Here is a 112,060-nt window from a genome sequence, read left to right as displayed (position 1 = left end):
ACGACGGTCTCGGCGAGGGTCGCGAGGTCTCCGACCAGCGTGAGGCCCATCGCCACGAGCGTCGTGGTGAGGATCGCCACCCACGGGGTCTTCCGCTTCGGCAGCACGCGCCCGAGCACCGACGGCAGGAGGTTCTGCTCGGCCATGCCGTAGGTGAGGCGGCTGACCATGATCATCGTCAGCAGGGCTCCGTTGGCGACGGCGATGAGCGCGATGAGGCTGAACAGCCAGGACGGGACGCTGACCCCGGTGGCCTCGACGACCGCGAGCAGCGGACCGCTGGACTCCTGCAGCTCGGATGCCGGCAGGGCGACGGCGCTGGCGATGCCGACGAGCACGTACACGACACCGGCGGTGAGGAGCGCGCCGAACAATGCGCGCGGGTAGGTCCGCCGCGGGTTCTTGACCTCTTCGATCATGTTGGCTGAGGTCTCGAAGCCGACGAACGAGTAGTACGCGATCACCGCGCCGGAGAGCACCGCCAGGGCGACGTTGGCCCCCTCCGGTACCTGCGTCGCCCGGGACAGGTCGCCGCCCCCGCCGCCGACGAACACCGCGACGACGACGATCACGATCACGAGGCCGCTGAGCTCGATCGCCGTCATCACGAGGTTCGCGCCCATCGACTCGCGGATGCCGCGGGCGTTGAGCAGGCCGACGATCGCGAGGAAGACGATCGCGACCGGGATGGTCGGCAGGTCGATGAAGGTGCTGAGGTAGTCGCCCGCGAAGGCGATGGCCAGCCCGGCCGCGCTCGTCACGCCGGCCGCGAGCATGCTGAAGCCGACGAGGAAGGACACCAGCGGGCTGCGGAACGCCCGCTCGGCGAACACGGCGGCCCCGCCCGCGCGCGGGTACTTGGTGACGAGCTCGGCATACGACCCTGCGGTGAGCATGGCGAGGAGGAGCGCGAGGACGAGGGGCGCCCAGAGGAGGCCGCCCACGTCCTCCGACAGCACGCCCATCAGCGCGTAGATCCCCGCGCCGAGGACGTCGCCGAGGATGAACGCGAACAGCAGGGGGCCGGTGATGGCGCGGCGCAGCCGGGTGGGGGTCTCGGCGCGCGGCTCGGTCTGGACGGTCATCCTTGCACGGTAGGGGCCGGAACTCCGGCGGGCGACGGGCTTGACAGTTCCGCCGCCAATGAGCCAGCGAGAGCCGACCGCGCGCTATCCTCGGTGCCGCAAGGCGGGTCGTCGCCCGGGCCGTTCCGGGGAGACGGGGGGCCGCCTGCGATCCCACAGAAGGACACCATCATGATCGGTACACCTCGCAAGGCGCTCGCGGAAGTGGTCGCCACGTTCCTCTTCGTCCTGGCGATCATCGCGGCGGTGAACAGCGGAAGCCCGCTCACCCCGCTCGCGATCGGCTTCACACTGATGGTGCTCGTGTACTCCACGGGCCACATCTCGGGCGCCCACCTCAACCCGGCGGTCTCGCTGGGCGTGTTCCTGCGCGGCGGGCTCAGCGTCGCCGACTTCGTCTCCTACCTCGTCGCGCAGTTCGCCGGCGGGGCGCTCGCCGCTCTCGTGGCCCTCGCCGTGTGGCCGGCGGGGGAGAAGGCGATGGTCATCGAGGTCGGTCCGGCGTTCCTCGTCGAGGCGCTGTTCACCCTGATCCTCGTCTGGGTCGTGCTGAACTCCGCCACCTCGAAGGACACGGCGGGCAACTCGTTCTACGGGCTCGCGATCGGTGCGACCGTCTTCGTCGGTGCGGCGACGGTCGGCTCCATCTCGGGTGGCGGATTCAACCCGGCGGTGGCCCTCGGCCTCTCGGTCAGCGGGCACTTCGCGTGGGGCTCGCTCTGGCTGTACATCGTGGCTCCCGCGGTCGGTGCCGTCATCGCCGCTTTGCTGTTCCGGGTGCTCAACGCCGACGATGCGCGGAAGATCGCCGCGGACGCCGAGTAGAAGCCTCGCCTCGGAGCGCCGCATCCCTCCCGGGGTGCGGCGCTTCCTCGTCTCGTCAGCGGCGTCGGTTCCGTCGGCGCAGCGCCGCGGACGTGACGGCCACCACCGTTCCGACGACCACGCCGATGATCGTCTCCAGCACGCGGTCGGTCAGCAGGTCGGCGACCGGAGTCGGCGCGGCCAGGTGCACCATCAGGAGGGCGAGCGGGGTGACGAACACCATCGCGATGCCGTAGTTGCGGCCGATGAACAGTTCGGCCGTCCCCTGCAGGACCACCACGACGGCGATCACGGCGAGCGGCGGCATGTCGAGGGCGAGGATCCCGGCGGCGACAAGCACGCCGAGCAGCGTGCCGACGAGGCGCTGGATGCCGCGGATCACGCGGGCGTTGAGCTGCGCGCCGCTGACCGCCGCGACCGCGCCGACCGCCGCCCAGTACCAGTGGGTGCCGCCTATGATCAGGCCGACGACGCCCGCTCCGACGATCGCGGCGGCGACCGAGGCGGCCATCTCGGCGGCGACCGGCCCGACGGACGGGCGCGCCTTCGGCGCCGCCTCCGCCGTGGTCCGGGTGACGACGGCGACCAGGGCGGTGAGGGCGAGGCCGAAGAGCACGCTCGCCCCGCCGACGAGCAGGACCGCGCCGAAGGAGGCGCCGGTGGCGGGGATCGTCGCGCACGCCCCGGTCGCGAAGACCGTGAACAGCGGACCGGGCGGGTGCCACTGCAGGACGTAGGCCAGCAGCGTCACGGCCGCGGCGACGAGGGCGACGACGACGATGCTCAGCACGGCGGGTGCAGCGAGGACCGACAGGGCCGTGCCGATCAGCATCGCGCCGAGCAGCACGCCACCGGCACTCGCCTGCATGCGGATCCGGTCGCGGAAGACGTCGTGCCGACCGTAGAGCGCGGCGAAGGCACCGAAGCTCGCATAGATGCTGAGGTCGAGCCGGCCGGCCGCCCACAGCACGAGGAGCGGCACGGCGACACTGACCGCGGCGCGCAGGGCGACCCGGTGATCCCCGCGGTGCGGGCCGACGCGGAGGACTCCCGTCCACACCCGTCCCTGCGATTCCGTCACCGATCAAGCCTACGTCCGTCGCCCGGCGGCGATGTGCGAGGGTGGGAGGGATGACCACTCCGCCTCCGCCGCGCCGCACCCTCCTGGTCGGCTTCGGGAAGCTCGGCACCCGGCTCGCTCCGCTGCTCCTCGCGGACGGGGGTGAGGTCCTGGCGCTCCGCCGCACGGACGGACCCGTGCCGGACGGGGTGACGGCGCTCGCGGCCGATCTGACCGTTCCGCTCACCGCGCCGCTGCCCGAGGTCGACGCCGTCGTGGTGACGCTGCCACCCGGGCCCGACGTGTCGTCGTATCGCACGGCGCTCTCGCACCTCGCAGCGGCATTGCCGGCCCCGCCGACGCGGACGGTCTTCGTCTCGTCCACCGGGGTGTTCGACGGCGCCGGGAGTGCCGAGCCCGTGACCGAGCGGGTCGAGCCGGCGCCCACCACCGACCGGGGCCGCGGTCTGCGGGACGGCGAGAAGGCGGCCGTCGAGCTCTTCGACGCGGTGGTCGTGCGCCCCGCGGGCATCTACGGTCCCGGGCGCGAGTTCCTCCTCCGGAAGGTCAGGGAGGGCGCTCCCGTCACGCATCGCCGCCGCACGAACCGGATCCACGAGACCGATCTCGTCCGCATTCTCGACCTGCTGCTACGGATGCCGGAGCCCCCGGCGCTCGTGCACGCCGTCGACCAGGCGCCCGCTCCGCTGGGAGACGTCGTGACCTTCCTCGCCGACCGCCTCGGCCTGCCCGTGCCGCCGGACGACGGCGGTGCGCCGAGCGGCTTCGTCTACGACGGCTCGCTGGTGCGTGCGGTCCTCGGCAGGCTCGACTATCCGACGTACGAAAACGGCTACGTGGACATGATCGACCGGGACTGAGGCCGTTCCAGGCGCCCGTCGTCCGGCGTACCGTGGGCGCATGACGAATGCGCAGACGGCCGTCGAGGTCGTCGACTGGCGGCGGCGGGTGTTCGCCCTGTACGAAGCGGTGCGACGGGCCGACTCCCCGGAGGAGGCGCACGAGCTGTGGCGGATCGAGCGCGACGAGCTGGTGCTGCGGCACCCGGCGACGCCCCTCCTTCCGCAGGACAGGGCACTGTTCGAGGGACTCCCGATCGCCTCGTACGACCCCGCCTGGCGGTTCGAGCTCCCGATCCTCGACACGGATCCGGCCACGTTCGAGTTCGCGACGGGGACGGACGGCATCGTGCCGTTCGAGCGCGTCGGCGTCGTGGAGATCCCTGACGTCGGGTCTCTCGACGTGTGGCGGCTCGCCTCCTACGGCGGCGGCCTGTTCGTGCCGGTGCGCGATGCCTCCGCCGGACAGAGCGGGGGGACGTACGGCGGCGGGCGCTACCTCATCGACACGATCAAGGGTGCCGACCTCGGGGCCGACCCGCGCCGCGGCACGCTCGTGCTCGACTTCAACTTCGCGTACAACCCGTCCTGCGCCTACGACCCGGCGTGGGCGTGCCCGCTGGCGCCACCCGGCAACGTGCTGACGGTGCCGATCCCGGTCGGAGAGCTCCGATGAGACCGCTGCGTTACGCGATCAACGTGACGCTCGACGGCTGCTGCCATCACGAAGCGGGACTCCCGCCCGACGAGGAGTCGATGCGCTTCTGGACCGCGGAGCTGCAGCGCGCCGACGCCCTGCTCTACGGCCGGGTGACGTACGACATGATGCGGGCCGCGTGGCGGCGTCCGGAATCCGGGGTCTGGCCGGACTGGATGGAGGAGTGGGAGACGCCCTTCGCCGAGACCATCGATCGCATGCCGAAGCACGTGGTGTCGGCGACGCTCGATGCCGTCGACTGGAACGCGGACCTCGTGCGCGGCGATCTCTCGGAGAGGGTCCGGGGGCTGAAGGATCAGCCGGGGAAGGGCCTGTCGGTCGGCGGAGTGGCGCTGCCCGCGGCGCTCGCCGACCTCGGGTTGATCGACGAGTACCTGTTCGTCGTCCATCCGGTCGTCGCCGGGCATGGTCCCCGGCTGCTCGACGGCGTGCACGAACGTCTCCGGCTCGAACTCGTGGAGCGGCGGGAGTTCCGTTCCGGCGCCGTCGCGCAGCGGTACCGTCCGGTGGTGTGAGCGACGCACAGCGGCCCCGACGAATCAGCCCGCGTCAGCGACACGTCCGGAGGCAGGTCGCCCCGGCCACCAGATGCGGTCGCCGACGAGAGCGAACAGCGCCGGGACGATCACGGTCCTGACCACCAGGGTGTCGACGATCACGCCGACCCCGACGATCAGCCCGAGCTGCCCGAGGGTGACCAGTGGCAGGACGCCGAGGGCCGCGAACACGGCGGCGAGGACGATCCCGGCGCTCGTGATGACCCCGCCGGTGTGGGCGACCGCTTCCACCATGCCGTCCCGGGTGCCCCGCAGCGCCGCCTCGGTCCGCGCACGGTGGACGAGGAAGATCGTGTAGTCGATGCCGAGGGCGACCAGGAACAGGAAGGCCAGCAGCGGTACCGGGAGATCGAGCGCGTGCTGCCCGAACAGCACGCGACTGAGCCAGGCCCCGGCACCGATGGCGGCCACGGCGCTCGCCACGTTGACGGCGAGCAGCAGCAGCGGCGCGACCAGAGACCGCAGCAGGAACGCCAGCACCAGGAAGCTCACCGCCAGCACCAGCGGCACCACGACGCCGAGGTCCGCGAGGTTCCCGGCACGGGCGTCGAGATCCGTCGCCACCGCGCCGCCGACGACCGCCACCGCCCCCGGCACATCGTGCACGGCGTCCCGAAGCTCCGTGATCTGAGCCAGGCTCTCGTCGGTGCTGGGCGCATACTCGCTGGTCACCAGGATCTTCGTGAGCCCCTCATCGTCCGTGGTCCCGACCGGAGTGGCGCGGACGATGCCTTCCACGCCGCGCGCCGCGGTGAGGACGGCGTCGGCTTCGCCGCTGTCCGTGACGATGAGGATCGGCTGCGCCTCTCCTGCCGGGAAGTGGTTCGAGAGCACCTCGAGACCCGTCGCGGACTCGGACGGGACCCGGAACTTGTCGACCTGATCGAGCCCGACGGTCGTCCCGACGAGGCCGACCGTCATCACGGCCAGCAGAGCCGCACCCCCGAGGAGGCTCACGACCGGCCGGCTCACGACGCGCGTCGCGATCGTCCGCCACACCCCGCCGCGCCGTGCGGCAGCTCCGGGACGAGGGGCGAACGGCCAGAACACCTTCCGCCCGCACACCGCCAGCAGCGGAGGCAGCAGGAAGAGGACGGACGCCAGGGCGACCAGCAGCCCGATGGCGGACGAGACGCCGAGTCCGTGCGTGCCGGGGATCACCGCCAGGGCGAGTGTCATGAGGGCGAGGACGACCGTGAGGTTGGAGGCGAGGATCGCCGGAGCGGTCCCGCGCCAGGCCGTGCTGAGCGCGCGGCGGTGGTCCGTCGTGGTGGTGAGTTCCTCCCGATATCTCGAGATCAGGAGCAGGGCGTAGTTGGTCCCGGCGCCGAAGACGAGGACGCTGATGATCCCGGCGTCGAACTGCAGGTCCCAGGCGGAACCGGCAGCCGCGGTCAATCGTCCGGCGAGTCCGTCGGCCAGGCCGACGGCGGCGAGCGGCAGCAGCCACAGCACCGGTGACCGGTACGTGACGATGAGGAGCACGGCGACGATCAGGACGGTCACGAGGAGCAGGGTGAAGTCGGCGCCTTCGAAGGAGGCGGCGATATCGGCGCCGAACGCCGGACCGCCGGTCACGAGTAGCGTCATCCCGTCCGGTGCGTGCTCGTCGATGTCGGCGCGGAGCGCCGCGATCACCGCGGCGGTGTCGGTGCTCGTCTGGCCGACCGCGATCGGCGTCACGAGAACCGCGGCCTTCTCGTCCTCGCTCACGAGAGGCCCGGTCGGATCCGCGTCCGCGTGCGCGTCGAGCACCGGGAGGAGGCCTTGGAGCGCGTCGACGTCCCGTGCCGAGAGCGTCGCGCCGTCGACGCGCGAGGCGACCACGATCACGGACTGCCGATCCGCGTTCGGGAACTCCGCCAACAGGGCGCTCGTGCGCGCCGACTCCGACCCCGCGGGAGCCTGCTCGTTGCCGGCGGGTGCCTTCGCCGACCCGAACAAGCCGAAGAGAGTCATCATGATCAGGAGGACCGCGCCGAGCGTGACCCATGCGCCGCCACGCGAGGTCATCCACTCGGGAAAGCGCCGAAGAGCGCGAGAATCTGCCATACCTGTCACTCCACCAGGAGCGTCGTGCGGCGACATCGTCAAGACGATGGAGGGAAGTCTCCCTCTTTCGATGGATCCCGGTCGGGCGGGGTCGGGCACGCCGAACCGGTCGCATCGAGGCGAGGATCAGAGAAGTGGAGGGGCTGACGGGAATCGAACCCGCGCTGTCTGCTTGGGAAGCAGAAGTTCTACCATTGAACTACAGCCCCGCACCCGCCCGAGAGCAGGTGGAGCAAGCCTACCTGTCGCGGGCCGGATGGCCAAAGCGCGGGGTGCTCATGACTAGGCTTGTGCCGTGCTTCTCAGCGATCGCGACATCAGAGCAGAACTCGCCTCCGGCCGCGTCGGCCTGGAACCGCATGCGCCGGAGATGATCCAGCCGTCGAGCATCGACGTGCGACTGGACCGCTACTTCCGCCTCTTCGACAATCACAAGTACCCGTTCATCGATCCCTCGGTCGACCAGCCTGAGCTCACGCGGCTGATCGAGGTCGACCCGGACGAGCCCTTCATCCTCCACCCCGGCGAGTTCGCGCTGGGGGCCACGTTCGAGCAGGTCACCCTGCCGGACGACATCGCCGCGCGGCTGGAGGGGAAATCGTCGCTCGGTCGCCTCGGGCTCATCACCCACTCGACCGCCGGCTTCATCGACCCGGGCTTCTCCGGGCATGTGACGCTGGAGCTCGCGAACGTGGCGACGCTGCCGATCAAGCTGTGGCCCGGCATGAAGATCGGCCAGCTCTGCTTCTTCCGGCTCACCTCGCCGGCGGAGAACCCGTACGGCTCCGGCCCCTACGGCAACCGCTACCAGGGTCAGCGGGGCCCGACGGCGTCCCGGTCGTTTCAGAACTTCCACCGCACCGACGTGGGAGTGACCGACATCGGAGCCGTCGGAGGCTGACATGAGCGACGCGAGCGGGACGGGTTCCGACGAGTCCGCGGTGCCCGGTGGGGTGGCACTGCCGGATGATCCGGGGCTGGAGGTCGCTCCCGCCGACGCGGTGATCCCGCCGGCCGACGCCGTGATCCCGCCTCCGCCGCCGGAGACGCCGATCCCGGAGGGGCTGCTGACGGCACCGGACGCCGCAGGCGATGCGCTTCCGGCGCCGACCCGTCGCTCGGAGCGATCCCGTCCGACGCCCGCGATCCTCCAGGGCGAGCAGCCCGCCGCGGCTGCGGACGACTGGGCGCAGCGATCGATCGCGCCGGAGGTCGCCGACACCGGCAGCTACCGGATGCTCGCGGTCGTCGTGTTCGTCGTGCTCTTCCTCCTGCTCGCGGCGGCCGTGGTGACGCTCGTCGTGCTGATCACAACTGTCGGGCTGCCGTTCGCGGCCGCCGACCCGAGCGCGGGCTTCCTGCCGACCCGGGTGTAGGGCTCCGAAGGGCCGCGGACGGGTCGGCCGGTGCGGCATCGATGGCGGCTCGTCCCGTCGCGGTGCCGAGCGCATCCACGGCCTCGAGCCCCCCGGTCACGAGCGCGACCACGGCGTCAAGGGTCGGATCGGCCGACAGCACTCTCGTGTGACCGAGACCCACCGTACGGACGAGACGGGAGCGGCCGGGGTGGGCGGCATGCAGCCGGAGGGCGTCGTGATCGGGCATCCGGCGGTCGCCCCGGTCATGCACGATGAGCAGCGCGGTGCCGGCGGGGAGTGGATGGGCGGCCGCGTCATACTGTTCGGCGGCGCTTGCGGGATCGAGCCGGAGGCGGCGGTGGAAACGGACGCGGAGTCGGTCCGCGGTGGCGGCGTCGAGCCGGAGGTCACGGGCGAACTGGGCGAGGAAGGCCTCGGGCGCGGCGGCCCCGGCGACGACGGCGACGGCGGGGACCGAGCCGGACGCCCGGGCGACGGTCAGCGCCGCGAGCCCGCCGAAGGAGTGTCCGATGAGAGCGGAGAAGGGGCCGTGGGTGCGGTCCAGCTGCTCCGCGGCGTCGACCCAGTCGCGGATATCGGTGTGCCGCCCGCCGGAGGAGCCATGCGCCGGGGCATCGAACGCGACGACGCGGAACCCCTCGGCGACGAGCTCCCGCACGAGCGGGGCGAACTGCGAGGCGCGGCCCCGCCAGCCGTGCAGGAGCAGCACGGTGCGCGGACCCGTGCCCCACGTGTAGGTCGTGACGGGGATGCCGCGCACGAGGAGCCTCCCGCGGCGGGCGTCGTCGTGGGTGGCGGCGTCGGCGGAGCGCACGGCCATCCGTGGGCGGGTGGAGAAGAACAGTCGGTAGGCGAGATCGCCGGCGAGGCGAGGGGAGAGGCGTCCCACAGTCGGGAGGGCGCGGACGAGGAGAGAGGACGCGGACGGCATGGAGGCTCCTTCACCGAACTATACGAACGATCATCCGTATACTAGGCGAACGATCGTTCGTATACTAGGGGCATGATGGATGCCGTGATGCAGGACGGCCGGCGGGCGCGCGGCGACGCCTCCCGCCGCATCGTGCTGGAGAGTGCGACCGACCTCGCCTCCGTCGAGGGTCTGGACGGCGTGACGATCGGACGCCTCGCCACTGCCTCGGGGTCGAGCAAGAGCAGCATCGCCACGCTGTTCCAGAGCAAAGAGGGCCTGCAGCTCGCGACGGTCGCCGCCGCTCGGGACATCTTCGTCGAGCGGATCATCGAGCCCGCCCGCGCCCAGCCGAGGGGAGCGCACCGCCTGGCCGCGCTCCTCCACAACGCCTTGGTCTACTCGAAGGACCGCGTCTTCACCGGCGGCTGCTTCTTCGCGGCGACCGCGGCGGACGTCGACTCCAAGCCCGGTCCCGTGAGCGATGCCGTGCGGGCAGCCCTCGTCGACTGGTACGGATACATCGAGGCCCAGCTGCGGTTCGCTGCCGCGGAGGGAGAGGTCGGCGCGGCCGACGTCGAGGTGCTGGCGTTCGAGCTCGTCGCCCTCAATGAGCAGGCCAACGCGCGGTCGCTCCTCCTGCGGAGCGACAGGCCGTATGCGCTCGCGGCGGCCGCGATGCGCTCACGCCTCCGTGACGCGGGTGCTCCCGACACCGCCCTCGCCCTCCTCGCCCTCTAGCTCCGTCCCGCGTCCGGGTCTCGCGCCCGCGTTCGCCTGCGAGCTCAGAAACGCACCGCACTCCCGCTTCGAAGGCCCGTTCCTGATCCCGCCCGACGGTCGGGCCCTGCCCTCCTTGCGTGCGGGATGGGAATCGGACCGCGAGGTCCGTCGGAAGGGTCGTTTCTGATCCGTGCTCGCCCCTTCCGCGCCGCCTGCCTGCATCACCGTGCGGGATCGAAAACGTGCCGCTGAGGCGTCCGGAAGGGGCGATTCTGACCTCGTCCGGGGAGGGGTGCTCGCGTCGCCGAGGTGTGGGATCAAGAACGTGCCGCGGGACGGCTGTGGAGGCGCGACTTTGATCCCGTCTCGACTCAGGGCGATTCGTCCGCGTCTCCGTCTCGGGGGCGCTGGGGTGCGGGTGGGGGATCAGAAGAGCGCCGCTGGGGCGCTCGGGAGGTGCGGAAGTGATCCCGGCTCGGGTTTCGCGAAGAGCAAAGCGCCTCACCCGGGATTCGGGTGAGGCGCTCGAGGGGGACGATCAGGCGGCGTGGCCGTGGCGGAATCCGGCGTCGAAGCCACGCTCGAATGCGCGCTCCGCCATCCGCTGCGCGCGGTGGCCGTGCCCGTGGCCGCGGTGTGCGTGACCGTGGTCGCGGTGGGCGTGACCGTCGTGGTGACCGCGCCCGCGGTATCCGCCTTCCTCGTCTCCGTTGTGACGGTCGAAGCCGTGTCCGCGGTCGAAGCCGTGTCCGGGTCCGAAGCCGTGCCCGCGTCCGAAGCCGTGCCGGGGGCCGAAGCCGAACCCGGGGCGCCGCTTCCGGGGGAGAGGTGTCTCCTCGTCCCACCCGAAGGCGCGGGCGATCTTCTCGAGCGCCGCGAGGGTCGTCGCCATCTCCTCGTCGGAGACCGCGCCGGCGATCTTCGCGCGGATGCCGTCGACGGTGGCGCCGAGGCGCTCCTTCGCCGCGCGGCCCTCGTCGGTCAGTGCCCACCCGTCGCCGTCCGCCTCGACCCAGCCGCGGTCGACGAGATCGTGCAGTTTGTGCGGGTGCAGCGGGCGGCGCACGGGGACCGTCCCGTCGACGACGTTCAGCAGCCGCCAGTCGCGGCGGGTCGCGCCCTCCGCGGCGAAAGCGGTGGCGAAGTCGTGTGCCATCAGACGGTCGACGGCCTTGAGCCAGAAACCGAACGGGCGGGAGGTGTTGTCAGAAGTGCTGTCTGCAGTGGTGTTCATGGTGATCCTTCGTGTCTGTGGTGCACCGATGACGGATGTCATCCGACATATCAATGTCACTGTGCATGTACATGCAGTGTGACATGGAAAGCAAACGCATGTCAAGCTGCATGTAAAATCGGGACATGGCCACCGATCCGATCGACCCCGCGTCCCCCGACGCCGCCGAAGCGATCGCGCAGGCGCTCTCCCGGCTGCGCGGACGCCGACCCGGACCCGGCGGCCGCGAGCACGGAGGGCCACGCGGTGCACACGGGCACGGGCCCCACGGCGACCCGCGCGAGCACTTCGCCCACCACCGCGGCCACCCGGGGATGCCGCCCTGGATGGTCGACGGCGGCCGCCTCGGCGGACCGGCCCGTCTCCGCATGCTCGAAGCCCTTGCCGCCGCGCCGGAACCCCTCAGCGTGAGTGCGCTCGGGCAGGCGATCGGCGTGGATCAGCCGCGGGCGTCGCGGCTCGTGCAGCAGGGTGTGCAGGCCGGATTCGTTCGGCGCGAGGCCGACCCGGACGACGCCCGCCGCACCCGCATCGCGCTGACCGACGAGGGTCGGCGACTGGCCCGCGGGATGCGGGGCGAACGCCGCGAGCTGCTCGGCCGCGCGCTCGAGTCGTTCACCGCGGAGGAGCGCACGGAGCTCGCGCGACTGCTCACCAAGCTCGCCGACAACTGGCGCGCCTGACCGGCCTCACACGCGGGCGAAGTCGAGCGAGGGCTCGTCGTCCACCGAGAGGGACAGCACGACGGTCTCCACCGCGTCGTGCGCCTCGATCCGCCGCTCCACCTCCCGCAGCCGCCGGGCGACGTCGTGCTCGCGCGCATCGCCCGCGAGGTCGACCTCGGCGACGAGGAACAGCCGGTTCGGCCCGACGTACTCGATGTGCAGGTAGGTGACCCGCTCGATGTCGTCCATCCCGAGGAGGGCAGTGCCCACCCGCGAGCGCAGCGCGGGGGACACCGACGTGCCGACGAGGAACGCGATGTTCCGTCCGATCAGGATCACGGCGACGACGCCCAGCAGGATCCCGACGAGGATCGACCCGATCGCATCCCACGCGGCGACACCGGTGAGCTGATGCAGGAGGATCGATCCGCCCGCCAGCACGAGGCCGATGAGGGCGGCGGAGTCCTCGAAGAACACCGCCCGGAGCGTGGTGTCGCTCGTCTCGAGCACGAAGTCCCACGTGGAGGATCCGCGCTCCCGGGCCAGCCGACGGGAGCGGACCATCGCCTGCGTGAACGACGCCCCCTCCAGGACGAAGGCGATGCCGAGCACGATGTAGGCGACGACCGGGCTCTCCACGGGGCCGGTGTCGGACAGCTCCTGGATGCCGTGCATGATCGACACGATCGAGCCGGCGGTGAAGATGCCGAACGCCGCGATGAGAGACCAGACGAACGCGTTGCGGCCGTAGCCGAGCGGATGCCGGGCGTCCTTGGTCTTCGCGCCCCGGCGGTCGGCGATGAGCAGGAAGACCTCGTTCCCCGCGTCCGCCCAGGAGTGCGCGGCCTCGGCCACCATCGACGCGGACGAGGTGATGACGGCGGCGACCGTCTTCGCGATCGCGACGAGGATGTTGGCGAGGAAGGCGAGGACGACGGTCACCGGGTCAGGCTACTCCCGCCCGATCCGTCCGGCGCCCGGAGCGGGTTCAGCGCGGCGCCTTCACCGGGAGCAGGAGGAGGAACCCGATGATGAGGACGATGACGATGCCGAGGATCCCGTAGGCGGTCTGGCTCGTCGCGACGATGAGCACGGTCCAGGCGGCCGAGGCCATCCAGCTCGCGGCCCTGCCCGTCGTGGCGTAGAGACCGAAGATCTCGCCCTCCCGGCCGGCCGGGGTGACGCGGGCGAGGAAGGAGCGCGCCGCCGCCTGAGCCGGACCGACGAAGGCGCAGAGCACGAGACCGCCGATCCAGAACACGAGCGACCCCGCATCCCGCAGCAGGAACACGGCGAGGCCGGCGACGATCATCGATCCGATCGAGCCGAGGATGATCCGCTTGGGGCCGAGGCGGTCGTCGAGGCGGCCCGCGATGATGGTCGAGACGCCGGCGACGAGGTTCGCGGCGATGCCGAAGACGATGATGTCCTGGGTGCCGAACCGGAACACCGCGGTGCCGATGATGGCGCCGAACGCGAAGACCCCGCCGAGGCCGTCGCGGAACACGGCACTGGCGAGCAGGTACCAGAACGTCGATCGGGTCTGCGGGTCGCGGTAGAGGCCGATCACGTCCTGCACGAGGAGGACGTAGGAGCGGAAGAACCCCACCTTGCGCTCCGGCCGCCCGAGCGACGGCTCCGGCACGTTGAGGAAGATCGGGATGCTGAAGACGATCGCCCAGACCGCGCACCCCACGGCGATGAGCCGGTACGCGAGGCCGTTGTCGGTGGACATGCCGAACCAGTCGAAGGTGTCGAGCAGGACGACGATGACGAGGGCGATGATGCCCCCGAGGTAGCCGAAGCCCCAGCCGAGTCCGGAGATGCGGCCGACGTTCTTCGGGTTCGCGATCCCGATGAGCATGGCGTTGGAATTCACCGCGGCGATCTCGCCGAATACGGAACCGGCGGAGATCAGCGCGACGCCGAGCCAGAACAGGGCCGGCTGCGGCTCCACGAACCACAGTCCGAGCATGCAGAGGATGAGAGCGCCGGTGCCGATGCCCAGCCAGAGCTTCTGTCGTCCGGCGGCGTCGGCGCGCTGACCGAGGACGGGGGCGAGCAGCAGGATGCCCAGGGCGGCGATCGTGGAACCCAGTCCGAGACCGGAGGCGAGGTCGGCCTCGGCGGCGACGCGGACCGGGTCGCTCGGGTCGAGGGCAGCGATCTCCGGCGGCAGGAACGAGGCGCTGACGAGGTACAGCGCGGTGAAGACGAACGTGAGGATGACGGTGTTGAACGGCTGCGTCGCCCAATCCCACAGCGCCCAGGAGTACACCTGCTTCCGAGGCGCGGGGGTGTCTCCGCGCAGATCGAGGCCGACGACGGCCACGGCGCCGCTGTTCGCTGTCGCCACGGGCTCGGGGGCGCCCGCCGCGGGATCGGGTGAGGTCATGGTCGAAGTCTGGCCGCGGACGGTGAACGCCCGGTGACGGCGCGCCGTCGGTGTCGGGCGACCGAGGCGCTCAGAGGGCGGGGCCGCGGCGGATGCGGACGGGTCCGCGGGCGTCGGTGATGCTCACCTGCTCGCCCTTCTGCGTGACCACGACCACCTCGCGGGACGCCAGGTCCGCGGCGACGCGGCGCACGTCGGGCATCCGGTCGCGCCACTCCGCGCCGCCGACCGCGCGGGCGACGTCGCTCGGGCAGATCGACGAGTCCGAGCGTTTCCGGGTGAGGGCGCGCATCGTCGCAGCGATCCGCTCCTCGGCCTGCGCCGCGGAGGGCTCCTCCCACCACGGGGCACCCCGCTCGCCGAGGGCGGTCTTCGCATCCTGCACGCGACGGCGGGCGTCGGGCTCCGCCGCCTTGACCGCGCGCCGTGCGGCCATGAGCTCGTCGACGAGCTCCTGCCGCAGGTTTTCGGGGATCGACGGATCGGTGGCGCGCCACCGACGGCCGTTCACGACGATGTGGTGTCCGTCCGCGGTCTGCGCGGGGCCGTCGTCCGTCATACCGGCCATCCTGCGCGGCGGCCGCGCGCCCCGCCATCCCCTTGACGTCCGCGCGGCTGTCGGTCAGCGGTAGAGGAGGTCGGCGTCGACGAGGCTCGTCCCACTCGCCCGCCGTGATCCGGCGGCCACGGCCGGGGCGCGGGGTCGAAAACGGTCCTCCGCGCGGCTTCCGAAGCCCCTTTTCCATCCCGCACCGAGAGCCCCTCCCGGTGAGTGTGCAGAAACGTGCCGGGGGTCGGCGAGGGAGGCGCGGTTTTGATCCCGGGCGGGACGGGGGCGGGGACGGGGGCGGACTCAGTCGGTGCGGAGGGGGCGGAGTGTGCGGGCGTAGTCCTCCTTGAGCACCGCGAGATGCAGCCACGCCTCGATCCGGGTCACTCCGGGGAGCGCGCGCAGCCGCTCGAGACTCGCGTACAGGGCTCCGGCGGAGGGCTCCACGAGGGTCGCGACGGCGTCGAACCGCCCGAGCGTTCGGGCCGCGAAGTCGACGCCGCGCCCCCGCCGCAGCTCGTCGATCACGGCCTCGTCGTCGTCTCCGAGCGTCATGCCCACGCCCATCGAGAGCTGCCGGTGCGCGAGCCCTCGGGCCTCCACGGCGCTGATCTTGATGACCCCGGCGTCGATGAGCCGCTGCACCCGGGTCGCGACCGCGCTGGGGGAGAGCCGCACCTGCTCGCCGAGGGCACGGAAGCTCATCCGCCCGTCGGACTGCAGGTGCTCGATGAGGGCTTCGTCGATGCCGTCGAGGGTCACGCCGCCGTGATACTCCGAGACGAAGAAGCCCTTGATCACGGTCGAGTAGATGATCGTGTTGATGTCGAGCACGCCGGCGCTCCCGCGGATGCGCGCGAGCAGGTCGTGGAGCTCCGACATCGAGCCCACCCGCACCTCCGTCACGATGTCGTGGGCGCCGCCGACCGCCGACACCAGCACGGTCTCGGACATGTCGCGCAGGTGCTCGGCGACCACCTCGACAGCGCCGTCGGTCCGGATCGACACGTGGGCGAGCACGTGCTGGCCGAGGAACACGGGGTCGACGGCCGCGACCACCCGCACCGTGCGGTCGCTGAGCAGCGCGCGCAGACGGGCCGCCACGACGGCGCGGGACTGGCCGACGCGCTCGGCGAGGGAGAGGATGCTGGCGCGGCCGTCCTCCTGCAGCGCCCGGATGAGTTCCGCGTCGAAGTCCATGTGCCGTCCGATTCCGTCGATTTCCCCGCAGTGCACGCTCGTCCCCGCAGAAAAGCAGTGTAGAGCGCTGTTCGACCGAGCGGAAGGCCTGGAGTGCGCGGTGCGTCCGACACAAATCCAGTGAATGACGCGTATCGCTGGAGTTCTGCCCTTGCCCGCGGCGCTCCACGTCCGTAGCATCCTTCGCTATCCGACACCATCCGCGAAGGAGCGGGTCCATGACCACTACCCCCACCCCCCGAAGCGGCGTCCACAGCCGCGCGCGCCGCGCCGGCTTCGCCGCCTTCGTCGGCACCACCATCGAGTGGTACGACTTCTACGTCTACGCCACGGCCGCCGCCCTCGTGTTCGGCCCGCTGTTCTTCCCGAGCGGCGACCGTCTGGCCGAGACCGCCGCCGCCTTCGCGACGTTCGCGGTGGCCTTCCTCGTCCGCCCCCTCGGTGGCATCGTCTTCGGCCACATCGGCGACAAGCTCGGCCGGCGGGTCTCGCTCGTCATCACGCTGCTGCTGATGGGGGCCGCGACCGTCCTCGTCGGCTGCCTCCCGACCTACGAGAACATCGGCATCCTCGCGCCGATCCTCCTCATCCTGCTCCGCGCCGTCCAGGGCCTCGCGGTCGGCGGCGAATGGGGCGGCGCGGTGCTCATGAGCGTGGAGCATGCTCCCGAGAAGTCGAAGACGTTCTACGGCGGCTTCACCCAGCTCGGCAACCCGGCCGGCGCCCTCCTCGCCTCCGGCATCTTCGCGATCATGTCCCGCGGCGGCGACACGTTCATCATGGACGGCGGCTGGCGCATCCCGTTCCTGCTGTCGATCGTGCTGATCGGTGTGGGGCTGTGGGTCCGGTATCGCGTCGAGGAGTCGCCGGTCTTCGAGGAGAAGATCGAGGGCCGCAAGCAGTCCATGCCGCTCGCCTTCGCCCTCCGTGTCAACTGGAAGCCGATCCTCCTCGGCATCGGGATCCTGCCCATCTCCACCGGCGGCTACTACCTGGCCACCACCTTCGCCACCGCGTACGCGACCGGCGAGCCCATCGCGATCAGCGAGCAGGTGATCCTCGACGCGATGACCCTGGCGTCGTTCGTGGAGTTCGTCGTGACGCTGCCGGTCGCCTGGCTCGGTGACAAGTGGGGCCGGAAGAACGTGATGTACATCGGCCTGATCACCTCGGTGCTGACCTTCGCGCCCTTCCTCCTGCTGATGCCGGGCCGTGTCGAGCCGCTGATCTTCCTCTTCGCCTCGCTCGTGCGCATCGCGATGAGCGCCACGTACGCCCCGATCGCGGCGATCCTCGCCCAGATGTTCCGTCCGCAGGCGCGCTACACATCCATCGCCCTGTCGTACGGCGTCGGCGCCGCCATCTGGGCCGGATTCTCGCCCTGGTTCGCGACGCAGCTCATCGCCTGGACCGGCAGTGTCTGGTCGGTCATCGCGATGTTCGTGGGCATGGCCGTCATCGCCGGGATCTGCACGCGTCTCGCGCCGCAGCACTCCGACGAGGCCCCGGTCACGGCGTCGTTCACCGCCCGGACCGACACCACGGCGAACCGCCTGCCCTGACCGGCACTATTCCCCCGCACGACACCACCGCGAACAGGCATCATGAGAAAGCTCACCCCCTTCGACCGCTCGGCCCAGGCCGCTCCCGTCCTCGTCACCGCGCGAGCCATCCACACGGCAGACGCGGCGGACACCACCGTCACCGCGATGCTGACCGACCGGGGGCGCATCGTCGCCCTCGGCACGGCGGCGGATTGCGAGGACGTGGCGGCGCGGGCCGGCCTCACCCCTGAGCGCGTCGATCTGGGGGAGGCGGTGGTCGTGCCCGGCTTCGTGGACGCGCATGCGCATCCGCTGATGTTCGGGCAGATGATGACCTGGGTGGACTGCGGTCCGGAGAAGGCGGGGAGCATCCCGGAGATCGTGGCGCTGCTGAAGGCCGCCGCCGCGGATCTCCCCGCCGGACGTCCGGTGCGCGGCTACGGCTACGAGCAGCGGAACCTCGCCGAGAAGCGGCACCCCACGCGGTTCGAGCTCGACGAGGTGGCCGCCGACCGCGAGGTGTACCTCATGAACGCCTCCGGCCACGGCGGGGTGGTGAACTCGTACACGCTCGACCGCAACGGCGTGGACCGGGACACCCCGAACCCGGACGGCGGCGAGTTCTTCCGCGACGCCGACGGCGAGCTCACCGGCGAACTGTCCGACGCCGCGTGCAACATCCTCACCGGCGTCCACGGGGTGAAGATCGGCCACCACGGTCCGAACTTCCATCTCGCGGACGAGCCGGAGGAGCACCTGCGCCAGCTCGACGCGGCGACGCAGCGGTTCCTCGCGGGCGGGGTCACCTCCATCGGCGACTGCCAGGTCACGCGGCGCGAGTTCGACATGTACCTGCGGCTCGCCGAGGCCGGGCGGCTGGAGCTGCGCGTGTCGATGTACCTGCTGTCGCACCTGCTCGACGAGGCGCTGGAGATGGGGCTCGTCGGGCAGTTCGGCAACGCCCACCTGAGCTTCGCCGGCATCAAGTTCTACGCCGACGGCACCCTGGGCGGCTGGACCGCGTACTTCCCGGACGGCTACGTCGGCGACCCCTGCCGCACCGGCCAGCTCTACCACGAGCCCGCCGACTACGCGGAGCTCATCCGCAAGGCCCACGCGGCCGGCCTCCAGACCGCGACCCACGCCCAGTCGCCCACCGCGATCGAGATGGTCATGTCGGCGATCGAGGCCGCGCTCGCGGAGCATCCGGACGCGGATGCCCGGCACCGCATCGAGCACTGCGGGCTGCCGACCCCCGCGCAGATCGAGCGGATGGCGGCCGCCGGCATCCGTCCCGTGAACCAGACGCAGCACTACTTCAACTGGGGCGAAGGCGTGGAGGAGGCCATCGGCACGCCCGGTGAGCGCTTCAACCCGCTCGGGGAGTTCGAGCGTGCGGGCGTACCCATCACGATCTCCTCGGACGCCCCGGTCGCCGAGCCCATCCCGCTGGAGGCGATCCAGACCGCGGTCACCCGGGTCACCCGGCGCGGGCACAAGCTCGGCCCAGACGATCTGCGCATCTCCGCGACCGCGGCGCTGCGGGCGCACACGATCGAGGGCGCGGTCTCGATCGGCCGCGAGGACGACCTCGGCTCCCTGGAGCCGGGCAAGTACGCCGACTTCGCGGTGCTCTCGGACGACCCGCTCGCGGTGCCGGCCGAGGAGATCGCGGCGATCGAGGTCCGTGAGACCTGGGTCGACGGCGTCCGTCGGCACGCGATGTGAGGATGACACGATGAGCACCGACACCATCGCAGACGACCGGTACGCCGACACCGCGGGCCGAGCGGTCCTGGAGACCATCCGCGCCTACGGGGTGACCGCGATCTTCGGCATCCCCGGCACGCACAACCTGGAGTTCTACCGGCCCCTCGCCGACCTCGGCATCCGTGCCGTGACCAACCGCCACGAGCAGGGGTCGGGGTACGGTGCCGACGGCTGGGCGCAGCAGACCGGGCTCCCCGGCGTGGTGATCACGACCTCCGGCCCCGGGCTGCAGAACGCGATGAGCGCGATCGGCACGGCCTTCTGCGAGTCGCGACCCCTCATCGTGCTCTCGCCCGGCGTGCCGCTCGGGGCGGAGTTCGCCGACGTCGGCACGCTGCACGAGACCAAGGACGCGACGGCCATGGTCGGCGCGATCGCGGAGTGGTCGCGGCGGGTGTCGACCGCGGCGGAGGCGGTGCAGGCCGTGCACGACGCGTTCCACCTCTTCCGCACCGGCCGCCCCCGTCCCGTGCACATCGAGATCCCGCTGGACGTGCTGGAGGCGCCCGCCGCCGTGCCCGCGGAGGACCGGAAGCCGCGCCCGATGCCCGACCGCGTCTCCGGGGATCCGATCGCGCTCGCCGAGGCCGCCCGGCTGCTGTCCGCCGCCCGCCGCCCGGTGATCGTGGCCGGTGGGGGTGCGGTGGACGCCGCGCACCAGATCGCCGCGGTGGCCGAACGGCTCGGAGCCCCCGTGCTCACGACCCTGAACGGCAAGGCGGTGCTCGACGAACGGCACCCGCTCTCCCTCGGCTCGAACCTGCGCCTCGCCGCCGCACGGGCCGTGGCCGAAGACGCCGACGTGCTGCTCGTGGTCGGCTCGAAGCTGGGCGAGGCGGAGCTCTGGGCTCCGCGGCTCGAGGCGCGCGGCGCCGTGATCCGCGTCGACATCTCTCCGGAGCAGCGGGACAAGAACCTCACCGCGACGGTCGGTCTCACGGGGGACGCCGCCGCGGTGACCGACGCCCTCCTGCCCCTGCTGCCGGACCCCGCCCGTCCCGCCCGCGACCTCACGGCCGAGCGGGCCGCGATCGAGGCCGAGTCCCGAGAGACGGCGCCGGACACCGTCGAGCTCGCCGAGATCATCGCCGCCGCCCTTCCCGCTGACGCGATCGTCGCGGGCGACTCCTCCCAGATCGTGTACATGGCGCTCGGCAGCGTGCTGCGGCAGGAGCAGCCGCATTCCCTCCTCTACACGCCGACCTACGCCACGCTCGGCTATGGCCTCCCCGCCGCGATCGGTGCGGCCGTCGCGCAGACCGAACGCCCGGTCGTCACCGTGATCGGCGACGGCGCCCTGATGTTCTGCGTGAACGAGCTCGTCACCGCCGTCGAGCAGCGCCTCGACGTCACCGTGGTGTGCGTCGACAACGGCGGGTACGCGGAGATCCGCCAGAACGAGGTCGACCGGGGCATGACCCCGGTGGGCGTCGACCTCGTGCAGCCGGACTGGGCCGCGCTCGCCACCGCCTTCGGGGCGGCGGGGCGACGGGTGGCATCGCGCGCCGACATCGCCCCGAGCATCCGCGCGGCCATCGCCGACGGCGGGGTGCAGCTCGTGCACATCTTGCAGCACGCCCTCTGAGACCCACACTTCCCGACGAACAGGAACGAGAAATGACCGACAACATCGGCCCCGTCGACGCCTCCGTGAACCCGCGGTACTCCGGCATCGCCACCTTCGCCCGCCTGCCCCGCATCGAGGACGTGCCGCGCGCCGACATCGCGGTGGTCGGCATCCCGTTCGACTCCGGCGTGAGCTACCGCCCCGGCACCCGCTTCGGCCCGTCGCACGTGCGCGAGTCGTCCCGGCTGCTGCGGCCCTACAACCCCGCGCAGGACGTGTCGCCGTTCCAGCTCGCCCAGGTGGTGGATGCCGGCGACATCCCGGTGAACCCGTTCGACCTCACCGAGGCCGTGACCGAGGTCGAGCGCGCGGCGCTGGCGCTCGGCGAGCAGGTGCAGCGCCTCGTCACGATCGGTGGCGACCACACCGTGGCCCTTCCCCTGCTGCGGGCGGTGGCCGCGAAGCACGGTCCCGTCGCCGTCCTCCACTTCGATGCGCACCTGGACACGTGGGACACCTACTTCGGCGCCCCCATCACGCACGGCACCCCCTTCCGCCGCGCGAGCGAGGAGGGGCTGATCGACCTCACCGCGAGCTGCCACGTCGGCACCCGCGGACCCCTGTACTCGAAGCAGGACCTCGAGGACGACGAGCGCCTCGGCTTCTCCATCGTCTCCAGCGAGTACATCGAGGAGCACGGGGTGGAGGCGGCGATCGACCGCATCCTCACCCGCATCGGCGACAAGCCGCTGTACGTCTCGATCGACATCGACGTGCTCGACCCCGCGCACGCGCCCGGCACCGGGACCCCCGAGGCCGGAGGGCTCACGAGCCGCGAGCTGCTGCGCATCCTCCGGGCGCTGCGCGACCGGGACATCGTCGGCGCCGACGTCGTGGAGGTGTCGCCCGCGTACGATCACGCCCAGATGACCGGGATCGCCGCGAGCCACGTCGTGTACGAGCTGGTGACCCTTCTCGCCGCCCGACTCGCCTCCTGACACCGGGAGTCAGAACAGCGTCCCGAGGAGGTCGGCGAACAGGGCCTCGGCGTCGCACTCCACCCGTCGCCGTGCGAACCAGTCGCACACGTTGACGCAGTCGCGGTGCAGCAGGTCGAGGCCCTGCGGATTCGCGATCACGTCGACGATCTGCGGCAGATCGATCACCCGGACCCGCCCGTCGTGCACGAGGAGGTTGTAGACGGAGAGGTCCCCGTGCGCGAAGCCCGCGGCGGCGAAGACCCGCATGAGGTCGGCCACCTGCGTGAAGTACTCCTGCATCTCGGCCTTCGACCCGCGCACCTGGGCGAGCCGCGGTGCCGCGATGCCCCGGTCGTCGCCGAGGAACTCCATGAGCACCTCGGTGCCGCTGACCTGCACGGGATAGGGGACCGGGGCGCCGCGCTCCCACATCCGGCACAGGGCCTCGAACTCCGCGCGCGACCACTGGGCTGCGGCGACCTCCCGTCCGTGGGCGGTCTTCTTGGCGAGGGCGCGCGTATCGCGGGTGTTCCGCGTGCTGCGCCCCTCGGTGTAGACGGCGGAGCGCTGGAAGCTCCGGTTCTCGATGCCGCGGTAGCGCTTGGCGGCGAGGAGGGTGCGCCGCGTCGGGTCGTCAGGCACGGCGCGCTCCAGCAGGAACACGTCGGCCTCCTTGCCGGTCTTCAGGATGCCGAGCTCGGTGTCCAGGGCGCCGGCGGAGGTCACGACCCACGCGGGGCGCGGTTCCGGCCCGCGTTCGGTGGGGGTGGATGACGGCCAGGTCGTCCAGCGCTGGTTAGGGCCGGGCTCGACCTCGGCGAAGGAGAGGGCGGTCTCGAGGGAGTCGAAGGAGGTGGCGTCGAAGGACGCGGCTTCCGAGGAAGCGGGGGATTCGGTCACGGTGTGGCTCCGGGAAGGGAGGCCACGCGGCGATCAGGAGCGGGTGGCCTCGAAGGGAAGGTGGTCGGCGAAAGGCGCGACGACGACTGCGTTCATCTCATCGCCTCCTTCGCTCGGGCTTCCCGGGCGGATCCCGGTGCGTCGTCGAGCCTAGGGGCCCGGACGGAGGTTGTCCAGGGGCGGACGATCGGTCGGGTGCGGCGGACGACCGGTCGGGCGCAGACCCGTCCTCGTCGCGAGTCTGGAAGCATGACCACGACCGCCCCCGTCCCGACCCTGCCGACCACCCGCGGCGACCGCATCCGCTACGGAGGGCTCATCGCCCTCATGGTGATGGGGTTCCTGCTGGTGACCGCCGAGTTCCTCCCCAACGGAGTGCTCACCGAGATGGCGGACGGCCTCGGGGTGACCCCCGGCCAGGCCGGGCAGACCGTCACCGTCACCGCGCTCGTCGGACTCTTCGTCGCCCCGACCGTCGGCCTCGTGTTCCCCCGCCTGGACCGTCGGTCGCTGCTGGTGTGGATGGCGCTCGCCGCCGCCGTGTCGAACGTCGTGGTCGCCATCGCGCCGAACCTCGTGGTCGTGCTGCTGGCGCGGTTCCTGCTGGGTGCCGCGATCAGCGCCTACTGGACCATGTCGATCACGGTCGCCGCGCGGCTCGCTGGGCCGGAGCACCTCGGTCGCGGGGTGATGTTCACCTCCGCCGGCGTCTCGCTCGCCACCGTCGCCGGCGTCCCGCTCGGAGTCATGCTGAGCGAGGTCGTCGACTGGCGCGCCGTGTTCGCGATCGCGGGAGTGCTCATGGTTGTGCTGGCCGTGGCCCTGCGGTGGGCGCTGCCGACCGTCCCGGCCGAGCGGGCGTCGAGCCTGCGTCTGCTCGTCGACACGGTGCGGCGTCCGGGCATCGGCCTCGGGATGGTCGGACACGTGCTCGTCGTGCTCGGCCACTTCCTCGCCTACACCTACGTCCGCCTCGCGCTGGAGCGCATCCCGGACGTGGATGCGTCGACGATCGTCGTGCTGCTGGCGCTGTTCGGCGTGGGCGGCCTCCTCGGCAACCTCTCCATCGGCCTGGTGATCGACCGCTCCTTCGCCTTCTTCGCGGTGTTCGCCCCGCTGGTGATCTCGGCCGCCGTGCTGTCGATGGTGCTCTTCTCCGGATCGATCATCGGCATCGGTGCGGTCGTGCTCCTCTGGGGCTTCTTCTTCTCGTCGTGGCTGATCGTCGTGAACACCTGGGTGGGCCACCGCATGCCGGATCGGCTGGAGGCCGGGGGGAGTCTGGTGGTGGTCGGGTTCCAGGGCGCGATCACGCTCGCGGCCGGCGTGGGCGGACTCCTCGTCGACACCCTGAGCGTCGAGCTCGTCTACATCATCGGTGCGGTCTCGCTCCTCGCCGGTGCCGTGCTCTTCGGCCTCTCGAACCGCCGCAGCTCCCGCTCCTGACCCCCGGGCTCGCCCGGGCACGACTTCGGAGCAGGCCGACGAAACGCCGTCCCCGCGGGCTCGGGGCCGGCGTGTCGTCCTGTGGCTCCGAAGCCATGCCCGCCCAGGCTGGGGCGAGGTCGTGGGATCAGGCGGGGACGAGCGAGTGCGAGGCGCGCCAGGAGGACGGCGTCATCCCCGTCCGACGGCGGAAGGCACGACTGAAGCCCTCGTCCGATGCGTAGCCGAGCTCGCGCGAGACGCTCGAGACGGACTGCCCCGCCTGGAGCATCCGCTTCGCGGCATCGATCCGCACCTCGGTCACATAGTCGGCCGGGGAGCGACCCACGGTGAGACGGAACCGCTCCGCGAAGGCCGAGCGCGACATGGCCCCGACGGCGGCCAGGCGCTCGACGGTCCAGTCCCGTCCCGGCTGCTCGTGGATGGCGTCCACCACGCGGTCGAGGAAGGGGTCCTTCGACAACGAGGGCCACCCCGCGGGCGCACACCCGTTCGCCGCCCAGGCCCTGATGACCGAGAGCAGCACGGTGGTCGCCATCATCCGGCAGATCAGCGGGTCTCCCTGGCGCACCGGGCACGCGGGCGCATCGACCACGCCCATGTTCTCGGCGAGGGCGGCGGCGGCCGGCTCCAGCGCATCGAATCCGGTCACCGTGAGGAAGGGCGGCAGGAGCGCGGGGAGGGGAGAGGCGGTGTCCGCGAGCTCGATGTCGACGACGAGGAGCGTGGTGTCGGCATCGGCCTCCAGTGCGAAGGCGTCGCCGCGGAGCAGGAGGAAGGCGTCGCCGGTCACGAGTCGATCGCGGTGCCCTGGCTCCTCGACCGTGAGCTGCTGCGACGAGGGGTCCACGTCGAGGCGGCACCCCGTGCCCAGAGGCGGATGCCCGTGCACGGCGCCGTCGGCGATGTAGACGAGGGTGATGCGACCGGGCGGCAGCGGGAGGAGTCCTCCGGAGGTCAGCCGCACCCGGCGGGCGATCCCCACGCGCAGGTCCACCGTGCCGAGCACAGCGGACAGCGCATCCGCGTCCACCGTCACCATGCCTTCGGCAACGTCGGCTGTCGTCCCCCTATTCCCTTTCGAATCGCTCACCTTGCTCCATTTCGGCGGCGGATGGAGCAAAGTGGGCGATTCGAAGCGGGATACGCTGGAGGGGTACCCCACCCGAGGAGTTCCGTGTTCCGCACCCCTGGCCGCCTGTACCGTGTCCTCGCGATCGCGGAGGCGATCACCTGGACCCTCCTCATCGCCGCGATCATCGCCCGCGCCGTCGGTGCTCCGGGAGTCGTGGTGACGGTCGGCGGCGGTATCCACGGGTTCGTATTCCTCGCCTACGCCGCGACCGCCGTCCTCGTCGCGCTCAACCAGCGGTGGCATCCGGGCGTCGGTGTGCTGACGGTCCTCAGCGCCGTCGTGCCGTACGCGACCATCCCGATGGAGATCTGGCTGCACCGCACGGGTCGTCTCCAGGGCGACTGGCGCCTCGACGCGACCGACGACCCGCGTGACCGCCGCTGGTACGACCGCCTGATGCGCTGGTTCCTCCGCCGCCCCTGGGTGCTCGCGGTGCTGCTGGTCGTGGGCATCGTCGCGCTGTACGTGATCCTGCTGCTGGTCGGCCCGCCCGGGGGCAAGTGATCGCCGCGTCGCCCCGTCTGCGCGGCCTCCGCGTCAGCGCCGCGCGACGGGCTGCTGGAGTTCGGTGACCCAGTCCGACTGGTCGTCCCCGACGGCGCGGACGTAGAGCTCCCGACACGGCCCGGCGTGCACGAGGCCGCGCGCGACCACCTCGGTGTGGATGGCGTGCCAGCTCTCCGCGATCCGCTTCATCGAGCCGAGGTGCACCCCGCAGACAGCGTCCTCCTCGGCGGGGAGTTCGATGATCTCGATCCCGTCGGCGGCGGGGCCGGAGTAGGAGTATCCGGCGATGACCTCCATCCCGTCCGGCAGCGTCCGGTACTGGGCGATCGGGGTGGTGAGGGTGCCGCATTCGTCGCCGATGACCTCGGCCACGGCATCGAAGGAGGGGCCGACGACCTCGGCGACCGCCGGCTGCTCGGCGACGACGGTGCGCACGGCCGCCAGGCGCACGGCGGGGAGGGGCTTCTGGACGATCTCGATCTGCGACATGTGCTTCTCCTTCTCGATGAGGTGGAGGCGCCGCTCCACATCGACGAGTCGCGCGGCGGCGAGCCGGTGCTCCTGCTCCACCTCGGCGCGCCGGATGCGCAGCAGCGCCGCGATCCGGTCGGCGTCGACGCCCCGGGCGAGGATCGCCGAGATGTCGTCGAGGCCGAAGCCGAGCTGACGCAGGGCGACGATCCGGTGCAGGCGCTCGAGCTGCGACGGATCGTACGACCGGTAGCCGGTGAACTCGTCCACGTGGGCGGGCACGAGCAGCCCGGCCGTGTCCCAGTGCCGGAGCATCCGGTGGGTCACCTGGCCGATCTGCGCGAACGCTCCGATGGACAACATGTCTCTGTTCTCCCGTCTGACACCGTGTGAGAGTCAAGCATGGCGGCTCGCGGACATCTGACCGCCCGGCCGGAAAACTTGAGCCTGTTCATATCAAGTTCATTTGACAGCCTTCGGGGCTCGGCGTACACTTGAGCCATCGCGACTCAGGTTTCCCTGATCGCCGCAGGTTTCCAGACCACTACAGACTTCCCAACAAAGGAGAGAACACATGGCACGTGCTGTCGGTATCGACCTCGGAACCACCAACTCCGTCGTCAGCGTCCTCGAGGGTGGCGAGCCCAAGGTCATCGCCAACGCCGAGGGCTTCCGCACGACCCCTTCGGTCGTCGCCTTCACCAAGGACGGGGAGGTGCTCGTCGGTGAGACCGCGAAGCGCCAGGCCGTCACCAACGTCGACCGGACGATCGCCTCGGTCAAGCGCCACATGGGCACCGACTGGAGCTTCGACGTCGACGGCAAGAAGTGGACGCCGCAGGAGATCTCCGCGCGCATCCTCCAGAAGCTCAAGCGCGACGCCGAGTCCTACCTCGGAGACACCGTGACCGACGCCGTCATCACGGTTCCGGCGTACTTCAACGACGCCGAGCGTCAGGCCACCAAGGAGGCCGGTGAGATCGCGGGCCTCAACGTGCTCCGCATCATCAACGAGCCGACCGCGGCTGCCCTGGCCTACGGGCTCGACAAGGGCAAGGAGGACGAGCTCATCCTCGTCTTCGACCTCGGTGGCGGAACGTTCGACGTCTCCCTCCTCGAGGTGGGCAAGGACGACGACTTCTCCACGATCCAGGTGCGCGCCACCGCCGGTGACAACCGTCTCGGTGGAGACGACTGGGACCAGCGTCTCGTCGACTACCTGATCAAGCAGTTCAAGGAGACCACGGGCGTCGACGTCTCGGGTGACAAGATCGCCCTGCAGCGCCTCAAGGAGGCTGCGGAGCAGGCGAAGAAGGAGCTCTCCAGCTCCACGTCCACGAGCATCAACCTGCCCTACCTGTCGCTGACCGACTCGGGCCCCGTCTCGCTCTCCGAGACCGTGACCCGCGCCAAGTTCGAGGACCTCACGAAGGACCTGCTCGACCGCACCAAGAAGCCGTTCGAGGACGTCATCCGCGAGGCCGGCATCAAGGTGTCCGACATCGACCACATCGTCCTCGTGGGTGGTTCGACCCGTATGCCCGCCGTCGCCGAGCTCGTCAAGCGCGAGACCGGCAAGGAAGCCAACAAGGGTGTGAACCCGGACGAGGTCGTCGCCGTCGGCGCCGCGCTGCAGGCCGGTGTCCTCAAGGGCGAGCGCAAGGACGTCCTGCTCATCGACGTCACCCCGCTCTCCCTGGGCATCGAGACCAAGGGCGGCATGATGACCAAGCTCATCGAGCGCAACACGGCCATCCCGACCAAGCGGAGCGAGACCTTCACCACGGCCGACGACAACCAGCCGTCCGTCGCGATCCAGGTCTTCCAGGGCGAGCGTGACTTCACGCGCGACAACAAGCCGCTCGGCACGTTCGAGCTCACCGGCATCGCGCCGGCGCCCCGTGGCATCCCGCAGATCGAGGTCACCTTCGACATCGACGCCAACGGCATCGTCCACGTGTCCGCGAAGGACAAGGGCACCGGCACCGAGAAGTCGATCGTCATCTCCGGCGGTTCGTCGCTGTCGAAGGAGGACATCGAGCGCATGGTGCGCGAGGCCGAGGAGCACGCCGCCGAGGACAAGGCGCGCCGTGAGGCTGCGGAGACCCGCAACCAGGCCGAGACCCTCGCCTACTCCATCGAGAAGCTCATCTCCGAGAACGAGGACAAGCTCCCTGACGACGTGAAGACCGAGGTCAAGGCCGACGTCGATGCGCTCAAGACGGCACTGGCCGGCGACGACGATGAGGCCGTGAAGACCGCGTTCGAGAAGCTCAACCAGTCCCAGTCGAAGCTCGGCGAGGCGATCTACGCCTCCTCGCAGGCGGACGCCGCCGGCGCTTCGGCCGAGGGCGAGACCCCGACCGGTGACGCCCCGTCCTCCGACGAGGACGTCATCGACGCCGAGGTCGTCGACGACGAGGACGAGAAGAAGTAATCATGACGGACAAGAACTTCGACGAGAACGGGGTTCCGGAGGGGTCGGATGCTCAGGCATCCGGCCCCGTGCCGCAGAACCAGGACTCCCGCGAGGCGAAGGCCGCCGAGGGCTCGGACGAGACCCCGGTCGACGCGGCTGCCGAGGCGGAGGAAGGGCTGACGGTCGAGGACATCCTCGGTGCCGCGCAGACGGCGGATGCCGCCGCGGGCGACGCCGCGATCGCCGACGCCGAGAACGCCCTGCTGACCGACCTCAAGCGCCTGCAGGCCGAGTACGCGAACTACCGCCGCCGCACCGAGGAGCAGCGCCAGATCGAGATCGAGCGCGCGAAGGGCGAGGCCGCCAAGGGCCTCATCCCCGTGCTCGACGACCTGGCCCGCGCCGAGCAGCACGGTGATCTGGTCGAGGGCAGCCCCTTCGCCGTGATCGCCGAGAAGGTGCGCGCGGTCGTGGAGCGCCTCGGCGTGGTCGCCTACGGCGAGAAGGGCGAGGAGTTCGACCCCCAGCGTCACGAGGCGATCTTCCAGCAGCCGACCCCCGGCACCTCGAAGACCACGGTGCTCGAGGTCGTCGAGGTGGGCTACCGCCTCGGCGAGGTCGAGTTGCGTCCTGCGAAGGTCGTCGTCGCCGTCCCTGCGGAGTAGGTGATCGATGGCCAGCCAGGATTGGTTCGACAAGGACTTCTACAAGACCCTCGGGGTCTCGAAGGACGTCAGCGACGCTGACCTGAAGAAGACGTACCGCAAGCTCGCGCGCAAGTATCACCCTGACTCCAATCAGGGCGATGCGAAGGCCGAGGCCAAGTTCAAGGAGATCAGCGAGGCCTACTCGGTGCTCTCCGACGCCGAGCAGCGCAAGGAGTACGACGAGATCCGCGCCATGGGTTCGGGCGCTCGCTTCACGGCGAGCGGCTCGGGCGCCGGCGGGTTCGAAGACGTCTTCAGCCGGTTCGGACAGCAGGGGCGCGGCCAGACCGCCGACTTCGAGGACATCTTCGCGATGTTCAACCAGGGCCAGGGCAGCTCGTTCGGCGGTGGCCGGTTCGGGCAGCCGAGCGGCGGCTTCCGTGGCTTCGGTGGTCCGCAGCGCGGCGCCGACGTCACGGCCCGCACCACGCTGGACTTCAGCACCGCCGTGCAGGGCGAGACCATCACCCTGCAGGGAGAGGACGGCAAGCCGTTCAAGGTGAAGATCCCCGCGGGCGTCGCCGACGGACAGAAGATCCGGCTGCGCGGCCGTGGTCGCCCCTCGCCGGACGGTGGGGAGAGTGGGGACATCGTGGTGCAGATCACGGTGCGTCCGCACCCCGTCTTCACGCGGGACGGCCTCAACCTCCGCCTCGTGGTCCCGGTGACCTTCACCGAGGCGACGCTGGGCGCGACCATCGAGGTTCCGACGCTCGGCGGGGACGTGGTGAAGCTGCGTGTGGCTCCCGGGACCCCGTCGGGCCGCGTGCTCCGCGTCAAGGGTCGGGGTGTCGCGACCGCGAAGGGGACCGGTGACCTGCTCGCCGAGCTCCAGGTCGCGGTTCCGACGCACCTCGACGACGCGGCGCGCGAGGCTCTCGAGAGGTTCCAGGAGCTGGAGCCGCAGGAGAACCCGCGGGCCGAGCTCATGGCGAAAGCCCGCCGTTGACGAGCACAGGCTTTCGCGTCGGGTCAGGCGCTTCCGGAAGGGAGTCGCCTGACCTGGCGCGGCGGCCTGACGTGAAATCAGGAAGGAAGGCGTGATGGACGCGGACACCCCGGTCTTCGCGATCGCCGCAGCCGCCAAGCTCTCCGGCCTGCACCCCCAGACCCTCCGTCAGTACGACCGGATCGGCCTCGTGGTGCCGGGACGGACGCCCGGCGGCTCCCGTCGTTATTCTCACCGCAACATCGAGCAGCTGCGCGAGGTCGCCCAGCTCTCCTCCGAAGGGGTCAGTCTCCCCGCGATCGCCCGGCTCCTCGACCTGGAGGATGAGAACCGGATGCTGCGCGACCGTGTCATCGCGCTCGAGAGCGCTCTCCGCGCCGAGCGCGAGAACCGTCCCGGCGTGCGGGTGTTCGCCGCCGGAGCTGCGGGGGTCGTGCCCATGCCGACCGGTCGCCGCATCCGCCGTTCGACCGAGCTCGTGCTCTGGAGTCCGCGCTCCGGAGCCTGACCGCGTACCCCGGTGTGTATCCTGTCAACTGTTAACAGGAGGTCACCATGACGCAGACCGTCACGCGCGGGGAGTCGCTCGGAGCGCAGGTCGCGCGCGTGCTGCGCCAGCGCATCGTCCGAGGGGAGCTCGCACCGGGGGCTCGCCTCACCGAAGAGGCCCTCGCCGAGGAGTTCGCCGTCAGCCGCGGTCCCGTGCGCGACGCCCTGACCCAGCTCAGCTTCGAGAAGCTCGTCGAGGTGCAGCGCCCTCGCGGGGTCTACATCGTGGGCCTCACGAGCGACGACGTCGACCAGCTCTACAGCCTCCGCGGCGCATTGGAGCAGCTCGCCCTCTCGCGGGCGATGCGGGTCGACGACGACGACCGGTGGCAGCCGATGGCCGACGCCGTCCAGCGCATGGCCGAGGCCGCGGACGCCGGTGACCATGCGGCCTTCGTCACGGCCGACCTCGACTTCCACTCCCAGATCTACGCCCTCGCCGATCACCCGCGGCTGGAGGGCGCCTGGAACCAGTACCTCCCCACGTTCACGGCGCTGCTCGAGGTCACGATCAACCACGACGAAGACCTGCACGAGTCGTCGGACGACCACGTGAAACTGCTCGACGTCATGCGGACAGGAGCCCCGGAGGACGCCGCCGCGGTGCTCTCGGCTCACCTCGACGGCGCCAGGGAGCGGATGCTCCACGAGGTCGGCTCCCGCTGAGGTCGCCGCGTCCGCGAACCCGAGGCGTTCAGCGGACGGAAAAGAACGGTTCCTACCGTGGGGGCCAGGGCAAGAGCCCTGGTCCGCGCCCGCGCGGGTGTCCTGCCACGAAGGAAGAACCTCCTCATGACGAACACCACAGCCTCCGCCTCCTCCGCCTCGTCGCTCGGACTCCTCGTCCTGCGCATCGTCGTCGGCGCGATCTTCGCCGCCCACGGCGCCCAGAAGATCTTCGAGTTCACGATCCCCGGGACCATCGGCAGCTTCGCCGGCATGGGGGTCCCGCTCGCCGAGATCGCCGCACCCGTCGTGGCCTTCCTCGAGCTCATCGGCGGGATCCTGCTGATCCTCGGACTGCTGACGCGTCCGGTCGGAATCCTCCTCGCCGTCGACATGCTGGTCGCCCTCGTGCTCGTGCACCTGCCCGCGGGCCTGTGGGTGACGGCCGGCGGCTACGAGTTCGTCGCCGTGCTCGGCGCCGCGGCTCTCGCGCTCGCCCTCACGGGGGCGGGGCGCTACTCCATCGATGCCGCCGCCCTGCGCGGGCGCGCGCCGGCCTGGCTCGCCTGACGGGTCAGCCGCCCGCCTCGCGCGCGGGATCCACGCGCCGGACGAGCACCCAGGTGTTGCCGAGATCGGTGACCGCGTGGGTGAACTCGTCGAGCGCCGCCTGCGACAGCGCGAGTCCGCGTCCGCTCTCCGCCTCCTCGCCCGGCATCGTCACCGCGTCCCAGTCGATCGGTGCCGGCGGGGCGGTGTCGCGGATGTAGGCGCGCAGCTCCTCCGCCGTCACGCGGACGTCGATGCTCAGGACGACGTCCGCGTGCTCGTTGTGCTGCGCGACGTTGGTCGTGACCTCGCTCAACGCCAGGGTGAACAGCACCTGGTCCTGCGCCGGTACCTCCGGAGCCTGAGTCCAGAGTCGGTCGAGCTCGTCGAGGGCGCGGTCGACGAGGGCGAGCCGGGCGGGCCCGTCGATGTGGAAGGCCCGGGTGTCAGCGTCCATCGAACGCCGATTCCGGCGTCGGGTAGTCGCGGAGCACGCGATCCAGGTTGGTGAGGTGGAGGACGGTGCGCACGGCCTCGGGGACGGCGGCGATGCGCAGATCGCCCCCGGCCACCCGGGCGCTCTTGAGGCCGCCCACCAGGGCGCCGAGGCCCGAGGAGTCGACGAACTCGGTGCCGCTGAGGTCGATCGCGATGCGCGGCTGCCCGGCGGCGACGAGGTCGCTCACCGCGTTGCGCAGCAACGGCGCGCCCGAGGCGGTCAGGCGCCCCGTGATCGCGACGACGGCGTAGCCGTCCCTGGTGTCAGTGCTGACGTTCATTCGACTCCTTCTCGAGGACCTGTGCGGCGGGACCGCGATAGCGCGCCGCCTGGATGATGACGCTGAGGACGACCAGGTCGTACAGGACCCAGGCGGTGTTGACGAGGGTGCCGGTGCCGTCGCCGGTGCCGACGATGACCCGGGCGACCCCGATGACGAGAGCGATCACGAGCACGACCATCGCGGTCAGCTGCGGCCAGATCTCGCGCCACGGGACGCCGCGCGGGTCTCGGCCGTCCTTCCGCGTCACGGCGAAGGACAGCGGCCGGCCGAGCACCACGTTGGCGAAGGCCGTCCAGCACGCGCGGATCCACACGGGGAACAGCGCAAGCGAGTATTGCTGGCCTCGCCAGGTCTTCACCCCCTTCGCGACCACGAGGAACAGCGCCTGGTTGACGAGGAAGTACGGCAGGAACCGCACGAAGAAGTCGACCGACCAGGCGGTGACGGGGAGCACCCCGAACACGAGGTAGATCACCGGCGCCGCGAGGTAGACGATCGCGGCGAAGCCGGAGAGGTAGCTCCACATCGTCGCGAAGTACATGAGGCGCTGCCCCACCGAGAGTCCGCGCTTGGCCAGGGGGTTGTCGCGCAGCATCACCTGCAGCGTCCCCTGGGCCCACCGCAGCCGCTGCGTGAGCATCGTCCGGAGGTCTTCCGGGGCGAGGCCGTGCGCCAGGATCTCGTGGTGGTAGACGCTCTTCCAGCCGAGGGCGTGCAGCTGCATCGCCGTCGCCATGTCCTCCGTCACCGAGATCGTGGCGAGCGGGAGGATGGGCTGCGCCTCATCCGCCCGGTCGAGGCGCAGCGCGTCCAGCAACCCGCGGACGGCCTCCACGGCGGTGAGGGGGGAGAGGTCGGAGGCGGCCAGAGCGTCGAGCCCGGCCTCGTCCACGATCACCTGTCCGAGTTCCGCGTCGTGCTGCACCGGCAGGGACTCGATCACCGCGAGGTCGGCACGGATGCCCTCCAAGTCGTGCGCCACGAGGATCCGGGAGGCGTTGTCGACAGCTTCCCCCACGCGCGCGGCGACCTCGGCGACGGAGTCGCCGCCGGCGAGCTCCTTCCGCCCGCGGGCGATCGCGATGCGGAGCGCCCCGAGTTCGGTGGCGAGCGCCGGGTCGGTCGCGCCGTCGGCCTCGCGAGCGATCAGCGCCTCGGAGGTCTTGAGCGCCCGCGCGGCGGAGTCGGTCACGCTCCGGACGTAGCCCACGATGCCGAGCTGCATGAGCGCCTCGCGGCGGAGCACGGCGTTCGACCCGCAGAAGAAGGCCGCATTCCAGCCGTCCTTCCCCTGCTGGATCGGCCCGTAGAACAGCGGCGCCTGGCTGCCGAGCGGATCGGCCTCGTCGACGTTCACGAACCACTGCGGCGTCTGCACGAGGGCGACCTCCGGGTCATCCGCGAAGTAGCCGAGCGTGCGGTGCAGGATCAGCGGGTCCGGCACCTGGTCGGCGTCGAGGATGAGGAGGAACTCGCCGTCGGTCTGGAAGAGCGCGCTGTTGAGGTTGCCCGCCTTGGCATGCCGGGGCTTGCCGGTCCAGTCCTCGGAGCGGGTGAGGTAGCCGACGCCCGCGGCCCGGGCCTCGGCCTCGAGCTCGGGGCGGGAGCCGTCGTCGAGGATCCAGGTGGAGTGCGGATAGGCGATCCGCTTCGCCGCCCTGGCCGTCGTCATGACGAGCTCGATCGGCTCGTCGTAGGTCGTGATGAACACGTCGACGGTGCCCTGTGGCGGCGATACCGGCGCCGGACGCTCCTTCGCGCGCCACATCGTGAGGCAGAACAGGAAGGTGTCGATGAGGCTGTAGGTCTCGGCGATCACGAGCGGCACCGCGATCCACCAGGCCGACCAGTTCACCGACTCCAGCCATCGCCAGGCGACGTAGTTCACGCCCAGCAGGACCGAGAGGAGGGCGAGGACGCGGATCGTCGCGAACCGCGCGGTCATGCGTCCCTCCGCACCACCACGACGGTGATGTCGTCGGTGGCGCGGTCATCGTTCGCGAGCCGCAGCGCCTCGCCGACAGCGCCGCCGGGGCCCATCTCCGCGAGGACGCGCTCGACGTGGCCGAACGGGTCGTCCGGGTCGAGCACGTCGAGGAGTCCATCGCTGCAGCAGATGAACGCGTCGCCCGGTTCCAGACGGGTGGTCACCGGGACGCGGGGGTCGGCCAGGCCCATCCCCATGCCCAGCGGCAGGTTCGTGGAGCGCAGCGGCGTCCACGACCCGTCCGCCCGGACGACGAAAGCGAGGCTGTGACCGGCGTCGATGACCTCGAGGTCTCCCGTCTCCGGCTGCAGCTCGGCGACGACGGCCGTGACGAACATCGACGTGTCAGCGAGATCGTCCTCGAGCAGGCGGTCCACCTCGATCACGGCGTCGGACAGCGAGCGCTCCGGCGCCGTCCGCAGGGAGGCGCGCACCGTGGCCGCGACCAGCGCCGGTCCCGTGCCCTTGCCCATCGCGTCAGCCAGGGTCACGCGCAGGGCGTCGCCGTGTCGCGAGAAGTCGTAGTAGTCGCCGGCGAGCATGCCGCGTGGGGCGGCGCCGGCGGCGATCGTGTAGCCCTCGATCTCCGGATGCACCCGCGGGCGCAGGGCTCGCTGCACCACGGCGGCATGGTCGATGTCCGCGTCCTGTGCCAGCTCCGTCTGCACCCAGAACGCGAGGTCGCGCAGGAGGTCCTGCTGGGCGTCGGTGAAGGTGTGCGGCTCCGTGTCGAGCACGCACAGCGTCCCGACCGGCTCGCCGCCCGGCGCGTGCAGCGGATGGGCCGCATAGAAGCGGAGGTGCGGATCGCCGGTCACGAACGGGTTCTGGGCGAAGAGGTCGGTGGTGCTCGCGTCCTCCACCACCACGGTCCGGTCCTGCGACACGGTGTAGTCGCAGAACGAGTCCTGGCGCGGTGCCTCGTTCCCCCCGAGGCCGATCTGCGATTTGCGCCACTGTCGGTCGCGGTCGATCAGCGAGACGCTGACCATCGGCACGCCGAACATCTCCTTCGCCAGTCGTGCCACCCGATCCACCCGCTCATCGGGTGGTGTGTCAAGGATCCCCAGTTCCTCGAGCGCTGCCTGTCGCCGTCGCTCGTCGAACATTCCCCCGGCCCTCCTCCGTGTTTATTCCCCTCATCCTAGGGAGGAACCGCAGCCGGGGCACCAGGGCGTCCACGCGGCATTCAGGTGAACCACAGGAAACGGTTCTGCGCAAGCCCCACGGAGAACCGCTTCTCCGGATCTAGCATCGCGCCAGGACGGGAGTGTCGTGTCTGCACGTCCTCGGAAAGGAGGCAGGTGGATGCCGCTCAAGACCCGCCAGCGGGACCGGTACAACCGCCGGGAGGCCCTCGCCGGCTATCTCTTCATCTCGCCCTGGCTCATCGGATTCCTCATCTTCACGGCCGGCGCGATGGTCTACAGCCTGTACATCTCGTTCAGCAGCTACAACCTCGCCACGAACAGCGCCCGCCCGGTCGGCATCGACAACTACGCCAACCTCTTCGAGGACCCGCGGGTGGGCGTCTCGCTCGCGAACACGCTGTTCTACGTGGTGATGGCGGTGCCGCTGGAGATCGTGTTCGCGCTGATCCTCGCCCTGCTGCTCAACCGCGTCGGACGGGGTGCGGGTGCCTTCCGGGTGCTCTACTACCTGCCGAAGATGACGCCGGCCGTCGCGACCGCGGCGGTGTTCTTCCTCCTCCTGAACGGCAACTCCGGGGCGATCAACCAGTTCCTCCGGGTGTTCGGCATCCAGGGGCCGCAGTGGCTCGTCGACCCCGCATGGGTCAAGCCGAGCATCGTGATCATGACGCTGTGGACCGTCGCGGGGACCATGGTGATCTTCCTCGCGGCGCTGAAGAACGTGCCCGTCGAGCTGTACGAGGTGGCCTCGCTCGACGGGGCGGGACCGATCAGGAAGTTCTTCTCGATCACCCTCCCGATGATCTCGGGGGCCATGTTCTTCAACGTCATCGTGCTGTCGATCGCCGCGTTCCAGATCTTCGACCAGGCGTACCTGCTGTTCTGGCGGGATCAGAGCAATTCGTCACCGGAGGCATCCCTCTTCTACGCGATCTACCTGTTCCAGCAGGCCTTCCGGCAGTTCAACTTCGGCTTCGCGGCGGCGATGGCGTGGCTGCTCTTCGTCATCATCATGATCATCACGCTCATCCAGGTGAAGGTCGGCAACCGCTTCGTCTACTACGAGGGAGACCGCTGATGTCCCAGACCCTGCGTCAGGTCCCCGTCGAGGCGGAGCCCGAGAAGTCCCCTGGCACGTTCACGACCACCGTCGCCACCCGTTCGCGCTGGCGACGGCAGCTGCGGCAGCCGAAGAGCCTCATCGCCCGCATCGTGCTGAACGTCATCCTCGTGCTGTTCGCGCTGCTGTTCCTGTACCCCTTCGCGTGGCTCCTCGCGGCGAGCTTCAAGCCACGAGGGGAGGTGTTCGACAACGCCCTCATCCCGAAGACCTTCGTGCCGGAGAACTACGTGGAGGTGTGGAATCAGCTCCCGTTGCTGAACTGGATGGGCAACAGCATCGCCATCGCGCTGCTCGCCGCCGGTGCTGTCGCGATCTCCAGCTCGATCGTGGCGTTCGGGTTCGCCTACTTCCGCTTCCCGGGGCGCGGCCTGCTGTTCGGCCTCGTGCTCGCGACGATGATGCTCCCCGGCGCGGTGACGATGATCCCGATCTACCTCATCTGGAAGGAGACCGGACTCCTCGGCACCTGGGTGCCGCTGTGGGGGATGAACCTCTTCGGATCGGCCTTCTACATCTTCTTGCAGCGGCAGTTCTTCCTCGGCCTGCCGCGGGAGCTGTTCGAGGCGGCGCGGCTCGACGGGGCCAGCGCCTGGGGACTCTTCTGGCGGATCGCGATGCCGCTGTCGATCCCGTCGTTCGTCATCGTCTTCCTGTTCGAGTTCCAGGCGAGCTGGAATAACCTCCAGGCCGCCCTCATCTACCTCAACGCCGGGTCGGTGGACGAGTTCACCGCGCCGCTCGGCATCGCCTACGCCATGACCAAGTACAGCCCCACGGCGGGCGGTCATGGCGACTACCAGTACGTCATGGTCGCCTCCCTCCTGGTGACCCTCCCGATGCTCATCCTCTTCGCCTTCGGGCAGCGCGCCTTCATCGAGGGCGTCGCGACCCAGGGGCGCAAGGGATGACGAACCACAGATCGAAAGGAGCAGTCATGCGCACACGCATGCTGGGAATCACCGCGGTCGCCGCGGCATCCGTCCTCGTCCTCGCCGGGTGCGGCGGGGGAGGGGGAGACGACCAGGCGGCCGACGCCGACTTCGGGGCGGAGCCGAGCGGCACGCTGAAGGCGTGGGGCTTCGAGAACGCCGACGACGTCGGCACCTCGCGCATGGACTACGCCGCCGAGCAGCTGAAGGACGTCGAGGTCGACCTCGATGCGACGGCCTTCGACGCGCAGAAGTTCACCACCCGCATCGCGAGCGGCGACGTGCCCGACGTCGTGCAGATGGACCGCCGGTACGTGACCACGTATGCCGCGCAGGACCTCATCATGCCGCTCGACGAATGCTTCGCGGCCCAGGACGTCTCGCCGCGCGACCACTGGTACCCCTTCGTCGTCGACGACGTCACCTACGACGACGCGGTGTGGGCGGTGCCGCAGTTCTACCAGCCGCCGGCGATCCTGCTGAACAAGGCCGTGCTCGACGAGGCGGGGGTGACGGCGGACGAGATCGACACCTCGAAGCCCGACGTGCTGCTCGGCGCGATCGAGAAGATGTACCAGGAGTCCGGCGGCGTACCCACGCGGCTCGGGTTCGATCCGGTCGCGACCGGTCAGGCCGGGCTGTGGATCCTCGGCATGGGCGGCCAGCTCAACGATGAGAAGGGGGCGCCCACCCTGGACGACCCCAGCAACGTGGCCGGCATCGAGATGCTCAAGCAGATCACCGACGCGCAGGGCGGCTTCGCGGCCGTCAAGAGCTTCACCGACTCGTTCGACGCCTTCGGCGACCAGAACCAGTTCGTCGCCCAGCAGGTGGGCGCGCAGGTGAACGCGCAGTGGTATCCGAACGTGCTGAGCCCCTACGCCGACCAGATCGACCTCGAGGCCGTGCCGTTCCGGAACGCCGACGGCGAGCCGTTCTCTGTCGCCTCCGGCACCGCGTTCGTGATCCCGGCCGGAGCGGAGAACCCCGCGGCGGCGTGCGCGTGGATGGTGAACCTCACCTCCGACGACGCGTGGAATGCGGCGGGCGAGGCACGTGCCGAGACCCTGAAGACCGACGGCGGGATCAACACCGGGCTGTTCACCGGGTCGCCCTCCGCCGACCAGTCGATCCGCGAGACCTTCGTCACCGACAGCGGCAACGCCGGCTTCGATCAGGTCATCTCCACCTACTACGACGTGGTGGACTACGGGCAGTCGTTCGGCTCTTCGCCGGCGGGTCAGGAGATCCAGAACGAGCTCAACAACGCCATCACGGCGGCGCTGCTCGGGGACAAGTCGCCGGAGGACGCGCTGAAGGAGGCGCAGGAGGCCGCGATGCGGGCGTACGAGAACGCGACAGCCGGCTAGAGCCGGTCAGACGCGGAGGGACGGCGCCAGGCGGACATCCCCGCCTGGCGCCGTGCGTCGCGCGGACGGGCGTGGATGATGGAGGCCTACCGATCGGAGGCCGACCATGGACCAGCGCGAGCTCGACGAGCGGATCCGCGACTACTACGAGGAGCGGTTCGACGAATCGGTGCGGTTGACGACCCGGTCGGCGCAGGGACCGCTCGAGCACCAGCGCATCCAGGAGCTGATCGCGGATCACCTCACCGAGGGTCGCGTGATCGATGTCGGAGGTGGGGCGGGTGTCCATGCGCGCTCGCTCCTGGACCGCGGGCATCGGGTCACCCTCGTCGACCCGGTGCCGGGTCATGTCCGGAGTGCGGCGCAGCTCGGGGTGGACGCACAGGTAGGCGACGCGCGCTCGCTGCGGTTCGCCGCGGACAGCTTCGATGCTGCGCTTCTCCTCGGTCCGCTGTACCACCTGGCCGATCGCACGGACCGCGTCCAGGCCCTCAGCGAGGCCGCACGGGTGGTGCGATCCGGCGGCTGGGTGTTCGTGGCAGGCCTCTCGCGGTTCGTCGGATTCGGTCAGCTCGCGCTCGGCGTGACCGACCTCCACCTCGACGACGAACACGGCGCCCTGCTGGAACACGGGACTCCCTCCTCGCGGGGTCGCTTCCCGGCGGGGCACTTCCATACGGCGGAGTCGCTCGCCGAGGAGGCCGTCTCCGCCGGACTCGACGTTCTGGAGGTCCATGGCGTCGAAGGGCCCGGCGGGCTGTTGCTGGAGGGGATGCCCGTGGAGGAGGCGGCGCTCACGCAGGCGGCCCTCCAGCTGGCGCGAGCCGGGAGCACCGTTCCCGGAATCCGGGAGCTGAGCCCGCACCTCCTGGCCGTGTGTCGCGTGCGGTGACTCGGCCACAGTGTTGACTGTTAACAGTCAACACTGGTAGCCTCGCGGTGTCGACAACACGGTCGACCCACGTAGAGGAGCAAAGATGCCCCGCATGCGCATCACTCGGGCGGCCGCTGCCTTCGCCGCCCTCGCCGCCACCGCTCTGGTGCTGTCGGCCTGCACGAAGGTCGACGAGAGCGAGGGGGCCGCCTCGACCTATCCCGAGGACGACATCCGGTTGATCATCCAAGCCAACCCCGGTGGCGGCTCCGACCTGTCGTCCCGCGCGCTCGCCACCGAACTCGAGAAGATCCTCGGCGTCAGCGTGATCCCGGAGAACATGCCCGGAGCCGCGGGAGCGCTCGCGATGGAGTACGTCGGCTCGCAGGATCCGGACGGCTACGTCATCGGGTTCGCCCCGGTCGAGATCGCGATGCTCAACACGACCCAGAGCGCCGACGTGCTGCCCGACGACTTCGACCTGCTCGGGCAGATCATGCTCGCCCCCGGCGTCATCACGGTGGGCGCCACCAGCGGCATCGAGACCCTCGACGACCTCGTGACCCAGGCGAAGTCCGGCGCGGTCACGGTCGCGAACTCCGGCGCCGGCTCGATCTGGGAGGCCGCCACCCTCGGCCTCGGCAAGGCCACGGACGCCGACTTCACCCCGGTCCCCTACGACGGTGGCGCCACGGCGGTCGCCGCCGCCGCATCCGGTGAGACCGTCGCCGCCGTCTCCGGACTCGGCGAGGCCCTCGCGCAGGGCGAGGCCGTCCGCATCCTCGCGGTCATGAACGACGAGCGTCACCCGGACGCGGAGGACGTCGAGACGGTCGAGGAGGCCATCGGCGAAGAGGTCGTCTTCGGCGGCTGGGGCGGCATCTACGCACCGGCCGGCCTGCCCGACGACGTGCACGACGCCCTTGAGGCCGCCGTCAAGGAGGCCGTGGAGTCCGAGAGCTACCAGAAGTTCCAGGCGGACGCCGGCAACCTCGTGGTCTACCGCGACTCCGCGGAGTGGACCGGGTTCGTCGACGACCAGTTCGCCCTGTTCCAGGACCTCCTGGGCTGAACACCTCCGGTGGGGTCGGCACGCGCCGGCCCCACCGCGTCCTCCGACGAAGGAGCACCATGACCAGCCCCGACACCGCGGCCGAGTCGGCCGCGCCGGGCGGCTACGAGGGGGCGACTGCCTCGCGACCCCTCGAGATCGCGTTCGCCGCCGTCGCCCTCGCGATCACCGCCGGCTATCTCTTCCTCGCCACGCAGATCCCGCTGCGCCGCGAGGCCGCCCCCGGACAGATCGACGCCCGCTTCTGGCCGCTCGTCATCGGCGTGACCGGCGTCGTGATCGCGATCGCCCTGCTCGCCGTGGCGATCACGCGACCGGCACCCACGCGGGAGGACCTCGAGCGCATCCAGCCGGGCGGCGTCCTCCGGGTGGTCGCGACGATCGCGATCGCCGGTGCCTTCATCGCGCTCTGGTCCCTCGGCTCGGTCATCCTCTTCGGCTACCGGATCGAGGTCTTCCCGATCGCCTGCGCCCTGCTCATGGCCGCACTGATGCTCCTCTACGGCCACCGCCGCTGGCTGAGCCTCGTCATCTACTCCGCCGCCGTCACGGCGTTCGTCTACGTCGTCTTCGGCATGCTCCTGAGGATCCCCCTGTGAACGCGCTCCTGGAGGGGCTGAACTCGCTCCTCGACATCTCGATCCTGCTGTACATGGCGGTCGGCCTCGTCCTCGGCTTCATGGTCGGCGCCTTCCCCGGCATCACCGCGACCATGGCCGTCGCGCTTGCGGCCGGCTTCACCATGACCCTCGAACCCGTGCAGGGCCTCGCGGTGCTGCTGACGATCTACGTCGCGGCGAACTTCGGCGACCGGGTGCCGTCCATCCTCATCAACACCCCGGGGACTCCCGCCTCCATCGCCACCACCCTCGACGGCTATCCGATGGCGAAACAGGGCAGGGCCGGTCTCGCGCTGACGATCTCCGCGATCGTGTCGGCCGTCGGCATCCTCGCCTCGCTCGTGCTCTTCTCGGTCGCCGCCGTGCCGATCGCCAGCTTCGCCCGGGACTACTTCAAGTCGCCCGAGCTGTTCGCGCTCGTCGTCTTCGGCATCGCGATCATGATCGGCATCTCGTCCAAGTCGATGCTCAAGGGCATCCTCGCGGGCCTCTTCGGACTCATGCTCGGCAGTGTCGGAACGTACGCCGCCACGGCCGACCAGCGCTTCACGTTCGGTGTGCTGGAACTCGTCGAGGGCGTGAACTTCATCGCCGTCATCATCGGCCTCTTCGGCATCGCCGAGCTGTTCGACCAGCTCCTCACGCACCGGAAGTCGCACGTCCGACCGATCTCGAGCCTCGGGCGGTGGTGGCCGAACCGCGCGGAGCTGAAGCAGAGCGGACGGGCCACCGCGGTCGGCGGCGCGGTCGGCCTCGGTGTCGGCCTCATCCCCGCGGCCGGCGGCGACATCGCCGGGCTCATCGGCTGGGAGCGGGCGCGCAAGGCGTCGAAGCACCCGGAGATGTTCGGCAAGGGATCGATCGAGGGCGTCGCCGCGTCCGACACCGCCTCCAGCGCCACGCTCGGCGGCTCGCTGACCACCACGATGGCACTCGGCATCCCCGGGGACTCCGTGATGGCGGTGATGATCGGCTCGATGATCATCTGGGGCATCACCCCCGGGCCCACGCTGTTCACCAACCGCCCCGACCTCGTCGTCTCGATCGTCGGGATCATGCTCGTCGCGACCCTCCTGTCGCTCGCGCTGAGCCTCGTGCGGATGAAGGGCATGGTCAAGCTGCTCGACGTGCCGCAGCCGTATCTGTGGAGCGGCATCCTCATCTTCTGCATCATCGGCACGTACGCCACCTCGAACAGCCTGTCGACGGTCGTCACGATGCTCGTCTTCGGTGTGGTCGGCGTGCTGCTCAAGCGCATGCAGGTCCCGGCAGGACCCGTGGTGCTCGGTCTCCTGCTCGGTCCGCTCGCCGAGGAGAACCTCGCCCGCACGCTGGCGATCCTGCCGACGCGGCCGTTCTTCGAGGTCGTCAGCCCGATCGCCCTCGTTCTGCTCGCGCTCGCGGTGCTGTCGATCGTGATGCCCGCGATCCGCGCCGCCCGCACGCCCCGGGCAGAGCGGGCCTCGGTGGAGGACTCGATCCTCCACACCGACAGCATCGTGCAGATCGAGAAGGCACACGACGAGCTCGCGGCGCAGCCCGACCTGCTCACCTCCACCGTCCGCAACGTCGACGCCGGTGCGCGCCGGGGACGCGCCGACCGCAAGAACCGCAAGAGCACGACCCCCGAGGAGACCGAGAAGTGACCCGCTACGACATCCTGACCGCCGTCCCGACCGCGTTCCACCGCGACGGGACCCTCGACCTCGACGGGTCGCGCGCGATCTTCCGGTTCGTGGCCGACTCGGGGAACGAGGGCGCCTTCGTCCTCGGCACCACGGGCGAGTTCCCCGCCGTGGACGCGGACGAGTTCCGGGCGCTCGTGGGTGCCGCGCTGGAGGAGCTGGCGGACCGGATGCGCGTGATCGTGCACGTCGGACAGCCGAGCACCTTCGAGGCCGTGCGCCTGGTCGGCATCGCGAAGGAGCTGGGGGCCACGGAGTTCGCGGCCCTCACCCCCTACTACCTGCGTGCCACGGACGACGCGATCCTCGACTACTACCGCGCGGTCTCGGCAGCCGTGGGGGAGGGGCGCCTCTACGTCTACATCTATCCCGCGCGCAGCGGGAACCCCGTCTCGCCGGAGCTGCTCGTACGCATCGCCGCCCTGCCGAACGTGGTCGGGGCCAAGGTGAGCGAGCTCTCCCTCGACGACATCGCGGCGTACCGCGCGGTGGTGCCGGCCGACTTCGAGCTCTACACCGGCGCCGACCGCGACCTCATCGCGGCCGTCGAAGCGGGCGCGCAGGGCGTCGTCTCGGGTGTCTCCTCCGTGACGCCGAAGCCCTTCCGCGCCCTGGCCGACGCCGGACGCTCCGGCGACACGGACGCCATCGCCGCGGCACAGGCCGCCGTGGACGACGTCGTCGCGCTCATCGGCGGCGACATGGCGCGGATGAAGGAGGCGTACCGCGTGCTCGATGTCGTGGACACGCACTGCCGTATGGCCATCGCCGAACCCTCCGCCGATGAGCGGGCGGCCGTCGCGCAGGTGGTGGCCGCGCACCGCTGACGCGAATCCGGGGACACGCACGCGACGGGATGCCGCGGCCTTCGGGTCGCGGCATCTCTGCGTGTGCCCGCGCTCGCTTGTCGGACAAGTGAACGTGGGTGAGAGGGCACTTGACGACAAGCGCAACGACTGTCTAGGCTCAGAACCAGGAATTCCGCCGATATCGCGAAGGGGCGAACGGAACATGTCAGACAAGATCGAGGTCACCGGGTCCGACTTGTCGGACGCGCTCGCCCGGCGTCTGGCTCAGCACTTGCAGCGTTCCGGCCTGGAGATCGGCGACCCGCTGCCCACCGAGGCGGAGCTCGGCGCCGTGCTGGAGGTGGGACGGCAGCGCATCCGCGAGGCCCTCAGCGTCCTCGAGGCGTTCGGCATCGTGGTGTCCCGGCAAGGGGCGCGCCGGGTCTGGCGAGGATTCCGCGCCGCCGATCTCGCCACCCGCTGGATCGGCTTCGTCGACGACCCCGAAGCCGCCACCCGCGAGCTCCTGGAGGTGCGTCACGCGCTGGAGACGTCTCTGCTGCCTCTGGTCATCCCGCGCCTGCAGCCGAGCGACCTGGCCCGTCTGCGGCTGCTCTCGGAGGAGATGGTGGAGCGCGCCCTGCGCAACGAGAGCTTCGCCGAGCTCGACCAGCAGTTCCACCGCGGGTTGCTCGCGCCGATGGGCAATGCGTTCGTGGATCAGTTCCTGCAGTCCTTCTGGGTCGTCTTCGCTGCCGCACGACGCGAGGAGCCCGTCGAGGAGGATCCCGCCATCGCCGCGATGCACGGTCGCATCGTCGATGCGATCGAGGCCGGCGACACCCGCCGGGCCGTCCACGAGCTGGACGCCCACTTCTACGGTGTCCGCAACCGCTACCCGGACATCGACTTCGGCACCACGGCCCCGCTGCCGGTCTGACAATCCGCGCACCGGCGCGTTCTGTCGCACCCGTCTTGAAATCGATTTCGCACGACCCTCATCTGATCGACGAAGGAGTACGCATCATGAGATCCACCCGAATCCTCCCCGCCCTGGCCGCCCTCGGCGTCGTCGCCCTCGCCACCGGCTGTGCCGGCAGCGCCCCGTCCGGGGAGGGCGACGGCCCCGTCGAGATCACCTACTGGCTCTGGCAGGACGACGCGACCGACCCCACCTGGACGGAGCTCGCGGACGAGTTCAACGGCGCACAGGACGACGTGAAGGTCGTGCTGGAGACGATCCCGCTCGACCAGTACCAGAACCAGCTCGTGTCCTCCGCGATGAACGGCACCGGCCCGGACGCCGCCCGCAGCAAGGACTGGTGGCTCGGGCAGTTCGCGCCGCAGGGTGCCATCGCCGACCTCACCGCGTACGTCGACGGCTGGGACGCCTCGGACGACGTCGTCGACTCGCTCTGGGCGACGGGTCAGCTGCCCGGCGAGGACGCGGTGTACATGCTGCCGCACCAGTACACGACGCTCTACCTCTACTACCGCACGGACTACTTCGAGGAACTCGGACTCGACGCGCCGCGCACCCAGCAGGACCTTCTCGACGCGGCGGCCGCCCTCACCGGTGACGGCCGGTACGGCATCGACGTCCGCGGCGGTGCGGGCGGACAGGACCAGTGGCTCGCGTGGATGTACGCCGGCGGCGCGTCGGTCGTCGACGACTCCGGCGAGGTCGTCCTGGACGACGCGAAGGGCGTCGCGGTGAACGAGGACTACCTCCGCATCGTCACCGACCTGCAGGCGGCGCCCCCCGGATCGATCACGGCCGCCTTCGCCGACGTCAAGACGAACTTCGTCGAGGGCCTCACCGGCATGATGATCCACCACCCGGGTTCCCTGAAGGAGCTGCAGGGGGTCTTCGGCGACAAGCTCGGCGTCGTCCCGATCCCCACGGCCGACGGCAAGCCCGGCGCGACACTCGGCAGCATGAGCGGCAACGTCATCCTCGAGGGCTCCGACAAGAAGGACGCCGCCTGGGAGTGGATCTCCTGGCTGAGCGAGGAGGCGCAGATGGAGAAGATCTCCGCCTCGCCGCAGGGTCAGCTTCCGGTGCTCGAGTCGGTGATCGACACCGAGGCGTACTCGTCCGACCCGCAGCTCGCGGTCGCGGTCGACGCCATTCCCACCGCCAAGACGTGGCCGGCGCTGGAGGGGGTGGCCGAGCTCGCCGCGAAGGAGTGGAACCCGCTCATCCAGCAGGCGTTCCAGGGCGAGATCAGCAGCCAGGACGTGCTGACGAAGATGTCCGACGTGCTGCGCTGAGGACCGACATGGCAAGCTCCACCCTCACGGAAGCGGTCGTCACCGGCCGGCCGGCCCCGCGCCGGCCGGTGACCCGGCCGCGGCGACGTGCGCGCCGCGGCTCGGTCGCCCCCCTCGTCCTGCTCGCGCCGGCGATCGTGCTCGTCGCGGTCTTCGCCGGATATCCGCTCGTCCGCTCGATCTGGTTCTCGTTCAACGACGTGAGCGTCTTCACCGGTGTGCTCGAGTTCGTCGGGTTCCAGAACTTCGCCAGCGTTATCGGCACGGCGGAGTTCCTGCCCACGCTCGGCCGCACGGCGTTCTGGACCTTCGGGGCGGTCTCCCTCCAGCTGATCGGCGGGCTGTCGCTCGCGCTCATGCTGAACAACCGCTTCCCCCTGCGGGGCGTGTACCGCGGCCTGATCATGATCCCGTGGGCGACGCCCAGCGTCCTGGTGGCGCTGATGTGGAAGTGGATCCTCGACCCCAACAACGGCGTCCTCAACCAGTGGCTCCTGAACGCCGGCGTCATCGACGCCCCGATCGAGTTCCTGTCGCAGAACAGCACCGCGCTGCCGACGCTCGTGATGATCGACGTCTGGCAGGGCATCCCGCTCTTCGCGATCATGATCCTCGCGGCGCTGCAGAGCGTGTCCGGCGAGCTCAAGGAATCGGCGCAGATCGACGGGTGCGGCCCGGTCGGCGTGTTCCGCCACGTCGTGCTGCCCGCCATCCTCCCGACGATCCTCATCACGACGCTCCTGCGCCTGATCTGGACCTCGAATTACGTCGACCTCATCTTCATCCTCACCGGCGGCGGGCCGGGCACGTCCTCGACGACCCTGGCGCTCGAGTCGTATCTCACGACCTACAAGGCCAGCGACTTCGGTGCCGGCGCGGCGTACGCCGTCATCCAGGCCCTGTTCCTCGCCGTCTTCATCGCGCTCTACGTGCGCCTCACCCGGAAGGACACCACGCGATGACCACGACGACCGCCCCCGTCCGCTTCGGCCGCCTCGCGGGAAGGACCGGCTTCGCGATCGCCCTCCTCGGCGTGCTCGCGATGGTGCTCGGGCCGTACATCGTCATGTTGCTGACGTCACTCACGCCCCGGGACCAGCTCGCCGGCGCCGGAGCGAACCTCATCCCCTCGGAGTTCACGACCGCCTCCTACGCCGAGCTGCTGTCGACGACGCCGTTCCTGACCTATCTGCGAAACAGCCTCACCGTGGCCGCGATCGCCGTCCCGGTGACCCTCGTGGTCTCCACCGGCGCCGCGATCGCGATGTCCCGGTTCGACTTCCGCGGTCGCGGTGCCGTCATGATCGGGCTGCTGCTCGCGCAGATGTTCCCCGCCGTGCTGCTCGTGATCTCGCTGCAGGGGCAGCTGCGCGGGATGGGGCTGATGGATACGACGCTCGGTCTCGCCCTCGTGCACGCCGCGTTCGCCACACCGTTCGCCACCTGGCTGCTCAAGGGGTTCGCGGACTCCATCCCCCGGGAGATCGAGGAAGCGGGTCAGATCGACGGGGCCTCGTCCGCGCAGATCGTCCGCATCCTGCTGCTGCCCCTGCTGCGGCCCGGGATGGTGGCGGCAGGAACCTACGCGTTCATCCTCACCTGGAACGAGTTCCTCTACGCCCTCACCTTCACCTCGCAGACGGCGACCCGCACGCTGCCGGTCGGGCTGCACCTGTTCATCGGCGAGTACCAGATCCGTTGGGACCTCCTCACCGCCGGCGGCGTGCTCTCGGTGCTCCCCGTCGTCGTCGGCTTCCTCCTCGTGCAGAAGCGCCTCGTCGCCGGTCTCGCCGCCGGCGCCGTCAAGGGCTGAAGCTCCCGTCCCCTCCTCGTCGTCCCGGAAGGACCACGCATGAAAATCGAATCGATCGACCTCCAGCTCTCCCGCATCCCCCTCCCCAAGGGACCGTGGGGAGACCAGATCCATCGGGTGACCCACATCGAGATCATCCTCGCCGACATCACCACCGACACCGGGCTGGTCGGCACCGGCTTCAGCCACACGTCCGGTGTCGGCGGCCAGATGATGGTGGCGGCGCTGCGCGAGCTCATCCCCACGCTCATCGGCCGCGAGGTCAATCCGCGGGCCGTCTGGCAGCACTCCTGGCAGCACCTGCGCGACAACGGCCCCGGCGGGACCACGACGCTCGCCCTCGCCGCGATCGACGTGGCGCTGTGGGACCTGCTGGGGCTGCACTACCAGCAGCCGCTCGCGAAGCTCCTCGGCCAGGTGCGCGACCGGGTCGCGCTGTACGGCAGCGGCATCAACCTGAACCTCTCCGCCGAGGAGGTCGTCGAGCAGGTCAAGGAGTGGAAGACCGACGGGTACGCCGCCGGGAAGGTCAAGGTCGGCAAGCCGGACCTCGAGGAGGACGTCTACCGGCTCACCAAGATCCGCGAGGCGGTCGGCGAGTATCCGCTCATGGTCGACGCCAACCAGGGATGGACCTACGGGGAGGCGGTCCGGGCGGTCACCCGGTTCCGCGACCTCAACCTCTACTGGGTGGAGGAGCCGCTGCGCGTGGACGACGTCGCCTCGCACGCCCGCCTCCGGGCCCGCTCGCCGATCCCGATCGGGCTGGGCGAGAACGTCTACACGCTCCAGCAGTTCAACCAGTACCTCCTCGCCGACGCGTGCGACTTCATCCAGGCCGACGTCGGTCGCGTGGGCGGTATCACGCCCTACATGGACATCGCTGCCCTGGGCCGGGCGTACAACGCTCCGATGACGCCGCACTTCGTGATGGAGCTCACGGCCAACGTGCTCTGCGCGGTGCCCAACGCCCTGTTCGGCGAGATGACGGACGGCGGCACGCTCAGCGATCTCGGCGTCATCGTGCCGCAGCGGCCGCAGAACGGGTTCTTCGTGCCGACCGGAGCGCCGGGGAACGGCCTGGAGTACGACCGCGAGAACCTCGCGCGGCACGCGGTGAGCTGAGGGAGACGAACGACATGGCGGACATCTTCGACCTCACCGACCGCATCATCCTGGTCACCGGCGGCCTCGGCCAGATCGGATCGGCCTTCGTCCGGGAGCTCCACGGACGCGGCGCCCGGGTGGCCGTGGCATCGCGCACCGTCGACGCCGCGCGCCTGCAGGAGACATTCCCCGAGATCGCCGACAGCCCGCGCCTCCTCGGCGTCTCCGTGGACATCGTCTCGAAGGACAGCGTCGAGGCGGGCCTCGACGCGATCGTCGAGGCGTGGGGTGCGGCGCCGGACGGCGTGATCAACAACGCCGGTCTGGACACCCAGCCGAGCGCGCCGCCCGAGGTCTCCGGCCCCTTCGAGGACTTCCCCCTCGACGTGTTCCGGGAGGTGGTCGACGTGAACCTCGTCGGCACCTTCCTCGTCACGCAGGCGGCCGGCGCCCGGATGCGCTCCGCCGGGAAGCCGGGCTCGATCATCAACGTCGGCTCGATCTACGGGATGGTGTCGCCGGTGCAGGACATCTACGCGTACAAGGAGGAGCAGACCGGGGTGCCGTTCGTGAAGCCGGTGGCCTACTCGGCGGCGAAGTCGGGGCTGTACAACCTCACCCGGTACTGCGCGACGTACTGGGGCCGGCAGGGCATCAGGGTCAACACCCTCACGCCCTCCGGCGTCGGTCGGGACTCGCAGGACGCGACCTTCCGGCAGAACTACACGGCGCGCATCCCGATCGGACGCATGGCGGAGGCGACCGACTTCAACGGGGCCGCGGTCTTCCTGCTCTCGGACGCCTCGCGCTACATGACCGGAGCGAACCTCGTCGTGGACGGGGGGTGGACCGCATGGTGACCACGGCGGCGGACCTCGGGGTGCTGATGGCCGCGATCGCCACCCCGTACGACGCGGACGGGGCGGTGGACACCGGACTGCTCTCGACGCTCGTGGAGGACTATGTCTCCCGCGGCGTCGAGGGGATCTACTGCTGCGGGTCGTCGGGGGAGGGTCTCCTCCTGTCGGCGGATGAACGGACCGCGGTGGTGGAGACCGCCGTGCGCGCCGCCGAGGGGCGCATCCCCGTCGTCGCCCACGTCGGCGCGCTGTCGACGCGGGAGGCGATAGAACTCGGACGGCGGGCGCAGCGCGCCGGCGCATCCGCCCTCTCGATGATCCCGCCGATCTACTACGCCTTCGGCATCGAGGCCGTCCTCGACCACTACCGCGCGGTGCTGGACGCCGTGGACCTCCCGCTCATCGTCTACAACATCCCGCAGTTCACGGGGACCGAGTTCACGCTCGAGACGGCCGGAGAACTCCTGGGCGACGATCGCGTGATCGGTCTCAAGCAGACCGCGCACAACATGTACGCCCTCGAGCGCATGAAGGCGGCGTTCCCCGACAAGGCCTACATCAACGGGTTCGACGAGGTGTTCGTGCCCGCGCTCGCCGCCGGTGCTCGCGGGACGATCGGCACGACCGTGGGGCTCCAGGTCGAGCTCTTCCAGGCGGCGCGGCGCCTCCTCGACGCCGGTGACCTGGTCGGAGCGCAGCGGGTGCAGAGCCGGATCAACCATGTCATCGCCGAGCTCGTCGCGATCGACGTCTTCCCCGCGGCGAAGTACCTCTCCGGTCGCAGTGCGGGAGGTGCCGGAGCGCTGGGGGACTGTCGTCGTCCGTTCCGACCGCTCTCGGGTGCGGCTCGGACTCGGCTCGATGCTCTCGGAACGACTCTCGATCGATTCCTCGCGGAGAGCTGAGGCTGAAACCGGTTACAGTGGGTGCCCATGGCCACGATCTACGACGTCGCGCGGCGGGCCGGCGTCTCCCCGGCCACGGTCTCGCGCGTCTTCAACGGCACGAGCGTGTCGGAGGAGAAGGCGGCGGCGGTGCGGGCGGCGGCCGAGGAACTGCGCTTCACCCCGAACCGGACGGCGCGTACGCTGCGGACCCAGAGCTCCGAAGTCATCGCCCTGGTGATCCCGGACATCGAGAACCCGTACTTCACCGAGATGGCGCGCGGCGTGGAGGATGCGGCGTCCGAAGCGGGGTACTCCGTCGTGCTGTGCAACTCCGACGCCCAGGCTGAGAAGGAGGCGACGTACCTCCGGATCGCGATCGCCGAGAACATGTCGGGCGTCATCATCGCGACGGCGGACGAGCACTCGGATCTGGCGCCGGTGCGGGCGACGGGACGGCCGGTCGTCGCGGTGGACCGTCGCACGGGCGCCGCCATCGACGGTGTGGTCATGGCCAACCGGGAGGCGGGCGCCGCAGCGACGCAGAGCCTTCTCGACGCCGGGTACCGGCGCATCGCGTACATCGGTGGCCCCGCGCACATCGACACCGCGGCGGAGCGTGCGGAAGGCTGGCGGGAAGCGCTCTCGGCGACGGATCCCGATCATGACCTCTCCTCGCTCCAGCGCTTCGCCACGTTCCGCGTCGAGGGCGGGCGCGCGGCCATGGAGGAGCTCCTCGCGCTGCCGGAGCCGCCGGACGCGGTGGTCGCCGGGAACAACCTCATCGGTGTCGGCGCGATCCAGGTCCTCACGGAGCGCGGACTCACCCCGCCGCAGCTCGGCGTCGCGGTGATCGGGTCGCTGCCCTTCACGACGCTGTCGCCGTCCGCCGTCACCGTCGTGAGGCTCCCCGCGCGCCTCATGGGTGTGACGGCGGCGCGGATACTGCTGGATCGGATCAAGGGCGACGAGCAACCGGCCCGGACGATCGTCCTCTCCGGCGAGGTGCAGCGCGCGGCCGCGCGCGCCTGAACGCAGCGTCGCTACTGCGAGCGCCAGAATCGCGCCGCGAGGTTCGTCATCTCCTTGTCGAGATCGTCGACCTTCACCTCCAATCGGTCGAGGCGGTGATCGAGGCCGTCGAGCCGTGCGGTCATCTCGCCACGCAGGCCGATCATCTCGCCACGCAGCCCGATCATCGCTCCGTGCAGCGCACCCATCGCCGCGCGCAGCCCTCCGACCTCGCGCATCATCGCCGCGTGCAGCGCCGCCAACGCCCCGTGGAGTCCGCTGACCTCGTTCGTCGTATCGGTGCGGAGGCCCGCGGTCTCGGTGGTCAGGTCGGTGCGGAGGGTGCCGATCTCACTGCGTAGTCGTGTGGTCTCGGTGGTCATCTCGGTGCGGAGGCCGGCGATCTCCGTGGTCATGTCGGTGCGGAGGGTGCCGATCTCACTGCGTAGTCGTGTGGTCTCGGTGGTCATCTCGGTGCGGAGGGTGCCGATCTCGGTGGTCATCTCGGTGCGGAGGCCGGCGATCTGGGTGGTCATGTCGGTGCGGAGGGTGCCGATCTCGTTGCGTAGTCGTGTGGTCTCGGTGGTCATCTCGGTGCGGAGGGTGCCGATCTCACTGCGTAGTCGTGTGGTCTCGGTGGTCATCTCGGTGCGGAGGCCGGCGATCTCGGTGGTCATATCAGTGCGGAGGGTGCCGATCTCGCCGGTCATCTCTCCCCGCAGTCCGCCGATCTCCGCACGGAGCACGCGACCGAACTGCGTCGTCATGAGGGTCATGCCGCCGAGCATCGTCGTCACGAAGATGCCGATCAGCGTCCATACCTGCGGGTCGTTCAAGGGCATGCCTCCAGTCTCGATCGGAGGGGTCAGGATGTCACGGTATTCCGGTGCTGAACCGGCGTTTTTCCGGCCGGAGGCGAAGATCGTGGAGACTCTCGATATCGGTCCTCGTGGTGCAGAAGCAGTCAGCTCCTTGCGTCGTGAAATCGATTTCGCGTAGCCTGGGTGCAGGCCTGCACGGACCGTCGGTATCGAAGGAGAGACCATGCGCTGCACCCTCGGGGTGGACATCGGCACGTCCAGCAGCAAGGGCGTCCTCGTGGATCCCGCTGGCACGATCCTCGCGACCGCGACCCGCGCGCACGACGTCTCCCGTCCGCAGTCCGGATGGGTCGAGATGGACGGCCGGATCTGGTGGGACGAGTTCGTCGAGCTGGCCGCGGACCTTCTCGCCGCGGTGCCCGACGCGGAGGTCGTGGGCGTCGGCGTGAGCGGCATGGGTCCGTGCATCCTGCTCGCCGACGAGGACGACGAGCCCGTGCGCCCCGCGATCCTCTACGGCGTGGACACCCGTTCCACCGCTCAGATCGAGCGCATGACGGCGGAGCTCGGCGTCGAGGAGATCACCCGCGTCGGCGGCTCGACCCTCACCTCGCAGGCCGGTGGGCCCAAGATCGCCTGGGTCGCCGAGGAGGAGCCGGGAGCCTGGCAGCGCGCGCGGCGGCTCTACATGCCCGCCTCCTGGCTGGCCCGCAAGCTCACCGGCGCCTACGTCCTCGACCACCAGTCCGCCAGCCAGGTCTCGCCGCTGTACGACATCGAGGGTGAGCGCTGGCACGAGCCCTGGTGGCAGCGGTTCGCCGGGACGGTCGAGCAGCCGCCGCTGCGCTGGGCGGGGGAGATCGCGGGCATCGTGACCGCCGCTGCGGCGGCCCTGACCGGCCTGCCCGAGGGGACCCCGGTCATCACCGGCACGATCGACGCCTGGACCGAGGCGGTGAGCGTCGGCGCCCACGAGGTCGGCGACCTCATGCTGATGTACGGCACGACGATGTTCCTCGTCGCGACCGGGGAGCAGACCCTCCGCACACCCTCGATGTGGACGACGGCCGGCGCCTTCGAGGGCACGCGCAACCTCGCCGGCGGGCTGTCCACATCCGGAGCGCTCACCGCGTGGCTGAAGGACCTCTCCGGCGCCGACTACCCGGCGCTGCTCGCCGAGGCCGAGGAGTCGGGGCCCGGCGCGAACGGCCTGCTGATGCTGCCGTACTTCGCCGGTGAGCGCACCCCGATCCAGGATCCCGACGCCCGCGGGGTCATCGCCGGACTCACCCTCCGGCACACCCGAGGAGACCTCTATCGCGCGGCCCTCGAGGCCACGGCGCTGGGCGTACGTCACAACGTCGAGACCATGCGAGCCGCCGGCGCCGACATCCGCCGCATCGTGGCGGTCGGCGGCGGCACGCAGGGACGGCTGTGGCTGCAGATCGTCTCGGACATCACCGGGCTCGTGCAGGAGGTGCCGCAGACCACGATCGGCGCGAGCTACGGCGCCGCCTTCCTCGCGGCGACGGCCACGGCCGCCGACGGTGCCACGCCCGCGATCACCGACTGGAACCCCATCGCCGACACCGTCCGCCCGGACGAGGCGCTGCGTCCCTTCGCCGACGCCCTCTTCGACCGCTACGTGCGCCTTTACGACGGCTCGAAGGACGTCGTCCATGAACTCGCCGCCGCCCAGCGCGGCGGATCCCCCACCCCCTCGACCCCGGAGAACTCATGACCGCCTACACCCTGCCCACCCCGGCATCCCGTCCCACCGCTGCGCCGAAGACCGCCTACCTGATCGCCTCCGGCGACCTCCGAGAGTCGGCCAACACAGCCGGCTGGCCCACCCAGGTCGAGCTCGAGGCCGGGGTCACCGGCGTGCTGAACGACCTCGGCTGGACGGTCGTCCGCGCCAACGAGGTCGACCCGGAGACCGGTCACGGCTTCATCTCCAGCCAGCGCATGGGGCTCGAGGTGTTCAAGAACATCCCCGTCGACGCGCCGCTCATCGTCGCCGAGGCCGTCTGGCAGTACTCGCACCACGTGCTCGCGGGCCTCCGCACGCACGAGGGCCCGATCCTCACGGTGGCGAACTTCGCGGGCGACTGGCCCGGCCTCGTCGGCCTCCTCGGCCTCAACGCGGGCCTGACGAAGATGGACAAGCCGTACGCGACGATCTGGTCGGTCGACTTCACCGACGACTGGTTCCGCGACGGCATCCGGGAGTGGACGGAGACCGGCGCCATCACCCACGACGCCTCCCACGTGCGTCCGCTCCCCGCACTGCCCGACAGCCCGGAGAAGCAGCTCGGCGAGGCGCTCGCCGCGGAGCTGCGCGCCGAGAAGGCCATCATCGGCGTCTTCGACGAGGGCTGCATGGGCATGTACAACGCCATCTTCGACGACGAGCTCCTCAACCAGACCGGCATCTACAAGGAGCGCCTGTCGCAGTCGGCCCTCTACGCGGAGATGCTGAACGTGACCGAGGAGGAGGCCGACGCCGCCTACGACTGGCTGATCGAGCGCGGCATGACCTTCCGTTACGGCGAGGACGCCGCGACCGAGCTCACCCGCGAGCAGGTGCAGTGGCAGCTGAAGATGTACATCGCCGCCCTCCGCATCGCCGACGACTTCGGCCTCGACGCGGTCGGCATCCAGTACCAGCAGGGCTTGAAGGACCTCGTTCCGGCGTCGGACCTGGCGGAGGGCATCCTGAACTCCACCGAGCGCCCGCCGGTGACCTCGCGCGACGGCTCCCGCGTGCTGCATGAGGGGCGCGCGTTCCCGCACTTCAACGAGGCCGACGAGGGCGTCGCCGTCGATGCGCTCGTGACCGACCGCGTCTGGCGGGCGATGGGGCTCGTCCCCGACAACACTCTCCACGACGTCCGTTGGGGCGAGGACTACGACGGGCAGTTCGTATGGGTGTACGAGATCTCCGGCTCGGTGCCGGCCTCCCATCTCGGCGGCTGGCAGAACGCGGAGGGGTGGCGCCAGGGTCACGTGTTCTTCCCCGCCGGCGGCGCCACGATCAACGGCGTCTCGAAGCCCGGCGAGGTCGTGCTCTCCCGGGTGTTCATCGCCGAGGGCGTCCTGCAGGCGGACATCTTCCGGGCGTCGGTCGTCGAGCTGCCGGCGGAGGAGACGCAGCGCCGGAAGGACGCCACGAACCCGGAGTGGCCGATCGCCCATGTGGTGCTGCACGGCATCTCGCGCGACCAGTTCATGGCGCGGCACAAGGCGAACCACGCGCAGCTCGTCTACGCGCCCGACGCCGAGACCGCGGACAAGGCGCTGATCGCGAAGGCCGCGATGTTCGACGGCATGGGCATCAAGGTCAACCTCGTCGGCGACGTCTCGATCTGAGGCCGCGGGCTCGTCACTGCGAGCGCCAGAATCGCGTCGCGAGGTTCGTGAGCTCCCTGTCGAGATCGTCGACCTTCGTCTCGATCCGTCCCAGCCGGGCGTCGAGGCCGTCGATCCGTGCGGAGAGGGTGCCGTCGATGCGGTCGATCCGTGCGGAGAGGGTTCCGTCGATGCGGTCCACCTCCGCGCGGATCACGCGGCTGAGCTGCGACGTCATGAGCGTCATGCCGCCGAGCATCACGGCGGCGAAGACGCCGATCAGAGTCCATACCTGCGGATCGTCCACGGTCATGCCTCCAGTCTGAGTCCGGGGTCTCAGGCTGTCACGGTATTCCGCAGCGGCACGACCGCGAACACGGGACGGGTGGACGAGAGAAGCGGAACCGCGTGCAGTGCAGGAACAGCGTTCACGCGGAGGGGCGGAGGTCGCTCGGCGGGCCGCTCAGCGCGCGCAGGGCGTAGAGGATCGTCGCGAGGTCGACGAGCTCCTGCACCAGAGCGCCGACGACCGCGGGGATGACGCCGGTCATCGCGACGACCATCAGCCCCACGCTCAGCCCGATCCCGATCCAGATCGCGGTGAAGGCGACGCGGAGGGTGTGCCGTCCGATCGCGACGGCGTCGACGACCTTGGCGAGCGAATCCACGAGGATGACGACGTCGGCGGCGTCCCCGGCGGCCGTCGCTCCCTTCGCGCCCATCGCGATGCCGATGTCGGCCGCTGCCAGCACCGGGGCGTCGTTCACACCGTCGCCGACCATCAGCACGGGCCGTGGTTGCATCTCGGCGGCCAGACGCACCTTCTCGGGCGGCAGGAGCTCGGCGTGGATCTCGTCGATCCCGACCTGCCGTCCGATCGACGCCGCGGTGGTCTCCACGTCCCCGGTCAGCATCGCGAGCCGGTCGACCTCATGCGTCCGCAGCCACGAGATCACGGCGGGCGCCTCCGGGCGAGCGGCATCGGCGAGGACCAGGGCCCCCGCGAACCGTCCGTCCACGGCGACATAGGCGGCGGCCTGTCCCGGCGCGAGCTCCGCCCGCACGGTGTCCGGGGCGAGGGACGCCACATACGCCGGCTTGCCGACGACCACCGCGCGGCCGCCGATCGTCGCGGACACCCCGTTCGTCGCGGTTTCGCTCGCCTCCGTCGCCCCGTGCAGCGCCAGGCCTCGGGCGGAGGCGGCGCGACGGATGCCGTCGGCGAGCACGTGCGAGGAGTACTGCTCGGCCGAGGCGGCGAGTCGCAGGATCTCCTCCGCATCGAAGCCCTGTGCCGGACGCACGTCGACGACCTCCGGCCTCCCCTGGGTGAGCGTCCCGGTCTTGTCGAACGCCGCAGAGCGCACGCGCGCGATCTGCTCGATCACCGCACCGCTCTTCATGATGACGCCCGACTTCGCCGCCCGGGAGAGTCCGCCGAGGAAGGCGACGGGAGCGGCGATCAGCAGGGGGCAGGGCGTCGCCAGCACGAGTACTTCGGCGAACCGCGTGGCGTCGCCGGAGAGCGCCCAGGCCGTCCCCGCGAGCACGAGCGCGACGGCGGTGAACGGGATCGCGAACCGGTCGGCGAGACGCACGATGGGCGCGTGGGAGGACTCGGCCTGGGCGACCAGGGCGACGATCTGCTGGTACTGGCTGTCGGCGCCGGTGCGGAGGGCACGGAGGCGGATGGCCCGGCTGCCGTTGATCGCGCCGGACAGCACCTCGTCGCCTGCACCGCGCGTCACGGGCAGGCTCTCGCCCGTGAGCGAGGATTCGTCGAACGACGCGCTGTCCGTGAGCAGTTCACCGTCCACGGGGATGATCTCCGCCGGGCGCACGAGGAGGACGTCGCCCACGGCCACATCGTCCACGGGCACCTCCCTCGCCGCGTCCGAGTCCGCATCCTCGGGATGTGTCAGCACATGGGCGCTGCGCGGCGAGCGATCCAGCAGAGCGGAGAGGTCGCGCTTGGCCCGGCGGCCCGCGAAGTCCTCCAGCGCCTCGCCCCCGGAGAGCATGAGGACGATGATGAGCGCCGCGATGTACTCGCCCACCGCGAGTGTCGCCACCATGGCGACGACGGCGAGGATGTCGAGTCCGACGTGGCCGCGGAGCACGTCGCGGACCATGCCGATGAGCGTCCACACAACCACCGCAGCCACGAAGATCGTCGCGACCCATCGGCCGATGGTCTCCTCCCCGGCGGCGTGGAGCGCCCCGACTACGGCGAAGACCAGGACCGTGAGCGTGATGACCGGGTACCGCCAGAGGAGTCGGAGGGCGCGCATGCGTCCAGCATCGTCGGAATCGGTGCGCACCGCCAGCATCCCCTTCCGACACAATTGCTTAAGCGATATAGTCGGCCGCGAGTCGCGACGTCGCGACCCGATCTCGACAACGACGCCGAAGGAGAAGATCCCGTCATGAGTTCCTCACCCGCACGATCGTCCCGCCTGAGAAGAGGTATCGCGGTAGCAGCGGCGTTCGCAGCCGCTGGAGCCGCCGCCCTCGCCGCCTCGACCACAGCGGTCGCCGATACCGCCGCTGCCGACCCGAAGCTCGCCGTCTACGTCGAGGTCAACTCGAACGATTTAGCGAACGTCGCGGACTACACGCTCGCCGAGTCGGGCCGCCCAGCGGCCGATCTGGCCATGATCTTCGCCGCGAACATCAACTACGACGGGGAGCAGGCGGTCCTCCACCTCAACGACCGGGTCACCGAGACGCTGCAGGATGCGCAGAACCAGATCCGCCCGCTGCAGGCCCAGGGCACCAAGGTGCTGCTGTCGGTCCTCGGAAACCACCAGGGTGCCGGCTTCGCGAACTTCACGTCGTACGCGGATGCCGACGCCTTCGCCGCGCAGCTCGCAGACACCGTGACCGCCTACGGCCTCGACGGCATCGACTTCGACGACGAGTGGAGCAACTACGGGGCGAACGGCACCCCGCAGCCGAACCCGCAGTCCTTCGGCTGGCTGGCCTCCGCGTTGCGCGACCGGCTCGGGCCGGACAAGCTCATCACGCTGTATGCCATCGGCCCGTCCTACACGACCACGGACTTCGGCCTCTTCGACGCCGGCAGCGTGCTCGATCACGCCTGGAACCCGTACTACCCGACCTACGATGCTCCCACCGTGCCGGGCCTGGACGACCGCGCTCGGCTCGGCGCCGCGGCCATCGACCTCGCGAACACGAGCGCCACGACGGCCGCGGACTTCGCTCAGCGCACGGTGGCTGACGGGTACGGCGTCTATGTCGCGTACAACCTCACGGCGACGAACCAGTCGCCCTATCTCTCCGGCATCACCGAGGCGCTGAAGGGCGAGGCGACCGTCTACCGCGCAGCGGCGCGGTGAGTCAGTCCAGATCGAAGAGCTCGATCTGACGGAGCGTGACCTCGGCGTCCGCGCGGATGCGGACGGCCGAGGTCACGACCCGCGTCTCCAGAGCGAACGGCGTCGTGCGATCGGGCGCCAGCCCTTCGAGGTGCGTCGCGGTGAGCGGGTGCCAGCGACCGTCGGCCCCCTCCACCTCCCCGCGCAGCACACCGGCCGCGACGGGCCCGCGGCTCGTGACGGTGATGTCGGTGAGTCCGCGGGGTGAGGGGAATCGCCAGCCCACCCACGAGCCTTCCGGCAGCCTGACGCCTTCGTCACCCTGCGGGTCGCCGTCGTCGAACAGGCGCCGCGCCTCGCGGACATCCGCGGAGGCGACGGCCTCTCCCTCTCCGCCCGTGAGGTCGCGGTGCCACGGCTCCGCGTCGAGCGCGTCCTCCCCGCTCTCCAACGCGCGCGCCGGGTCCGTGCCGAACACGAGCTCGAGCACCGTATCTCGCTGGAGTGCGTCGATCGGGAGGTCGGCGGTGGGCAGCCGGCGTCCGTCCAGGCGTGCTTCCTCCAGCACGTGGGCTTCGGGGGAGCTCCGTCGCGAGTGGATGCGCAGCGACGAGCCGTCTCCGCGCGCGACCCGGATGTCGTTCGAGAGCGGCGACCCGATGCGCAGAGACCCCGCAGCGAGCTCCAGGGGATACAGGCCGAGCGCGGCCCAGAGCCACCAGGCGCTCATCTCTCCGTTGTCCTCGTCGCCCGGGAAGCCCTGGCCGATGTGCGCACCGGCGAAGAGGCGGCGCGCGAGGCCGTGCACGAGACCCGCGCTGTGCCACGGCCGGTCGCTGAAGGCGTACATGAAGGGGATGTGGTGGGCCGGCTGATTCGATAGGGCGCACATGCCCGACCGCTGGGCGCGGGCTTCGCGCTGCTCGTGGATGACCGTGCCGTACACACCGCCGAAGCGCTCGTCGGCGGTCTCCGGCTCCGCGAAGAGGGCGTCGAGGTGCCGGCCGAGTCCGGTCCGCCCGCCGTGCAGCGCCGCGAGTCCCGGCCCGTCGTGCACCATGCCGACCGACATGCCCCAGGCGTTCGTCTCGACGTTGTCGCCACCCCAGACCCGAGGATCGAAATCCGGCGCGAACGACCCGTCCGCCGCGCGACCGCGGAAGAATCCGGACGCCGGGTCGAAGAGCACGCGCGCCGCGCGGGAGCGATTCGCGAAGTACCGCGCGAAGGCCCGATAGCGCGCGGCCTGGTCCGCCGCCGCTGATGCCGCGAGTCGGGCGGCGAACCGGCCGAGGGCGGCGTCGCTCACGGCGTTCTCGATGCTCCAGCTCATCCCCTCCGGCACGTCGGACGGGATGAAGCCGAGGAAGCGCCCGCGGCCGATGCCCTTGCGACCCCGTCGCGGATCGGGTCCCGGCTCGCACGCGTGGCGCCACCCGCTCTCGAACGCCGCCTCCCGGTCGAAGGGCACGTCCCAGCGTTCCGCGTCGGCGAAGATCTGGTCGCTCGAGGTGCCGACCATGCTGTCGACGTACCCGGGGGCGCTCCAGCGGGCCATCCAGCCGCCGCGGCGATACTGGGTGAGCTGCCCGTCCAGCAGGCGCCCGGCCAGCGCGGGGTCGAGGAGTGCGAGCGCGGGCCACTCGGTGCGGTACGTGTCCCAGTAGCCGTTGTTGACGACGAGCTCGCCCTCCACGACCGGCGCCCCCGTTGCCGACTCGTCGAAGGCGGTCCGCGCGGCGAACACGTCGGCGAACCGCCACTCCGGCGCGTCCGCGGTGCCCGCGTTCTCCGCCGCCGTGTTCGGATACAGGTGCATCCGGTGGAGTGCGGCGGCGATCCGGGCGCGCTGCTCCTCGTCGGCCAGGCCGCGGAACGGGCGCTCGGCCTCGGGGAGCGGGGGGATCGTCACGCGCCCGAGCAGGCGGTTCCACGCGGTGGCCGCGCGGGCGCGGAGCTCGTCGAAGGGGGCGGCGGGAGGGGCCTCGAGGGCGAGGCTGTGCCGAGCCTGCGCGACGGAGAGGAACGAGACCCCGACCCGCACCTCGACGGCGCCCCCGGCGCGGACGAAGCCCGCGACCCTGGCACGCCCGTCGTCGTCCAGGGCGCCCTTCGCGACGTCCGACGCGCTGTGCACGGTCCCGGCGAAGTAGCAGCGCGGCGCGTTCCCCCAGCCCTCAGGCCCCTCGGGGATCCAGCCCTCGAAGCCGGCGTCCGTGAAGGTGAGTCGGCCGTCGTCCGTGAGCTGGTCGATCACGAACCCCACGGCGGCGTGCGGGTCCTCGCACCGCACGCGGAACGCCGCGGCGTGCGAGGTCGCGGTCATCTCGACCTGCAGCCCATCGCCGAGGTCCGCGGCGTACTCGTGCGGGCGGGCGCGCTCGCTCTCGGGGACGATCCAGCGACGCCGGGCCGCCCTGTCCGACGTCGGCGTTCCCAGGAACGGTATGAGCTGGAGCACCGCGCGATCGCCGATCCACGGGCTGGGCTGGTGCGAGAACTGCAGGGCTTCGAGACGCCGTCCCTGCGGATCGTCGTGCACGAACGGACGATAGGGCCAGCGCGGGTCCGCCGCGTCGGTCGCGGGCGTGACGAAGGTGAAGCCGTGCGGCACGGCGACCGCCGGGATCGTGTTCCCGCGGGAGAAGCGGGGGCCGGAGTGGGAGCCGCGCCGGGTGTCGACCCGCTCGACGGGTGGGAGATCGTCGGGGGCAGGGCGCTCCTCGACGCGGACCTGGACGAAGCCGCTGACCTCGGCGGGCACATCCGGCGTGCTCGCCAGCTCGGCCGTGCCGAGGACGAGCTCGACCGTGCCCGTCCCGGTGCCCCTCCCGACGGCGAGGGGCGCGAGGGCGACGCTGTCGGCGTTCCACTGCTCGGGCATGCTCCACCGGGCGGCGAACTGCCCCTCGGCCGTGAGCGGGAAGTCGTAGCGGTCGCGGACGGCGGCGATGTCGCTCAGCCGGCTGCCGTCGGGGGTCCGCACGTCGACGGCGACCGCGAGCCCGGCCCACGGCGCGAGGGTCGCCGCAGGGCCGTCGGCGTAGAACGCCCAGTGCAGCACGGTGTCCGGCGTGAGGACGATGCCGTCGAGGCTGGGGACGTCGATCCGCTGCGCCCCGCGGGAGGGGTCGAACCTGTACGCGAAGACCGGGCCGGGGAGCACTCCGGCGTTCGCGCGCGACGACGGAGGATCCGCGGGACCGGAGTCCGGGCGGAGCAGCGGCGCGCTCACCCCTTCAGCGCACCCTCCTGCACGCCCTTGAAGAAGAAGCGCTGCGTGAACGAGAACATGATGACGATCGGAACGAGCGCGATCATGGTGCCGGCCGCGATGAGTCGCGGATCGACCGAGAAGCTGCTGTTGAGGTAGGCCATGCCCACGGTCAGGGTGTACTTCGCCGGGTCGGACAGCACGATGAGCGGCCAGAGGTAGTCGTCCCACGCGCCGATGAAGGCGAAGATCGCCACCACCGAGACCATGCCGCGGATGTTCGGCCACACGATGTGCCGGATGCGCTGCCACGTGGTCGCACCGTCGACGGTCGCCGCGTCGAGCACGTCCTTCGGGATCATGCGGCACGCGGTGGCGACGAGCAGCACGTTCATGGCGCTGATCGCTCCCGGGAGGAACACGCCCCACAGGGTATCGGCGAGCCCGAGCGCGCGGATGGTGAGGAAGTTGCTGGTGACCGTGACCTCGCCGGGGAACAGCAGCGTGGACAGCAGGATGCCCATGACGATCCACTTCCCGCGGAAGCGCATGCAGCCCAGGGCGTAGCCGGCGAACGTGGCCAGGATCACGTTGCTGAGCACGGTGCCGAGCGAGACGAGCAGCGAGTGCCAGGCGTAGAGGTAGACGGGGACGATGTCGGCGACCCTCGTGTAGTTCTGCAGCGTCGGATCGCGGGGGATGAGCTCGGGCGGGAAGGAGTAGATGTTCTCCTGCGGTCCCTTGAACGACGTAGAGAGCTGCCAGACGAAGGGGCCGATGACGAGGAAGAGGACGAACAGCAGCAGCGCGTATCGGCCGATGAGTCCGCCGAGCGTGGGCTTGCTGAAGTCTCCGGAGCCGCGGCGGCGGAAGATGCGTTCGCGGCCGGGCCGCGGTGCCTCCTCCACGGGCGGAGTGCTCTCCACCGGGGGCGTCGTCAGAGTCGTCATGCGGAGACCTTCGCCTTCTTCTCGCGGTTCATGAACGCGATCGCCGCGAGCGGCACGAGCGTGAGGAGGAACAGCGCCACGCTGATCGCGGATGCGTAGCCGATGTTGCCGTTCAGGCCCGAGCCCACCTGGCGGATGAGCATCACGAGCGACATGTCGTAGCCGCCGGGGCCGCCCGTGCTCTTGGAGAGCACGTCGAGCTCGGCGAACACGCGCATGGCGGACACCGCGATCAGCACCGCGATGAGGAGCATCGCCCCGCGCACGGACGGGATCGTGACGGAGAGGAAGCGGCGGAAGGAGCTCGCACCGTCGAGCATCGCGGCCTCGTGCAGTTCCTTGCCCACGTTCCCCAGGGCGGCGAGGTACACCACCATGTAGTACCCGAGTCCTTTCCACACCGTGAGCAGGATCGCGCAGCCGAGCAGCAGCCAGCGGTCGACGAGGAAGGCCATCGGCTGATCGATGAGGCCGAGGAACTCCAGTGTCTGGTTGATGATGCCCCGGCTGTCGAACAGCCAGGTCCAGATGAGGGCGACGACGACGACCGAGGCGATGACGGGGAAGTAGAACGTGGTGCGGAAGAACGAGATGCCGGGGAGCTTCTTCTGCACGAGGAGGGCGAGGAGCAGCGGGAGGACCGTGAGCAGCGGCACGCACACGACCACGTAGATGAGGCAGGTGGTCAGCGCGTTCCAGAACATCTCGTCGCCGAACATGCGCTCGTAGTTCGCGCCGCCGACGAACTCCGGGGTCCGCAGGGGGCGGGCGTCCGTGAAGCTGAGGACGACGGTGTTCAGGAACGGCCAGAGCGCGAACACCAGCACCCAGATCACGGCGGGGGCGAGGAGCAGCCACGGGGTGAACCACTTGTGGGATCTCATCGTCGACCTCCGCTTCCGGGTGCCGGTGTCCGCGCGCATGCTCACTGGTCCACGCGGTTCGCGTTGGCGTACTCGACGATCTTGTCGAGCTGCGTCTTGGCGTCGGCCTCGCCGTTCACGGCGAGAGCGATCTGCTGGGTCATGTAGGTGGCCATGTCCGAGGTCCACTGGAACGGCAGCGCCTTGGCGTCCTTCATCGCGCCGAACACGGTGTCGATCGCGGCGAGCTGCTTCTCGTCCGTGACCGAGGAGGCGATGTTCTCGACGACCTGGTCGCCGCCGTCGGCCGTGCCCGGGGCAGTGCCGACCGCGAGGGAGGAGAACGCGACCTGGTTCTCCTCGTTCGTCGCGAACTCGGCGAACGCGAGGGCCGCTTCCTTGTTGTCGGAGTCGGCGGAGACGTTGAGGCCCTGCACGTAGAGCGGGGCGACACCGAGGCGCGGGGTGGCGACGGTGTTCTCCAGCAGTGCCGGGGCGTCCTTCTGCAGATCGGTCGTGAAGCCGGTGCCGCCGGTCGTGAAGGCGACCTTCTCCTGGATGTACGCCTCCGCGTTCCCGCCGTAGTCACCGGTCAGTGCCTCCGCGGGCATCGCGCCCGCCGCGTAGGCGTCGGCGTACTGCTCGATGATCGCGGCGGCCTCGTCGGTGTTGAAGTCGAACTCGCCCTCCTCGTTGATGACCTCCATGCCGGCGGCGGTGAAGGTGTCGAGCGCCGGGATCGAGGAGAGGAGCTGGACCTTGCCGCCGGACTCCGTGGCGACGTCCTTCGCGAGTGTGAGCAGCTCGTCGACCGTCGTCGGGAGGTTCTCCTCGGTGACGCCGTACGGGGCGAGCTGGGCGAGGTTCCACCAGGACGCGTCACTGGAGAGGTACCAGGGCAGGCCGTAGGTGCCCTCGACGCCGGGGTACTGGCTGTACGCGTCCCAGGCCCCGGCGTTGTACGCCGCCTTCAGGTCCGGATCCGCGGTGTCCAGATCGACGAGCTTCCCCGCCGCGACGAGGGGGTAGGCGATGTCCGGCGGCAGGTTGAGCACGTCGGGCAGCGTGTCGGCGTTCGCCTGGCTCAGGATCTTCTCCTGGTAGCCGTCGCCGGGCTGGTCGAGCCACTCGACGGTCACGTCCGGGTGCTCTTCCTCGAAGGCGGCGATGAGGTCTTCGAAGTACGGCGTGAACTTCTCGTTCTTCAGCGACCAGGTCTGGAACTGGATGGTTCCGCTGAGCTCGCCGGAGGTGTCGATGGGGCCGGCGTCGTCGGAGGCGGCGCCCCCTCCGGTGCAGCTCACGAGCGCCAGGGCGCCGATCGTGAAGGTTGCCAGAGCGACAATGCGTGCGGGAACTTTCATCGTGCTTCTTCCTCGAGGCGGGCGATTCGGCGTGGTCCGACGAAGGGACTACAGCGCTTTAGCAGATGAAACCATCCGATCCGGCCGGTGTCAAGGCGTGGCCTATCGAGGCTGATGCTCAAGCGTTATAGTGGTGCGACATGTCCTCGCGGGAGGGCACGGTCCGAAAGGTGCACACATGACGCAGCGCGGCGCTCTCGACGCCCCACTTCGCTTCGGGGCGAACTACACGCCGTCGACGGACTGGATGCACTCCTGGCTCGACTTCACCCCGGACGACGTGCGTCGCGACTTCGCGGCCCTCGCCGCACTCGGCCTCGACCACGTGCGCGTGTTCCCGCTCTGGACCGTCCTGCAGCCCAACCGCACCCTCATCCGGGCGAAGGCGATCGACGACGTGCGCACCATGGTCGACATCGCCGCCGAGTTCGGCCTGGACGCGAGCGTCGATGTCATCCAGGGGCATCTGTCGAGCTTCGACTTCGTCCCGTCCTGGCTGTACACCTGGCACGACCGGAACATGTTCACCGATCCGAGCGCCCTGGACGGCCAGGCGCAGCTCGTGGAGCGGCTGGCCGGCGCGCTGCGGGACGCCCCGAACTTCCTCGGGCTCACGCTCGGCAACGAGACGAATCAGTTCTCGGCGCACACCCATCCCTCGCCGTGGCCGGTCACGACGGATGAGGCCGGCGGGTGGATCGAGGCCCTGCTCGCCGCCGCGGACCGGGGAGCTCCCGGGCTGCCGCACGTGCACAGCGAGTACGACGCGGTCTGGTACATGGACGATCACGGGTTCACGCCGGCGCATGCCTCCCGGCTCGGCGCGATGACGACCATCCACTCCTGGATCTTCAACGGCACCGCCCAGCGCTACGGCGGGCGCTCGATCGCCGCCGACCGCCACGCGGAGTACCTCATCGAGCTGTCCCGCGCGTTCGCGACGGATCCCGCCCGGCCCATCTGGTTGCAGGAGGTGGGTGCCCCCTCGAACTGTCTCGACGAGAGCGAGATGCCCGGGTTCCTCGAGGCCACCGTGCGCTCGGCTCTCCGCACCGAGAACCTCTGGGGTGTGACCTGGTGGTGTTCGCACGACGTGAGCCGGGAGCTCGCCGACTTCCCGGAGCTGGAGTACTCCCTCGGGCTGATCGACCAGGAGGGGGCGGCGAAGCCCCTCGGCCGCCGGTTCGCGGAGCTCATCCCTGAGCTGCGCACCCGCACCGCGGCTCCGGCTCGTCCGACGGCGATCGTGGTGGACGTCGACGAGCAGGAGGTGCCGGTGAGCCGGGCGGCCCTGAGCCCCGGCGGCGCGGTCTTCCAGGCCTGGGTCGATGCCTGCGCCGCGGGCGAGGACCCCGCTCTGGTGACCTCCCGCACCGCACAGGATCCCGCGGCGCTGGAGGCACGCAGCATCCACCGTCTCATCCACCCCGCCCCGTCCGCGTCCGACGTGACGCGCTACGCCTCCGTCAACACCGTCGTCTGAGGCCGAGACCCCGGGTTGTCGTCGACACCCCGGGGTGCGTGCGTCGAGAGCCCGGGGTGTGGGCGGGGAGGCGGGGTCTCAGCGGGGTGGTGGCGCCGTGCTCTCGCGAGCGGTGAGCACCGGGGTCGGGCCCTGGACGCTCGGCAGCGTGGTGCCGGCTTCGATCTGCTGCAGCAGGAGCGTGGCGGCCTGCTCGCCGAGCTCGAACGTGTCGCGGGTCATCGCGGTGATCGACGGGTTGATGAGACCCGCGATGACCGAGTCGTCGAACGACGCGAGGGAGACGTCGCGGGGAACCGCCCGGCCCATCTCCTGGGCGACCCGGAGGCCGGCGACGGCCATCACGTCGTTGTCGTACACGATCGCGGTCGGGCGCTGCCGGCCGGAGAGCAGCGCGCGCGTCACGGCGGAGGCGCGGGCGGGGGAGAAGTCGGTCGTGATGACCTCACCGGAGACGCCGTCCGCCGCCATCCGCTCCAGCACCTCGGCGCGCAGACGGGTGTGCTCCAGTTCAGCCGGACCGGCGACGTAGGCGATGCGCGTGTGACCGAGGGCGGCGAGGTAGGAGAACAGGGTCTCCGCGACGGTGTCGTCGCCGATCCACACGCTGGGCACCGCGCCGTCCGGGGAGGGCTTCGAGCCGATCATGACGGCGCGGGCGTCCAGGGCCGCGATGCGCGCGCCGCGCGGGTCGTCGTCGCGCGGGTCGATGAGGATGATGCCGTCGACCTGATTCGACGACCGCCACTGCCGATGCACCTCCATCTCCTCGTCGATGTCGGCGACGAGGCGGAGTTGCAGACCGACCTTGCTCTCGGAGAGCCGGGACTCGATGCCGGCGATGAGGTCGGTGAAGAAGGCCTCGGAGCCGAGGGAGCGCGCCGGGCGGGCGAGGGCGAACCCGACCGCGTTGGCCCGGGCGCCGACGAGGGCGCGCGCGGCGGAACTCGGCTGCCAGTGGTGCTCCTCGATGATCGAGAGGATGCGCTGCCGCGTCTCCTCGCTCACGCCGGGACGACCGTTGAGGGCGAACGATACGGCGCCGGGGGAGACGCCGGCCATGCGCGCGATATCCGCGATGGTTACGCGTTTCCCCGGGGTCATAGGCATCACCCTACTTGATCGGTTTAGCCTCTCGAAAGCAGCGGAGAACGTGCCGTAGACTCCCGTGCTAGATCGTTTTAGTAACGACACGCATCGAACCCAGTCCCTCACCGTCGAGCCCGGAGAACCCCACCATGCATGACGACACCTCGCTCACCGTCGGCCGCGTCAAGCGGGTCCTCGAAGAGCGCATCCGCCCGGCGATCCACTCGGCCGCGATCCCCCTCACGGTCGAGGCGCACCAGCTCCCCGGAGAGCCCATCGCCCCGGCGGAGGGCCTGGCGCTCTCGTTCACCCCCGCCGCGGTCGGCGAGCTGTGGGGCCCGGCGTGGGGGACGACGTGGTTCAAGCTCACCGGTCGGGTGCCCGCGGAATGGGCAGGCCGCCGGGTCGAGGCGCTGATCGATCTGGGCTTCGACGTGAACATGACGGGGTTCCAGTGCGAGGCCCTCGCCTACCGGCCGGACGGCACGCCGATCAAGAGCATCAACCCGCGCAACCAGTGGGTCCCGATCGCCGAGACCGCCGCGGGTGACGAGGCCGTCGAGCTCTACCTGGAGGGCGCGTCCAACCCCGTCCTCCTCGACTACCACCCCTTCCTGCCGACGCAGGAGGGCGACATCCTCACCTCCTCGAAGGAGCCGCTGTACCGGCTGCGGCGCCTCGACCTCGCGGTGTTCGAGCCCGAGGTGTTCGATCTGTCCCTCGACCTTGAGGTGCTGTTCGAGCTGCAGGCGGAGCTCCCCGCCACGTCGCCGCGCCGCATGCGCATCCTGCAGGCGCTGGACGACGCGCTCGACGTGCTCGACCTGCAGCACATCGTGGAGACCGCCGGTGACGCGCGGGCCCGGCTCGCGGATGTCCTCGCGGCTCCGGCCGAAGCGAGTGCGCACCGGATCTCGGCCGTCGGCCACGCGCACATCGACTCCGCCTGGCTGTGGCCGGTGCGCGAGACGATCCGCAAGGTCGCGCGCACCACCTCGTCCATGACCACGCTCATCGAGGAGCAGCCCGAGTTCCAGTACGGCATGTCGAGCGCGCAGCAGTACGCCTGGATCAAGGAGCACCGTCCCGAGGTGTGGGAGCGGGTCAAGGCCGCGGTCGCCGCCGGACGCTTCCTGCCGCTGGGCGGCATGTGGGTGGAGTCCGACACCGTCATGCCGACGGGGGAGTCGCTCGTGCGGCAGTTCTCGCACGGGCAGCGCTTCTTCGAGCGCGAGTTCGGCATCCGTTCGAAGGGCGTATGGCTGCCGGACAGCTTCGGCTACTCGCCGGCCCTTCCGCAGCTGATGCGCCGTGCCGGGTTCGAGTGGTTCTTCACGCAGAAGATCTCGTGGAACCAGCAGAACGTCTTCCCGCACCACTCCTTCCTCTGGGAGGGCATCGACGGCTCGCAGGTGTTCACGCACTTCCCGTCCATGGACACCTACAACTCGCAGCTGAGCGGCATGGAGGTCGCGAAGGCCTCGCGGCAGTTCAAGGAGAACCGCCGCAGCTCGCGGTCGATCGCCCCGGTCGGCTGGGGTGACGGCGGCGGCGGCACGACGCGCGAGATGACGGGCAAGGCCGAGCGGCTGCGCGACCTCGAGGGCAGCGCGCAGGTGGTGTGGGAGCACCCGGACGTGTTCTTCGACGCCGCCAAGGCCGAGCTGCCGAACCCGGCCGTGTGGGTCGGCGAGCTCTACCTCGAGCTGCACCGCGGCACGCTCACGAGCCAGCACGCCACGAAGGCGCTGCACCGGTGGGCCGAGCACGCGCTCGTGGAGGCCGAGCTGTGGGCCGCGACCGACGCCGTGCGCACCGGCGCCGCGTACCCGCAGGCCGAGCTCGACCGGCTCTGGCAGGCCGTGCTGCTGCATGAGTTCCACGACATCCTGCCCGGAACCTCGATCGCGTGGGTGCACCGCGAGGCCGTCGCCGTGCTGTCCGACGTGCTCTCGGATGCGCGCGACATCGCTGACGCCGCGCGCCGGTCGCTCGCCGGGGAGGGCGACCGCGAGCTGCTGTTCGAGCCGACGTCGGTCGGTCGGGGGCGCGCACTCGGCGCCTCGTGGGTCCCGGAGCCCGTCGAAGGGCCGGTCTCGCTCGTCGAGGACGCTTCGGCAGGCTCAGCGACCCACCCGGGATGGCGGATCGAGAACGATCTCGTGTCCGTGCTCGTCTCGGGCGAGGGCCTGATCGTCTCCGCCGTCGACAAGGCCACGGGGCGGGAGACGGTCGCCGCAGGCAAGGCCGCGAACCTGTTCCAGCTGCACCAGGACTTCCCGAACATGTGGGACGCGTGGGACATCGACCGCTACTACCGCAATAGCGTCGACGACCTCACGGCGGTCTCGTCGATCGAAGCGTCGCTCGTGGACGGTGTCGCGCAGATCGTCGTCGTGCGTCCGTTCTCGGAGTCGACCATCACGCAGACGATCCTTCTCGCGCCGCAGTCGCGCACCGTGCTGCTGCGCAACGACATCGACTGGCACGAGACCGAGAAGCTGCTCAAGCTCGCCTTCCCGCTCGACATCCAGGCGTCGCACACCGAAGCCGAGACGCAGTTCGGCTACCAGGCGCGCGTCACCCACACGAACACGAGCTGGGAGGCGGCGAAGTTCGAGACTTCGATGCACCGCTACGTGCTGGTGCGGGAGCAGGACTTCGGTGCGGCTCTCGTGAACGACTCGATCTACGGGTACGACACGACGCGCGAGGTCGGCGAGGACGGCGTCACCACGACCGTGCGGCTCTCCCTGCTGCGAGCGCCGCGCTTCCCCGACCCGGACACGGATCACGGGCTCCACGAGATCGAGGTCGGCCTCGTGATCGGCGCCGACGCCGCGATCGCCACGGCCGAGGGCATCCGCCTCAACAGCACGCCCACGGTGATCCGCGGGGCGCGCGAGGTCGAGCCGCTGGTGGAGGTGTCGGGCGAGGGGATCGTCGTCTCCGCCGTGAAGCTCGCCGACGACGGTTCCGGCGACGTCATCGTGCGGGTGTACGAGGCGCTCGGGCGCCGGGCGGTCGGCGAGCTGTCGGTCGGCTTCGAGCACCGCGAGGTGCGCGAGGTGAGCCTGATCGAGGACGAGATCGAGGCGCCCCGCCTCGGCGGCGGGCTCCACCTCCGCCCCTTCGAGGTCCGCACCCTCCGCATCGTCCGCTGAGCCCCTCGCCTCCGCGTCGCCGGGCGCTCCGCGCCGGATCAGAAACGCGCCTCCCCGCCCTACGGGAGGCGCGTTTCTCATCCCGCCGGGCGGGATCGGTGCGCGTGCTCGACGGTGCGCATCGCCGCGACGCCGTCGACCAGCGCAGGTCGCTGATCGGGGGCGTCGCGGAAGAAGGAGACGACGGAGGCCACTGCTGCCGGGTCAGACCCCAGGTGATGCGCATCGAGGATCACGGGGGCGCGTCCGGCGATCGAGATCGCCAGCTTCGGCCCGTGTGGGCCGACAGGCGTGGTGGTGCCGATCTCCTCCCAGGAGGCTTCGACCCGGGCGGATCTGCGGACTCCGTGCAGGCCCCTCTCGTCGAGTACGAGACCCAGCGGGTGGCCTTGCGCGAGGACTTCCCGACCGAGGCCGACGAGCGAGACGACGGCGAGCACGTACGGGCCCCATTCGAGAAGCCGACCGCCCATCGTCGGAAGGCCCAGGGCGTGAACGAGGAAGGCCGCCGCTGCGGGAAGCAGGCCCGTCACGGGAACGAGCCACGAGGAGATGCGGACGCCCGTGGACGGCGTGAATCGCAGCGGGCCGCTTGCCTCGATTCGGATCAGGCGTTCGCGCAAGGACCGCACCCAGACCCAGAGCGCGACCGCGAGCATCGCGGCGTAGAGAGCGAGTGCGATCAGGATGAGGCGGAAGCCTGGACGGGTATCCATGATCGCCAGCAGCAGGGGCAGCAGAGGAAGGATGCCGACGAGCCCGAGCGCCGCAGACGGGAAGCGGCCGTTCGGGTGGACCGATCGTGAGCCGCCGACGATGCGCGGGGACCGCGCGACAGTGTTCATCGGCATCCGCATCCGCTGTCAGGCGGGCGGGAGGCGGAGGACGTCGGGCGACTCGCCGCCGGTGAGGTCGTCGGCGATGCGGAGGCTGCGGGCCAGCTCGTCCAGCGCGCCGATGAGCGTGCCGAAGCGTTCCCGGTCGCTGCAGACGGCGGTCAGGGTCACCAGGTGCGTACCGGTGTCCCATGTGTAGGTCGCGAAGGGCGGCGCCGAAGGCGAGGGCGGGGTCGGGACCACGAGTTTCTCGCCGACGCCGAGCCGGGTCGGGAAGGAGGTCGTGTCGTCGTACTCCATCGGCATCGACGCGCGGGCGATCTGGATGTCGGGGGTCAGTGCCTGCACCGTCGCCATCGCCACGACGAGGTCCGGCTCCGCCTTCCACGTCCACGCGAGCACCCGGCCGTCGGCCTTCTTCATGAGCATCGGCGCGGCCTGGCTCATCGCCCAGGCTCCGAACCGCGAACCGGGGCGTTCCGTCGCGCCGACCGCGGCGTTCACCTGGCCGAGCAGCATCCGGATCGCGGCCTTGCGATGCCGGCGTCCCCTCCACCCGAGCGAGTCCGTCACGGGGATCCACAGCTGGGGGTCGGCGTCGGCGTGCAGTCGCATGGCTTCACGGTATCGGCCGAGGCTGAAGGATGCCGGTATGGCTCGGCGTCGGGGACAGGGCCCTCGGGTAGAGTTGCCACCGCCCGACCAGGGCTTCTCCTTGGCCGCCACCCCGTTAGGCATCTCTGTGACCTCCTCCGACGATCCGATCGATGCGTCGCGCGACGCCACCGCCGTACAGCCCCGTCCGCTGAAGATCCTCCTCGGCTGCGACACGTTCGCGCCCGACATCAACGGCGCCGCCCGCTTCGCGGAGCGTCTCGCCGCCGGGCTCGTGCAGCGCGGGCACGAGGTGCACGTCGTCGCCCCCAACCAGGCCTACCGTCGCACCGCGCCCCGCACCGAGGTCATCGAGGGGGAGCCGATGACGCTCCACCGCCTACCCTCCGTGCGCTGGGCCCCGCACGACTGGCTGCGCTTCGTGTGGCCGTGGCGCTCCAAGCACTACGCCCGGAAGGTGCTCGACGCCGTGCAGCCCGACGTCGTGCACATCCAGTCCCACATCGTGATCGGGCGTGGACTCGCGCGCATCGCGAAGCAGCGCGGCATCCCGGTCATCGCGACGAACCACGTCATGGCCGAGAACATCCTCGACCACACGACCATGCCGAAGTTCGTCGACGACCTGGTGCTCAAGTTCGCCTGGGCCGACGCGAAGCGCACCTTCGACCTGACGCGGGCGATCACCACGCCGACGCGTCGGGCCGCCGACTTCCTGGAGAAGACGGTCGAGGTGCGCGGCGTCATCCCGGTGAGCTGCGGCATCGACCGCTCCCAGTACACCCCGGTCATCGCCCCGCGCGAGGAGAACCGGCTCGTGTTCGTGGGCCGGCTGACGGCGGAGAAGCAGGTCGAGGTCATCCTCAAGGCGATGACCAAGCTCGACCCGGCGCTGCACACGACGTTCGACATCGTCGGCGGCGGAGACCAGCGCAAGCAGCTCGAGCACCTGACGGCACAGCTCGGGCTGTCGGACCGGGTCACCTTCCACGGCCGGACCACCGACGAGGAGCTGCGGGCGCTGTTGTCCCGTGCGAGCCTCTTCGTCATCGCGTCGATCGCCGAGCTGCAGTCCATCGCGACGATGGAGGCGATGGCATCGGCGTTGCCGATCGTCGCCGCGGACGCCGTCGCCCTGCCGCACCTCGTGCACGACGGCGAGAACGGCCACCTCTTCACGCCGGGAGACGTCGACGACCTCGCCGCGAAGCTGACCGCCGTGCTGACCGCCTCCCCCGGCGAGTACGAGCGGATGCAGAAGGCGTCCCTCGACGGTGTGGCCATCCACGACATCAACCGCACGCTCGACACCTTCGAGGCGCTGTACCGCGACGAGCCGCTGCCCGAGTGACGCGGATGCACGTCGTCTTCTTCGCCGATCAGCACCTCGACTCCCTCGGCGGGGCGCAGGTGTCGATGCGGCTGCAGCGGACGTTCCTGGAGCGCGCCGGGCACACCGTGACAGTCGTCGCGCCCCGTATGCACGCACGGCGCGACGACGCCGCACCATCCGAGGGGAACGTCGACCTTCCGTCGCTGCCGATCACCCTCGATCGGGAGTACGCGATGACCTGGCCGGGGCGGGCGACCGATCGGACTCTCGACCGGGCCATGGCGCACCGCCCGCCCGTCGACCTCGTCCACGTGCAGGCCGACTTCTGGGGCGCCTTCATCGGCCACCGCTTCGCCGCCCGGCACGGAATCCCGGTCGTGCACACGATGCACAACCGCGTCGATGTCGGGCTGGCCGCAGTCACCCCGCTGCACCGGCCCGTGCTCGCCGTGCTCAACCTCTGGCGCCGCGCTGCCCTCCGCGGCATCGGCATGCCGGTCGGCGGCAGCGACGGGTGGTCGTACCTCCGCGGTCTCGCGGCGAGCGCCGCCGCCGTCACGGCCCCGTCAGGGCACTTCGCGCGACGCCTGGAGCAGAACGGCGTCGCCCGCGTCGTCGACGTCGTGTGGAACGGCATCGACGATGACGTCCGTGCGCAGACCCTCACGGCGGCCCCCGCTGAGCGGACGCCGGGGCGCCCGCGCTTCGTCTGGCTCGGGCGGATGAGCCCGGAGAAGCGCCTGCTTCCGTTCCTCCAGGCCTGGGTCGACGCGGGCATCGACGCCGAGCTCGAGGTGATCGGCGGCGGCGGACAGCGCGCCGCGGCCGAACGCATCGTCGCGGGGCGCGCGGACGTACGGTTCGCCGGCCGGCTCTCGTATGCGCAGACGCTGGAGCGGATCGCCGCCGCCGATGCGCTCGTGCAGACGTCCATCGGGTTCGAGACCCAGGGCATGACGCCGTTCGAGGCGGCCACCCTCGGCACGCCCTCCGTCGTGTGCGACCCCGACATCGCCGCGGAACTCCAGGGCGGGCTCTGGGCGGTGCCGACGACGGATCCGCACGCTCGCGGACGAGCCGTCGAGGCGCAACGGATCGAGGCCCTCGCCGCGACGCTGCGGCAGGCAGCCGCGGACATCGCGGACGGGACCGCGCCGCGGCCGGCGCCCGCCGTGGCGGACGCCTTCCGGCAGTCGTCGCGGACGGCCGCCATGATCGAGGTCTACGAGCGGGTGCTCCCGCGATCCTGAGCGGTCACAGGAACCCGTAGAAGGTCGACGAGAGCCAGCTCAGCACGATCGTCAGCAGACCGGCGCCCGAGATGCCGATGGCGATCCCGGCGAGCAGCCGCGGACCCGGGCGTCGCGCCGCGATGAGGCCGAGCACGAGCGCAGCCCCGTAGCCGAGGAAGGTGAGGATCCCCGACGCCCCCTCGATCAGGCCGATCAGGCTGTAGGTCCGGTCCGACATGTAGACGAACGGCCGCGCGAGGATGAGGAACACGTCGATCGCGAGGGTCACCAGCGCGACGATGAAGGCGGCGCGCCCGAGGCCGTTGCCGGATGTGCTCGGGGCCGGTGCGCCATAGGGCGGGATGCCGGCGGATCCGGGGACGAATCCCGGTGCGGTCGGTGACGGCTGCGGTATCGCGGTGGGGGAGGCCTGCGGGGTGGCGGTGGGGAAGACATGACCCCCGCCGAGGCCGGGGGCGTACGGCGCTCCCGGTGCGGGGGCCTGCGCGCCGGGGTACTGCGGCTCCGCCGGGAGCGACGGAGGGGTCGGGGTCGCGGCCGGGTCGACGGCGCCGTCGCGCGAGGGCTGTCCGGGCTGCTGGGGGTCGCTCATGACCCGAGCGTAGCCCTCCTCGCGGATTGTCGGCAGGTCAGCGGTAGACGTGGCCGGGGTCGGCCTGCGACAGGGCGTCCTGACCGGCGACGCGGCTCCAGTCGGTGGGGGTCGGGCGGTAGCCGTCGCGCCGCAGTTCGACGAAGGTGGCGACGACCGCCCAGATGACGAGGGCGAGGAGGAGGATGGGGAGTACCATGGCAGAAAAGCTACGCTCGGTGTGATGCTGCCACGAGTGGCGGATCGGGCACTGTGCGTAGGAAAACTGCCATTCCGGGAGCTGTGATGAAGACCGTTGCGTGCGTGGTGCAGGACGGCTTCGCGCCGTTCGAGTTCGGGGTCGCCTGCGAGGCGTTCGGCCTCGACCGATCGGCCGACGGGGTGCCGAACTTCGACTTCCGCATCGTCGCCCCGCGGCCCGGGGTCGTGCGCTCCAAGATCGGCTTCTCCATCAACGTGGAACACGATCTGTCCTTCGCCGCGGAGGCCGACCTCGTCGTGTTCTGCCCGGTGCCGCGCGAGGTCTGGGGCGACATCGACCCGCTCCTCGTCGACCTGGCCCGCGAGGCCGTGGCGCGCGGCGCCTGGGTCATGAGCGTGTGCAGCGGGTCGTTCATCCTCGCCGCGGCCGGAGTGCTGGACGGGCGGCGGGCGACGACGCACTGGATGTACGCGCACACGATGGCCGACATGTACCCCGCCGTCGACATTGATCCGGACGTGCTCTTCGTCCAGGACGGCCGCATCATCACCAGCGCGGGCACCGCCGCGGGCATCGACGCCTGCCTGCACCTGCTGCGACAGGAGCTCGGGGCGGAGATCACCAACCGGATCGCGCGTCGGATGGTCGTGCCGCCGCAACGGGACGGGGGTCAGGCGCAGTTCATCGATCGCCCCATCCCGGTCGCGCCCACGGATTCGCTCGCCGTGGTGGCCGACTGGGCGGTGGAGAACCTCCGCGAAGACCTGACGGTCGACCAGCTCGCAGCGCGGGCACTCATGTCGCCGCGGACCTTCGCGCGCCGCTTCAAGGCCGAGTACGGGGCGACCCCTGCGGCGTGGCTCGGCCGGCAGCGGATCATCCAGGCCCAGCGCCTCCTCGAGCGCACCGATCTTCCGCTCGAACACATCGCGACGGACTGCGGCTTCGGTTCCGCGGCCGTCCTCCGGCAGAACTTCGCCCGCGTGCTGGGCGTGACTCCCACCGCCTACCGCGCCCGCTTCTCCTGCGCCGACGCCCTCCCCGCCGCCTGACCCCGCCCTTCCCTCGGCGGTGCGGGATCAGTTTCGTGCCCCGTCTCCACGCATCCGGCCCACTTTCCATCCCGCCATGGTCCCCCCTACCCGCCCCCGCAGTCGTGCGGGATCGAAAACGTGCGCGAGCGCCCCGCGTCCGGGGCGTTTTCCGTCCCGCTCCCCCCGTCGGCCTCGCTACCGTCCCCCGCTATCGTGCGGGATCGAGAACGCGCGGCACCTGGCCGGATCGGGAGCGTTTACCGTCCCGCATCAGTGCCTCGTCGGTTGGTCGGTTGTCCTCCCGCGCGGGATTAGTAGCGTGCGCCAATGAGCCCCGTCTGGAGCTCTTCCCCGTCCCGCTCATCCCGTGTTCCCCCCCCCGCTGCCGTGCGGGATCGAAAACGCGCACGAGCGCACTGCGTCCGGAGCGTTTACCGTCCCGCATCAGGCCGAGCGGTCTCGCGACAGGCCCCGGCATTCTGGTCCAGCCCCGCCCGGCGGGCATCGCCCCCCAAGCTCCGCAGCGGATCTCGTCCCACCGAGGGCGGGCTCGCCCGCATCGGTGCGGGATCAGGAAGGCCCCGCGGGATGGACGGCCGGGTGCGTTTTCGATCCTGCGCGGGAAGCGGCGGGCCGGGCGGGATCAGAAAGGGGCCGCGGGCGGAGGGCGGGGGCGCGGTTTTGATCCCGCGGCGCGAGCGGTGGAGGGGTGGAGAGGTGGAGAGGGAAAGAGGGGGGTCAGTGCCAGTGGGCGGGGGAGGGGAGGGTGACGTCGCGGACGTCGACCCCGGCGGGCGTGATCGTGGCGACCGCGTAGAGGAGGGACTGCGTCGGGTACCCGTGCGGGCGGTTGTCGCGGATGATGGCGCGGTCGTCTTCCGGGGGCAGGGTCGCCGAGGATCCGAGGAGCGCGGTCCACTCGGTCGCCCAGTCGGCGCTCGCCGCGGCGGGCCCGAGCGCCCGGAACTCCGGGAGCCACGCGGCGATGCGCGGGGTCTCCTCGTCGTCGAGGTCGTCGTGGGCGATCATGTGTGTTCCGGGCTCGATCGGGGTCTCCCGCAACTCGGCACCGTCCCACGAGAGCACTCGCGCGCCCTCCGGGCCGACTTCGAGCAGATTGAAGCCGTGCATCGGCGGGGCTCCCTGCGGAGAACGCCCGGTGACCGCGGCGAGCGGAAGGGTGCCGCGGGAGACGGCCGCGGTCGCGGAGAGGTCCTGCACGTCGGCGCGGTTGAGGAGCACGGCGAGGCGTCGTTCGACGGGGTTCACGGCGAGCCAGGCCCCACCGGCGCGGCGGTCGCGGATGCCGATCACCCCCGGATACTCCTCGGGCCACCACGCGCCCAGGGCGTCCCACTCCCGGGTCGGGTCCTCGTCGCGGACGGCCAGCAGCCGCGCGGAACCCGCGGCCTCGACATCGATCACCACCGTGCACACGCCTCCGAGTCTAGGTCGGCCGGGACGGGCGGGGACGGATCCGCACGCGACGGCCCGGGCGTCCGGACCCTGGGGCAGAATCGAGGCGTGAACATCGTCGTGGGAGTCACGGGCGGCATCGCCGCGTACAAGACGGTGCACCTCGTGCGCCTGCTCACCAAGGCCGGTCATGACGTGACCGTCGTGCCCACGGAGGATGCGCTGCGCTTCGTGGGCCTGCCGACCTGGGAGGCGCTGAGCCGGCACCCGGTGACGACGAGCGTGCACGAGGATGTCGCCCGCGTGCGGCACGTCGCGCTGGGGCAGGGGGCGGACCTCGTCGTGGTCGCCCCGGCGACGGCGAACTCCCTCGCGAAGATGGCCGCGGGCCTCGCCGACGACCTCCTCGGCACGACGCTGCTCGCGACCGAGGCGCCCGTGCTCGTCGCCCCCGCGATGCACGCGGAGATGTGGCGGAACCCCGCCACGCAGGCGAACATGGCCACGCTCCGGGACCGCGGCGTGCACGTGGTCGGCCCCGCCGACGGCGAACTGGCCGGCGGCGACAGCGGCCCCGGTCGCATGGTCGAGCCCGAGGAGATCCTCGCCGCCGTCCAGGCGCTGCTGGCCCCGGGCGACCTCGCAGGCGTGCGGGTCGTCGTCTCGGCGGGCGGCACGCGGGAGCCCATCGATCCGGTGCGCTTCCTCGGCAACCGGAGCAGCGGCCGCCAGGGGGTCGCGCTCGCGGCGGAGGCGGCGGCGCGCGGCGCGGAGGTGGTGCTCGTCGCGGCGAACGTCTCCGGGGACGTGCTCGCGGAGGCCCGCCACCCGCACATCCGGATCGTGCGGGTCGGCACAGCCGCCGAGCTGTCCGCGGCGATGAAGGAGGAGGCGGCGACGGCCGACGTCGTGTTGATGGCGGCGGCGGTGGCCGACTACCGTCCGGTCGAGGTCTCCGCCCGCAAGCTCACCAAGGACCGTGGCGGCGTCGGCACGATCGAACTCGTCGAGAACGAGGACATCGTCGCCGCGATCGTCGACATCCGGCGGGAAGGGCAGCTCATCGTCGCGTTCGCGGCGGAGACCCCGGAGGACGAGGCCGAGCTGCTCGCCCGTGCCCGCGGCAAGCAGGAGCGCAAGGGGGTCGACCTGCTGGTGGTGAACGAGGTCGGCTGGGAGCAGGGTTTCGAGCGTGGCGAGAACGCCGTGCACATCCTCGGTCGCGGAGGGGCCCTGGCGCGGACCGCGGCCGGGACCAAGCGCGAGGTGGCGGCGGCCGTCTGGGACGAGGTCGCCCGCGAGAGGTGAGAGGTGGTGGAGCCGCGCACCACCGAATGCTAAACTTGAGTCAACCAAACTCAACTTTCAGAAGGAGCATCTCCAGGAGGAGCGCATGACCACCCCGCAGACCGGATCCCCGAACCAGGAACAGCAGTCCGCCCTCGAGCAGTTCGGCATCAACCTGACCGACCGTGCCCGCGAGGGCAAGCTCGACCCCGTCATCGGACGGGACAGTGAGATCCGGCGCGTCAGCCAGGTGCTCACCCGCCGCACCAAGAACAACCCGGTGCTGATCGGTGAGCCCGGCGTCGGCAAGACCGCGGTGGTCGAAGGCCTCGCGCAGCGCATCGTCGCGGGCGACGTCGCCGAGTCCCTCAAGGACAAGGAGCTCGTCTCGCTCGACATCTCCGCGCTCGTCGCGGGTGCGATGTACCGCGGCCAGTTCGAGGAGCGCCTGAAGCAGGTGCTCAAGGAGATCACCGAGTCGGACGGCCAGGTCATCACGTTCATCGACGAGCTGCACGTGCTCATGGGCGCGGGCGGCGGCGAGGGCTCGGTCGCGGCCTCGAACATGCTCAAGCCGATGCTGGCCCGCGGCGAGCTGCGGCTCATCGGCGCCACCACGCTCAACGAGTACCGCGAGTTCATCGAGAAGGACGCCGCCCTCGAGCGACGCTTCCAGCAGGTGTACGTGGGCGAGCCGACGGTCGAGGACACGATCGCGATCCTCCGCGGGCTCAAGGGGCGTTATGAGGCGCACCACGGGGTGACCATCTCCGACAGCGCGCTCGTGGCCGCGGCCTCCCTCTCCAACCGCTACCTGCCCGCGCGGCAGCTGCCGGACAAGGCCATCGACCTGATCGACGAGTCGATGTCTCGTCTGAAGATGGAGATCGACTCCTCTCCCGTCGAGATCGACCAGCTCAAGCGTCAGGTCGACCGGCTGAAGCTGGAGGAGCTCGCGCTCAAGCGGGAGAAGGACGCCGCGTCCAAGGAGCGTCTCGGCACCCTCCGCGAGCACCTCGTCGAACTCGAGAAGGAGCTGGCCGGACTCGAGGCCCGCTGGGCGCGGGAGCGGCAGGGCCTGAACCGGGTCGGAGAGCTGAAGAAGCAGCTCGACGACGCGATCACCCAGCGCGACCTCGCCATGCGCAACGCCGACTACACGAAGGCGTCGAAGCTCGAGTACGAGACGATCAAGCGCCTGGAGCGCGACATCGCCGAAGCCGAGCAGGCCGAGGCCACCGCCTCGAGCGAACCGCGCATGGTGAACGAGCAGGTCACCGAGGAGGACATCGCGGCCGTGATCGCGGCCTGGACCGGCATTCCCGTCGGGCGGCTGCTGCAGGGGGAGAGCGAGAAGCTCCTGCACCTGGAGAACGAGCTCGGCAAGCGCCTCATCGGCCAGAAGGACGCCGTCAAGGCCGTGTCCGACGCGGTGCGCCGGTCGCGCGCGGGCATCAGCGATCCCGGTCGCCCCACCGGCTCGTTCCTGTTCCTCGGCCCGACCGGTGTCGGGAAGACCGAGCTGGCCAAGGCGCTCGCGCAGTTCCTCTTCGACGACGAGCACGCCATGGTGCGCATCGACATGTCGGAGTACGGCGAGAAGCACTCGGTCTCCCGGCTCGTCGGCGCCCCTCCCGGGTACGTCGGCTACGAGCAGGGCGGTCAGCTGACCGAGGCCGTGCGCCGTCGTCCGTACAGCGTGATCCTGCTCGACGAGGTCGAGAAGGCGCACCCCGAGGTGTTCGACGTGCTGCTGCAGGTGCTCGACGACGGACGGCTGACGGACGGGCAGGGGCGCACGGTCGACTTCTCGAACGTGATCCTCATCCTGACCTCCAACCTGGGCTCGCCGATCCTCATCGACCCCGTGCTCTCCGTGGAGGAGAAGCGGGAGCAGGTGATGGCCCTCGTGCGCCAGGCGTTCCGGCCGGAGTTCCTCAACCGTCTCGACGACATCGTGATGTTCCAGGCGCTCACCGAAGACGATCTCGCGCAGATCGTGGAGCTGTCGGTCGACCAGCTGCACGACCGGCTGCGCGACCGTCGCCTCACGCTCGCGGTCACTCCCGGGGCGCGGTCGTGGCTGGCCGAGCGCGGGTACGACCCGGTGTTCGGCGCCCGCCCGCTGCGTCGCCTCATCCAGACCGAGGTGCAGAACAAGCTGGCGACCGCCCTCCTCTCGGGCGGCGTGCACGACGGCGACACCGTCCGGGTGGACGTGGCGGCCGACGGCACGGGCCTCGTGCTCACCGCGACGACGCCGGAGCCGGAGCCCGAGGACGAGGACGACGTGATCGAGGCCGAGCTGCTCGACGACTGAGCGGCCTCGGCGCACCGCGAAAAGGCCCGGTATGCATCACGCATACCGGGCCTTTCGTGTGTCGATGCTCAGGCGCTGAGGACGACCGTCTCCGCGATCGGACGGCGCACCCGCGGGGCGACCTCGCGCTCCTGCAGCACCTCCGGCAAAGCCTCGATGTCGCCGAACTCGCCGACGGCGATGACGGTGGCGGGGGTGAAGCGGGGCTCGAGGTCGGCGAACTCGCGGACGACCTCGGGGTCGAAGCCGCTCATCTGGTGCACGACGAGGCCGTCGTGGTGGGCCTGCACGGAGAAGTGCGCCACGGCCTGGCCGAGGTCGTAGAACGCGTGGCTGATCGGCGTGCCGTCGGCGGTCGCGGTCTCGGCGATCGCGACGACGAGGACGGCCGCGTTGCCGGCCCAGGCCTGGTTGAAGCCCATGAGCGCGTCGACGATCTGGGCGTGCAGGGCGGTGCCGCGGCGGGCGACGATGAAGCGCCAGGGCTGGATGTTGTTGGCGGAGGGGCTCCAGCGGGCGGCCTCGAGGGCGGTGGCGAGCTTGGCCTCGTCGATCGGGTGCTGCGCGTCGTACGCGCGGGGGCTCCAGCGGCCGGCGAGGACGTCGAGGACGGGGTGCTCGGTCGGGGCGGTGCGGTCGATGACGGGAGTGCTCACGGAAGTGCCTTTCGGACGGAGGGGATCGGACGCCGTCGTCCGGGTACACGGGGGATGAACCGATGCATGTGCATGCATATTCCCGGAAGTCGGTTCGCGTCAGTCCAGGAGGTTGCGGGAGGCGGCGTCGGCGAGCGCGGCGCGGACGGCGCGGATCGACGGGGCGTCCGCGGAGACCCGGCGCGCGGAGGAGAAGATCTCCCGGCGCGGTTCGTGCGGGAGCGGGGCGAGGTCGACCGTCGGGGTGTCGCCGGCCCACACGAGCTCGGGGAGCAGCCCGACCGCGAGTCCCGCGTGGATGAGCCGGACGTGCGCGGTGAGGTCGGCCAGCTCGAAGCGCACATCGGGCTCGAACCCGGCGGTGCGGCAGAGCTGCTCGGCCCACGCGCGGGAGGCGGTCCCGGCGGGTTCGAGCACCCACGGCTCGGCGCGGGTCGCCCACAGGGCAGCGACGGGATCGGCGGATTCCGACGCTCCCGGACGCCGGGCGAGGGCGATGGCGTCGTGGGCGAGCACCACGCGGTCGAGGTCGGCGTGGATGGGACGCGTATGGCCCGGATACTGCTCCGCGAGGATGAGGTCGTAGTCGCGGCTCGAGACGCCCACCAGCCCGGACTCCGGATCCCGCTCGGTCACCTCGACGCGCAGGGCGGGGTGGCGCGCGCCGAGGGCTGCGAGGGCGCGGGGCAGCAGGGAGTGCGCGGTGGACTGGAACACCGCGAGGCGCACGGTGCCGGTCACCTCGGTGAGCGATTCGGCGACGGCGACCTGGGCGTGCTCGAGCTGATCGAGGATGCCGATGGCCTCGGCCACCAGGACGTTCCCCTGCGGCGTGAACTGCACGCCGCGACCGACCCGACGCAGCAGCGGCACCCCGACATCACGCTCCAGCGCGGCGAGCTGCTGCGACACGGAGGCCTTGCTGTAGGACAGCGCATCGGCCACGGCGGAGAGCGTGCCGCGGCGTGACAGCTCCACCAACAGACGCAGGCGATGGACGTCGAGCACGGCGGTTCCGATCGTTCGGGAGGAGTGAACAGAATCCACTCGAATCGGTTGATAGACGGAGCCTACCGAGCGGCTGGACAATGATCCAGCCGCACACGACACCCGGGTGTGCGAGGCCGAGGAAGGTACCCCGCTTCATGACCGTCATCGACGACACCACCCCCCGCACCGAAGAGGTCGCCGCGCTCGTGCAGCGCTGGCTCGCCGAGAGCGAGACCCACCCGGTCGAGCCCGCCGCCCAGCGCCTGTCCGAAGTGCTCAAGGACCCGAACGGCCTCGCCTTCACGGTCGGCTTCGTCGACGGCGTCATGCGTCCGGAGGATCTGCGGGTCGCCGGCCGCAAGCTCGCCGAGCTCTCCGACATCACGCCCACGCTGCTGCCCGGCTACCTGCGGGCCGCCATCAAGGCCGGCGGGTTCTGGGCGCCGAAGCTCCCGAACGTCGTCGTGCCGATCTCGCGGCGCGTGCTGCGGGCCATGGTCGGGCACCTCGTGCTCGACGCCACGCCGTCCAAGCTCGGTCCCGCGATCGCCAAGCTCCGCAAGACCGGCAACCGTCTGAACCTGAACCTCCTCGGCGAGGCCGTGCTCGGGGAGCGCGAGGCGGGCCGCCGACTGCAGGGCACGTACGACTTCCTCGCCCGTCCGGACGTCGACTACGTCTCGATCAAGGTCTCGAGCGTCGTCAGCCAGCTCTCCATGTGGTCGTTCGACGAGGCCGTCGCCGACGTCGTCGAGAAGCTCACCCCGCTGTACCGGCTCGCGGCGAAGGCCGAGGCGAAGGGTGCCCGCACCGGGACCCAGAAGTTCATCAACCTCGACATGGAGGAGTACCGCGATCTCGACCTCACGATCGCGGCCTTCACGAGCATCCTCGACCAGCCCGGCCTGGAGGACCTCGAGGCCGGCATCGTGCTGCAGGCGTACCTGCCGGACGCGCTCGGTGCCATGCAGCGGCTCCAGGAGTGGGCAGCCGCCCGCCGCGCCAAGGGCGGAGCGCCGATCAAGGTGCGCGTGGTCAAGGGCGCGAACCTCGCGATGGAGGAGGTCGATGCGAAGGTGCACGGCTGGCCGCTCGCGACGTACGGCACCAAGCAGGATTCCGACACGAACTACAAGCGCGTGCTCGATTGGGCGATGACCCCCGAGCGGCTCGATGCCGTGCGCATCGGCGTCGCCGGGCACAACCTCTTCGACATCGCCTACACCTGGCTGCTCGCGAAGGCCCGGGGCGTGACCGACCCTTCGACAGGCTCAGGGACCCAGGGGGGCGCGGCCTCAGGGACCCAGGGGCTGAAGGGCGCCCTCGTGGAGTACGAGATGCTGCTCGGCATGGCGACCGGGCAGGCCGAGGCCGTCCGCAAGGACGTCGGCCGCCTCCTCCTCTACACGCCGGTCGTGAACCCGGCGGAGTTCGATGTCGCGATCGCGTACCTCGTGCGGCGCCTCGAGGAGAACGCGAGCCCTGAGAACTTCATGTCCGCCGTGTTCGAGCTGGCCTCGAACCCGACCCTGCTCACCCGCGAGCGGGAGCGCTTCGAGCGCTCCCTCGCCGCGCTCGTCGCGGACCCGTCGGTACCCGGCCCGAACCGCACCCAGGACCGCACGGCTCCGCGCCCCGCGAACACCACGGACGGCTTCGCGAACGAGCCCGACACCGATCCCGCGCTCGCCGCGAACCGCGCGTGGGGTCGGGAGATCCTGCAGCGCTCGGTGTCGTCGACGCTCGGCCGGGACGCCATCGCCGCCGCGCGCATCGAGACCGACGCCGAGCTGGACGCCGTGTTCGCCGCCGCCACCTCCGCCGCCGAGAAATGGGCGGCGCTCCCCGCCGCCGAGCGCGCCGCCGTCCTGCACCGCGCGGGCGATGAACTGGCCGCCCGCCGCGGCGAGCTTCTGGAGATCATGGCGCACGAGGCCGGCAAGACCATCGCGGAAGCCGATCCCGAGGTCAGCGAGGCGATCGACTTCGCGCACTACTACGCCGAGCGGGCGAAGGATCTCGAGGCCATCCCCGGCGCCGAGTTCGTGCCGTCGAAGGTGACCGTGGTCACGCCGCCGTGGAACTTCCCCGTGGCGATCCCCGCCGGCGGAGTCCTCGCCGGCCTCGCCTCCGGATCCGGCGTGATCATCAAGCCCGCGAAGCTCACCCAGCGGTGCGGCGCCGTGATGGTCGAGGCGCTGTGGGCCGCAGGTGTCCCGCGCGATCTGCTCGCTCTCGTCGACCTCGCCTCCCGCGACCTCGGCACCCGCCTGGTCGCGAGTCCCCAGGTCGACCGGGTCATCCTCACCGGGGCCTACGAGACCGCGCAGCTGTTCCGCTCCTTCCGGGCCGACCTGCCGCTGCTGGCCGAGACCAGCGGCAAGAACGCCATCATCGTGACGCCGTCGGCGGACCTCGACCTCGCGGCCGCCGACGTCGCCCGCAGCGCGTTCGGCCACGCCGGGCAGAAGTGCTCGGCCGCGTCGCTGGCGATCCTCGTCGGGTCGGTGGCCGACTCGAAGCGCTTCGAGCGGCAGCTCGTGGACGCGGTCACCTCGATGCGCGTCGGGCTTCCCGACGACCCCGCCACGCAGATGGGGCCGATCATCGAGCCCGCGAACGGCAAGCTCCTCACCGCGCTCACCACGCTCGACAAGGGCGAGCGCTGGCTCGTGGAGCCCCGGAAGCTCGACGACGAGGGGAAGCAGTGGACGCCGGGGGTGAAGACCGGCGTGCGCGAGGGCTCGTACTTCCACCTGACCGAGTTCTTCGGACCCGTGCTCGGCATCATGCACGCGAAGGACCTCGACGAGGCCATCCGGCTGCAGAACGCCGTCGACTACGGCCTCACCGCGGGGCTGCACTCGCTGGACTCCGCCGAGGTCGCGACCTGGCTGGACCGCGTCGAGGCGGGCAACCTGTACGTGAACCGGGGCATCACCGGCGCCATCGTGCAGCGCCAGCCGTTCGGCGGCTGGAAGCGCTCGGCCGTGGGCGCCGGAGCCAAGGCCGGCGGCCCGAACTACCTCTTCGGTCTCGGTGAGTGGCGTGCGGGCGAGCTGCCCGCCGCGGCTCCGGGTGCGGCGGTGACCCCGGCCGTGACCGGGCTGCTGGAGGCGGCTGCGCCTGAGCTCGACCCCGTGGGCATCGAGTGGCTGCACCGCGCCGCGGCCGCCGATGAGCGCGCGTGGATCGACGAGTTCGGCGCCGTGAGCGACAAGTCCGGACTCGGCGTCGAGCGCAACGTGTTCCGGTACCGTCCGGTGGCGGTCGACGTGCGTATCGCCGAGGACGCGCCGTTGGCCGAGGGAGTCCGCGTGCTCGCCGCGGCACTGCGCAGCGGCAGCCCCTTCACCGTGTCGGCCGCGTCGCTGCCGTCCCGCGTGGAGAAGGCGCTCAAGGCCCAGGGCGTGTCCGTGAAGACCGAGTCCGATGCCGCGTGGACGAAGCGCTACGCGAAGGGCGCCCGGTCGTGGCAGCGGGTGCGGCTCGTCGGTGGCGATGCCGCCGCGCTGCACACGGCCCTCGACGGCAGCCCCGACGTCGCGGTGTGGTCCCACGCCGTGACCGGAGCGGGTCGGGTGGAGATGCTCCCGTTCCTGCACGAGCAGGCCGTGTCGATCACCAACCACCGCTTCGGCAACCCCACCACCCTCTCCGACGGCCTCCTCTGACACCGAGACCCCGGGTACACGCCGAGACCCCCTGCTGCACACGCGTGCAGCAGGGGGTCTCGGCGCGAAAGCGGGGTCTCGGGATCAGCCGCGCAGAGCCTCGGCGAGCTTCACGCGCGAGCCCATCCGGAGCAGGGAGTTCTCGTAGATCTTCGCGCCGACGACGATCGCCGCGACGCAGCTCGCCAGGAGGATCGCGAGGCTCAGGAGCGGCTCCCACCACTGCGCCTCGCCGACGAAGAGGCGCATCGGCATGCCGACCGGAGCCGAGAACGGCACGTACGACATGATCGTCAGCACCAGCGGGTTGTCGTTGAACACGATCACCAGCACGTACGGCGCCATGATGAGCATCGTGATGGGGGTCGTCGTCGATCCGATGTCCTCCTGCCGGGAGACCATGGAGGCCGCCGCCGCGAACATCGCCGCGAGCAGGATGAACCCGAAGAGGAAGAACACCGCGAACCAGATGATGGGGGCGCCCAGGGTGGTCAGCACCTCGCGCTGACCCGTCACGATGAGCCCTATGGTGGCGACGGCCGCGAGGGCGAGGATCTGCCCCATCGCGAGCACCGTGTTGCCGATCACCTTGCCGGCGAGCAGCGTGCGCGCCGGGATCGCCGACAGCAGCACCTCCACGACCCGGGTCTGCTTCTCCTCGACCACACTCTGCGCGATGGTGCCGCCGAAGGTCGCCGCGGCCATCATGAAGACGAGACCGAAGGCGATCGCGATGAAGTAGCGCAGCAGCGGGTTGGTGGTGACCGGTTCGAGGATCACGACCTCGGGGGACAGCGACAGCGCGGACACGAGCGATCCGGGGGCGTCCTCCAGCGCGACGATCGTGTAGCCCGCGGCGTTGTCCCCCGCGAGCACCGCCGCATCGACGTCCCCCTCGCGGACCAGCTCCTCGGCGTCGGCGCGAGAGGCGACCACGGTCACCTCGACGTCGGGCAGTGCGGACACGGCGGTCGCGGTCTCCGAGGTCACGGCCACCGGCATGGCGTCGTTGTTCTGACTCGCGAAGCCGCCGAACAGCACGCCGGCGAGGGCGATGAGCAGCAGGATGCCGGTCGAGATCAGGAACGCCTTGCTGCGGAGCTTGGAGCCGATCTCCCGCTCGGCGACCAGCCAGATCCCGTTCCGTGCGGGGGTCGAGGCATTCACTGGATGACCTCCTTGAAGATCTGGGCGAGGGAGGGGTGCTTGGGCGCGAAGCTCGCGACGTCGCCGCGCGCGACCGCCGACTGCAGCACGCGCTGGGCGGTGTCGGGGCCGTCCGCGTCGAAGAGCGCGTAGCCGCCCTCGAAGTCGACGACCGTGACCCCGGGCTCGGTGCGCAGCCACCCGGCGTCGCCCGCGGAGATGAGCTCGTACCGGTCGCGGGCGTGCTCGGCGCGGAGCCCGTCCCGGGACCCGGCGGCACGGATGGTGCCCCCCGCGAGGATGACGAGGTCGTCGCAGAGACGCTCGACCACGTCCAGCTGATGGGAGGAGAAGAGGATCGAGGCGCCGCGGGCCGCGCTGGCCTGCAGGACTCCGGCGACGACGTCCACCGCGAGGGGGTCCAGGCCGGAGAAGGGCTCGTCGAGGATCAGCACCTCGGGGTCGTGCACGAGCGACGCGGCGATCTGCGCCCGCTGCTGGTTGCCCAGCGACAGCGACTCGATCGTGTCGTCGAGGCGCTCGCCGAGTCCGAGCTCCGTGAGCAGCGCGGTCGCCCGCTCCGTCGCCTCCGGCTTGCTGAACCCGTGGAGGCGCGCGAGGTAGACGATCTGCTCCAGGACCTTCATCTTCGGGTACAGGCCGCGCTCCTCGGGCATGTATCCGAAGCGGCGGCGGTCGGCGGTGGTGAGGGGCGTCCCGTCGAGGTCGACTCGTCCGCCGTCCGACGACAGCAGACCGAGGATGATGCGCATGGTCGTGGTCTTGCCGGCGCCGTTGCCGCCGACGAAGCCAGTGAGCCGGCCCGGCGCGACCGTGAACGACACGTCGTCCAGCACCCGGCGGCTGCCGTAGCTCTTGGTGATGCCGGAGAGTTCCAGCAGTCCGGTGGTCATGTCGTGGTGCTCCGTCCGAAGGTGATCCGCATGACCTTCACGCTATTGAGCGCGGGCGGGGTGGGGCATCCCCCGCAGGGGGGACGGCGACGGATCAGCCGCGGGACGGACGGCCGGCGTGCAGCACCGTGCGCACGAGCAGGCCGGCGACCAGTGCCCAGAACGCCGCGCTCACCCCGAGCACGGCGATGCCGGAGGCGGCGACGAGGAACGTGACGACCGCGGGGAGGCGCTCGCCGGGGTCGTCGATCGCCTGCTGGACGGCCGCGCCGAAGGCGCCGAACAGCGCCAGCCCCGCGACCGCCGGGATCACCGCCGTCGGGGCGAGCACGACGAGCGTGGCGAAGGCGGCGGAGAACGCGCCCAGCACGAGATAGGACGCCCCCGTCGAGACCCCGGCGAGCCAGCGCCGGTCCGGATCGGGGTCCGCGTCAGGGGACGCGGCGAGGGCCGCGCTGATGGCGGCGAGGTTGATCGCGTGACCGCCCGCCGGAGCGCCCACGGCGGTGCCGAGACCTGTCACGAGCATCGCCGGACGCCACGGGACCTCGTAGCCGAAGCTGCGCATGATCGCGATACCCGGCACGTTCTGCGACGCCATGGTCACGATGAACAGCGGCAGCGCGATGCCGACCAGGGCCCCGACGGTGAAGGCCGGCATCGTCAGCTCGAACCGCGGCAGGAGGACGGCTGGGTCGACCGGGGTCCCTGCGGAGACCAGCGAGACGGCGACGACCGCAGCCGCGGCGACGAAGGCCAGCGGCACGGCCCACCGGGGAGCCAGCCGGGCGAAGATCAGCCAGGTCAGCACGACCGGGAGCACGCCCCACGGATTCGCGACGACCCCCGTGATCGGCGCGAGGCAGAGCGGCAGCAGCACTCCCGCCAGCATGGCCTGCGCGATCGACGGCGGGATCCGGGCGATCAGGGCCCCGAGCGCGGGCCAGAGCGCCGTGAGGAGGATGAGGGCCGCGGCCACGAGGAAGGCCCCGACCGCGGCCGGCCAGCCGCCCTCGACGCTGCCGGTCGCCACGAGCAGGGCGGCACCGGGAGTGGACCACGCGGCCGTGATCGGCATCCGGTAGCGCCAGGCCAGCACGATGCAGGCGAGCCCCATCGCGAGGCTCACGGCGAGGAGTCCGCTGGCTGCCTGCGCCGCCGACGCGCCGACGGCATCGAGGCCGGTGAGCACCACCGCGAACGAGCTCGTGAACCCCACGAGCGCCGTGACGATCCCGGCGACGATCGGACGGGACACGGGGACGGCGGCGGGCATGGCTCCGAGAGTATCGCGGGGGAGCGGTCCGCCTCCGGTCAGGCCAGCCCCATCCGATGCGCGAGCACGACGGCCTGCACGCGGTCCCTGGCGCCGAGCTTCTGCAGGATGCGGGAGACGTGGGTCTTCACGGTGGCCTCCCCGATGAAGAGGGCGCGGGCGATCTCGGCGTTGCTGCGGGCGTCGGCGAGCAGGGTCAGCACCTCGGCCTCCCGCTCGGTCAGCGGTTCCGCGAGGACGGGGGCCGCGGGCGCCTTCGCCACCGCGCGGGCGGGAGCGGCGTCGGCCTCCGCAGTCGCTCCGGCGAAGCGGGTGAGGACCCGGCGCGTCACCTCGGGTGCCAGCATGCCGTCCCCGGCCGCGAGCGCGCGCACTGCGGAGATGAGGTCCTCGGCGCCCGCGTTCTTGAGGAGGAATCCGCTCGCGCCGGCTTCGAGCGCCTGATAGAGGTAGTCGTCGCGATCGAACGTCGTCACGATCGCGATCGCGGCGCTCACCGAGGGATCGGCCACGAGCCGGCGCGTCGCCTCGATCCCGTCCATGTCGGGCATCTGCACGTCCATCGTGATGACGTCAGGGCGCAGGTCGGCGGCCTGCGCGACGGCCTCCGCCCCGGTCGAGGCTTCGCCGACGACGGTGATGTCGGGCTGGGTGTCGAGGATCGTGCGGAAACCGGCGCGGAGGAGGGCGTGGTCGTCGACGAGGAGCACCCGGATCGGCGCGGTCACCGGGCGTCCTCCGGCACGGGCGCGCCGAGCGGCACCCGCGCTCGCACCCGTACCCCGCCGGGCGCGCGCGGAGCGATCTCGAACGTGCCGCCGGAGGCCGCGGCGCGCTCCCGCATCCCGAGCTGGCCGAGGCCGGGACGCAGCTGGGCGATGGCGCGACCGGTGTTCACGACCTCGACCTCCACGCCGTCCTCGTCGTAGCGCACGCGCACGTCCGCTGTCGCCCCCGGCCCGGCGTGCCGACGGGCGTTGGTCAGCGACTCCTGCGCGATCCGGTAGAGGTTCACGGCGACGAGCGAGGGCACCGGCACCGGATCGCCGATCACGGTGTACGCGGTGGGGAGACCCGCCTCGGTCGATGCCTCCGCCAGGGCGGCGATGTCGTCGAGGGAGACGGTCGATGCCGGCTCGGTCGCGTCGCCGCCGGGGGTCCGCAGAGTCTCCAGCAGCTGGCGCAGCTCCTGGATCGCGTCCCGCGCGGAGGACTCGATCCCGGAGAGGATGCGCGCCGACTGGGCCGGATCGTTCTCGAGCACGAGGCGCGCGGCGCCCGCCTGCACCCCCATGACCGACACATGGTGGGCGACGACGTCGTGCAGCTCCCGGGCGATCCGCACCCGGTCGAGGGCCACCGCCTGCGCCGCCGTGACCTCGCGCTCGCGCTCCAGTTCGCGGGTGCGCTCCTCCAGCACGGTGCGCTGCTCGGCCGCCGCCCAGGAGCGCTCGCCGAAGTAGTAGGCGCCGCCGAAGTACAGGACGTTGAGGAGGATCTGGATGAGCATGAAGGCCACATAGGGCGACATGGCGCCGGCGACGACGTCCGCCTTGTCCGCCTCGCTGATCGCGTCGCGGTACATGGTGATGAGGAGCCACACGAACATGCCCACGATGATCGCGACACGGACGACGAGCGCCTTCCGGCGGTCGTTCATCCAGGCGCCGACCGTGTAGAGCGCGATGAACATCGCGATGTTGCCGACGTAGATCTCGGGGACCCGGATCGTCACGGCCGTGAAGTACGCCAGCGACACCACGACGGCGACGGTGCCGGGCCAGCGCCGGCGGAACCCGAGCGGCGCCGCCACGACGACGGCGTAGACGAGGGCCGTCCACAGCGGGGCCTGTTCGTCGCCGTAGACCTGGGCGATGGAGGAGAGCGCCGCGCTGAGGATCGCGCCGACGAAGAGGACGAGCGCGAGGAGGAGGTCGCCGCGCTGGTCGCGCAGGGTCGGCGTCCGGGTGAAGGCCATCCCTCCACCGTAGGGCGGGGGGTGGCGTGCGGCATCCCCCGCGCGGCGGACGCGCCCTCCTGTGATCTGCCTATTCCTTTCCGATGCGTCGATCGTCTACCTTCGGAGAAGGCATTGCCGCGGGATCGGCAGCGCTCGAGGTCGACCGCGACAGCATCGGGCTGCGCCGGCCTCCTCCGGAGGGTGGGGACATGGCGCGACGACGCGCGTTCTTTCGGTCGATCATGGGTGGGGCCGCGGCCCTCGCACTCGCACTGGGCGGCGCGACCGCAGCCGGTGCCGCGTCAGGAGGATCGCTGGCGGGGACGGTGACGGCGGAGGCGGACGGTTCGCCTCTCGCGGGCGTCACCGTCTCGGTGTCGACCGACGACGCGTCGGTCTTCGAATCCACGGTGACCGATGCCGCGGGTGCGTACCTCGTGCCGGACCTTCCGGCGGGGGAGTACGTCGTGGCCTTCGACGCCTCCGGGACGGACTTCATCCCCGAGTTCTGGGACGATGCGTCGTCGCGTGCGGCCGCGCAGCGTCTCATCGTCGCCGAAGGGGATTCCGTCGTGGGAGTGGACGCGGCCCTCGCACTCGGCGGGGCGATCGCCGGCATCGTGAGGCATCAGGCGGACGGCTCTCCACTCGAAGGCGTGACCGTACGGGCGGAGTCCGCCGACTATTCCGTGTCGGCGTTCGCGTCGACGGACGCGGACGGTGCCTACCGGCTCGCCGCTCTCCCCGCGGGTGACTACCGCGTCCGCTTCGAACCGGCGGACCCGACGCTCTCCGCCGAGTTCTGGGAGGATGCCTACGACGAGAGCAGGGCGAAAGCGGTCCATGTCACCGCGGGGCAGAGCACCGAGCGAGTGGATGCCTACCTCGCCGAGCTCGGTGTCATCCAGGGCACGATGACGTTGGCGGCCGACGACTCGCCCGTTCCCGGATGGGTGACCGCCAGCGACGCCACGACGGGGCTCACGCTGCAGGCGGACGTCGCGCCGGACGGGTCCTACTCCCTCACCGTCCCGCCAGGGCGGTACGTCGTTGCGTTCGTCCCAGACGGCGGACGGGGTATCCGCGAGTACTGGAAGAACGCGCGGCGAGAGGAAGATGCGACGACCATCGCCGTCGCCCAGGGGCAGATCGTCTCGGACATCGACGCGACCCTCGACTCGAGCGGGATGATCACCGGCGTGGTGCGCACGTCCGGCGCGCTGTCCGGCGACGCGATCGTGGAGGCGTACAGCGGGGACACCCTTGTCGGCATGGCCTACACGCAGCCCGACGGCTCGTACCGCCTGGCCGTCCCCGCCGGGACCTACATCGTGCGGGCCACGGCGAACGTGTACGACATGATTTTCGCCCCGCAGTTCTTCGACGGCGTCGCGACCCGGGCCGAGGCGACCCCTGTCGTGCTCGCCGCGGGCGGCGATCGCGCGGGAGTGGACTTCGACCTCGCGACGGGCGGCGCGATCGGCGGGAACGTCTCGACCGCGGACGGCGCTGCGGTCTCCGGGGCGACGGTCACGGCCCTGCTGTGGACGGCGTCCGGATGGCAGGAGGTTGCGGCCCTCGACACGGAAGGATCCTTCGTCTTGGGTGCGGGATCCACCCCCGAGACTCCGGGTGGCTCGCTGCCCGCGGGGGTCTACACGCTGCGGGTGGAGATGGCAGGCTACTGCACCGCGTACTTCGGCGGTGCGGAGTCGCTCCTCGGGGCGGGCACCTTCCGTCTGGAGTCCGGCGCGGTCCTGTCGGCACGGGATGTGATGTTGTCCTCGGAGTGCACGGCACCGCAATCGCCCCCCGCGCTGGCCCTGTCACAGGAGTCGATCCTCGCCGGGGAAGTACTGAAGATCTCGGGGTCCGGTTTCGCGCCCGGAGAGGCCGTCGTGATCGAACTCCGCTCGGAGCCGACCGAACTCGGAGAGCTCGTAGCGGGGATCGACGGCGCGTTCTCGGAAGACTTCCGCATTCCCGCGGGGTTCCCGGCGGGAAGTCACACCGTGGTCGCGCTGAATGCGCAAGGGGATGTGGTGGCGAGCGCGGCCCTGAACGTCGTGGCAGGAGCCTCGGGTGGAGCGTCGACGCCACCGCAGGGTCAGGACGACCTCGCAGCCACCGGGGGAGAGCTCCCGTCGTTCGCCGTGACCATGGCCGCGGGGCTCCTCCTCGCAGGAGCCATGCTCCTCCGACGCCGTCGGCAGCAGGGCTGAAAGGTCCGTCGCAGGTCTGCCAGGATCAGGTGTGACCTCCTCGACGCGCCCGCGCCTGGCACCGCTCTACCTCGCCGGATTCACCACCGCGTTCGGCGCGCACGGCATCGCAGCCGCCCTGGGCGCCGAGACCGAGGACATCGGCTGGACGCTGCTGGCGTTCGGCTTCACGCTCGCGCTGTACGACCTTGCGGAGGTGCTGCTCAAGCCGCTCTTCGGGGCGCTCAGCGACCGGGTCGGGGTGCGTCCCGTGATCCTCGGCGGGCTGCTGGCCTTCGCCGCGTTCTCGGTGGTCGGAGCGGTGGCCCCGGGAATGATCGGCCTCGTGATCGCACGCTTCGGCCAGGGGGCGGCGGCCTCGGCGTTCTCGCCGGCCTCCTCCGCCGCGGTGGCGCGGTTGACGGACGAGGCGTCGCGTGGCCGGTACTTCGGCCGCTACGGCTCCTGGAAGAGTCTCGGATATGCGCTCGGCCCCCTGCTCGGTGCGCTCCTCGTGGTGGCGGGCGGGATCCCGGCGCTGTTCTGGGCCCTGGCCGTGCTCGGGCTGGCCGCGGCCGGATGGGTGCTGGTCGCCGTCCCGGTCGTGCCCGTGCTGCCCCGGAAACGGGTGACCCTCGTCGACCTCGGCCGGGAGATCCTCGCCCCGGGATTCCTCGTCCCGACGCTGGTGCTGGCGGCGACGACCGGCGCGCTCGCCGTGGCCGTCGGCTTCCTCCCCCTGCTCGGCCGGGAGGCCGGACTCGGCACCGTGGGCAGCATGGCGATCGTCACGGTACTGGCGGTCGTGTCGAGCATCGTGCAGCCACTGGTCGGGGTGGCGCACGACCGTGGCCGGCTCTCGGTCCGCCTCGGGGCGGTCGGCGGGCTGCTTCTCGTCGGCGTCGGCATCGCTCTCTCGGCGCTGTGGGTGACGCCTGTCGTGTTGTGCCTCACGGGTGTGCTGGTCGGCGCGGGGGTGGGGCTGGCCACCCCGGTGGCGTTCTCGCACCTCGCGGCATCGACGCCCGCCGAACGCATGGGACGCACGATGGGTAGTGCGGAACTGGGCAGGGAGCTGGGCGACGCGGGCGGTCCGCTCGTCGCCGGAGCCGTGGCGACGGCGACGGTGCCGGCGGTCGGGATCGGCGTCATCGCGGCGCTCACGGCGGGGGCGGGCGCCCTGGCTCTCCTCGGGCTGCGACCGCCGAGTGCCGAGGCGCGTCCGAACGGGGCGGACTGACCGCGGTGGCCCGGTTCAGGGGCCGAGCAGGCGCTCGATCACGCGGGCCACACCGTCTTCGTCGTTGGTCGCCGTGGTCTCGTCGGCGGCTTCCTGCACGACGGGTTCCGCGTGCGCCATGGCCACGCCGTGACCGGCCCAGCGGAGCATCTCGACGTCGTTGAGGGCGTCTCCGAACGCCACGACGCCGGAGCGATCGATGCCGAGGTGCGTGCAGAGGCGCGCGAGTCCCGTGGCCTTCGTGACGCCCTGCGCCATGACCTCGACGAACGGGGCACCGGACAGCGTGGCCTCGAAGCCGGTGAGCCCGAGGGACCGCAGGGTCTCGAAGAGTGCGGCGGGCGCGAGCTCGGGGTGCCGGATCACGAGCTTGAGCGTCGGCGCCGCGAGCACCTCGTCCAGCGGCACGCCGCCCATCGTCGCGGGGTCGCGTTTGTGGTCGGACAGCTGCGCGATCGCCGCATAGCCGTGCTGTGCGACGAACGTCTCGCCGCCCTCCCGCACGCTCGCGAAGAGCAGGCCGGGGACGCTGGCGCGCAGCGCGTCGGCGAGAGTGCGCAGCGTCGCGGGCGGCAGCTCCTCGGCGAACAGCATGCGGCCCTCGGTGAGATGCGTCGCGTACGCGCCGTTGCCGCACAGCGCCCACCCGTCGAACCCGGCGTCGGCGGCGATCACACGAAGGCCGATGGGCTGGCGGGCGGTGACGGGCACCACCGCGACGCCCGCGTCCCGTGCGGCGTCGAGCGCCACACGGGTGCGCGGCGACACCGCGGACGAGCTGTCGAGCAGCGTGCCGTCGAGGTCGGTCGCGATCAGCCGCACGGGGTAGGTCCCTGAGCCTGCCATGCGATGGGTCCCTGAGCCTGTCGAAGGGCCGTGAGCCTGTCGAAGGGTCAGGAGAAGATCATCGGCAGGTCGTCGTCGGCGTCGTCGCCGCCGAAGTCCACGTCGACCACCACGGGCACGTGGTCGCTGGGCTGCTCGCCCTTGCGCTCGTTGCGGTGGATCGACGCGCCGGTGACGGCATCGGCGAACGTCTTCGAGCCGAGGATGAAGTCGATGCGGATGCCCTCGTTGCGCGGGAACTTCAGCCGCTGGTAGTCCCAGTAGGTGTAGCCCTCGGGGAGCAGCGGGCGCACGACGTCGGTCACGCCCGCGTCGGTCAGCGCGAAGAACGCGTCGCGCTCGGCGGGGGAGACGTGGGTGGAGCGGCCGACCACGATGTCGGGATCGCCGTTGTCATGGTCGAACGGGATGATGTTGAAGTCGCCGACGAGGGCGAGCGGGAGGTCGGGGTTCGCCGACAGCTCGGCCGCGGTGGACCGCTTGAGCTGCTCGAGCCAATGCAGCTTGTAGACATAGTGCGGGTCATCGAGCGAGCGGCCGTTGGGCACGTACAGGCTCCAGACGCGCACGCCGTCGACCATGACGCCCAGAGCGCGCGCCTCCTGCGGGGCATCGGGGCCCTCGTGGCCCTTCGCGAACCCTGGCATGCCGTCGAAGGCGGTGCGGACATCGGTGATGGGCAGCCGGCTCGCGATCGCGACGCCGTTCCACTGATTGAGGCCGTGCACCTCGACGTGGTAGCCGGCCTCCTCGAACGGTGCATACGGGAACTGCTCCGGCTTGCACTTCACCTCCTGCATCGCGAGCACGTCGATGTCTTCACGGACGGCGAACTCGACGGTGCGGGTGACGCGGGTGCGGATGGAGTTGACGTTCCAGGTGGCCAAGCGCATGCGTCCAGCCTAGGGTGTGCCTCCTACACTGGATGCCGTGACCGCACTCGACGCAGACCGCCAGACCCTCCTCGCCCTCATCACGGACGAGGCGGTGTTCCACGGCGATTTCACCCTGTCCAGCGGCAAGAAGGCGACGTACTACGTCGACATGCGCAAGCTCACCCTCGACCACCGCGCCGCTCCGGCGATCGGCCGCATCATGCTCGACTTGATCGCCGATCTCGACGTCGTCGCCGTCGGCGGTCTGACGCTCGGCGCCGACCCGATCGCGAACGCCGTCCTGCATGCCTCGGTCGGCACCGACCGTCCGCTCGACGCGTTCGTCGTGCGCAAGGAGCCGAAGGACCACGGCCGCGGTCGCCAGATCGAGGGCGCCGACGTGAAGGGCAAGCGCGTGGTCGTGCTGGAGGACACCTCGACCACCGGGCAGTCCGCGCTCAAGGCGGTCGAAGCGTTGCGCAAGGAAGGTGCGGAGGTCGTCGCGGTCGCGGTGATCGTCGACCGCAAGACCGGCGCCCAGGCCGCCATCGAGGCCGAAGGCCTGGAGTGGCGCGCGGCCTTCGACCTCGACGACCTCGGACTCGACCCGCAGTGACCCGCTACGCGCTGGCCGTCGACGTGGGCGGCACGAAGATGGAGGCCGCCCTCGTCGCCGACGACGGCGCGCTCGTCTCCGGCAGCCGCAGCCGGCAGCCCACCGGCCGTGAGGCGACGTCCGCGTCGTTGACGGCGGCGGTCGACGCGATCGTGCGGCATGCGCTCGCGGCCCTTCCCGCCGACGCGGAGCTCGTCGGCGCCGGGATCGGCAGCGCGGGTCCCGTGGATCGGACCCGCGGTGAGATCCTGCCGGTGAACATGCCCCTCGCGCGGGGGTTCGGCCTCGTCGACGCGGTCGCCCGTGCGGCCTCGACCGCACTCGGACGGGACGTCCCGGCGGTCCTGGGTCACGACGGCGGCGCGCTCGCGCTCGCGGAGTCGTGGCTGGGGGCGACGCAGCAGGCGGGAGCCTCGTTGTCGATCGTCGTGTCCACCGGCGTCGGCGGCGGTTTCGTCGTGGGCGGTGCGTATGTGCCCGGGGCCAGCGGCAACGCCGGGCACCTGGGGCAGGTCCGCCGCGAGGGCGGGCTCACTCTCGAGGAGATCGCCTCCGGACCTGCCAGTGCCGCCTGGGCGCGGGAGCAGGGCTGGTCCGGCGCGACCGGGGAGGACCTGGCCCGGGACGCCGCGGCCGGTGTCGCCGTCGCCCGCGCGGCGATCGAGCGTTCGGCCCGCGCCGTGGGGGAGGCGCTGGCCGATGCCGCCACCCTCGTCGACCTCGACGTCGTCGCCATCGGCGGCGGCTTCTCGCGGGTGTCGTCGGACTACATCGAGCTCGTCCAGCAGGCGCTCACCGCCAGCGCCGTGCACGAGTACTCGCGTCGCACCCGCGTCGTCCGCTCGGGCCTGGGCGACGAGGGGCCGTTGATCGGCGCCGCCGCCCTCGTCCTGCGCTGACGCGAGGCTCAGCTCCCCGACACGAGCAGGCGTCGCGGGGGCCCTTCGAGCCGGGCGACGGCGATCTTCAGCTCCGTGACGTCCGCCGCCACCGCATCGATGCGGGCGCCGAGCTTCTCTTCGGCGGTGTCGATGCGGGCGCCGAGCTTCTCTTCGGCGGTGTCGATGCGGGCGCCGAGCTTCTCTTCCACGGTGTCGATGCGTGCGGTGAGCTTCTCTTCGACGGAGTCGATGCGTGCGGTGAGCTTCTCTTCCACGGAGTCGATGCGGGCGCCGAGCCTTCCTTCGACGGAGTTGATGCGTGTGGAGAGCCGATGGTCGACGGTGCCGAGACGCTCGTCGATGCGACGGATCATCCCCGCCCCTGCCGCGAACAGGCTCGCGCCGAGGGTGAGCACGACGCCGATCGCGCTGACGACGACCGTGAGGGTGTTCGCGGACACGGTGCTCCCTTCCTCGGTGCGGGTGCGGCTTCGACGATACGTGGTCGCCGTGCGCGCGTCGCTCGGAATTCCGGGATCTGTGAAGCGATTACCGATCACGCGGCAGTGTGGAGGAGAGGGCACCCCAGGCCGTCCAACCAGGCGGATGAAACGCTGTTACACCCATATGCCACCTGATGTAGTTTTGATACCTACCTCTTGTCGGAAGGAAATCGATGCGCGTCCTGGGACTGATCTCCGGCACCTCGCACGACGGGATCGACGCCGCCGTCGTCGACTTCGCCACCAATGGGGGGTTCACGGCGCACGGCGTCGACCTCCGGGGCACGGTGCTCGCATCCACGAGCGTCCCCTACGATCCCGAGCTGCGGGCACGCCTCATCGCCGCGCTCCCTCCGGCACAGACCACCCTGGCCGAGGTGGCCGAGCTCGACACCCTCATCGGGCAGGCGTTCGCCGACGTCGCGGCTGATATCGCGGCCGAGGTCGGCGGCGTCGATGCGGTGTGCTCGCACGGTCAGACCGTCTACCACTGGGTCGACGGCTCCCACGCGCTCGGCACCCTCCAGATCGGGCAGCCCGCCTGGATCGCCGAGAAGACCGGCGTGCCCGTCGTCTCCGACATCCGCATCCGCGACATCACCGCGGGTGGTCACGGTGCTCCGCTCGTGTCGTTCCTCGATGAGCTGCTGCTCCGCGGTCGCGCCGGCGTCTCGGCGGCGCTGAACCTCGGCGGCATCTCGAACATGACCGTCGTCCGCCCGGACGGCCTCGTCGCCTACGACATCGGCCCCGCGAACGCGCTTGTCGACGCGGTCATCGTCGCGCACGACCTCAACCCGCTCGGCTACGACGACGACGCGGCGATCGCCCGCACCGGACGGGTCGACGAGGCGCTGCTGGACGCCATGCTCGCGGACCCCTACTACGCCCTCACCCCGCCGAAGAGTACGGGCAAGGAGCACTTCCACCTCGCCTACGTGCACGAGCACCTCGCAGCGCAGGGACGCGAGATCGCGGTCGCCGACGTCGTGCGCACGCTCACCGAGCTCACGGTCCGCACGGTCGCCCGCGACGTCGAGGCCGCCGGGATCGGCTTCCTCGCGGTGTCCGGCGGCGGCTGCCGCAACCCGCTGCTCCTGGACGGGCTCCGGGCGGCGCTGCCGCAGACCGAGGTCGCGCTGGCCGACGAGCTCGGCGCCCCCGCCGACAGCAAGGAGGCCATCCTCCTCGCCCTCATCGGCTGGTCGACCCTGCACGGCGTCCCCGCGATCGTCCCCGGTGGGACCGGGGCGCGCGAGCCGCGCATCCTCGGCACGATCACCCCGGGTGCCGGTCCGCTGCAGATGCCCGAGCCGGTCGCGGCGATCGACTCGCTCACGCTGACAGAGGCGGCCGGAGCGTCGCTCGCCTCCTGAGACCGGGCGACGGCCGTCGGCTCAGCGTCGGCGGTCGTCGTCGTCCCAGGGGCCTTCCCACCAGCCGGCGCGGCCGTCATCCTCGCCGCCGCGGCGGCGGGAGCGCACGAACTGCACCACGAACACGACCAGCGACGTGAGCATGATGAGGAACAGGACGAGGAACAGCAGGTCGCTCTGGCTCATGGGCGCTTCCCCTCCGCGGCATCCGCCACGATCTTCGCGATGCGCGCGGCCTTCGTCTCCGGCCGCTTGGCCATCGCGATGTGTGTGAGGCCGAACTTCTTCACCGACTTCGGGAACGCATCCCAGTTCCCCCTCGCCGCGGGCACCGCGTCGAGGGCGGCGGTGAGCTCCGGCGGCTCGATGCCGGCCTCGGGACCGTCGAGCACGGTCCAGGAGCCGTTCGCCTTCGCGGTCTCCAGCGCGCGGATGCCGGCCGGAGCGAGGAGCCCCGCGGCCTCCAGCTCCGCGATGCGGGCTTTGTTCGTCGCCGCCCAGCCGCTCCCCGGGCGTCGAGGGGAGAACCACTGGCCACCGGTCTCGTCGTCGAACGTGCGCACCGGGCCGTCGATCCACCCGAAGCACAGCGCCTGCCGGACGGCGTCCTCGTAGCCGACGCCGGTGGCGGATCGCCCGCGCACGCTCAGCAGCCACACCCCGGCCGTGCGTTCGTGGTTCGCCTCGAGCCAGGCGCGCCATTCCGCGGCATCCGCCGCCGTGACCCGCTCGCCGTCGTCGAGGGCGCCCACGTCAGTCCTCGTCGAGAGTGGGGATCGAGTCGGTGATGGTCGGCAGCAGGTCGGCGACCGAGTCGACGATCTCGTCCGGGCGGAAGGGGTACTGCTCGATGATCCGCTGGTCGCTGATGCCGGTGAGCACGAGCACCGTGTGCAGCCCCGCCTCGATGCCGGCGACGATGTCCGTGTCCATCCGGTCGCCGATCATCCCCGTCTTCTTCGAGTGCGCGCCGATCTTGTTCAGGGCCGAACGGAACATCATCGGATTGGGCTTGCCGACGACGTAGGGCTCCTTGCCGGTGGCCTTGGTGATGAGGGCGGCGATCGCTCCCGTGGCCGGCAGGACCCCGTCGGCGCTCGGGCCGGTGGCGTCCGGGTTCGTCACGATGAAGCGCGAGCCGTTGATGATGTGGCGGATGGCCTTCGTGATGGCCTCGAACGAGTAGTTGCGGGTCTCGCCGACGACGACGAAGTCGGGGTTCGTCTCGGTCATGATGAAGCCGGCCTCGTGCAGAGCGGTGAGGATGCCGGCCTCGCCGATGACGAAGGCGGAGCCGCCGGGGAGCTGCTGCGCGAGGAAGTCGGCGGTCGCGAGCGCGGAGGTCCAGATGCGCTCCTCCGGCACGATCAGGCCGCTCGCACGGAGGCGGGCCGAGAGGTCGCGGGCGGTGAAGATCGAATTGTTCGTGAGCACGAGGTACGGGATCTCGTTGCGCTCCCATCCGGCGAGGAGTTCGGAGGCCCCGGGGATGGCGTCGTTCTCATGGACGAGCACGCCGTCCATGTCGGTGAGCCAGCATTCGATGTCGTCACGGTGTGCCATGTGCTCAGCCTAGAGGCCTCACCTTTCCTTTCGAATCGCCGGATTGGCCCCATCCCCGGCCGATGTGCCGCAAAGTGCGCGATTCGAAGCCGGGGGTCAGGCCGACAACCACACCACGGCGCGGGCGGCGGGGGGCAGCGGCGGCTCGGTGCCGTCGAGGGTGATGCCGGACGGGGTCACCGTCACGGTCGTCCCCACGACGACCCCGTGGGCGTCGAGGGTCCGCAGCAGCTCCGGGTCGCGGTCGTCGACGCGGAGGACGCGGCCGGTGTGTCCGTCCGGGGCATCGGCGAGCAGCACGAAGGGCTCGCGTTCGATGCGGCCCTCGGCATCCGGGATGGCGTCTCCGTGCGGGTCGAAGCGCGGCCGCCCCAGGCGCTCGTCGATGCCCTCGAGCAGCCGGTCGCTGATGGTGTGCTCCAGCACCTCGGCCTCGTCGTGCACCTCATCCCATCCGTACCCGAACTCCTGCACGAGCCAGGTCTCGATGAGGCGGTGGCGGCGGACCATCGCGAGGGCCCGGGTGGTCCCCGCGTCCGTCAGCCGGACCGCTCCGTAGGGCACGTGCGACACGAGTCCCGCCGCGGCGAGCTTCTTCACCATCTCCGTGACCGACGACGGGGCGATGCCGAGCTTGGCCGCCAGGACCGAGGGGGTGATCGGCGCATCCTGCCACTCGGTGTGCGCGTAGACGGTCTTCAGATAGTCGTCAGCTGCCGGGGATGCCACCCCACCACTCTACGGCGCGGACCAGTCTCCGCCCCCGCGCGCCCAGGCCGTGAGGCCGCGGATGAGGGCGCGCACGCCGATCTCGAACGTCCGTCGGGCGGGGTCGTCGCTGAGCTCGGCCCTCGCACTCTCCGCCGCGGCGAAGGTGGGGTAGGCGGGGGCGAGCTCCTTCGGTGCCATGTTGTCCGCCGGAGCGAGCGCGTCCAGCGCGGAGCCGATGATGAACGACTCCAGCGCGACGATGGCATCGACGATCGTCTCGCGGGGCCAGCCGTCGTCGGAGAGCAGCACCGCGATCTGCTCGTAGTCCGCGAACGAGCCCTCGTCGGCATCGATGGGGGAGCTCGCGAGCATGACCATGGCCTGCGGGGCGGCGACGGCCGCGTCGCGATAGCTGTGCGCCCAGGCGAGCAGGGCGTCCTCCAGCGGCCGTTCGCGGGGCACCGGGGTGGCGAGGGAGCGGCTCACGCGGCCGCGCATGGCCCGGATCACGGCGTCGCGGTTCTCGAAGTGGTGATAGAGCGCCGAGGTGCGCACCCCGAGGGATTCCGCGAGCGCGGTCATGGTGAAGCGCTGCGGGGTGCGTTCGGCGCTGAGTCGGAAGGCGGCATCGAGGATCCGCTCCTCGGTGAGCACCCGGCCGGAGGGGCGGCCCACGCTGCGGGGAGTCTTCGTCATCGGGGCTCGATTCGGGTTCCGTGTCTGCTACTTTATTGAAACTCTTTCAATTCGCTCGAGGAAGAACGTCATGACGGGTTTCGACGCCGACACTATCGTCACCGGCGCGCGCGTTGTGACGATGGACCCCCGCCGCCCGGAGGCCACGGCCTTCGCCATCCGCGACGGGCGCTTCCTGGCGGTCGGCGACGACGACCTCGTCCGCGAGCTGCGCGGGACCGGCACCGTCGTGCATGACCTCGGCGGCGCCGCCGTCACCCCCGGGCTCATCGACGCGCACCTGCACCCGCTGCAGGGCCTCGAGCTCACTGTGGGGATCGACCTCGGGGGCATCACCACCGCCGCGGCGTTGCGCGCCGCCCTCCGCGCCGAGGCCGACCGGGCGCTCGCCGAGGACGCCGAGCCGTGGGTGCGCGGGTGGAATCTCGACTACGACGTGTTCCACGAGATCCCCATGACCGCCGACGCCATCGAGGACGCGGTGCGCGGCCTCCCTGCGCTCCTCATCGTGTTCGACGGGCACACCGCGCTGGCCAGCCGCGAGGGGCTGCGGCGCGGCGGCATCACCGGGCCGCGCGAGACGGACGACTCCTCCCTCGTCGTGGTCGACGCCGAGGGGATCCCGACCGGCGAGCTGCGCGAACTCGGCGCCTACGAGCCCGTGCGCCTCGCCGCCCCCGCCCTGGACCGTGCGCAGACGCTCGCCGCCGGCCACGAACTGCTGCAGGGGCTCCGGTCCTCCGGCCTCACCGGCGGCACGATCATGGACGGCGGCTTCGCGACCCTGGACCTGCTGGACGCCATGGAGCAGGGGCCGGGTCTACCGATCCGCATCGTCTCCGCCATCGACCACGAGCCCGGGTTCGACACCGCCCGCACGGCCGAGAACCTCCGGATGCGCGACCGCCGAGGAGAGCGCTGGCGGGGCGGGGTCATCAAGCTCTATGCCGACGGCGTGGTGGAGACGGGAACCGCCTGGCTGTACGAGCCCGACACGGCGGGGGAGGGGACCGCGCCGTTCTGGAAGGACGCCGCCGCCTACGCCCGCACCGTGCGCCGCTATGCCGAGGCCGGCTTCCAGGTCGCGACGCACGCCATCGGCGACCGAGCGGTGGGGGAGGTCATCGATGCGTACCTCGCCGCCGGGGTCCGCAGTGCCGGTGGCGCACCCCACCGGATCGAGCACCTGGAGACCACGACCGATCGTGACGTCGCGCGCCTCGCGGCCGCGGGGATCACCGCCTCGATGCAGCCGCTCCACCTGCAGTGGCGCAAGGCCGACGGCTCGGACGACTGGTCGCGGCGTCTCGGACCAGCCCGTGCCGCCCGTGCCTGGCGCGTGCGCGACTACTGGGAGGCCGGAGCCCCGGTCGCCCTGGGATCGGACTGGCCCATCGCCCAGAACGACGCCCGCATCGGCCTCGCCTGGGCCCAGCTGCGCCGTCGTCCCGGCGACCGCGACGCCCCCGTCTTCGAGCCCCACCAGGTGCTCACCCCCTACCAGGCGCTGCACGGCTACACCGTGGGTGCCGCGCGTGCCCAGGGCGACACCGACCTCGGCCGGATCGCCCCCGGGTTCCGCGCCGACTACGCCGTGTGGGCGGAGAACCCGCTGCACGTCGCCCCGGACGACCTCCCCGACCTGCCCGTACAGCGGACGGTCGTCGGCGGCGTCGAGCCCTGACCCCCGCTCGACCCCTCATACCCCCTTCCTTCTTCACACCGAGGTGAACCCCATGCCCGAATTCGGCGCCCTCGCGCTCCTGCCCATCGCGGTGATCCTCGTGATCGCCGTCGCCACCCGGCGCACCCTCTTCGCCCTGCTCTGCGGCACCGTCGCCGGCGCCCTGATCCTGGGCGGCTGGGGCGGCTTCGACGTCTGGGTCGAATACACGGGAACAGCGCTGTCCAACGAGACCGCCCAATGGCTGCTGCTCATCGTGGCGCTGTTCGGCATCCTCATGATGCTGTTCGAGAAGTCGGGCATCGTCACCGACTTCGCCCGCTGGGTGGAACGGTTCGTGACCTCGCGGCGGAAGTCGACGCTGCTGACGTTCCTGCTCTCGGTGGTCCTGTTCGTGGACGACTACCTCAACGTGCTCACCACCGGCACCTCGATGAAGCAGGTGACCGACCGGTACCGCGTCCCTCGTACGCAGCTCGGCGCGATCATGAAGATGACCGCCGCGCCGATCGCGGTGCTCGTCCCGGTCTCGACCTGGGCGCTGTTCTTCTCCGGACTCTTCGAGGCCCAGGGCGTGACCGTCGGAGGCAGCGGCTTCGGCGCCTACCTGCAGTCGATCCCGTTCATCTTCTTCGGGTGGACGGCGATCGCGGTCGCCCTGCTGATGAGCATCGGCTGGCTGCCGCGCTTCGGTCCGCTGAAGAAGGACGCCCTGCGGGCGGAGCGCGACGGCGACGTCTTCCCCCTCGGCACGACCGATGCGGAACGCCGCGCGGAGGGAGCGGCCCTGCTCTCCGAGCTGCGCGCGGACGACCCCGACGGTTCGACGGCGCAGCGGGTCGCCGTGGCGCTGGAGACCTCGACGGAGGAGGGGCGCCGCCCCCAGCCGTGGTCGTTCCTCCTCGCGATGGCGGTCCTCGTGGGTGTCACCATCGCGACCGACGCCAACGTCGTCGCCGGCACCGCGGCCGCGCTCGCGGTCACGATCGTGCTCGTCCTCGTGCAGCGCCGCCTCTCCGTGCGGGGCGTGCTGGACGCGGCGCTGGAGGGCATCGAGAGCATGCTCTTCGTGATGGTGCTCACCGTGCTGGCGTTCATGGTGCAGGAGATGAACATCACTCTGCAGCTCGCCGAGTTCGTCATCCAGGTCACGGAGCCGGTGCTCACCCCGGCGCTGCTGCCCGCCATCGTGTTCGCCGTCTGCGGCGTGTACGCCTACGCGACCGGCTCGTTCTGGGACCTGGCGGCGGTCATCACCCCGGTGGTGCTGCCGCTCGCGCTGGCCCTCGGCGCGGACCCGATCCTGGCGGGCGCGGCGGTGTTCTCCGGGGCGGCGCTGGGCAGCACGACCTGCCTCTATGGGGACGGCATCATCCTCGCGTCGCGGTCCATCGGCATCAAGCCGATCAACCTCATGCTGGCCATCCTCCCCTACGCGGGGATCGCCGCCGGGATCTCGCTCGTGCTCTACCTCGTGACGGGCTTCGTCGCGGCCTGAATCAGGCGCCCGCGGAGCCGAGCAGGATCACGGCCGCCTGCCCGGCGAAGAAGAGCACGAGGAACCCCAGGAGGGCGGCGGCGAGCGAGAGGCGCCCGTCGAAGCCCTCCACCTCGGCGATGCCCACCTTGCGGGCACGGAAGGCGAAGATCAGGGTCGCGACGCCGAGCGCGAGCTGCACCCACGGGCTGGCGGGGCCGATGACCTTCGGGAACGCGATGAGCAGACCGCCGATGACCCCGGTCGCGAAGCCGCTCCAGGTGAGGAGGCGGACGGTGCGACGGGCGGAGGCGGCAGGCATGATGTCGAGCCTATCCGGCGTCATGCCCCCGTCAGCACCAGCCAGAGCAGGGCGCCGTTCAGGGCGATGAGGAGCACCGAGGCCACGATGCCGGCGGCTGTCGTCCACGCCCGGTTGACCCAGGCGCCGAGCGTGCGGCGCTGCGCCGTGAGGGCGACGAGCGGGATCAGCGCGAACGGGATGCCGAAAGACAGCACGACCTGGCTGAGGACGAGGGCGAGCGTGGGGTCCACCCCGATGCCGAGGATCACCAGCGCGGGGATGAGCGTCACGAGGCGGCGGGCCAGCAGGGGGATGCGCACGTGCAGGAGGCCGTGCATGATCTCGGCGCCCGCGTACGCGCCGACGGAGGTCGAGGCGAGACCCGAGGCGAGCAGTCCCACGGCGAAGAAGGTCGCCACGACCGGGCCGAGACCCGCGGCGAGGGCGGCGTGTGCGCCCTCCAGCGAGTCGGTCCCCGCGACGCCCGCGAGGTTCGCCGCCGCGAGCAGGAGGATGCCGAGGTTCACGGAGCCCGCGATGACCATAGCGATCGTCACATCCCAGCGCGTCGCCGTGAGCAGGCGGCGGATCCGCGAGGTCTCGATCCGGGCCGCCTCCTCGGTCGTCTCGGCACTCGTCGCACCGAACCGGTCGCGGGCCAGGGAGGAGTGCGCGTAGATCGCGTGCGGCATGATCGTCGCGCCGAGGATCGAGGCGGCGAGCAGCACGGACCCCGTGTCCTCGAAGCGCGGCACGAGGCCGCTCACGACCCCGGCCGGGTCAGGTGGCGCGAGGAACAGGCCAGCCATGAAGCCGATCGTGATCACGAACATGAGGCCGATGATCACGAACTCGAACGGCCGAGCGCCGCGACGATTCTGCACGGCGAGCAGGACCATGGACACGGCCCCGGTGATGAGGCCGCCCCACAGCAGCGGTACGCCGAAGAGCAGGTTCAGCGCGACGGCACCGCCGATGACCTCGGCGAGGTCCGTCGCCATCGCGACCAGCTCCGCCTGCAGCCAGTAGGCGCGGCGGGTCCAGGGGCGGCGCAGCCGCTGGCCCAGCACCTCCGGGAGGCTCTGCCCGGTGACGACGCCGAGCTTCGCGGACAGGTACTGGATCAGCCAGGCCATCACATTGCCGGCGACGACCACCCACACGAGCAGATAGCCGTACTGCGCCCCCGCGGTCATGTTGCTGGCGACGTTGCCCGGGTCGAGGTAGGCCACACCTGCCACCAGTGCCGGTCCCAGCAGCCACAGCAGGCGCGGCGAGGCGGTGCGGGCGGGGATCAGTACGGCGTCGGAATTTTTAGGCACACCGAAACCGTAGCGTATTTTTCGGTGTGCCTAAATCACTGGTCATGATTGCCCGCGACCCCTTCGGCGACGGGGCGTCGGCCCCTCCGCCGACGGCGACCAGGCGGAGGCGGCGATAGCCTGGCGGGATGGATGCGCAGCGCCCCGAGAGCACGGAACCGACCGCCCCCGGGGGGTCCTCGGCGCAGCCCGGATACGGCGTCGGCCCCTGGCCCGGAGGGCCGTCGGCCTGGCCTGAGGGAGAGCAGTACGATCCCGAGCTCCTCGCGCACGGCGACACGCGGAACGTCATCGACCGCTATCGCTACTGGCGCATGGAGGCGATCGTCGCTGATCTCGATACGCGGCGTCATCCGTTCCACGTCGCGATCGAGAACTGGCAGCACGACATGAACATCGGTTCCATCGTGCGCAGCGCCAACGCGTTCCTCGCCGACACGGTGCACATCATCGGCCGCCGTCGCTGGAACAAGCGCGGCGCCATGGTGACCGACCGCTACCAGCACGTCGTGCACCACGAGGACATCGCGACCTTCGCCGCCTGGGCGGCCGCCGAGGGGCTGCCCGTCATCGCGATCGACAACGTCGACGGGGCCGTGCCGGTGGACCGCGCCGACCTGCCGCGCTCGTGCGTGCTCCTCTTCGGTCAGGAGGGGCCGGGGCTGTCGCCGGAGGCACTGGCTGCCGCCTCCGGTCACATCGAGATCACGCAGTACGGCTCGACCCGCTCGATCAACGCGAGTGCCGCCGCCGCCGTCATCATGTACGAGTGGTGTCGTCGCCACGCGGAGTGAGCACGAGGAGCGGTCGTACCTGCTCCGTCAGGCCGGATCGATCCCGAACAGGTGTCGCGAGATCGCGCTGACGTCGCGGTCGAGACCGTCCATGCGCCGGCTCAGGCCGTGCACCTCCTTCCGGAGATCCCCGATCTCGGCTTTCACGCCCACGATCTCGCCCTTGATCCCGACGATCTCGCCCTTGATCCCGCCGATCTCCGTGCGGACCGTGCCGATCTCCGTCTTGATGATCCTCACGAACATCGTCGCCATGAGCGTGATCGTGGCGTACAAGCCCGAGGCGAGAACCCCGATCGTCGTCCATATCTGTGCGTCGTTCATCCCCAGCATCCCTTCAGTGTCGCTCCATGCTGCACCGGAGGGCGAGAGGGGCGGGGTGCTGTATTCCGCTCTGCCCAGCGACGGGGGATAAGTCGCTCTCTCCGTCGACTGTGGAGGAGTTAGGCCGGCGCGGCGAGCCATCGCCCGGAGCGCACACGCCACCCCAGCGTCGCCAGCCGTGCGAGCAGGTACACCCCGAAGAACGCGACGGCGAGCCACACGAGGCCGGCGGTGCCGTCGACCCCCGTCGCGGCGATGATCGCCAGGGTGGGCAGGAACGGCACGAGGTTCAGTCCGCCCGCGATCGCCAGGTACCGGGCGTCGTTCGCTCCCATGAGCACTCCGTCGAGCACGAACACCACGCCCGCGACCGGCTGCGCCACCGCGAGCACGAGCAGGGCCGGCTGCACCACGTCTGCCACGCCCTGATCGCCGGTGAAGACGATGCCGAGCACCCCGGAGAGGGCGGCGATGGCGGCGCCGACCACGACCCCGAACCACGCTCCCCACGCGACCGTCCGCGCCAGCACTCGGCGCACCTGCTCCTCGTCACCGGCACCCAGCTCCTTGCCGATCAGCGCCTGCGCGGCGATCGCGAGCGCGTCGAGGGCGAAGGCCGCCGCCGAGAAGATGGTGAACACGATCTGCCACCCGGCGAGCTCCTCCGTGCCGATCCCGGTCGCCACGGCCACGGTGGCGAGCAGGGCGACGCGCAGGCTCACGGTGCGGAGGAACAGCCAGCCGCCCGACGTCGCGGTGTGGCGCAGACCGTCGCGCTGGGCGCGCAACGAGGCGCTGTGCCGG

At 70.8% G+C, this 112,060-nt stretch carries 103 protein-coding genes and 1 tRNA gene (2 of these 104 running past the window's edge); 55 read left to right on the top strand and 49 right to left on the bottom strand.

Annotated features, from left to right (window positions below):
* On the bottom strand, nucleotides 1-1,085 hold the 5' portion of the coding sequence (locus KZC57_RS09165; RefSeq protein WP_060922932.1) for an APC family permease. 271 nt of this gene lie to the left of the window's left edge; the window shows 1,085 of its 1,356 coding nt (coding positions 1-1,085); the start codon lies at nucleotides 1,083-1,085; its stop codon lies beyond the left edge, outside the window.
* A gap of 171 nt (nucleotides 1,086-1,256) precedes the next feature.
* On the opposite strand from KZC57_RS09165, the gene KZC57_RS09160 reads away from it, so the two are divergent.
* Nucleotides 1,257-1,910, top strand: coding sequence for an MIP/aquaporin family protein (locus KZC57_RS09160; protein ID WP_247641557.1), 654 nt, complete (start codon nucleotides 1,257-1,259; stop codon nucleotides 1,908-1,910).
* Nucleotides 1,911-1,965: 55 nt separating this feature from the next.
* On the opposite strand, the gene KZC57_RS09155 is transcribed toward KZC57_RS09160, so the two are convergent.
* Complete coding sequence (locus tag KZC57_RS09155; RefSeq protein ID WP_247641556.1) at nucleotides 1,966-2,991, bottom strand: FUSC family protein; 1,026 nt, start codon at nucleotides 2,989-2,991, stop codon at nucleotides 1,966-1,968.
* Nucleotides 2,992-3,041: 50 nt separating this feature from the next.
* On the opposite strand from KZC57_RS09155, the gene KZC57_RS09150 reads away from it, so the two are divergent.
* Genes KZC57_RS09150 through KZC57_RS09140 form a run of 3 tightly spaced genes read left to right on the top strand, consistent with a single transcriptional unit; the run spans nucleotide 3,042 to nucleotide 5,063 of the window.
* Nucleotides 3,042-3,851, top strand: a complete 810-nt coding sequence (locus tag KZC57_RS09150) for a sugar nucleotide-binding protein (protein ID WP_105950627.1) — start codon at nucleotides 3,042-3,044, stop codon at nucleotides 3,849-3,851.
* A 40-nt stretch (nucleotides 3,852-3,891) separates the two neighbouring features.
* Nucleotides 3,892-4,506 carry a DUF1684 domain-containing protein gene (locus KZC57_RS09145; protein ID WP_247641555.1) on the top strand — a complete coding sequence of 205 codons (615 nt, stop codon included), beginning with the start codon at nucleotides 3,892-3,894 and terminating at the stop codon, nucleotides 4,504-4,506.
* Nucleotides 4,503-5,063 carry a dihydrofolate reductase family protein gene (locus KZC57_RS09140; protein ID WP_247641554.1) on the top strand — a complete coding sequence of 187 codons (561 nt, stop codon included), beginning with the start codon at nucleotides 4,503-4,505 and terminating at the stop codon, nucleotides 5,061-5,063. The genes KZC57_RS09145 and KZC57_RS09140 overlap by 4 nt, the downstream gene beginning before the upstream one ends.
* A gap of 24 nt (nucleotides 5,064-5,087) precedes the next feature.
* Here KZC57_RS09140 and KZC57_RS09135 read toward each other — a convergent pair whose 3' ends face one another.
* Both KZC57_RS09135 and KZC57_RS09130 read right to left on the bottom strand, forming a co-directional pair.
* Nucleotides 5,088-7,118: an MMPL family transporter gene (locus KZC57_RS09135; RefSeq protein ID WP_247641553.1), complete on the bottom strand. Its 2,031-nt coding sequence runs from the start codon at nucleotides 7,116-7,118 to the stop codon at nucleotides 5,088-5,090.
* A gap of 174 nt (nucleotides 7,119-7,292) precedes the next feature.
* Nucleotides 7,293-7,366 (bottom strand) — tRNA-Gly (locus KZC57_RS09130).
* Nucleotides 7,367-7,452: 86 nt separating this feature from the next.
* On the opposite strand from KZC57_RS09130, the gene dcd reads away from it, so the two are divergent.
* Together dcd and KZC57_RS09120 are read left to right on the top strand one after the other, a co-directional pair.
* Complete coding sequence (gene dcd / locus KZC57_RS09125) at nucleotides 7,453-8,058, top strand: dCTP deaminase (RefSeq protein WP_025102697.1); 606 nt, start codon at nucleotides 7,453-7,455, stop codon at nucleotides 8,056-8,058.
* Nucleotide 8,059: 1 nt separating this feature from the next.
* A complete protein-coding gene (locus KZC57_RS09120; protein ID WP_247641552.1) occupies nucleotides 8,060-8,533 on the top strand; it encodes a hypothetical protein in 474 nt (157 codons plus the stop codon).
* Here KZC57_RS09120 and KZC57_RS09115 read toward each other — a convergent pair.
* Nucleotides 8,466-9,467, bottom strand: coding sequence for an alpha/beta fold hydrolase (locus tag KZC57_RS09115; protein ID WP_247641551.1), 1,002 nt, complete (start codon nucleotides 9,465-9,467; stop codon nucleotides 8,466-8,468). The genes KZC57_RS09120 and KZC57_RS09115 overlap by 68 nt on opposite strands.
* 72 nt (nucleotides 9,468-9,539) lie before the next feature.
* Between KZC57_RS09115 and KZC57_RS09110 the strand changes: the two genes are divergently transcribed.
* On the top strand, nucleotides 9,540-10,187 hold the full coding sequence (locus KZC57_RS09110; protein WP_247641550.1) for a TetR/AcrR family transcriptional regulator: 648 nt from the start codon (nucleotides 9,540-9,542) through the stop codon (nucleotides 10,185-10,187).
* A 520-nt stretch (nucleotides 10,188-10,707) separates the two neighbouring features.
* On the opposite strand, the gene KZC57_RS09105 is transcribed toward KZC57_RS09110, so the two are convergent.
* Nucleotides 10,708-11,403, bottom strand: a complete 696-nt coding sequence (locus KZC57_RS09105; protein WP_247641549.1) for a hypothetical protein — start codon at nucleotides 11,401-11,403, stop codon at nucleotides 10,708-10,710.
* Between the two features lie 125 nt (nucleotides 11,404-11,528).
* Between KZC57_RS09105 and KZC57_RS09100 the strand changes: the two genes are divergently transcribed.
* Complete coding sequence (locus tag KZC57_RS09100; protein WP_231919533.1) at nucleotides 11,529-12,086, top strand: MarR family winged helix-turn-helix transcriptional regulator; 558 nt, start codon at nucleotides 11,529-11,531, stop codon at nucleotides 12,084-12,086.
* A 6-nt stretch (nucleotides 12,087-12,092) separates the two neighbouring features.
* Here KZC57_RS09100 and KZC57_RS09095 read toward each other — a convergent pair whose 3' ends face one another.
* The 4 genes from KZC57_RS09095 to KZC57_RS09080 form a co-directional block, all read right to left on the bottom strand.
* Nucleotides 12,093-13,010 (bottom strand): cation diffusion facilitator family transporter, encoded by a 918-nt coding sequence (locus tag KZC57_RS09095; RefSeq protein ID WP_060921574.1) that lies wholly within the window; start codon nucleotides 13,008-13,010, stop codon nucleotides 12,093-12,095.
* Between the two features lie 46 nt (nucleotides 13,011-13,056).
* Entirely contained in the window at nucleotides 13,057-14,463 is a 1,407-nt protein-coding gene (locus KZC57_RS09090; RefSeq protein ID WP_060921575.1) for an MFS transporter, read from the bottom strand.
* A 70-nt stretch (nucleotides 14,464-14,533) separates the two neighbouring features.
* Nucleotides 14,534-15,022: a DUF3253 domain-containing protein gene (locus tag KZC57_RS09085; protein WP_247641548.1), complete on the bottom strand. Its 489-nt coding sequence runs from the start codon at nucleotides 15,020-15,022 to the stop codon at nucleotides 14,534-14,536.
* Between the two features lie 294 nt (nucleotides 15,023-15,316).
* Nucleotides 15,317-16,213 carry an Lrp/AsnC family transcriptional regulator gene (locus KZC57_RS09080; RefSeq protein ID WP_060921581.1) on the bottom strand — a complete coding sequence of 299 codons (897 nt, stop codon included), beginning with the start codon at nucleotides 16,211-16,213 and terminating at the stop codon, nucleotides 15,317-15,319.
* Between the two features lie 218 nt (nucleotides 16,214-16,431).
* Here KZC57_RS09080 and KZC57_RS09075 point away from each other — a divergent pair, with 218 nt between their 5' ends.
* The 4 genes from KZC57_RS09075 to speB are packed head-to-tail and all read left to right on the top strand — an operon-like array spanning nucleotide 16,432 to nucleotide 22,092.
* Nucleotides 16,432-17,775 carry an MFS transporter gene (locus KZC57_RS09075; RefSeq protein ID WP_217583805.1) on the top strand — a complete coding sequence of 448 codons (1,344 nt, stop codon included), beginning with the start codon at nucleotides 16,432-16,434 and terminating at the stop codon, nucleotides 17,773-17,775.
* Nucleotides 17,776-17,817: 42 nt separating this feature from the next.
* Nucleotides 17,818-19,485 (top strand): amidohydrolase, encoded by a 1,668-nt coding sequence (locus tag KZC57_RS09070; RefSeq protein WP_247641547.1) that lies wholly within the window; start codon nucleotides 17,818-17,820, stop codon nucleotides 19,483-19,485.
* Nucleotides 19,486-19,495: 10 nt separating this feature from the next.
* The gene (locus KZC57_RS09065) at nucleotides 19,496-21,112 is read left to right on the top strand and encodes a thiamine pyrophosphate-binding protein (protein WP_247641546.1); all 1,617 of its coding nucleotides are present in this window, start codon (nucleotides 19,496-19,498) and stop codon (nucleotides 21,110-21,112) included.
* Nucleotides 21,113-21,144: 32 nt separating this feature from the next.
* Nucleotides 21,145-22,092: an agmatinase gene (gene speB / locus KZC57_RS09060; protein WP_025102677.1), complete on the top strand. Its 948-nt coding sequence runs from the start codon at nucleotides 21,145-21,147 to the stop codon at nucleotides 22,090-22,092.
* Nucleotides 22,093-22,101: 9 nt separating this feature from the next.
* On the opposite strand, the gene KZC57_RS09055 is transcribed toward speB, so the two are convergent.
* Nucleotides 22,102-22,974: a serine protein kinase RIO gene (locus KZC57_RS09055; RefSeq protein ID WP_247641545.1), complete on the bottom strand. Its 873-nt coding sequence runs from the start codon at nucleotides 22,972-22,974 to the stop codon at nucleotides 22,102-22,104.
* 249 nt (nucleotides 22,975-23,223) lie between these two features.
* Between KZC57_RS09055 and KZC57_RS09050 the strand changes: the two genes are divergently transcribed.
* Nucleotides 23,224-24,420 (top strand): MFS transporter, encoded by a 1,197-nt coding sequence (locus KZC57_RS09050; protein WP_247641544.1) that lies wholly within the window; start codon nucleotides 23,224-23,226, stop codon nucleotides 24,418-24,420.
* A gap of 127 nt (nucleotides 24,421-24,547) precedes the next feature.
* Here KZC57_RS09050 and KZC57_RS09045 read toward each other — a convergent pair whose 3' ends face one another.
* Nucleotides 24,548-25,462 carry a helix-turn-helix transcriptional regulator gene (locus KZC57_RS09045; RefSeq protein ID WP_247641543.1) on the bottom strand — a complete coding sequence of 305 codons (915 nt, stop codon included), beginning with the start codon at nucleotides 25,460-25,462 and terminating at the stop codon, nucleotides 24,548-24,550.
* A 135-nt stretch (nucleotides 25,463-25,597) separates the two neighbouring features.
* On the opposite strand from KZC57_RS09045, the gene KZC57_RS09040 reads away from it, so the two are divergent.
* The gene (locus tag KZC57_RS09040; protein WP_247641542.1) at nucleotides 25,598-26,059 is read left to right on the top strand and encodes a DUF3817 domain-containing protein; all 462 of its coding nucleotides are present in this window, start codon (nucleotides 25,598-25,600) and stop codon (nucleotides 26,057-26,059) included.
* A 33-nt stretch (nucleotides 26,060-26,092) separates the two neighbouring features.
* Here KZC57_RS09040 and KZC57_RS09035 read toward each other — a convergent pair whose 3' ends face one another.
* On the bottom strand, nucleotides 26,093-26,896 hold the full coding sequence (locus KZC57_RS09035; RefSeq protein ID WP_247641541.1) for a MerR family transcriptional regulator: 804 nt from the start codon (nucleotides 26,894-26,896) through the stop codon (nucleotides 26,093-26,095).
* A 211-nt stretch (nucleotides 26,897-27,107) separates the two neighbouring features.
* Between KZC57_RS09035 and dnaK the strand changes: the two genes are divergently transcribed.
* From dnaK to KZC57_RS09005, 6 genes are all read left to right on the top strand, one after another.
* Nucleotides 27,108-28,970, top strand: a complete 1,863-nt coding sequence (gene dnaK, locus KZC57_RS09030) for a molecular chaperone DnaK (protein WP_060921590.1) — start codon at nucleotides 27,108-27,110, stop codon at nucleotides 28,968-28,970.
* A gap of 2 nt (nucleotides 28,971-28,972) precedes the next feature.
* The gene (locus KZC57_RS09025) at nucleotides 28,973-29,617 is read left to right on the top strand and encodes a nucleotide exchange factor GrpE (protein WP_247641540.1); all 645 of its coding nucleotides are present in this window, start codon (nucleotides 28,973-28,975) and stop codon (nucleotides 29,615-29,617) included.
* Nucleotides 29,618-29,624: 7 nt separating this feature from the next.
* Entirely contained in the window at nucleotides 29,625-30,608 is a 984-nt protein-coding gene (locus tag KZC57_RS09020; RefSeq protein ID WP_060921592.1) for a DnaJ C-terminal domain-containing protein, read from the top strand.
* A 94-nt stretch (nucleotides 30,609-30,702) separates the two neighbouring features.
* On the top strand, nucleotides 30,703-31,116 hold the full coding sequence (locus KZC57_RS09015; RefSeq protein ID WP_060921593.1) for a heat shock protein transcriptional repressor HspR: 414 nt from the start codon (nucleotides 30,703-30,705) through the stop codon (nucleotides 31,114-31,116).
* A 47-nt stretch (nucleotides 31,117-31,163) separates the two neighbouring features.
* Nucleotides 31,164-31,823 (top strand): GntR family transcriptional regulator, encoded by a 660-nt coding sequence (locus KZC57_RS09010; RefSeq protein WP_025102667.1) that lies wholly within the window; start codon nucleotides 31,164-31,166, stop codon nucleotides 31,821-31,823.
* A 126-nt stretch (nucleotides 31,824-31,949) separates the two neighbouring features.
* Nucleotides 31,950-32,393, top strand: a complete 444-nt coding sequence (locus KZC57_RS09005) for a DoxX family protein (protein WP_060921594.1) — start codon at nucleotides 31,950-31,952, stop codon at nucleotides 32,391-32,393.
* Nucleotides 32,394-32,397: 4 nt separating this feature from the next.
* Here the strand turns inward: KZC57_RS09005 and KZC57_RS09000 are convergent, their stop codons facing one another.
* Genes KZC57_RS09000 through KZC57_RS08985 form a run of 4 tightly spaced genes read right to left on the bottom strand, consistent with a single transcriptional unit; the run spans nucleotide 32,398 to nucleotide 36,250 of the window.
* The gene (locus tag KZC57_RS09000) at nucleotides 32,398-32,829 is read right to left on the bottom strand and encodes an ATP-binding protein (RefSeq protein WP_247641539.1); all 432 of its coding nucleotides are present in this window, start codon (nucleotides 32,827-32,829) and stop codon (nucleotides 32,398-32,400) included.
* Nucleotides 32,819-33,151, bottom strand: a complete 333-nt coding sequence (locus KZC57_RS08995) for an STAS domain-containing protein (RefSeq protein WP_025102664.1) — start codon at nucleotides 33,149-33,151, stop codon at nucleotides 32,819-32,821. The genes KZC57_RS09000 and KZC57_RS08995 overlap by 11 nt, the downstream gene beginning before the upstream one ends.
* Nucleotides 33,135-35,099 carry a glycosyltransferase family 2 protein gene (locus KZC57_RS08990; RefSeq protein ID WP_144881798.1) on the bottom strand — a complete coding sequence of 655 codons (1,965 nt, stop codon included), beginning with the start codon at nucleotides 35,097-35,099 and terminating at the stop codon, nucleotides 33,135-33,137. Before KZC57_RS08990 ends, KZC57_RS08995 begins: the two co-directional genes overlap by 17 nt.
* A complete protein-coding gene (locus KZC57_RS08985) occupies nucleotides 35,096-36,250 on the bottom strand; it encodes a PP2C family protein-serine/threonine phosphatase (protein ID WP_281732331.1) in 1,155 nt (384 codons plus the stop codon). Before KZC57_RS08985 ends, KZC57_RS08990 begins: the two co-directional genes overlap by 4 nt.
* Nucleotides 36,251-36,449: 199 nt before the next feature.
* On the opposite strand from KZC57_RS08985, the gene KZC57_RS08980 reads away from it, so the two are divergent.
* From KZC57_RS08980 to KZC57_RS08905, 16 genes are all read left to right on the top strand, one after another.
* The gene (locus tag KZC57_RS08980; RefSeq protein WP_085605109.1) at nucleotides 36,450-37,370 is read left to right on the top strand and encodes a carbohydrate ABC transporter permease; all 921 of its coding nucleotides are present in this window, start codon (nucleotides 36,450-36,452) and stop codon (nucleotides 37,368-37,370) included.
* On the top strand, nucleotides 37,370-38,323 hold the full coding sequence (locus KZC57_RS08975; protein WP_060921598.1) for a carbohydrate ABC transporter permease: 954 nt from the start codon (nucleotides 37,370-37,372) through the stop codon (nucleotides 38,321-38,323). The genes KZC57_RS08980 and KZC57_RS08975 overlap by 1 nt, the downstream gene beginning before the upstream one ends.
* Nucleotides 38,324-38,349: 26 nt before the next feature.
* Entirely contained in the window at nucleotides 38,350-39,714 is a 1,365-nt protein-coding gene (locus KZC57_RS08970) for an extracellular solute-binding protein (RefSeq protein ID WP_144881801.1), read from the top strand.
* A gap of 106 nt (nucleotides 39,715-39,820) precedes the next feature.
* Nucleotides 39,821-40,606 (top strand): bifunctional 2-polyprenyl-6-hydroxyphenol methylase/3-demethylubiquinol 3-O-methyltransferase UbiG, encoded by a 786-nt coding sequence (locus KZC57_RS08965; RefSeq protein WP_247641537.1) that lies wholly within the window; start codon nucleotides 39,821-39,823, stop codon nucleotides 40,604-40,606.
* A 94-nt stretch (nucleotides 40,607-40,700) separates the two neighbouring features.
* Nucleotides 40,701-41,660: a tripartite tricarboxylate transporter substrate binding protein gene (locus KZC57_RS08960; protein WP_247641536.1), complete on the top strand. Its 960-nt coding sequence runs from the start codon at nucleotides 40,701-40,703 to the stop codon at nucleotides 41,658-41,660.
* A 59-nt stretch (nucleotides 41,661-41,719) separates the two neighbouring features.
* On the top strand, nucleotides 41,720-42,259 hold the full coding sequence (locus tag KZC57_RS08955) for a tripartite tricarboxylate transporter TctB family protein (protein WP_025102656.1): 540 nt from the start codon (nucleotides 41,720-41,722) through the stop codon (nucleotides 42,257-42,259).
* Nucleotides 42,256-43,926, top strand: coding sequence for a tripartite tricarboxylate transporter permease (locus KZC57_RS08950; protein WP_085605100.1), 1,671 nt, complete (start codon nucleotides 42,256-42,258; stop codon nucleotides 43,924-43,926). The genes KZC57_RS08955 and KZC57_RS08950 overlap by 4 nt, the downstream gene beginning before the upstream one ends.
* The gene (locus KZC57_RS08945) at nucleotides 43,923-44,792 is read left to right on the top strand and encodes a dihydrodipicolinate synthase family protein (protein ID WP_105950599.1); all 870 of its coding nucleotides are present in this window, start codon (nucleotides 43,923-43,925) and stop codon (nucleotides 44,790-44,792) included. The genes KZC57_RS08950 and KZC57_RS08945 overlap by 4 nt, the downstream gene beginning before the upstream one ends.
* 184 nt (nucleotides 44,793-44,976) lie before the next feature.
* Nucleotides 44,977-45,693, top strand: coding sequence for a FadR/GntR family transcriptional regulator (locus KZC57_RS08940; protein ID WP_186326365.1), 717 nt, complete (start codon nucleotides 44,977-44,979; stop codon nucleotides 45,691-45,693).
* A gap of 86 nt (nucleotides 45,694-45,779) precedes the next feature.
* A complete protein-coding gene (locus KZC57_RS08935; RefSeq protein ID WP_144881814.1) occupies nucleotides 45,780-47,027 on the top strand; it encodes a sugar ABC transporter substrate-binding protein in 1,248 nt (415 codons plus the stop codon).
* Between the two features lie 8 nt (nucleotides 47,028-47,035).
* The gene (locus KZC57_RS08930; protein WP_144881817.1) at nucleotides 47,036-47,989 is read left to right on the top strand and encodes a carbohydrate ABC transporter permease; all 954 of its coding nucleotides are present in this window, start codon (nucleotides 47,036-47,038) and stop codon (nucleotides 47,987-47,989) included.
* Nucleotides 47,986-48,840, top strand: coding sequence for a carbohydrate ABC transporter permease (locus KZC57_RS08925; protein WP_060923454.1), 855 nt, complete (start codon nucleotides 47,986-47,988; stop codon nucleotides 48,838-48,840). Before KZC57_RS08930 ends, KZC57_RS08925 begins: the two co-directional genes overlap by 4 nt.
* Before the next feature lie 39 nt (nucleotides 48,841-48,879).
* Nucleotides 48,880-49,965 (top strand): mandelate racemase/muconate lactonizing enzyme family protein, encoded by a 1,086-nt coding sequence (locus KZC57_RS08920; RefSeq protein ID WP_105950595.1) that lies wholly within the window; start codon nucleotides 48,880-48,882, stop codon nucleotides 49,963-49,965.
* Between the two features lie 14 nt (nucleotides 49,966-49,979).
* A complete protein-coding gene (locus KZC57_RS08915) occupies nucleotides 49,980-50,807 on the top strand; it encodes an SDR family oxidoreductase (protein ID WP_247641535.1) in 828 nt (275 codons plus the stop codon).
* Nucleotides 50,801-51,712 (top strand): dihydrodipicolinate synthase family protein, encoded by a 912-nt coding sequence (locus tag KZC57_RS08910; RefSeq protein ID WP_105950854.1) that lies wholly within the window; start codon nucleotides 50,801-50,803, stop codon nucleotides 51,710-51,712. The genes KZC57_RS08915 and KZC57_RS08910 overlap by 7 nt, the downstream gene beginning before the upstream one ends.
* Nucleotides 51,713-51,739: 27 nt before the next feature.
* Nucleotides 51,740-52,723, top strand: coding sequence for a LacI family DNA-binding transcriptional regulator (locus KZC57_RS08905; RefSeq protein ID WP_247641534.1), 984 nt, complete (start codon nucleotides 51,740-51,742; stop codon nucleotides 52,721-52,723).
* Nucleotides 52,724-52,734: 11 nt separating this feature from the next.
* On the opposite strand, the gene KZC57_RS08900 is transcribed toward KZC57_RS08905, so the two are convergent.
* On the bottom strand, nucleotides 52,735-53,544 hold the full coding sequence (locus KZC57_RS08900) for a hypothetical protein (RefSeq protein ID WP_247641533.1): 810 nt from the start codon (nucleotides 53,542-53,544) through the stop codon (nucleotides 52,735-52,737).
* Between the two features lie 202 nt (nucleotides 53,545-53,746).
* On the opposite strand from KZC57_RS08900, the gene KZC57_RS08895 reads away from it, so the two are divergent.
* Both KZC57_RS08895 and KZC57_RS08890 read left to right on the top strand, forming a co-directional pair.
* Nucleotides 53,747-55,264 carry an FGGY-family carbohydrate kinase gene (locus KZC57_RS08895; RefSeq protein ID WP_247641532.1) on the top strand — a complete coding sequence of 506 codons (1,518 nt, stop codon included), beginning with the start codon at nucleotides 53,747-53,749 and terminating at the stop codon, nucleotides 55,262-55,264.
* Nucleotides 55,261-56,895, top strand: a complete 1,635-nt coding sequence (locus KZC57_RS08890) for a fucose isomerase (RefSeq protein WP_247641531.1) — start codon at nucleotides 55,261-55,263, stop codon at nucleotides 56,893-56,895. Before KZC57_RS08895 ends, KZC57_RS08890 begins: the two co-directional genes overlap by 4 nt.
* A 13-nt stretch (nucleotides 56,896-56,908) precedes the next feature.
* On the opposite strand, the gene KZC57_RS08885 is transcribed toward KZC57_RS08890, so the two are convergent.
* Nucleotides 56,909-57,187 (bottom strand): hypothetical protein, encoded by a 279-nt coding sequence (locus KZC57_RS08885; protein ID WP_060922290.1) that lies wholly within the window; start codon nucleotides 57,185-57,187, stop codon nucleotides 56,909-56,911.
* 115 nt (nucleotides 57,188-57,302) lie between these two features.
* Nucleotides 57,303-59,165 carry a heavy metal translocating P-type ATPase gene (locus tag KZC57_RS08880; RefSeq protein WP_247641530.1) on the bottom strand — a complete coding sequence of 621 codons (1,863 nt, stop codon included), beginning with the start codon at nucleotides 59,163-59,165 and terminating at the stop codon, nucleotides 57,303-57,305.
* A 135-nt stretch (nucleotides 59,166-59,300) separates the two neighbouring features.
* Between KZC57_RS08880 and KZC57_RS08875 the strand changes: the two genes are divergently transcribed.
* Nucleotides 59,301-60,233, top strand: coding sequence for an endo-beta-N-acetylglucosaminidase H (locus tag KZC57_RS08875; RefSeq protein WP_247641529.1), 933 nt, complete (start codon nucleotides 59,301-59,303; stop codon nucleotides 60,231-60,233).
* 1 nt (nucleotide 60,234) lies between these two features.
* Here KZC57_RS08875 and KZC57_RS08870 read toward each other — a convergent pair whose 3' ends face one another.
* The 4 genes from KZC57_RS08870 to KZC57_RS08855 are packed head-to-tail and all read right to left on the bottom strand — an operon-like array spanning nucleotide 60,235 to nucleotide 66,603.
* Nucleotides 60,235-63,447, bottom strand: a complete 3,213-nt coding sequence (locus KZC57_RS08870; protein ID WP_247641528.1) for a GH92 family glycosyl hydrolase — start codon at nucleotides 63,445-63,447, stop codon at nucleotides 60,235-60,237.
* Nucleotides 63,444-64,376 (bottom strand): carbohydrate ABC transporter permease, encoded by a 933-nt coding sequence (locus tag KZC57_RS08865; RefSeq protein ID WP_060922287.1) that lies wholly within the window; start codon nucleotides 64,374-64,376, stop codon nucleotides 63,444-63,446. The genes KZC57_RS08870 and KZC57_RS08865 overlap by 4 nt, the downstream gene beginning before the upstream one ends.
* Complete coding sequence (locus KZC57_RS08860) at nucleotides 64,373-65,260, bottom strand: carbohydrate ABC transporter permease (protein WP_060922295.1); 888 nt, start codon at nucleotides 65,258-65,260, stop codon at nucleotides 64,373-64,375. Before KZC57_RS08860 ends, KZC57_RS08865 begins: the two co-directional genes overlap by 4 nt.
* A gap of 41 nt (nucleotides 65,261-65,301) precedes the next feature.
* Complete coding sequence (locus KZC57_RS08855) at nucleotides 65,302-66,603, bottom strand: ABC transporter substrate-binding protein (protein WP_060922286.1); 1,302 nt, start codon at nucleotides 66,601-66,603, stop codon at nucleotides 65,302-65,304.
* 178 nt (nucleotides 66,604-66,781) lie between these two features.
* Here KZC57_RS08855 and KZC57_RS08850 point away from each other — a divergent pair, with 178 nt between their 5' ends.
* Nucleotides 66,782-68,086 (top strand): glycosyl hydrolase, encoded by a 1,305-nt coding sequence (locus KZC57_RS08850; RefSeq protein WP_247641527.1) that lies wholly within the window; start codon nucleotides 66,782-66,784, stop codon nucleotides 68,084-68,086.
* A 78-nt stretch (nucleotides 68,087-68,164) separates the two neighbouring features.
* Here KZC57_RS08850 and KZC57_RS08845 read toward each other — a convergent pair whose 3' ends face one another.
* Nucleotides 68,165-69,190: a LacI family DNA-binding transcriptional regulator gene (locus KZC57_RS08845; protein ID WP_247641526.1), complete on the bottom strand. Its 1,026-nt coding sequence runs from the start codon at nucleotides 69,188-69,190 to the stop codon at nucleotides 68,165-68,167.
* A gap of 134 nt (nucleotides 69,191-69,324) precedes the next feature.
* On the opposite strand from KZC57_RS08845, the gene KZC57_RS08840 reads away from it, so the two are divergent.
* Nucleotides 69,325-72,339 (top strand): glycoside hydrolase family 38 C-terminal domain-containing protein, encoded by a 3,015-nt coding sequence (locus KZC57_RS08840; protein WP_247641525.1) that lies wholly within the window; start codon nucleotides 69,325-69,327, stop codon nucleotides 72,337-72,339.
* A gap of 77 nt (nucleotides 72,340-72,416) precedes the next feature.
* Here KZC57_RS08840 and KZC57_RS08835 read toward each other — a convergent pair whose 3' ends face one another.
* Both KZC57_RS08835 and KZC57_RS08830 read right to left on the bottom strand, forming a co-directional pair.
* Nucleotides 72,417-73,184 carry a hypothetical protein gene (locus tag KZC57_RS08835; RefSeq protein WP_247641524.1) on the bottom strand — a complete coding sequence of 256 codons (768 nt, stop codon included), beginning with the start codon at nucleotides 73,182-73,184 and terminating at the stop codon, nucleotides 72,417-72,419.
* An 18-nt stretch (nucleotides 73,185-73,202) separates the two neighbouring features.
* On the bottom strand, nucleotides 73,203-73,790 hold the full coding sequence (locus tag KZC57_RS08830) for a hypothetical protein (protein ID WP_247641523.1): 588 nt from the start codon (nucleotides 73,788-73,790) through the stop codon (nucleotides 73,203-73,205).
* Between the two features lie 121 nt (nucleotides 73,791-73,911).
* On the opposite strand from KZC57_RS08830, the gene KZC57_RS08825 reads away from it, so the two are divergent.
* Both KZC57_RS08825 and KZC57_RS08820 read left to right on the top strand, forming a co-directional pair.
* Nucleotides 73,912-75,141, top strand: a complete 1,230-nt coding sequence (locus tag KZC57_RS08825) for a glycosyltransferase (protein ID WP_247641618.1) — start codon at nucleotides 73,912-73,914, stop codon at nucleotides 75,139-75,141.
* A 5-nt stretch (nucleotides 75,142-75,146) separates the two neighbouring features.
* Nucleotides 75,147-76,373, top strand: a complete 1,227-nt coding sequence (locus tag KZC57_RS08820; protein ID WP_247641617.1) for a glycosyltransferase — start codon at nucleotides 75,147-75,149, stop codon at nucleotides 76,371-76,373.
* 4 nt (nucleotides 76,374-76,377) lie between these two features.
* Here KZC57_RS08820 and KZC57_RS08815 read toward each other — a convergent pair whose 3' ends face one another.
* Nucleotides 76,378-76,968, bottom strand: a complete 591-nt coding sequence (locus KZC57_RS08815; RefSeq protein WP_060923595.1) for a hypothetical protein — start codon at nucleotides 76,966-76,968, stop codon at nucleotides 76,378-76,380.
* Nucleotides 76,969-77,005: 37 nt separating this feature from the next.
* The gene (locus tag KZC57_RS08810) at nucleotides 77,006-77,167 is read right to left on the bottom strand and encodes a hypothetical protein (protein WP_167627839.1); all 162 of its coding nucleotides are present in this window, start codon (nucleotides 77,165-77,167) and stop codon (nucleotides 77,006-77,008) included.
* 86 nt (nucleotides 77,168-77,253) lie between these two features.
* Here KZC57_RS08810 and KZC57_RS08805 point away from each other — a divergent pair, with 86 nt between their 5' ends.
* Nucleotides 77,254-78,222, top strand: coding sequence for a GlxA family transcriptional regulator (locus tag KZC57_RS08805; RefSeq protein ID WP_060923594.1), 969 nt, complete (start codon nucleotides 77,254-77,256; stop codon nucleotides 78,220-78,222).
* A 720-nt stretch (nucleotides 78,223-78,942) separates the two neighbouring features.
* Here KZC57_RS08805 and KZC57_RS08800 read toward each other — a convergent pair.
* Nucleotides 78,943-79,641 carry an NRDE family protein gene (locus tag KZC57_RS08800; RefSeq protein ID WP_247641522.1) on the bottom strand — a complete coding sequence of 233 codons (699 nt, stop codon included), beginning with the start codon at nucleotides 79,639-79,641 and terminating at the stop codon, nucleotides 78,943-78,945.
* A gap of 87 nt (nucleotides 79,642-79,728) precedes the next feature.
* On the opposite strand from KZC57_RS08800, the gene coaBC reads away from it, so the two are divergent.
* Together coaBC and KZC57_RS08790 are read left to right on the top strand one after the other, a co-directional pair.
* A complete protein-coding gene (gene coaBC / locus KZC57_RS08795; protein ID WP_247641521.1) occupies nucleotides 79,729-80,928 on the top strand; it encodes a bifunctional phosphopantothenoylcysteine decarboxylase/phosphopantothenate--cysteine ligase CoaBC in 1,200 nt (399 codons plus the stop codon).
* Between the two features lie 85 nt (nucleotides 80,929-81,013).
* Nucleotides 81,014-83,227: an ATP-dependent Clp protease ATP-binding subunit gene (locus KZC57_RS08790; protein ID WP_082750120.1), complete on the top strand. Its 2,214-nt coding sequence runs from the start codon at nucleotides 81,014-81,016 to the stop codon at nucleotides 83,225-83,227.
* 68 nt (nucleotides 83,228-83,295) lie between these two features.
* Here the strand turns inward: KZC57_RS08790 and KZC57_RS08785 are convergent, their stop codons facing one another.
* Together KZC57_RS08785 and KZC57_RS08780 are read right to left on the bottom strand one after the other, a co-directional pair.
* The gene (locus KZC57_RS08785; RefSeq protein ID WP_025104923.1) at nucleotides 83,296-83,883 is read right to left on the bottom strand and encodes a nitroreductase family protein; all 588 of its coding nucleotides are present in this window, start codon (nucleotides 83,881-83,883) and stop codon (nucleotides 83,296-83,298) included.
* A gap of 99 nt (nucleotides 83,884-83,982) precedes the next feature.
* The gene (locus tag KZC57_RS08780) at nucleotides 83,983-84,891 is read right to left on the bottom strand and encodes a LysR substrate-binding domain-containing protein (protein WP_217583865.1); all 909 of its coding nucleotides are present in this window, start codon (nucleotides 84,889-84,891) and stop codon (nucleotides 83,983-83,985) included.
* 137 nt (nucleotides 84,892-85,028) lie between these two features.
* On the opposite strand from KZC57_RS08780, the gene KZC57_RS08775 reads away from it, so the two are divergent.
* A complete protein-coding gene (locus KZC57_RS08775; protein WP_247641520.1) occupies nucleotides 85,029-88,547 on the top strand; it encodes a bifunctional proline dehydrogenase/L-glutamate gamma-semialdehyde dehydrogenase in 3,519 nt (1,172 codons plus the stop codon).
* 84 nt (nucleotides 88,548-88,631) lie between these two features.
* Here KZC57_RS08775 and KZC57_RS08770 read toward each other — a convergent pair whose 3' ends face one another.
* The 5 genes from KZC57_RS08770 to KZC57_RS08750 all read right to left on the bottom strand — a co-directional run bounded on the left by KZC57_RS08770 (nucleotide 88,632) and on the right by KZC57_RS08750 (nucleotide 93,861).
* Complete coding sequence (locus KZC57_RS08770) at nucleotides 88,632-89,714, bottom strand: ABC transporter permease (RefSeq protein WP_247641519.1); 1,083 nt, start codon at nucleotides 89,712-89,714, stop codon at nucleotides 88,632-88,634.
* The gene (locus KZC57_RS08765) at nucleotides 89,711-90,595 is read right to left on the bottom strand and encodes an ABC transporter ATP-binding protein (protein WP_247641616.1); all 885 of its coding nucleotides are present in this window, start codon (nucleotides 90,593-90,595) and stop codon (nucleotides 89,711-89,713) included. Before KZC57_RS08765 ends, KZC57_RS08770 begins: the two co-directional genes overlap by 4 nt.
* Before the next feature lie 106 nt (nucleotides 90,596-90,701).
* On the bottom strand, nucleotides 90,702-91,883 hold the full coding sequence (locus KZC57_RS08760) for a benzoate/H(+) symporter BenE family transporter (RefSeq protein ID WP_247641518.1): 1,182 nt from the start codon (nucleotides 91,881-91,883) through the stop codon (nucleotides 90,702-90,704).
* A 38-nt stretch (nucleotides 91,884-91,921) separates the two neighbouring features.
* Nucleotides 91,922-92,611 (bottom strand): response regulator transcription factor, encoded by a 690-nt coding sequence (locus KZC57_RS08755; RefSeq protein WP_105950576.1) that lies wholly within the window; start codon nucleotides 92,609-92,611, stop codon nucleotides 91,922-91,924.
* Nucleotides 92,608-93,861: a sensor histidine kinase gene (locus KZC57_RS08750; RefSeq protein ID WP_144881857.1), complete on the bottom strand. Its 1,254-nt coding sequence runs from the start codon at nucleotides 93,859-93,861 to the stop codon at nucleotides 92,608-92,610. Before KZC57_RS08750 ends, KZC57_RS08755 begins: the two co-directional genes overlap by 4 nt.
* 191 nt (nucleotides 93,862-94,052) lie before the next feature.
* On the opposite strand from KZC57_RS08750, the gene KZC57_RS08745 reads away from it, so the two are divergent.
* The gene (locus KZC57_RS08745; RefSeq protein ID WP_247641517.1) at nucleotides 94,053-96,065 is read left to right on the top strand and encodes a carboxypeptidase-like regulatory domain-containing protein; all 2,013 of its coding nucleotides are present in this window, start codon (nucleotides 94,053-94,055) and stop codon (nucleotides 96,063-96,065) included.
* Nucleotides 96,066-96,096: 31 nt separating this feature from the next.
* Nucleotides 96,097-97,284 (top strand): MFS transporter, encoded by a 1,188-nt coding sequence (locus KZC57_RS08740; RefSeq protein ID WP_060922885.1) that lies wholly within the window; start codon nucleotides 96,097-96,099, stop codon nucleotides 97,282-97,284.
* Between the two features lie 15 nt (nucleotides 97,285-97,299).
* On the opposite strand, the gene KZC57_RS08735 is transcribed toward KZC57_RS08740, so the two are convergent.
* Together KZC57_RS08735 and KZC57_RS08730 are read right to left on the bottom strand one after the other, a co-directional pair.
* The gene (locus KZC57_RS08735; protein ID WP_247641516.1) at nucleotides 97,300-98,130 is read right to left on the bottom strand and encodes a Cof-type HAD-IIB family hydrolase; all 831 of its coding nucleotides are present in this window, start codon (nucleotides 98,128-98,130) and stop codon (nucleotides 97,300-97,302) included.
* 47 nt (nucleotides 98,131-98,177) lie between these two features.
* A complete protein-coding gene (locus KZC57_RS08730; RefSeq protein ID WP_247641515.1) occupies nucleotides 98,178-99,023 on the bottom strand; it encodes an exodeoxyribonuclease III in 846 nt (281 codons plus the stop codon).
* 37 nt (nucleotides 99,024-99,060) lie between these two features.
* Here KZC57_RS08730 and pyrE point away from each other — a divergent pair, with 37 nt between their 5' ends.
* Both pyrE and KZC57_RS08720 read left to right on the top strand, forming a co-directional pair.
* On the top strand, nucleotides 99,061-99,621 hold the full coding sequence (gene pyrE, locus KZC57_RS08725) for an orotate phosphoribosyltransferase (RefSeq protein WP_025104912.1): 561 nt from the start codon (nucleotides 99,061-99,063) through the stop codon (nucleotides 99,619-99,621).
* The gene (locus KZC57_RS08720; protein WP_247641514.1) at nucleotides 99,618-100,520 is read left to right on the top strand and encodes an ROK family protein; all 903 of its coding nucleotides are present in this window, start codon (nucleotides 99,618-99,620) and stop codon (nucleotides 100,518-100,520) included. Before pyrE ends, KZC57_RS08720 begins: the two co-directional genes overlap by 4 nt.
* An 8-nt stretch (nucleotides 100,521-100,528) precedes the next feature.
* Here KZC57_RS08720 and KZC57_RS08715 read toward each other — a convergent pair whose 3' ends face one another.
* On the bottom strand, nucleotides 100,529-100,963 hold the full coding sequence (locus KZC57_RS08715) for an apolipoprotein A1/A4/E family protein (protein ID WP_247641513.1): 435 nt from the start codon (nucleotides 100,961-100,963) through the stop codon (nucleotides 100,529-100,531).
* A gap of 215 nt (nucleotides 100,964-101,178) precedes the next feature.
* Between KZC57_RS08715 and KZC57_RS08710 the strand changes: the two genes are divergently transcribed.
* Entirely contained in the window at nucleotides 101,179-102,381 is a 1,203-nt protein-coding gene (locus KZC57_RS08710; protein WP_247641512.1) for an anhydro-N-acetylmuramic acid kinase, read from the top strand.
* A 21-nt stretch (nucleotides 102,382-102,402) separates the two neighbouring features.
* Here the strand turns inward: KZC57_RS08710 and KZC57_RS08705 are convergent, their stop codons facing one another.
* The 5 genes from KZC57_RS08705 to KZC57_RS08685 form a co-directional block, all read right to left on the bottom strand.
* Nucleotides 102,403-102,567: a hypothetical protein gene (locus KZC57_RS08705; RefSeq protein ID WP_186326370.1), complete on the bottom strand. Its 165-nt coding sequence runs from the start codon at nucleotides 102,565-102,567 to the stop codon at nucleotides 102,403-102,405.
* Complete coding sequence (locus KZC57_RS16525) at nucleotides 102,564-103,133, bottom strand: YdeI family protein (protein WP_247641511.1); 570 nt, start codon at nucleotides 103,131-103,133, stop codon at nucleotides 102,564-102,566. Before KZC57_RS16525 ends, KZC57_RS08705 begins: the two co-directional genes overlap by 4 nt.
* A gap of 1 nt (nucleotide 103,134) precedes the next feature.
* On the bottom strand, nucleotides 103,135-103,944 hold the full coding sequence (locus tag KZC57_RS08695) for an HAD-IIA family hydrolase (protein ID WP_025104898.1): 810 nt from the start codon (nucleotides 103,942-103,944) through the stop codon (nucleotides 103,135-103,137).
* 96 nt (nucleotides 103,945-104,040) lie between these two features.
* A complete protein-coding gene (locus tag KZC57_RS08690) occupies nucleotides 104,041-104,673 on the bottom strand; it encodes a metal-dependent transcriptional regulator (RefSeq protein WP_247641510.1) in 633 nt (210 codons plus the stop codon).
* A gap of 9 nt (nucleotides 104,674-104,682) precedes the next feature.
* Nucleotides 104,683-105,351, bottom strand: coding sequence for a TetR/AcrR family transcriptional regulator (locus KZC57_RS08685; RefSeq protein ID WP_247641509.1), 669 nt, complete (start codon nucleotides 105,349-105,351; stop codon nucleotides 104,683-104,685).
* A gap of 70 nt (nucleotides 105,352-105,421) precedes the next feature.
* On the opposite strand from KZC57_RS08685, the gene KZC57_RS08680 reads away from it, so the two are divergent.
* Both KZC57_RS08680 and KZC57_RS08675 read left to right on the top strand, forming a co-directional pair.
* Nucleotides 105,422-107,035 (top strand): amidohydrolase, encoded by a 1,614-nt coding sequence (locus KZC57_RS08680; RefSeq protein WP_247641508.1) that lies wholly within the window; start codon nucleotides 105,422-105,424, stop codon nucleotides 107,033-107,035.
* 52 nt (nucleotides 107,036-107,087) lie between these two features.
* Nucleotides 107,088-108,533 (top strand): Na+/H+ antiporter NhaC family protein, encoded by a 1,446-nt coding sequence (locus KZC57_RS08675; protein WP_247641507.1) that lies wholly within the window; start codon nucleotides 107,088-107,090, stop codon nucleotides 108,531-108,533.
* 1 nt (nucleotide 108,534) lies between these two features.
* Here KZC57_RS08675 and KZC57_RS08670 read toward each other — a convergent pair whose 3' ends face one another.
* Nucleotides 108,535-108,834, bottom strand: a complete 300-nt coding sequence (locus tag KZC57_RS08670; protein ID WP_247641506.1) for a hypothetical protein — start codon at nucleotides 108,832-108,834, stop codon at nucleotides 108,535-108,537.
* Between the two features lie 20 nt (nucleotides 108,835-108,854).
* Nucleotides 108,855-110,138, bottom strand: coding sequence for an Nramp family divalent metal transporter (locus tag KZC57_RS08665; RefSeq protein WP_247641505.1), 1,284 nt, complete (start codon nucleotides 110,136-110,138; stop codon nucleotides 108,855-108,857).
* 128 nt (nucleotides 110,139-110,266) lie between these two features.
* Here KZC57_RS08665 and KZC57_RS08660 point away from each other — a divergent pair, with 128 nt between their 5' ends.
* Nucleotides 110,267-110,932 (top strand): TrmH family RNA methyltransferase, encoded by a 666-nt coding sequence (locus KZC57_RS08660; protein ID WP_247641504.1) that lies wholly within the window; start codon nucleotides 110,267-110,269, stop codon nucleotides 110,930-110,932.
* A 27-nt stretch (nucleotides 110,933-110,959) separates the two neighbouring features.
* Here KZC57_RS08660 and KZC57_RS08655 read toward each other — a convergent pair whose 3' ends face one another.
* Together KZC57_RS08655 and KZC57_RS08650 are read right to left on the bottom strand one after the other, a co-directional pair.
* Nucleotides 110,960-111,256: a hypothetical protein gene (locus tag KZC57_RS08655; protein WP_247641503.1), complete on the bottom strand. Its 297-nt coding sequence runs from the start codon at nucleotides 111,254-111,256 to the stop codon at nucleotides 110,960-110,962.
* A gap of 119 nt (nucleotides 111,257-111,375) precedes the next feature.
* Nucleotides 111,376-112,060, bottom strand: partial view of an MATE family efflux transporter gene (locus KZC57_RS08650; RefSeq protein WP_247641502.1) — the 3' portion only. The gene runs 638 nt beyond the window's last position; the window shows 685 of its 1,323 coding nt (coding positions 639-1,323); its start codon lies off the right edge, out of view — the gene reads right to left on this strand; the stop codon is at nucleotides 111,376-111,378.

It is taken from the genome of Microbacterium sp. KSW4-4, from assembly GCF_023091185.1.
GTDB lineage: Bacteria > Actinomycetota > Actinomycetes > Actinomycetales > Microbacteriaceae > Microbacterium > Microbacterium paraoxydans.
The sequence above is the reverse complement of the archived record's forward strand: the minus strand, read 5'-3'. Positions and strand labels throughout refer to the sequence as shown.

Bases quoted from the DNA above. Each gene is read 5' to 3' on its own strand.
- KZC57_RS08880 (WP_247641530.1), bottom strand. From the start codon at position 59,165: ATGCGCGCCCTCCGACTCCTCTGGCGGTACCCGGTCATCACGCTCACG.
- KZC57_RS08955 (WP_025102656.1), top strand. From the start codon at position 41,720: ATGACCAGCCCCGACACCGCGGCCGAGTCGGCCGCGCCGGGCGGCTAC.
- KZC57_RS08965 (WP_247641537.1), top strand. From the start codon at position 39,821: ATGGACCAGCGCGAGCTCGACGAGCGGATCCGCGACTACTACGAGGAG.
- KZC57_RS08660 (WP_247641504.1), top strand. From the start codon at position 110,267: ATGGATGCGCAGCGCCCCGAGAGCACGGAACCGACCGCCCCCGGGGGG.
- KZC57_RS08915 (WP_247641535.1), top strand. From the start codon at position 49,980: ATGGCGGACATCTTCGACCTCACCGACCGCATCATCCTGGTCACCGGC.
- KZC57_RS08815 (WP_060923595.1), bottom strand. From the start codon at position 76,968: ATGAGCGACCCCCAGCAGCCCGGACAGCCCTCGCGCGACGGCGCCGTC.
- KZC57_RS08705 (WP_186326370.1), bottom strand. From the start codon at position 102,567: ATGAGCCAGAGCGACCTGCTGTTCCTCGTCCTGTTCCTCATCATGCTC.
- KZC57_RS08860 (WP_060922295.1), bottom strand. From the start codon at position 65,260: ATGAGATCCCACAAGTGGTTCACCCCGTGGCTGCTCCTCGCCCCCGCC.
- KZC57_RS08710 (WP_247641512.1), top strand. From the start codon at position 101,179: ATGCGCGTCCTGGGACTGATCTCCGGCACCTCGCACGACGGGATCGAC.
- KZC57_RS09135 (WP_247641553.1), bottom strand. From the start codon at position 7,118: ATGACCTCGCGTGGCGGCGCATGGGTCACGCTCGGCGCGGTCCTCCTG.
- speB (WP_025102677.1), top strand. From the start codon at position 21,145: ATGACCGACAACATCGGCCCCGTCGACGCCTCCGTGAACCCGCGGTAC.
- KZC57_RS09145 (WP_247641555.1), top strand. From the start codon at position 3,892: ATGACGAATGCGCAGACGGCCGTCGAGGTCGTCGACTGGCGGCGGCGG.
- KZC57_RS08930 (WP_144881817.1), top strand. From the start codon at position 47,036: ATGGCAAGCTCCACCCTCACGGAAGCGGTCGTCACCGGCCGGCCGGCC.
- KZC57_RS08980 (WP_085605109.1), top strand. From the start codon at position 36,450: ATGCCGCTCAAGACCCGCCAGCGGGACCGGTACAACCGCCGGGAGGCC.
- KZC57_RS08875 (WP_247641529.1), top strand. From the start codon at position 59,301: ATGAGTTCCTCACCCGCACGATCGTCCCGCCTGAGAAGAGGTATCGCG.
- KZC57_RS09050 (WP_247641544.1), top strand. From the start codon at position 23,224: ATGACCACGACCGCCCCCGTCCCGACCCTGCCGACCACCCGCGGCGAC.
- KZC57_RS09075 (WP_217583805.1), top strand. From the start codon at position 16,432: ATGACCACTACCCCCACCCCCCGAAGCGGCGTCCACAGCCGCGCGCGC.
- KZC57_RS08805 (WP_060923594.1), top strand. From the start codon at position 77,254: ATGAAGACCGTTGCGTGCGTGGTGCAGGACGGCTTCGCGCCGTTCGAG.
- KZC57_RS08925 (WP_060923454.1), top strand. From the start codon at position 47,986: ATGACCACGACGACCGCCCCCGTCCGCTTCGGCCGCCTCGCGGGAAGG.
- KZC57_RS08970 (WP_144881801.1), top strand. From the start codon at position 38,350: ATGCGCACACGCATGCTGGGAATCACCGCGGTCGCCGCGGCATCCGTC.
- KZC57_RS08675 (WP_247641507.1), top strand. From the start codon at position 107,088: ATGCCCGAATTCGGCGCCCTCGCGCTCCTGCCCATCGCGGTGATCCTC.
- KZC57_RS08850 (WP_247641527.1), top strand. From the start codon at position 66,782: ATGACGCAGCGCGGCGCTCTCGACGCCCCACTTCGCTTCGGGGCGAAC.
- KZC57_RS08985 (WP_281732331.1), bottom strand. From the start codon at position 36,250: ATGTTCGACGAGCGACGGCGACAGGCAGCGCTCGAGGAACTGGGGATC.
- KZC57_RS09090 (WP_060921575.1), bottom strand. From the start codon at position 14,463: ATGACCTCACCCGATCCCGCGGCGGGCGCCCCCGAGCCCGTGGCGACA.
- KZC57_RS09150 (WP_105950627.1), top strand. From the start codon at position 3,042: ATGACCACTCCGCCTCCGCCGCGCCGCACCCTCCTGGTCGGCTTCGGG.
- KZC57_RS09020 (WP_060921592.1), top strand. From the start codon at position 29,625: ATGGCCAGCCAGGATTGGTTCGACAAGGACTTCTACAAGACCCTCGGG.
- KZC57_RS09070 (WP_247641547.1), top strand. From the start codon at position 17,818: ATGAGAAAGCTCACCCCCTTCGACCGCTCGGCCCAGGCCGCTCCCGTC.
- KZC57_RS08685 (WP_247641509.1), bottom strand. From the start codon at position 105,351: ATGACGAAGACTCCCCGCAGCGTGGGCCGCCCCTCCGGCCGGGTGCTC.
- KZC57_RS08830 (WP_247641523.1), bottom strand. From the start codon at position 73,790: ATGCGACTGCACGCCGACGCCGACCCCCAGCTGTGGATCCCCGTGACG.
- KZC57_RS08655 (WP_247641503.1), bottom strand. From the start codon at position 111,256: ATGAACGACGCACAGATATGGACGACGATCGGGGTTCTCGCCTCGGGC.
- KZC57_RS08990 (WP_144881798.1), bottom strand. From the start codon at position 35,099: ATGACCGCGCGGTTCGCGACGATCCGCGTCCTCGCCCTCCTCTCGGTC.
- KZC57_RS09010 (WP_025102667.1), top strand. From the start codon at position 31,164: ATGACGCAGACCGTCACGCGCGGGGAGTCGCTCGGAGCGCAGGTCGCG.
- KZC57_RS09045 (WP_247641543.1), bottom strand. From the start codon at position 25,462: ATGGTGACGGTGGACGCGGATGCGCTGTCCGCTGTGCTCGGCACGGTG.
- KZC57_RS08895 (WP_247641532.1), top strand. From the start codon at position 53,747: ATGCGCTGCACCCTCGGGGTGGACATCGGCACGTCCAGCAGCAAGGGC.
- KZC57_RS08935 (WP_144881814.1), top strand. From the start codon at position 45,780: ATGAGATCCACCCGAATCCTCCCCGCCCTGGCCGCCCTCGGCGTCGTC.
- KZC57_RS08790 (WP_082750120.1), top strand. From the start codon at position 81,014: ATGACCACCCCGCAGACCGGATCCCCGAACCAGGAACAGCAGTCCGCC.
- KZC57_RS09005 (WP_060921594.1), top strand. From the start codon at position 31,950: ATGACGAACACCACAGCCTCCGCCTCCTCCGCCTCGTCGCTCGGACTC.
- KZC57_RS08810 (WP_167627839.1), bottom strand. From the start codon at position 77,167: ATGGTACTCCCCATCCTCCTCCTCGCCCTCGTCATCTGGGCGGTCGTC.
- KZC57_RS08680 (WP_247641508.1), top strand. From the start codon at position 105,422: ATGACGGGTTTCGACGCCGACACTATCGTCACCGGCGCGCGCGTTGTG.
- dnaK (WP_060921590.1), top strand. From the start codon at position 27,108: ATGGCACGTGCTGTCGGTATCGACCTCGGAACCACCAACTCCGTCGTC.
- KZC57_RS09035 (WP_247641541.1), bottom strand. From the start codon at position 26,896: ATGTTGTCCATCGGAGCGTTCGCGCAGATCGGCCAGGTGACCCACCGG.
- KZC57_RS08760 (WP_247641518.1), bottom strand. From the start codon at position 91,883: ATGCCCGCCGCCGTCCCCGTGTCCCGTCCGATCGTCGCCGGGATCGTC.
- KZC57_RS09105 (WP_247641549.1), bottom strand. From the start codon at position 11,403: ATGAACACCACTGCAGACAGCACTTCTGACAACACCTCCCGCCCGTTC.
- KZC57_RS09100 (WP_231919533.1), top strand. From the start codon at position 11,529: ATGGCCACCGATCCGATCGACCCCGCGTCCCCCGACGCCGCCGAAGCG.
- KZC57_RS08695 (WP_025104898.1), bottom strand. From the start codon at position 103,944: ATGGCACACCGTGACGACATCGAATGCTGGCTCACCGACATGGACGGC.
- KZC57_RS09065 (WP_247641546.1), top strand. From the start codon at position 19,496: ATGAGCACCGACACCATCGCAGACGACCGGTACGCCGACACCGCGGGC.
- KZC57_RS08820 (WP_247641617.1), top strand. From the start codon at position 75,147: ATGCACGTCGTCTTCTTCGCCGATCAGCACCTCGACTCCCTCGGCGGG.
- KZC57_RS08750 (WP_144881857.1), bottom strand. From the start codon at position 93,861: ATGGCCTTCACCCGGACGCCGACCCTGCGCGACCAGCGCGGCGACCTC.
- KZC57_RS08885 (WP_060922290.1), bottom strand. From the start codon at position 57,187: ATGACCGTGGACGATCCGCAGGTATGGACTCTGATCGGCGTCTTCGCC.
- KZC57_RS09140 (WP_247641554.1), top strand. From the start codon at position 4,503: ATGAGACCGCTGCGTTACGCGATCAACGTGACGCTCGACGGCTGCTGC.
- KZC57_RS09000 (WP_247641539.1), bottom strand. From the start codon at position 32,829: ATGGACGCTGACACCCGGGCCTTCCACATCGACGGGCCCGCCCGGCTC.
- KZC57_RS08865 (WP_060922287.1), bottom strand. From the start codon at position 64,376: ATGACGACTCTGACGACGCCCCCGGTGGAGAGCACTCCGCCCGTGGAG.
- KZC57_RS08835 (WP_247641524.1), bottom strand. From the start codon at position 73,184: ATGAACACTGTCGCGCGGTCCCCGCGCATCGTCGGCGGCTCACGATCG.
- KZC57_RS08905 (WP_247641534.1), top strand. From the start codon at position 51,740: ATGGCCACGATCTACGACGTCGCGCGGCGGGCCGGCGTCTCCCCGGCC.
- KZC57_RS08900 (WP_247641533.1), bottom strand. From the start codon at position 53,544: ATGCCCTTGAACGACCCGCAGGTATGGACGCTGATCGGCATCTTCGTG.
- KZC57_RS08845 (WP_247641526.1), bottom strand. From the start codon at position 69,190: ATGACCCCGGGGAAACGCGTAACCATCGCGGATATCGCGCGCATGGCC.
- KZC57_RS08940 (WP_186326365.1), top strand. From the start codon at position 44,977: ATGTCAGACAAGATCGAGGTCACCGGGTCCGACTTGTCGGACGCGCTC.
- KZC57_RS08890 (WP_247641531.1), top strand. From the start codon at position 55,261: ATGACCGCCTACACCCTGCCCACCCCGGCATCCCGTCCCACCGCTGCG.
- KZC57_RS08995 (WP_025102664.1), bottom strand. From the start codon at position 33,151: ATGAACGTCAGCACTGACACCAGGGACGGCTACGCCGTCGTCGCGATC.
- KZC57_RS09120 (WP_247641552.1), top strand. From the start codon at position 8,060: ATGAGCGACGCGAGCGGGACGGGTTCCGACGAGTCCGCGGTGCCCGGT.
- KZC57_RS08975 (WP_060921598.1), top strand. From the start codon at position 37,370: ATGTCCCAGACCCTGCGTCAGGTCCCCGTCGAGGCGGAGCCCGAGAAG.
- KZC57_RS08730 (WP_247641515.1), bottom strand. From the start codon at position 99,023: ATGCGCTTGGCCACCTGGAACGTCAACTCCATCCGCACCCGCGTCACC.
- KZC57_RS08910 (WP_105950854.1), top strand. From the start codon at position 50,801: ATGGTGACCACGGCGGCGGACCTCGGGGTGCTGATGGCCGCGATCGCC.
- KZC57_RS08735 (WP_247641516.1), bottom strand. From the start codon at position 98,130: ATGGCAGGCTCAGGGACCTACCCCGTGCGGCTGATCGCGACCGACCTC.
- KZC57_RS08775 (WP_247641520.1), top strand. From the start codon at position 85,029: ATGACCGTCATCGACGACACCACCCCCCGCACCGAAGAGGTCGCCGCG.
- KZC57_RS08745 (WP_247641517.1), top strand. From the start codon at position 94,053: ATGGCGCGACGACGCGCGTTCTTTCGGTCGATCATGGGTGGGGCCGCG.
- KZC57_RS09115 (WP_247641551.1), bottom strand. From the start codon at position 9,467: ATGCCGTCCGCGTCCTCTCTCCTCGTCCGCGCCCTCCCGACTGTGGGA.
- KZC57_RS08670 (WP_247641506.1), bottom strand. From the start codon at position 108,834: ATGCCTGCCGCCTCCGCCCGTCGCACCGTCCGCCTCCTCACCTGGAGC.
- KZC57_RS08960 (WP_247641536.1), top strand. From the start codon at position 40,701: ATGCGCATCACTCGGGCGGCCGCTGCCTTCGCCGCCCTCGCCGCCACC.
- KZC57_RS09110 (WP_247641550.1), top strand. From the start codon at position 9,540: ATGATGGATGCCGTGATGCAGGACGGCCGGCGGGCGCGCGGCGACGCC.
- KZC57_RS09085 (WP_247641548.1), bottom strand. From the start codon at position 15,022: ATGACGGACGACGGCCCCGCGCAGACCGCGGACGGACACCACATCGTC.
- KZC57_RS09025 (WP_247641540.1), top strand. From the start codon at position 28,973: ATGACGGACAAGAACTTCGACGAGAACGGGGTTCCGGAGGGGTCGGAT.
- KZC57_RS09160 (WP_247641557.1), top strand. From the start codon at position 1,257: ATGATCGGTACACCTCGCAAGGCGCTCGCGGAAGTGGTCGCCACGTTC.
- KZC57_RS09015 (WP_060921593.1), top strand. From the start codon at position 30,703: ATGGACGCGGACACCCCGGTCTTCGCGATCGCCGCAGCCGCCAAGCTC.
- KZC57_RS08920 (WP_105950595.1), top strand. From the start codon at position 48,880: ATGAAAATCGAATCGATCGACCTCCAGCTCTCCCGCATCCCCCTCCCC.
- KZC57_RS08840 (WP_247641525.1), top strand. From the start codon at position 69,325: ATGCATGACGACACCTCGCTCACCGTCGGCCGCGTCAAGCGGGTCCTC.
- KZC57_RS09080 (WP_060921581.1), bottom strand. From the start codon at position 16,213: ATGGACTTCGACGCGGAACTCATCCGGGCGCTGCAGGAGGACGGCCGC.
- KZC57_RS08855 (WP_060922286.1), bottom strand. From the start codon at position 66,603: ATGAAAGTTCCCGCACGCATTGTCGCTCTGGCAACCTTCACGATCGGC.